This window comes from Polaribacter sp. 20A6 (assembly GCF_011378915.1).
In the GTDB taxonomy this organism is placed as follows: domain Bacteria; phylum Bacteroidota; class Bacteroidia; order Flavobacteriales; family Flavobacteriaceae; genus Polaribacter; species Polaribacter sejongensis.
Genome location: NZ_WTPZ01000001.1, coordinates 692,059 through 807,401, shown reverse-complemented (window position 1 = coordinate 807,401; position 115,343 = coordinate 692,059). Strand labels below are relative to the sequence as shown.

103 protein-coding genes (2 of these 103 only partly in view) are annotated in these 115,343 nt (G+C 29.6%); 72 read left to right on the top strand and 31 right to left on the bottom strand.

The features are described 5' to 3' along the window. Nucleotides 1-489, bottom strand: partial view of an HD domain-containing protein gene (locus tag GQS57_RS03210; protein WP_165731128.1) — the 5' portion only. Its footprint begins 735 nt before the window's first position; 489 of the gene's 1,224 nt are visible here — the first part of the coding sequence; it begins with the start codon at nt 487-489; its stop codon lies beyond the left edge, outside the window. Between the two features lie 269 nt (nt 490-758). Between GQS57_RS03210 and GQS57_RS03205 the strand changes: the two genes are divergently transcribed. From GQS57_RS03205 to GQS57_RS03185, 5 genes are all read left to right on the top strand, one after another. After that, a complete protein-coding gene (locus GQS57_RS03205) occupies nt 759-2,312 on the top strand; it encodes a bifunctional response regulator/alkaline phosphatase family protein (RefSeq protein ID WP_165731127.1) in 1,554 nt (517 codons plus the stop codon). A 305-nt stretch (nt 2,313-2,617) separates the two neighbouring features. Then, on the top strand, nt 2,618-3,025 hold the full coding sequence (gene tsaE, locus GQS57_RS03200) for a tRNA (adenosine(37)-N6)-threonylcarbamoyltransferase complex ATPase subunit type 1 TsaE (protein ID WP_165731126.1): 408 nt from the start codon (nt 2,618-2,620) through the stop codon (nt 3,023-3,025). A gap of 7 nt (nt 3,026-3,032) precedes the next feature. After that, nucleotides 3,033-4,229, top strand: a complete 1,197-nt coding sequence (locus GQS57_RS03195) for an alanine dehydrogenase (protein WP_165731125.1) — start codon at nt 3,033-3,035, stop codon at nt 4,227-4,229. A gap of 65 nt (nt 4,230-4,294) precedes the next feature. Then, a complete protein-coding gene (locus GQS57_RS03190; RefSeq protein ID WP_165731124.1) occupies nt 4,295-8,179 on the top strand; it encodes a choice-of-anchor L domain-containing protein in 3,885 nt (1,294 codons plus the stop codon). A gap of 55 nt (nt 8,180-8,234) precedes the next feature. After that, on the top strand, nt 8,235-8,603 hold the full coding sequence (locus GQS57_RS03185) for a DUF4258 domain-containing protein (protein ID WP_165731123.1): 369 nt from the start codon (nt 8,235-8,237) through the stop codon (nt 8,601-8,603). Nucleotides 8,604-8,689: 86 nt separating this feature from the next. On the opposite strand, the gene GQS57_RS03180 is transcribed toward GQS57_RS03185, so the two are convergent. After that, on the bottom strand, nt 8,690-9,367 hold the full coding sequence (locus GQS57_RS03180) for an RNA methyltransferase (protein WP_165731283.1): 678 nt from the start codon (nt 9,365-9,367) through the stop codon (nt 8,690-8,692). Nucleotides 9,368-9,438: 71 nt separating this feature from the next. Between GQS57_RS03180 and GQS57_RS03175 the strand changes: the two genes are divergently transcribed. Next, nucleotides 9,439-10,122 carry an NAD-dependent deacylase gene (locus GQS57_RS03175; protein WP_165731122.1) on the top strand — a complete coding sequence of 228 codons (684 nt, stop codon included), beginning with the start codon at nt 9,439-9,441 and terminating at the stop codon, nt 10,120-10,122. A gap of 735 nt (nt 10,123-10,857) precedes the next feature. Here the strand turns inward: GQS57_RS03175 and GQS57_RS03170 are convergent. Together GQS57_RS03170 and GQS57_RS03165 are read right to left on the bottom strand one after the other, a co-directional pair. Then, nucleotides 10,858-11,079, bottom strand: a complete 222-nt coding sequence (locus tag GQS57_RS03170) for a VF530 family DNA-binding protein (RefSeq protein ID WP_165731121.1) — start codon at nt 11,077-11,079, stop codon at nt 10,858-10,860. Between the two features lie 5 nt (nt 11,080-11,084). After that, complete coding sequence (locus GQS57_RS03165) at nt 11,085-12,716, bottom strand: aminopeptidase P family protein (protein WP_165731120.1); 1,632 nt, start codon at nt 12,714-12,716, stop codon at nt 11,085-11,087. 131 nt (nt 12,717-12,847) lie between these two features. On the opposite strand from GQS57_RS03165, the gene gcvT reads away from it, so the two are divergent. From gcvT to GQS57_RS03130, 7 genes are all read left to right on the top strand, one after another. After that, nucleotides 12,848-13,933 carry a glycine cleavage system aminomethyltransferase GcvT gene (gcvT, locus tag GQS57_RS03160; RefSeq protein WP_165731119.1) on the top strand — a complete coding sequence of 362 codons (1,086 nt, stop codon included), beginning with the start codon at nt 12,848-12,850 and terminating at the stop codon, nt 13,931-13,933. Nucleotides 13,934-14,084: 151 nt separating this feature from the next. Continuing rightward, nucleotides 14,085-15,200 carry an SDR family oxidoreductase gene (locus GQS57_RS03155; protein WP_165731118.1) on the top strand — a complete coding sequence of 372 codons (1,116 nt, stop codon included), beginning with the start codon at nt 14,085-14,087 and terminating at the stop codon, nt 15,198-15,200. Nucleotides 15,201-15,222: 22 nt separating this feature from the next. Next, on the top strand, nt 15,223-16,221 hold the full coding sequence (locus GQS57_RS03150) for a metal-dependent hydrolase (protein ID WP_165731117.1): 999 nt from the start codon (nt 15,223-15,225) through the stop codon (nt 16,219-16,221). A 131-nt stretch (nt 16,222-16,352) separates the two neighbouring features. Next, nucleotides 16,353-17,546, top strand: a complete 1,194-nt coding sequence (locus GQS57_RS03145) for a hypothetical protein (RefSeq protein WP_165731116.1) — start codon at nt 16,353-16,355, stop codon at nt 17,544-17,546. A 27-nt stretch (nt 17,547-17,573) separates the two neighbouring features. Then, nucleotides 17,574-18,590 (top strand): Gfo/Idh/MocA family oxidoreductase, encoded by a 1,017-nt coding sequence (locus GQS57_RS03140; RefSeq protein ID WP_165731115.1) that lies wholly within the window; start codon nt 17,574-17,576, stop codon nt 18,588-18,590. A 116-nt stretch (nt 18,591-18,706) separates the two neighbouring features. Next, the gene (locus tag GQS57_RS03135; protein ID WP_165731114.1) at nt 18,707-19,573 is read left to right on the top strand and encodes a YkgJ family cysteine cluster protein; all 867 of its coding nucleotides are present in this window, start codon (nt 18,707-18,709) and stop codon (nt 19,571-19,573) included. Nucleotides 19,574-19,700: 127 nt separating this feature from the next. After that, on the top strand, nt 19,701-20,495 hold the full coding sequence (locus GQS57_RS03130; RefSeq protein ID WP_165731113.1) for a hypothetical protein: 795 nt from the start codon (nt 19,701-19,703) through the stop codon (nt 20,493-20,495). An 85-nt stretch (nt 20,496-20,580) separates the two neighbouring features. On the opposite strand, the gene GQS57_RS03125 is transcribed toward GQS57_RS03130, so the two are convergent. Beyond that, nucleotides 20,581-21,768 carry a hypothetical protein gene (locus GQS57_RS03125; RefSeq protein WP_165731112.1) on the bottom strand — a complete coding sequence of 396 codons (1,188 nt, stop codon included), beginning with the start codon at nt 21,766-21,768 and terminating at the stop codon, nt 20,581-20,583. A gap of 216 nt (nt 21,769-21,984) precedes the next feature. Here GQS57_RS03125 and GQS57_RS03120 point away from each other — a divergent pair, with 216 nt between their 5' ends. Genes GQS57_RS03120 through GQS57_RS03105 form a run of 4 tightly spaced genes read left to right on the top strand, consistent with a single transcriptional unit; the run spans nt 21,985 to nt 23,967 of the window. Then, nucleotides 21,985-22,290: a helix-turn-helix transcriptional regulator gene (locus GQS57_RS03120; protein ID WP_165731111.1), complete on the top strand. Its 306-nt coding sequence runs from the start codon at nt 21,985-21,987 to the stop codon at nt 22,288-22,290. 51 nt (nt 22,291-22,341) lie between these two features. After that, nucleotides 22,342-22,575 (top strand): thioredoxin family protein, encoded by a 234-nt coding sequence (locus GQS57_RS03115; protein ID WP_165731110.1) that lies wholly within the window; start codon nt 22,342-22,344, stop codon nt 22,573-22,575. Nucleotides 22,576-22,592: 17 nt separating this feature from the next. Continuing rightward, the gene (locus GQS57_RS03110; protein WP_165731109.1) at nt 22,593-23,000 is read left to right on the top strand and encodes an OsmC family protein; all 408 of its coding nucleotides are present in this window, start codon (nt 22,593-22,595) and stop codon (nt 22,998-23,000) included. After that, nucleotides 22,993-23,967, top strand: a complete 975-nt coding sequence (locus tag GQS57_RS03105) for a permease (RefSeq protein ID WP_165731108.1) — start codon at nt 22,993-22,995, stop codon at nt 23,965-23,967. Before GQS57_RS03110 ends, GQS57_RS03105 begins: the two co-directional genes overlap by 8 nt. 115 nt (nt 23,968-24,082) lie before the next feature. Here GQS57_RS03105 and GQS57_RS03100 read toward each other — a convergent pair whose 3' ends face one another. Further along, nucleotides 24,083-24,871, bottom strand: a complete 789-nt coding sequence (locus GQS57_RS03100) for a transglutaminase family protein (protein WP_165731107.1) — start codon at nt 24,869-24,871, stop codon at nt 24,083-24,085. Nucleotides 24,872-25,265: 394 nt separating this feature from the next. Continuing rightward, the gene (gene ychF, locus GQS57_RS03095) at nt 25,266-26,357 is read right to left on the bottom strand and encodes a redox-regulated ATPase YchF (protein WP_165731106.1); all 1,092 of its coding nucleotides are present in this window, start codon (nt 26,355-26,357) and stop codon (nt 25,266-25,268) included. A 154-nt stretch (nt 26,358-26,511) separates the two neighbouring features. Here ychF and GQS57_RS03090 point away from each other — a divergent pair, with 154 nt between their 5' ends. Next, nucleotides 26,512-28,026: a carboxypeptidase-like regulatory domain-containing protein gene (locus GQS57_RS03090; protein ID WP_165731105.1), complete on the top strand. Its 1,515-nt coding sequence runs from the start codon at nt 26,512-26,514 to the stop codon at nt 28,024-28,026. A gap of 58 nt (nt 28,027-28,084) precedes the next feature. Here the strand turns inward: GQS57_RS03090 and GQS57_RS03085 are convergent, their stop codons facing one another. Beyond that, nucleotides 28,085-28,435, bottom strand: coding sequence for a 4Fe-4S dicluster domain-containing protein (locus GQS57_RS03085; protein WP_068448123.1), 351 nt, complete (start codon nt 28,433-28,435; stop codon nt 28,085-28,087). A gap of 70 nt (nt 28,436-28,505) precedes the next feature. Here GQS57_RS03085 and GQS57_RS03080 point away from each other — a divergent pair, with 70 nt between their 5' ends. From GQS57_RS03080 to GQS57_RS03040, 9 genes are all read left to right on the top strand, one after another. Further along, nucleotides 28,506-29,567, top strand: coding sequence for an acyl-CoA reductase (locus tag GQS57_RS03080; protein ID WP_165731104.1), 1,062 nt, complete (start codon nt 28,506-28,508; stop codon nt 29,565-29,567). An 87-nt stretch (nt 29,568-29,654) separates the two neighbouring features. After that, nucleotides 29,655-30,716: a 3-phosphoserine/phosphohydroxythreonine transaminase gene (gene serC, locus GQS57_RS03075; RefSeq protein WP_165731102.1), complete on the top strand. Its 1,062-nt coding sequence runs from the start codon at nt 29,655-29,657 to the stop codon at nt 30,714-30,716. Nucleotides 30,717-30,795: 79 nt separating this feature from the next. Continuing rightward, a complete protein-coding gene (locus GQS57_RS03070; RefSeq protein WP_165731100.1) occupies nt 30,796-31,749 on the top strand; it encodes a D-2-hydroxyacid dehydrogenase in 954 nt (317 codons plus the stop codon). A 165-nt stretch (nt 31,750-31,914) separates the two neighbouring features. Then, nucleotides 31,915-32,586 (top strand): YggS family pyridoxal phosphate-dependent enzyme, encoded by a 672-nt coding sequence (locus GQS57_RS03065; RefSeq protein ID WP_165731098.1) that lies wholly within the window; start codon nt 31,915-31,917, stop codon nt 32,584-32,586. Between the two features lie 23 nt (nt 32,587-32,609). Beyond that, entirely contained in the window at nt 32,610-33,689 is a 1,080-nt protein-coding gene (locus tag GQS57_RS03060; protein WP_165731095.1) for an exonuclease domain-containing protein, read from the top strand. Then, entirely contained in the window at nt 33,690-35,636 is a 1,947-nt protein-coding gene (locus GQS57_RS03055; RefSeq protein WP_165731094.1) for a DUF3857 domain-containing protein, read from the top strand. A gap of 143 nt (nt 35,637-35,779) precedes the next feature. Further along, nucleotides 35,780-36,310 carry an RNA polymerase sigma factor gene (locus GQS57_RS03050; protein ID WP_165731093.1) on the top strand — a complete coding sequence of 177 codons (531 nt, stop codon included), beginning with the start codon at nt 35,780-35,782 and terminating at the stop codon, nt 36,308-36,310. A 3-nt stretch (nt 36,311-36,313) separates the two neighbouring features. Then, nucleotides 36,314-37,096 (top strand): anti-sigma factor, encoded by a 783-nt coding sequence (locus GQS57_RS03045; RefSeq protein ID WP_165731092.1) that lies wholly within the window; start codon nt 36,314-36,316, stop codon nt 37,094-37,096. A 306-nt stretch (nt 37,097-37,402) separates the two neighbouring features. Next, entirely contained in the window at nt 37,403-38,146 is a 744-nt protein-coding gene (locus GQS57_RS03040; protein ID WP_165731091.1) for a YoaK family protein, read from the top strand. A 123-nt stretch (nt 38,147-38,269) separates the two neighbouring features. Here the strand turns inward: GQS57_RS03040 and GQS57_RS03035 are convergent, their stop codons facing one another. Then, nucleotides 38,270-38,629 carry a dihydroorotase gene (locus GQS57_RS03035; protein ID WP_165731090.1) on the bottom strand — a complete coding sequence of 120 codons (360 nt, stop codon included), beginning with the start codon at nt 38,627-38,629 and terminating at the stop codon, nt 38,270-38,272. 333 nt (nt 38,630-38,962) lie between these two features. Between GQS57_RS03035 and GQS57_RS03030 the strand changes: the two genes are divergently transcribed. Next, nucleotides 38,963-39,769 carry an alpha/beta hydrolase gene (locus tag GQS57_RS03030; RefSeq protein WP_165731089.1) on the top strand — a complete coding sequence of 269 codons (807 nt, stop codon included), beginning with the start codon at nt 38,963-38,965 and terminating at the stop codon, nt 39,767-39,769. Nucleotides 39,770-39,918: 149 nt separating this feature from the next. On the opposite strand, the gene GQS57_RS03025 is transcribed toward GQS57_RS03030, so the two are convergent. After that, on the bottom strand, nt 39,919-42,150 hold the full coding sequence (locus GQS57_RS03025) for a TonB-dependent receptor plug domain-containing protein (RefSeq protein WP_165731088.1): 2,232 nt from the start codon (nt 42,148-42,150) through the stop codon (nt 39,919-39,921). A gap of 420 nt (nt 42,151-42,570) precedes the next feature. Here GQS57_RS03025 and GQS57_RS03020 point away from each other — a divergent pair, with 420 nt between their 5' ends. The 7 genes from GQS57_RS03020 (at nt 42,571) to GQS57_RS02990 (ending at nt 49,872) form a co-directional block, all read left to right on the top strand. Next, nucleotides 42,571-43,398 (top strand): ion transporter, encoded by an 828-nt coding sequence (locus GQS57_RS03020; RefSeq protein WP_165731070.1) that lies wholly within the window; start codon nt 42,571-42,573, stop codon nt 43,396-43,398. After that, on the top strand, nt 43,399-44,322 hold the full coding sequence (miaA, locus tag GQS57_RS03015; RefSeq protein ID WP_165731068.1) for a tRNA (adenosine(37)-N6)-dimethylallyltransferase MiaA: 924 nt from the start codon (nt 43,399-43,401) through the stop codon (nt 44,320-44,322). 56 nt (nt 44,323-44,378) lie between these two features. Continuing rightward, on the top strand, nt 44,379-44,900 hold the full coding sequence (locus GQS57_RS03010; protein ID WP_165731066.1) for an OmpH family outer membrane protein: 522 nt from the start codon (nt 44,379-44,381) through the stop codon (nt 44,898-44,900). A gap of 226 nt (nt 44,901-45,126) precedes the next feature. Beyond that, the gene (locus tag GQS57_RS03005; RefSeq protein ID WP_165731064.1) at nt 45,127-46,506 is read left to right on the top strand and encodes a hypothetical protein; all 1,380 of its coding nucleotides are present in this window, start codon (nt 45,127-45,129) and stop codon (nt 46,504-46,506) included. 129 nt (nt 46,507-46,635) lie between these two features. Next, on the top strand, nt 46,636-47,013 hold the full coding sequence (locus tag GQS57_RS03000) for a PH domain-containing protein (RefSeq protein WP_165731062.1): 378 nt from the start codon (nt 46,636-46,638) through the stop codon (nt 47,011-47,013). Between the two features lie 214 nt (nt 47,014-47,227). Beyond that, entirely contained in the window at nt 47,228-48,187 is a 960-nt protein-coding gene (locus tag GQS57_RS02995; protein ID WP_165731060.1) for an SIR2 family protein, read from the top strand. 2 nt (nt 48,188-48,189) lie between these two features. After that, a complete protein-coding gene (locus GQS57_RS02990; protein ID WP_165731059.1) occupies nt 48,190-49,872 on the top strand; it encodes an ATP-binding protein in 1,683 nt (560 codons plus the stop codon). A 215-nt stretch (nt 49,873-50,087) separates the two neighbouring features. Here the strand turns inward: GQS57_RS02990 and msrA are convergent, their stop codons facing one another. After that, on the bottom strand, nt 50,088-50,747 hold the full coding sequence (gene msrA / locus GQS57_RS02985; protein WP_165731057.1) for a peptide-methionine (S)-S-oxide reductase MsrA: 660 nt from the start codon (nt 50,745-50,747) through the stop codon (nt 50,088-50,090). Nucleotides 50,748-51,159: 412 nt separating this feature from the next. Between msrA and dnaX the strand changes: the two genes are divergently transcribed. Beyond that, on the top strand, nt 51,160-52,854 hold the full coding sequence (gene dnaX / locus GQS57_RS02980) for a DNA polymerase III subunit gamma/tau (RefSeq protein WP_165731055.1): 1,695 nt from the start codon (nt 51,160-51,162) through the stop codon (nt 52,852-52,854). A 1,790-nt stretch (nt 52,855-54,644) separates the two neighbouring features. Here dnaX and GQS57_RS02975 read toward each other — a convergent pair. After that, entirely contained in the window at nt 54,645-56,465 is a 1,821-nt protein-coding gene (locus GQS57_RS02975; protein WP_165731053.1) for a sodium:proton antiporter, read from the bottom strand. Nucleotides 56,466-57,258: 793 nt separating this feature from the next. On the opposite strand from GQS57_RS02975, the gene GQS57_RS02970 reads away from it, so the two are divergent. Genes GQS57_RS02970 through GQS57_RS02960 form a run of 3 tightly spaced genes read left to right on the top strand, consistent with a single transcriptional unit; the run spans nt 57,259 to nt 58,698 of the window. Next, nucleotides 57,259-57,840: a tRNA-(ms[2]io[6]A)-hydroxylase gene (locus tag GQS57_RS02970; protein WP_165731051.1), complete on the top strand. Its 582-nt coding sequence runs from the start codon at nt 57,259-57,261 to the stop codon at nt 57,838-57,840. Nucleotides 57,841-57,849: 9 nt separating this feature from the next. Then, nucleotides 57,850-58,263, top strand: coding sequence for a hypothetical protein (locus GQS57_RS02965; RefSeq protein ID WP_165731049.1), 414 nt, complete (start codon nt 57,850-57,852; stop codon nt 58,261-58,263). Nucleotides 58,264-58,266: 3 nt separating this feature from the next. After that, nucleotides 58,267-58,698 carry a DUF4268 domain-containing protein gene (locus GQS57_RS02960; protein WP_165731047.1) on the top strand — a complete coding sequence of 144 codons (432 nt, stop codon included), beginning with the start codon at nt 58,267-58,269 and terminating at the stop codon, nt 58,696-58,698. 404 nt (nt 58,699-59,102) lie between these two features. On the opposite strand, the gene GQS57_RS02955 is transcribed toward GQS57_RS02960, so the two are convergent. Then, complete coding sequence (locus tag GQS57_RS02955) at nt 59,103-59,441, bottom strand: DUF4870 domain-containing protein (protein ID WP_165731045.1); 339 nt, start codon at nt 59,439-59,441, stop codon at nt 59,103-59,105. A 173-nt stretch (nt 59,442-59,614) separates the two neighbouring features. Here GQS57_RS02955 and GQS57_RS02950 point away from each other — a divergent pair, with 173 nt between their 5' ends. From GQS57_RS02950 to GQS57_RS02885, 14 genes are all read left to right on the top strand, one after another. Continuing rightward, nucleotides 59,615-60,115, top strand: coding sequence for a Dps family protein (locus tag GQS57_RS02950; protein WP_165731043.1), 501 nt, complete (start codon nt 59,615-59,617; stop codon nt 60,113-60,115). Nucleotides 60,116-60,164: 49 nt separating this feature from the next. Further along, a complete protein-coding gene (locus GQS57_RS02945) occupies nt 60,165-61,040 on the top strand; it encodes a mechanosensitive ion channel family protein (protein WP_165731041.1) in 876 nt (291 codons plus the stop codon). A 97-nt stretch (nt 61,041-61,137) separates the two neighbouring features. After that, nucleotides 61,138-62,532: a tRNA uridine-5-carboxymethylaminomethyl(34) synthesis GTPase MnmE gene (gene mnmE, locus GQS57_RS02940; protein WP_165731039.1), complete on the top strand. Its 1,395-nt coding sequence runs from the start codon at nt 61,138-61,140 to the stop codon at nt 62,530-62,532. Between the two features lie 170 nt (nt 62,533-62,702). Continuing rightward, complete coding sequence (locus tag GQS57_RS02935) at nt 62,703-63,851, top strand: site-specific integrase (protein WP_165731037.1); 1,149 nt, start codon at nt 62,703-62,705, stop codon at nt 63,849-63,851. Between the two features lie 2 nt (nt 63,852-63,853). Continuing rightward, the gene (locus GQS57_RS02930; protein ID WP_165731034.1) at nt 63,854-64,573 is read left to right on the top strand and encodes a hypothetical protein; all 720 of its coding nucleotides are present in this window, start codon (nt 63,854-63,856) and stop codon (nt 64,571-64,573) included. A 124-nt stretch (nt 64,574-64,697) separates the two neighbouring features. After that, nucleotides 64,698-64,985, top strand: coding sequence for a helix-turn-helix domain-containing protein (locus GQS57_RS02925; protein WP_165731032.1), 288 nt, complete (start codon nt 64,698-64,700; stop codon nt 64,983-64,985). Nucleotides 64,986-65,111: 126 nt separating this feature from the next. Further along, the gene (locus tag GQS57_RS02920; protein ID WP_165731030.1) at nt 65,112-65,528 is read left to right on the top strand and encodes a helix-turn-helix domain-containing protein; all 417 of its coding nucleotides are present in this window, start codon (nt 65,112-65,114) and stop codon (nt 65,526-65,528) included. Nucleotides 65,529-65,549: 21 nt separating this feature from the next. Further along, the gene (locus GQS57_RS02915; protein WP_165731028.1) at nt 65,550-66,236 is read left to right on the top strand and encodes a hypothetical protein; all 687 of its coding nucleotides are present in this window, start codon (nt 65,550-65,552) and stop codon (nt 66,234-66,236) included. Between the two features lie 241 nt (nt 66,237-66,477). Next, nucleotides 66,478-66,984: a BfmA/BtgA family mobilization protein gene (locus GQS57_RS02910; RefSeq protein ID WP_165731026.1), complete on the top strand. Its 507-nt coding sequence runs from the start codon at nt 66,478-66,480 to the stop codon at nt 66,982-66,984. Nucleotide 66,985: 1 nt separating this feature from the next. Continuing rightward, complete coding sequence (locus GQS57_RS02905) at nt 66,986-67,906, top strand: DUF5712 family protein (RefSeq protein WP_165731024.1); 921 nt, start codon at nt 66,986-66,988, stop codon at nt 67,904-67,906. Next, complete coding sequence (locus GQS57_RS02900) at nt 67,860-68,450, top strand: ParA family protein (RefSeq protein ID WP_165731022.1); 591 nt, start codon at nt 67,860-67,862, stop codon at nt 68,448-68,450. Before GQS57_RS02905 ends, GQS57_RS02900 begins: the two co-directional genes overlap by 47 nt. A 42-nt stretch (nt 68,451-68,492) precedes the next feature. Next, the gene (locus GQS57_RS02895; protein ID WP_165731021.1) at nt 68,493-68,717 is read left to right on the top strand and encodes a hypothetical protein; all 225 of its coding nucleotides are present in this window, start codon (nt 68,493-68,495) and stop codon (nt 68,715-68,717) included. Between the two features lie 324 nt (nt 68,718-69,041). After that, nucleotides 69,042-69,614, top strand: a complete 573-nt coding sequence (locus tag GQS57_RS02890) for a hypothetical protein (protein ID WP_165731019.1) — start codon at nt 69,042-69,044, stop codon at nt 69,612-69,614. A 26-nt stretch (nt 69,615-69,640) separates the two neighbouring features. After that, nucleotides 69,641-69,967 (top strand): hypothetical protein, encoded by a 327-nt coding sequence (locus GQS57_RS02885; RefSeq protein ID WP_165731017.1) that lies wholly within the window; start codon nt 69,641-69,643, stop codon nt 69,965-69,967. 324 nt (nt 69,968-70,291) lie between these two features. On the opposite strand, the gene GQS57_RS02880 is transcribed toward GQS57_RS02885, so the two are convergent. Further along, nucleotides 70,292-71,065, bottom strand: coding sequence for a LexA family transcriptional regulator (locus tag GQS57_RS02880; RefSeq protein ID WP_165731015.1), 774 nt, complete (start codon nt 71,063-71,065; stop codon nt 70,292-70,294). A 52-nt stretch (nt 71,066-71,117) separates the two neighbouring features. Here GQS57_RS02880 and GQS57_RS02875 point away from each other — a divergent pair, with 52 nt between their 5' ends. Further along, on the top strand, nt 71,118-72,332 hold the full coding sequence (locus GQS57_RS02875; protein WP_165731013.1) for a DNA polymerase IV: 1,215 nt from the start codon (nt 71,118-71,120) through the stop codon (nt 72,330-72,332). An 11-nt stretch (nt 72,333-72,343) separates the two neighbouring features. Beyond that, complete coding sequence (locus GQS57_RS02870; protein ID WP_165731011.1) at nt 72,344-75,301, top strand: DNA polymerase III subunit alpha; 2,958 nt, start codon at nt 72,344-72,346, stop codon at nt 75,299-75,301. Between the two features lie 347 nt (nt 75,302-75,648). Here the strand turns inward: GQS57_RS02870 and GQS57_RS02865 are convergent, their stop codons facing one another. Beyond that, on the bottom strand, nt 75,649-75,807 hold the full coding sequence (locus GQS57_RS02865; protein ID WP_165731010.1) for a hypothetical protein: 159 nt from the start codon (nt 75,805-75,807) through the stop codon (nt 75,649-75,651). A 219-nt stretch (nt 75,808-76,026) separates the two neighbouring features. Here GQS57_RS02865 and GQS57_RS02860 point away from each other — a divergent pair, with 219 nt between their 5' ends. The 15 genes from GQS57_RS02860 (at nt 76,027) to GQS57_RS02790 (ending at nt 96,739) form a co-directional block, all read left to right on the top strand. Then, a complete protein-coding gene (locus GQS57_RS02860) occupies nt 76,027-77,052 on the top strand; it encodes a hypothetical protein (RefSeq protein WP_165731008.1) in 1,026 nt (341 codons plus the stop codon). Beyond that, nucleotides 77,052-77,810: a LytTR family DNA-binding domain-containing protein gene (locus GQS57_RS02855; RefSeq protein WP_165731006.1), complete on the top strand. Its 759-nt coding sequence runs from the start codon at nt 77,052-77,054 to the stop codon at nt 77,808-77,810. The genes GQS57_RS02860 and GQS57_RS02855 overlap by 1 nt, the downstream gene beginning before the upstream one ends. Nucleotides 77,811-78,019: 209 nt before the next feature. Further along, entirely contained in the window at nt 78,020-80,389 is a 2,370-nt protein-coding gene (hsdR, locus tag GQS57_RS02850; RefSeq protein WP_165731004.1) for an EcoAI/FtnUII family type I restriction enzme subunit R, read from the top strand. Further along, a complete protein-coding gene (locus GQS57_RS02845) occupies nt 80,389-81,819 on the top strand; it encodes a class I SAM-dependent DNA methyltransferase (protein ID WP_165731002.1) in 1,431 nt (476 codons plus the stop codon). Before hsdR ends, GQS57_RS02845 begins: the two co-directional genes overlap by 1 nt. Before the next feature lies 1 nt (nt 81,820). After that, on the top strand, nt 81,821-83,530 hold the full coding sequence (locus GQS57_RS02840; RefSeq protein WP_165731001.1) for a restriction endonuclease subunit S: 1,710 nt from the start codon (nt 81,821-81,823) through the stop codon (nt 83,528-83,530). A gap of 48 nt (nt 83,531-83,578) precedes the next feature. After that, complete coding sequence (locus tag GQS57_RS02835; protein WP_165730999.1) at nt 83,579-83,974, top strand: hypothetical protein; 396 nt, start codon at nt 83,579-83,581, stop codon at nt 83,972-83,974. Nucleotides 83,975-83,989: 15 nt separating this feature from the next. After that, nucleotides 83,990-84,781: a hypothetical protein gene (locus tag GQS57_RS02830; RefSeq protein WP_165730997.1), complete on the top strand. Its 792-nt coding sequence runs from the start codon at nt 83,990-83,992 to the stop codon at nt 84,779-84,781. A 76-nt stretch (nt 84,782-84,857) separates the two neighbouring features. Next, on the top strand, nt 84,858-86,039 hold the full coding sequence (locus GQS57_RS02825) for a PD-(D/E)XK nuclease family protein (RefSeq protein WP_165730995.1): 1,182 nt from the start codon (nt 84,858-84,860) through the stop codon (nt 86,037-86,039). Nucleotides 86,040-86,245: 206 nt separating this feature from the next. Further along, nucleotides 86,246-88,261, top strand: a complete 2,016-nt coding sequence (locus tag GQS57_RS02820; RefSeq protein WP_165730993.1) for a dynamin family protein — start codon at nt 86,246-86,248, stop codon at nt 88,259-88,261. After that, the gene (locus tag GQS57_RS02815; RefSeq protein WP_165730991.1) at nt 88,245-88,883 is read left to right on the top strand and encodes a hypothetical protein; all 639 of its coding nucleotides are present in this window, start codon (nt 88,245-88,247) and stop codon (nt 88,881-88,883) included. The genes GQS57_RS02820 and GQS57_RS02815 overlap by 17 nt, the downstream gene beginning before the upstream one ends. Before the next feature lie 3 nt (nt 88,884-88,886). Then, nucleotides 88,887-92,003, top strand: a complete 3,117-nt coding sequence (locus tag GQS57_RS02810) for an ATP-binding protein (RefSeq protein ID WP_165730989.1) — start codon at nt 88,887-88,889, stop codon at nt 92,001-92,003. A gap of 3 nt (nt 92,004-92,006) precedes the next feature. Continuing rightward, entirely contained in the window at nt 92,007-92,786 is a 780-nt protein-coding gene (locus tag GQS57_RS02805) for an HNH endonuclease (RefSeq protein ID WP_165730987.1), read from the top strand. Beyond that, entirely contained in the window at nt 92,787-93,212 is a 426-nt protein-coding gene (locus tag GQS57_RS02800) for a hypothetical protein (RefSeq protein WP_165730985.1), read from the top strand. A 118-nt stretch (nt 93,213-93,330) separates the two neighbouring features. Beyond that, complete coding sequence (locus tag GQS57_RS02795) at nt 93,331-95,427, top strand: RecQ family ATP-dependent DNA helicase (protein ID WP_165730983.1); 2,097 nt, start codon at nt 93,331-93,333, stop codon at nt 95,425-95,427. Between the two features lies 1 nt (nt 95,428). Continuing rightward, on the top strand, nt 95,429-96,739 hold the full coding sequence (locus tag GQS57_RS02790; RefSeq protein ID WP_165730982.1) for a DNA-processing protein DprA: 1,311 nt from the start codon (nt 95,429-95,431) through the stop codon (nt 96,737-96,739). A 148-nt stretch (nt 96,740-96,887) separates the two neighbouring features. Here GQS57_RS02790 and GQS57_RS02785 read toward each other — a convergent pair whose 3' ends face one another. From GQS57_RS02785 to GQS57_RS02775, 3 genes are read right to left on the bottom strand one after another with little or no spacing between them, the layout of a single operon-like run. Continuing rightward, nucleotides 96,888-97,265 carry a DUF6527 family protein gene (locus GQS57_RS02785; protein ID WP_205860182.1) on the bottom strand — a complete coding sequence of 126 codons (378 nt, stop codon included), beginning with the start codon at nt 97,263-97,265 and terminating at the stop codon, nt 96,888-96,890. A gap of 4 nt (nt 97,266-97,269) precedes the next feature. Beyond that, nucleotides 97,270-98,454 (bottom strand): ThiF family adenylyltransferase, encoded by a 1,185-nt coding sequence (locus GQS57_RS02780; protein WP_165730980.1) that lies wholly within the window; start codon nt 98,452-98,454, stop codon nt 97,270-97,272. Then, entirely contained in the window at nt 98,429-99,091 is a 663-nt protein-coding gene (locus GQS57_RS02775; protein WP_165730978.1) for a multiubiquitin domain-containing protein, read from the bottom strand. Before GQS57_RS02775 ends, GQS57_RS02780 begins: the two co-directional genes overlap by 26 nt. Before the next feature lie 425 nt (nt 99,092-99,516). Here GQS57_RS02775 and GQS57_RS02770 point away from each other — a divergent pair, with 425 nt between their 5' ends. Together GQS57_RS02770 and GQS57_RS02765 are read left to right on the top strand one after the other, a co-directional pair. Continuing rightward, nucleotides 99,517-100,590 (top strand): ImmA/IrrE family metallo-endopeptidase, encoded by a 1,074-nt coding sequence (locus GQS57_RS02770; RefSeq protein WP_165730976.1) that lies wholly within the window; start codon nt 99,517-99,519, stop codon nt 100,588-100,590. 219 nt (nt 100,591-100,809) lie between these two features. After that, nucleotides 100,810-101,928, top strand: a complete 1,119-nt coding sequence (locus tag GQS57_RS02765; protein WP_165730974.1) for a Fic family protein — start codon at nt 100,810-100,812, stop codon at nt 101,926-101,928. A 293-nt stretch (nt 101,929-102,221) separates the two neighbouring features. Here the strand turns inward: GQS57_RS02765 and GQS57_RS02760 are convergent, their stop codons facing one another. The 13 genes from GQS57_RS02760 to GQS57_RS02700 form a co-directional block, all read right to left on the bottom strand. Beyond that, on the bottom strand, nt 102,222-105,395 hold the full coding sequence (locus GQS57_RS02760; protein WP_165730972.1) for an efflux RND transporter permease subunit: 3,174 nt from the start codon (nt 105,393-105,395) through the stop codon (nt 102,222-102,224). A 29-nt stretch (nt 105,396-105,424) separates the two neighbouring features. Next, nucleotides 105,425-106,492 carry an efflux RND transporter periplasmic adaptor subunit gene (locus GQS57_RS02755; RefSeq protein WP_165730970.1) on the bottom strand — a complete coding sequence of 356 codons (1,068 nt, stop codon included), beginning with the start codon at nt 106,490-106,492 and terminating at the stop codon, nt 105,425-105,427. Nucleotides 106,493-106,496: 4 nt separating this feature from the next. Then, the gene (locus GQS57_RS02750; protein ID WP_165730968.1) at nt 106,497-107,834 is read right to left on the bottom strand and encodes a TolC family protein; all 1,338 of its coding nucleotides are present in this window, start codon (nt 107,832-107,834) and stop codon (nt 106,497-106,499) included. A 38-nt stretch (nt 107,835-107,872) separates the two neighbouring features. Further along, a complete protein-coding gene (locus GQS57_RS02745) occupies nt 107,873-108,400 on the bottom strand; it encodes a TetR/AcrR family transcriptional regulator (protein ID WP_240915414.1) in 528 nt (175 codons plus the stop codon). Between the two features lie 140 nt (nt 108,401-108,540). Continuing rightward, nucleotides 108,541-109,107, bottom strand: a complete 567-nt coding sequence (locus GQS57_RS02740; RefSeq protein WP_165730966.1) for a TetR/AcrR family transcriptional regulator — start codon at nt 109,105-109,107, stop codon at nt 108,541-108,543. Between the two features lie 874 nt (nt 109,108-109,981). Beyond that, on the bottom strand, nt 109,982-110,473 hold the full coding sequence (locus GQS57_RS02735; protein WP_165730964.1) for a CIA30 family protein: 492 nt from the start codon (nt 110,471-110,473) through the stop codon (nt 109,982-109,984). A 137-nt stretch (nt 110,474-110,610) separates the two neighbouring features. Continuing rightward, nucleotides 110,611-112,092, bottom strand: coding sequence for a cryptochrome/photolyase family protein (locus GQS57_RS02730; RefSeq protein ID WP_165730962.1), 1,482 nt, complete (start codon nt 112,090-112,092; stop codon nt 110,611-110,613). Beyond that, a complete protein-coding gene (locus tag GQS57_RS02725; protein WP_165730960.1) occupies nt 112,089-112,217 on the bottom strand; it encodes a DUF2256 domain-containing protein in 129 nt (42 codons plus the stop codon). The genes GQS57_RS02730 and GQS57_RS02725 overlap by 4 nt, the downstream gene beginning before the upstream one ends. Before the next feature lie 103 nt (nt 112,218-112,320). Further along, nucleotides 112,321-112,947 carry a flavin reductase family protein gene (locus tag GQS57_RS02720; RefSeq protein ID WP_165730958.1) on the bottom strand — a complete coding sequence of 209 codons (627 nt, stop codon included), beginning with the start codon at nt 112,945-112,947 and terminating at the stop codon, nt 112,321-112,323. Next, nucleotides 112,934-114,403, bottom strand: a complete 1,470-nt coding sequence (locus tag GQS57_RS02715) for a cryptochrome/deoxyribodipyrimidine photo-lyase family protein (RefSeq protein WP_165730956.1) — start codon at nt 114,401-114,403, stop codon at nt 112,934-112,936. Before GQS57_RS02715 ends, GQS57_RS02720 begins: the two co-directional genes overlap by 14 nt. A gap of 103 nt (nt 114,404-114,506) precedes the next feature. Further along, nucleotides 114,507-114,797 (bottom strand): TIGR03643 family protein, encoded by a 291-nt coding sequence (locus GQS57_RS02710; protein ID WP_165730954.1) that lies wholly within the window; start codon nt 114,795-114,797, stop codon nt 114,507-114,509. 1 nt (nt 114,798) lies between these two features. Then, nucleotides 114,799-115,200, bottom strand: a complete 402-nt coding sequence (locus tag GQS57_RS02705; protein ID WP_165730952.1) for a DUF2452 domain-containing protein — start codon at nt 115,198-115,200, stop codon at nt 114,799-114,801. Nucleotides 115,201-115,212: 12 nt separating this feature from the next. After that, nucleotides 115,213-115,343: the 3' portion of a Lacal_2735 family protein gene (locus tag GQS57_RS02700; protein ID WP_165730950.1), read on the bottom strand. It continues 37 nt past the right edge of the window; the window shows 131 of its 168 coding nt (coding positions 38-168); the start codon falls outside the window, past its right edge; it ends in the stop codon at nt 115,213-115,215.

Sequence of the window (115,343 nt, the reverse complement as noted above, 5' to 3'; positions counted from 1 at the left end):
TAATTGACTCGATATAAGCTTGCACAAAAACTTTCTAGGATATTTTCCTTCAAATATTTCGATGGCTACATCTAACTTTCCGTTAAATTCATCATTTAACTTTTTCATAAATTTTAATGAAATTTCTTCATGAGAAATGCCATTTACAATACTATGCTCTAAAGCATGCGAGAAAGCTCCATGACCAATATCGTGCAATAAAATTGCTATATACAAACCATTTTCTTCTTCTTCAGAAATTTCTACTTGCTTAAAACGTAATACTCTTACCGCTTTTTGCATTAAATGCATACAACCAATTGCATGATGAAAACGGGTATGATTAGCTCCTGGATATACCAAGTTAGAAAACCCCATTTGGGCAATTCTTCTTAAACGCTGAAAATAACGATGTTCTATTAAATCAAAAACTAAAGTATTTGGTATTTGTATAAACCCATATATAGGGTCGTTCAAAATCTTTAATTTGTTATGTTTTTTATTCTTCAAATGAGTTTTTTTATCAATCTATGGCAAATTACAAATTAATGCCGCGAACTAGCAAATTTAAAGTTTTAGTTTTTTCTGAAAGCAATTATATTTAGAAAAAAGAAACTTTGCTAATAAAATAAGATTAATAGTCTTATTTCTATTAATAAATGACGAATTCATTTATTAATAGATATCCCAAAATTGGCAATATTTTATCATTTTTAAAACCTAAAAAGTATAACTTTTAATTACTTTTATACTTAATTGTTAAAATGATAAACAAAAATATGAGCAGTATACAAATTTTATGGGTAGATGATGAAATAGAGTTATTAAAACCGCACATTCTTTTTTTGGAACGTAAAAATTACAAAGTAACTACTTCTACCAATGGTGCAGATGCTATTGATTTAGTAGGTGAACAAAATTTTGATATCGTTTTTTTAGATGAAAATATGCCTGGATTAACAGGACTAGATACACTTGCAGAAATTAAACAAATACACGCAAATTTGCCTGTTGTTATGATTACAAAAAGTGAAGAGGAATATATAATGGAAGAAGCAATTGGTTCTAAAATTGCAGATTATTTAATAAAACCTGTAAACCCTAGTCAGATTTTATTAAGTTTAAAAAAGAATTTAGACCATTCTCGTTTAATATCAGAAAAAACCACTTCTAACTATCAACAAGAATTCAGAAAAATTTCTATGGATTTAGCTATGGTAAATTCTTATGAAGAATGGATAGATCTTTACAAAAAACTAGTGCATTGGGAACTAGAATTAGAGAATATTAGCGACCCTGGAATGTTAGGAATTTTAGAAAGTCAAAAACAAGAAGCCAATAGTCAGTTTTTTAAATTCATCAAAAAAAATTATGAAGATTTTCTAACAGCACACGATAAACCTACTTTTTCTCACACACTTTTTAAAAACTATGTGGTACCAGAATTGAGTAAAGACCAAGGAGTTTTATGGGTAGTAATAGATAATTTACGTTACGATCAATATAGAATTTTAGAACCTTTAATAAACAACCATTACAAAAAGGATCAAGAGCATTCTTATTTTTCTATTCTACCAACAGCAACACAGTACGCTAGAAATGCAATATTTTCTGGGTTAATGCCTTCTGAAATGGAAAAACGTCATCCAAATTTCTGGAAAAATGACACTGATGAAGGCGGAATGAATCTGTTTGAAAACGATTTCCTAACAGCACAAATAAAACGCTTAGGCTTAGATATTACACACGAATATTATAAAATAACCACCTTAAAAAACGGTAAAGAATTAGCAGATAACTATAACGGAACCAAACAAAACGACTTAACAGCTGTGGTGTATAATTTTGTAGACATGTTGTCTCATTCTAAAACTGAAATGGAGGTTATAAAGGAATTGGCTGGAGACGATAAGGCATACAGAAGTCTTACGTTAAGCTGGTTTAAAAACTCACCATTGTTCGAAATTATACAAAAAGCACAACAATTAGGTCAGAAATTAATTATTACCACAGACCACGGAACTATCAATTGTAAAAACCCAACAAAGGTAATTGGTGATAAAAATATTAGTGCTAATTTACGCTATAAAACTGGTAGAAGTCTTTCTTACGAGGATAAAGATGTCTATGCAGTAAGAAACCCAAAAGACATTTTCTTACCAACTGTAGCCATGAATAGTCCGTTTATTTTTGCCAAAGAAGACCTATTTTTTGCGTACCCAAACAACTTTAATCACTTTGTTAAATACTACAAAAACACCTATCAACATGGAGGAATCTCTTTAGAGGAAGTTATTATTCCATGTGCCGTTTATAGCCCGAAGCAAAAGTAGTTTACAACAGCAGTAAAAGTTATATAATTTCAATTATTAGAAGCTATTTCCTGCTTTCACTACTCGCTTTTATTGCCAAAAAAAGCAATAAAGAGCTCAAACAAACCTTTCAATCAGGGCTAAACTTGTTTGCTAACTCTATTAATTATAAAAAAAGTCTGACAAATTTAAACTACTTGTCTGACTTTTTCAATTTACAAATTGAGTAATACAAATATAGTCTCTCCTACTTCATTTATAAAGTTTAAATATTATTGACTGTAAACAATAACTGATTACTGAATACTTTTTATATTTTTGTCTTTATGAAAAAAAATTACTCTTTAGAAGATTTATCTGAAGTTGCAGCAGAGATTATTTTATCCGCAGAAAATAAAACATTATTATTTTACGGACAAATGGGCGTTGGTAAAACAACTCTTATTAAAGAAATCTGCAAACAATTAGGTGTTTTAGACAACATCTCCTCACCTACTTTTTCTTTAGTTAATGAATATCAGACTACAAATAGTGAAAAAGTTTTCCATTTCGATTTTTACAGAATTACAGACGAAGAAGAGGCTTTAGACATGGGAATTGAAGAATATTTAGATAATAATGATTGGTGTTTAATAGAATGGCCAGAAAATATAGAAAATTTACTACCTTTAGAGGCTGTTCAAATTTATTTGACTATTTCAAATGACGAACAACGAAACATTCAACTAAAATAACCTAACTATGAGTTCATTTTCTCCTTTCAGTAAAGAAGAATTGCTTCCGCAAGAAGAAATGTTGGAAATTAAAAGGCAAAAAGGAGAACTATTTATTGGTTTGCCAAAAGAAACCTACTTAGGTGAAAAAAGAGTTTGTTTAACTCCAGATGCCGTTTCTGCCTTATGTGCTCACGGACATAGAGTTGTCATAGAAACAGGTGCCGGAGATAATGCAAATTATGCAGATAGAGAGTATTCTGAAGCAGGCGCAAAAATTTCTTACGATGTAGAAGAAGCTTTTAAATGCAATATTGTTTTAAAGGTTGCTCCACCCACTGAAAGTGAAATCGAATATATGAATCCGCAAACAATTCTAATTTCTTCGCTACAATTAAAAACTCAAAATAAAAAATACTTTGAGTGTTTGTCTAAAAAAAGAATTACTGCCGTTGCCTTCGATTATATAAAAGACGATCACAACACTTATCCTATCGTAAAATCTTTAAGCGAAATTGCTGGTACCGCTTCTGTATTAATTGCAGCCGAATTAATGAGTGGAATTAACAAAGGAAACGGACTTTTATTAGGTAATATTGGTGGTGTTCCGCCTTCTAGCGTGGTTATTTTTGGAGCAGGAACTGTTGGTGAATATGCAGCAAAAACTGCTATTGGCTTAGGTGCAAGAGTAAAAGTTTTTGATAATTCTATTAGTAAATTGCGTAAACTACAAGATTCTTTAAGCTCACCAATTTATACTTCTACACTTCAGCCAAAATCGGTTGCAAAAGCATTAATGCGTGCTGATGTAGCAATTGGAGCTATTAGAGGAAAAAATAGATCGCCAATTTGTGCTACAGAAGAAATGGTAGAAACCATGAAAGAAGGAGCTGTAATTATAGATGTTAGTATAGATAGAGGTGGTTGTTTTGAAACCTCTAATGTTACTACACATAAAACACCTACTTTTATAAAACATGGAGTTGTACATTATTGCGTACCTAATATTCCTGCTCGTTATGCAAGAACAGCCTCATTATCTATTAGTAATATTTTTACCCCCTATTTATTAAATATTGCAGAAGAAGGCGGTTTTGAAAATGCCGCTCGTTTTGATAAAAGTTTACGAAACGGAATGTATTTTTATCACGGAATTCTAACCAATAAAACAGTTGCCGATTGGTTTGATTTACCGTTTAGAGATATTAATTTATTAATTATTTAACCTTCCCCCTCAAATTAACCTTCCCTCATAACATCAATATTTTTCTATTATAAATATTTATTAGTATGAAACATTTAAAACCTAAAACAACTAATCTAAATAGATTTTTTAAATCTATCATTTTTGTTGCTTCTTTACTACTTACATCTTCTATATTTTCTCAAACAGTTACTGTAGATGATACCAAAACAGCAGAACAACTTGCTAATCAACTTATAGATAATTCTTGTATCAATCTCTCTAATGTTGGAATCTCTTCAAGTAAATCTGTTGCCACTTTTAATAATAACGGTGGAGATTTTCCTATTTCAGAAGGAATTATTATAAGAACAGGTAACGCTAAAGACACAGAAGGACCTTTTACCAATACTAAATTAAGTAGTGAAACAACTGTAAAAGGAGATTCCAATTTACAAACAATTAGCAATGCTGAAGGAGGTTTAAAAGACATCTCTGATGTTGGCTTCTTAGAATTTAACTTTACTCCGATTGGCAACAAATTTAGTTTCAATTATATATTTGCTTCAAATGAGTATGGAGAGTTTCAATGTCAAAATTGGGATCAATTTGCTATTATATTAACCAATACAGACACTGGTGAAAAGAATATAGCAACTATTACAGATGCTAAACAAAGTGTCTCTGTAAAAAATATAAGAGACCGTAATAATAACGGTTTTTGCACCTCTGTAAATGCAGAATTATTCAGTACTTATTATGGGAAAAATAGTGATAATTCTACCATAAATATGCTAGGTTTTACTAAAAGATTAACAGCCACTGCAACAGTAATTCCTAATACTAAATACAAAATAAAATTTGTTATAGGAGATTATGATAACTCAGATTTTGATTCAGCAGTATTTATAGAAACGGGTACTTTTGACGATTTAATTGACCTAGGTGAAGACAAAACTCTTTGTGCAAAAGAAAATTATATTATAGATTCTGGTTTTTCTAAAACAGATGGTTTTAAATTTGAATGGAAAAAAAATAATATATCTCTTTTAGGTGAAAATGGAACTAAATTAACAATTAATACTCCTGGTACGTATTCTTTAACAATTACTTCTTTAACAAAAAGTAGCTGCGTGCTAAATGATGAGGTTATAGTTACAGCTATTACAGCAACCAAGCCAAGTGATGTTTCAATTTGTGAAGGTGATATTAGTTTTCTAAAAAGTACAGAAGTTCAAATTTTAAATGGATTAAGCGCCCCTAATTACACAGTTAATTACTTTAAATCTGAAGGAGATGCTAATAATATTAGTATAATTTCGGATAATTACACCTTAACATCAAGTAGTACAAATACTATTTGGGCTAGATTAGCAAACAAAGACAATACCTGTTTTGATGTTGTTAGTTTTAATGTAACCATTAATTCTAAGCCTTTAATAGATGAACGACCTGATATTTACGTTTGTGACGAGTATACATTACCAAGAATAACTAATGGGAAATATTATACTTCAGCTGGTGGCGCTGGAGATGAATTACCTGTTGGTAAAAGAATTACAACAGAAAGTACTATATTTATTTACAATAAAAATGCTACTGGCTGTTCTAATGAAACTAGCTTTACAATATTTTTTGCTAAAACTTATGACATAGAATTAAAACACTGTGAAAAATTTATAATTCCAGCTAGTAAGTTAGGACAATTTTATACAGAAGAAAATGGACCAAAAGGGACTGGAGAATTATTACCAACTGGTAAAATTCTAAAAGAGGATACAACTATTTATTTTTATTCTGAACTTGAAGGAGAAAAATGTGTAGATAAAAAATTCGATTTAACGATCTATCCATTATCTGTGGCGGATAAAATAGATAATATAATCACCTGTGAATCTTATACATTGCCTGCAGGAACAAGATATTCTACAGGGTATATTTCTAATCCTACTGGAACACTATACGAACCTGGCCAAATAATAAATTCTTCAATTACATTATATAATTACAATAAAAATGAAACTACTGGATGTATATCTGGAGGTTTTCTTCCTAATAAATTTACAATTACAATTATAAAGCGTACGGATTTTCCAAATAGAACCGAATGTGGTAGTTATACAATACCAACTACAACAATTGGAAAATATTATAAAGAAAACACTTTTAAAACTGAAGTACCAGCAGGAACAGAAATTACTTCATCTCAAAAAATATATTATTATGCAACAGATGATAAAATAACTACTACTCCAAATTGCACTGGTTATGAGATTTCTGTAACAATTAACCCACTTCCAAAAGTAGATGATAAAGACGATATTATAAGTTGTGAGGATGACTTACCTAAATTACCTACAATAGAAAATGGAAATTATTACACAAAACCTGGAGGGCCTACTGTTTCTGAACAAAAAACATTATCCCCTGGTGACGAAATAAGTAGTACACAAACCATTTATATATATAATACAAACGGTACTTGTCCTGCAGAAACAGCTTTTACCGTAACTATTAATCCTAAACCAATAATACCGGATTTTCCTAATGTTAGTGAGTGTGACCCTTTCGAATTACCTGTATTAAGTTTTGATGGAAGATTCTTCACTGAGTCTGGTGGACCAAGTGGTGGTGGTAAGGAATTATTTCCTGGAGAACTTCTTAAAGAAAAAACACAAACAATTTACATATACAGTGAAGACCCAGACATAGCAACTTGTTCCAATGAAAAGAGTTTTACAGTAACAATACTAAGTAGTGAAGTAGATGAATTTGATAGCGTAATAAAAACTTGTGAAAGCTATCCTTTACCTAGATTAACTAAACCAGGTAATTACTATAAAAGTGCTGATAAAACAGGACCTTTATTTGCAGGTGAATTAATTGAGGAATCACAAACTATTTATATTATAGTAGAAAATACAAGATCTCATCCTTGTCAAAATATAAGTTCTTTTGAAGTTCAAATATTTAAAAAACCTAATTTAGAAGATTTAGGAGTAGTAAACGATTTAGAACAATGTGGTTCTATTATCCTACCTATTTCATCAAACCCAGATATTACAGTAGAATATTACAGAAATATTGAAAGAACAGACCTAATAAATGTATCTGATTATACAATTACAAATTCAGGTACAGAAGATGTTACCAATACTATTTATGTCCGCGCATATCCTACAGAAAACCCTGATTGCTATACAGATGGTCGTTTTAATACTACCATCTATCCTTTATTAACATTAGATATAAAAGAAGGTACAATTTGTGTTAATAATAAAGGTGAAGCCGAAAAGTATTTAATAGAAACAGGTTTAGATGCTAGTGCTTATAATATAAAATGGTATTTAGAAGATAAATTAATCAGTACTGATTCTCAAGCAAATTGGAATGCAACAGAAACAGGTGCAGGAACTTACAAAATAACAGCTACTAGGATAGACCCTATTAATAATAATGATTGCGATTACAAACCAACAGAAGTAGTTATCGAGAAATCTACAACACCTGAGTTTGAGATTAATATCTTATCAAATAATTTTTCTGCTTTATATACTATAGAAGTTAACGTTATTATTGAATATGGTATAGGTAATTATACCTATTCTTTAGATAATGGAGAATATCAAGCAGACAATATATTTAAAGGGATTGGTAGAGGGAATCATACAATTACCGTTAAAAATAATCCTAACTTTTGTAATGATGTAATACTTGAGTTTACCGCCTTAAATAATCCAAATTATTTTGACCCCAATAAAGATGAGTGGAATATTACAGATTTAAAAGATGATCCAACAGCAACCATAGATATTTTTGATAGATTTGGTATATTTATAAAAACTATAAAACCGAGTGGTCCTGGTTGGAAAGGTATAAGTAGCAACGGAAATAGAATGCCAAGTACAGACTATTGGTATGTTTTAAAATATACTGACGAAGATGGAAACCCTGCAATTTTTAGATCTCATTTTTCTTTAATAAGAAAATAAGTAATATTGTTTAAAACTGATTAAAAGACTTAAATTTGCAGTTCAAAATTATACAATGCTCATTAAACGAATAGGTTATTATTTAGTAGGTTTATCATTAGGTTCTATTGCTGTATATTTTTTCTGGCAAAAGAAACAAGCTACTTTCGATTACGGAATGGATGCTAGAACACTAAAGTCTATCAGAATTAAAGAACGCTTATTTTCTGATGATGCTAAAAATGCAATGCATAAATTTGATATTGATTCTTTAAAAATAAATACTATTTTATATACAGGTGATGTTGATTTTGGTAAAAGTAAACCAAGACAAGAACCTTGCCCAGAATATTATATTACAGGGACAAAAGACTTAGAAAAAATTAGTTTATTGGTAAAACGTTGTGGGTCTACCGCTACTATTGAAAAAATAATATTGGAGTAATGATATTTTTTATCTATAAATTGATAAAAACGATATATACTTCTTAATAAAAAAGTCATTTCTATTAAAATAGAAAGGACTTTTTTTTATTCAGTTTTTAAATTTTCTAGATAATGTTTTTCTATTTTATCTACATTTTTAATAGTTTTTCGAACCCAATTAAAATACAAAACGTCTTTTTCTTCTTTAGATAATTGCCAATCAACATCAGAATTTCTCAATTTTGTAGTTACATCTTGTAGAATAATCGCTGCAGCAACAGAAATATTCAAGCTCTCCGTAAAACCAACCATTGGTATTTTTAAAAATCCGTCTGCCTGTTCTTTTACATAATCCGAAACTCCCTCTGCTTCTACTCCAAATACAAAAGCAGATTTTTTTGTAACATCAAAATCTTGCAATAAACAAGAATCGTTGTGTGGTGTGGTTGCAATAATTTGATATCCTTGTTTTCTTAAGTGATCTAAACAAACTTTGGTATTGTCACCGTCTTTTTTATATCGTCTAGAAGTCACCCATTTTTGAGAGCCTTTTGCAACATGCCTAGAAACTTTATTGGTATATTTATTTTCTATTGCATGCACATCTTGTACGCCAAAAATATCTGCAGTTCTTACAACTGCACTTGCATTATGAGGTTGAAAAATATCTTCTAAAACTACCGAAAAATGTCTGGTTCTATCTTCTAAAACCTTCTTAAAAAGATTCTTTCTTTTATCAGTTAAATAGGTTTCAAAATAATTTAATAGTTTTTCATCAATCATAAATACAAACTTAATTTTATTATTTTTATCTTCATCAAAGATATTATAAAAATACAAAAACCAATTTTCTAATGAAAAGATTAGTTGTTTTAACTGGAGCAGGAATTTCCGCAGAAAGCGGGATACAAACATTTAGAGATGCCGATGGTTTGTGGGAAGGACATAATGTTATGGATGTTGCTTCTCCGGAAGGTTATGCTGCAAACCCTGAATTAGTTTTAAACTTTTACAACGAACGTAGAAAACAGTTGTTAGAAGTTACACCTAATAAAGGTCACGAAAATTTAGTAGCTTTAGAAAAGGATTTTAATGTAGAAATTATCACTCAAAATGTAGATGATTTACATGAACGTGCAGGCAGTAAAAAAGTAACGCATTTACATGGAGAACTTTTAAAAGTGAGAAGTTCTGTTGATGAAAATATGGTTATAGGCTGGAAAAAAGATTTAGTTTTAGGAGATTTATGTCCTAACAAAAGTCAATTAAGACCACATATTGTTTGGTTTGGCGAAATGGTGCCGATGTTAGATAAAGCAATAGAAATTACTAAAAAAGCAGATATTCTAGTAATTATTGGTACTTCTATGCAAGTGTATCCTGCAGCTGGTTTGGTAGATTATGTAAAGTCAAACACGCCAATTTATTTTGTAGATCCAAAACCTGCCGTTTCTAAAGGTCGTTTTAATAATTTAACAATTATTGATGAAGTTGCTAGTGTTGGAACAGAAAAACTGATGGAATTATTGAAAGGTTAAATTTTCCTTTATCACTCCATGTCATTTCGAAATGAGCTTTTTCGCCTTTCGACTTCGTTCAAGATAAACTAATGAGAAATCTCATAACGCTTCTAGATTCCTCTTTTTTTAGCTCCGCAAGCTACTTTCAATCAAAATATCTTTTGATTTCAGTAGCATTCGGAATGACATTTTTAAAATATCCAATAACATTTAGAATAAAACTAATTAGTCAAATTTTAGTTTTTATAATTTGTTTATCCTTTATTTTCTAACGATTGTCATTTCGAAATAAACTTTTTCGCCTTTCGACTTTGCTCAAGATAAACTAATGATAAACCTAATAAATATAGACTTACAAAATTGCATAGCCTTATGCGATTTCTCCCAAAAGGACGAAATAACAAAACTGACTGTTTTAACTTCTAACGACTGTCATTTCGAAATGAGTTTTTTTGCGATTGAGAAATCTCATAACAATTAAACCACAAAACTGAGCATTCTTATGCGATTTCTCCTAAAAGGTCAAAATGACAAACTGTGTAAAAATACTTATACTTACTGCTTTATTGAGATTTAAAAGCAACCAATTAAACACTAAAAGTCAGCAAACAAGTCCAGCCCTGATTGAACGGTATGTTTGAGCTCTTTTTTACTGTCAGTTCGAGTGAATTTGTGAAGAATAAGCAAATTTGTATCGAGAACTAGCAGTAAAAAAAGCGAGTAGTGAAAGCAGGAAATAGCTTCTAATAAATATTAATCAATCATGTTTTTTAAGTAAAACTGCTCTACTTTTTCTCTTGCCCAAGGTGTGGTTCTTAAAAATTTTAAAGAAGACTTATAGGTAGGATTGTTTTTAAATGCGTTAATATTTAAACTATCGCCTAATTCTTCCCAACCATATTCTAAGAATAATTCTTCTAACATGGTGGCTAATTTTATACCGTGTAACGGATTGTTTGGTTGTTCTGTGCTCATAATTATTAATCTAAATTTGGCAATACAAAATCATCTAAAACAGATTTTTTTGCCATCATTTTTTCTATTTCTTTTACGGTTCTGGGTGCTTCTTCAGATAAATTTATAGGACCGTTTTTAGTCACTAAAATATCATCTTCTATTCGAATACCAATTCCCCAATATTTTTTATCGCAATTACTACCTTCTGGAATATAAATTCCGGGTTCCATAGTAACAATCATATTTTCTCCAAAGTTATTATAATTTCCTGGATCGTGCACGTCTAAACCAATATGATGCAAAACTCCATGTGGTAAATAGTTGTGTCTTTCGGTGATAGATTTTATAATTCCGAGTTGAAACAAGCCTTCATTAATCACTTTTATCGCTGCCATGTTTGGCGCACTCATTGGTTCACCTATTTTATACAAGGCAATTCCTGCTTCTTGCGCTTTATAGACAATATTATAAATTTCTTCTTGTGCTTTTGTGAATTTTCCGCTAGCAGGAATTGTGCGCGTTACGTCCGCCGTGTATCCTCTATATTCCGCTCCTAAATCCATTAAAACTAAATCGTTGCCAACTTTAGTTTTATTATTTTCGATATAATGCAAAATGCAACCGTTATTTCCGGCACCTACAATAGACGGATATCCTTCGTATTCAGCCCCATATTTTTTGTACACAAATTCATGAATCCCTTGCAATTCCGTTTCCGACATGTGTGGTTTCATTGCCTTCATCACCTCTATTTGTCCAACAGCAGAAATTCGCACTGCTTTGGTTAATAACTTAACTTCTTCAGCAGTTTTAACCTCTCTCATGGTTGCTAAAGTATTGGTTAAAAAGTAAAAGTTGAAGTTATTATTCTTTTTAGCGATTAACCTTATGAAGATTTTTTTCTGATAATCTTTTAATTCATTATCATTTTTTGCTTTTGCAAAATTGGTAATTAATTGGTCGTTTTGTAACTCTGGAAAACGAGTAAGATCTTCATTTATCTTTTTAGAAAGCTCAATCATATTTTTATCAGGAACATTTGCAATCTGATTATATGCCTTCTCTAGGTTTTTAGATGAAAATTGAATATCATTAAAACCTAATTTTTCCTTAAAACTTGTTACTAAATCATAAATCTCTGCATTATTTCTAGATGAATTTCTGTAATCATCCTTAAATTCTGTAATAAAAACCTTATCAAATTTCTTAAAATCAATTTGTGACGCTATAAAATCTTCTGCATTCATTGTGGTATTAAAACCTAATTCTGCTGCTGCTTTTTCTGCCCCCAAACGTTTTCCGTACCACATTTCTGCTCTCGCATCCTTTTTTTGTACATATAAAACCTCGTTATAAGAATTTCCTTTTTCATCTGTTTGAAACTCAGAAAACAATACTAAAACTGCATTTGGTTCTCTATAACCGGTTAAATAATAAAAATTAGGATCTTGATGAAATACATAATCTACATCATTTGCTCTATTTCTTACAGGGTTTGCAAACACAACAGCCAAAGAGTTTTTTGGCATTTTAGAACGCAAAATAGCACGCCTTTCTTTATGAAATTCTTTTGGCAAATAATCTGTAGGAGTTTGAGCAATACTATTTAAGGTAAATAGCAAAAAAGTGACAAATAAAAAGTTAAAAACTTTCATAAGGGTGGTTTTATAATTGAGAATTTCAAAAGTAACATTTATTATTTTCTAGGTAAAAATATTAACAAAGTATTCGTGATAGATAATTCCATTTTTTTCAATAATTTAGCTGAAATTTAAGAAATCTATACATGAAAAATATTGCATTAAATAATATTCACGTTGCTTTAGGTGCTAAAATGGTTCCTTTTGCTGGTTACAACATGCCTGTACAATACGAAGGAGTTACAGCAGAACATTTAACTGTTAGAAATGCCGTTGGTGTTTTTGATGTAAGCCACATGGGAGAGTTTTTAGTGGAAGGTGAAAATGCATTGCCTTTAATACAGAAAGTTACCTCTAACGATGCTTCTAAACTAGAGATTGGAGATGCACAATACAGCTGTTTCCCTAATGAAGATAACGGAATAGTAGATGATTTAATTTGTTATAAAATTAAGAAAAACACGTATTTACTTGTCGTAAATGCTTCTAATATTGAAAAGGATTGGAACTGGATTTCTAAATATAATGAGGAGTTTAATGCAGATTTAAGAGACTTATCTGAGGGGTATTCATTATTAGCTATTCAAGGTCCTAAAGCTATAGAAGCAATGCAATCTTTAACTTCTGTTGATTTAGCAAGCATTCCTTTTTATAAATTTAAAATTAGTGATTTTGCCGGAATTGAGAATGTAATAATTTCTGCAACGGGTTATACTGGTTCTGGCGGATTTGAAATTTACTGTAAAAATGAAGAAGCTGAACAAATATGGAACAAAGTTTTTGAAGCTGGAGCAGATTTTGGAATTAAGCCAATTGGTTTAGCGGCAAGAGATACTTTGCGTTTAGAAATGGGATATTGCTTGTACGGAAATGATATTAACGATACAACATCACCTATTGAAGCAGGATTAGGTTGGATTACAAAATTCACCAAAGAATTTGTAAATGCAGAAGCGCTAGCAAAACAAAAAGAACACAAACCAGAAAGAAAATTGGTTGCTTTTGAACTTGATGAAAGAGGAATACCAAGACATGGTTATGATATTGTAGATGGTAACGGAAACGTTATTGGCGAAGTTACTTCTGGTACTATGAGTCCTTGTTTACAAAAAGGAATTGGAATGGGTTATGTACCAAGAGTTTTATCTAAAGTAGGTACACAAATACATATTCAGGTTCGTAAAAAAGCGATTCCAGCAACAATTGTAAAACTTCCTTTTTACAAAGGATAAAATAATATGTTCGTTCGAGTGCAGTCGAGAACTTTATAATTATATATTATAATTAATAAAATTTAAACTGTACTCAAGCAGAAAAATAGTTGTCTGTAATAAGACAACTATTTTTTTATCAAATCATCTATTGAAATTTCATCAAAAAAATATGAATTGCTTATTAACTGGAGGAACGGGAATTGTTGGAAGTCATATTATTTTTGAATGGCTACACAAAGCCATTGTTGAAAAAACGGTAAATCATCTTTTTGTAGTGATTCGGGCGAATCAAAAAACAGCTGAACAACGCTTATTAGCTGTTTTAGAAGATACTTCTCGTCCTGAATTTTTAAATGATTTTACACTTGAATCTTGTCTAGAAAAAATCACGGTTATCTCTAATGATTTAGCAACAATTAGTAAGGATGTTTTAGAAACTTATATTTTTGATACTGTAATTCATTGTGCTGGTTCTACTAATTTATCTAGTACAAATGATTCTAAAAAGACAGTTCATACTCAAAACTTTTTGGTAACCAAGCAACTTTTAGAGCAGTTACCAGAGTGTGTAACTCGTTTTTTATACATTAGTACGGCGTATTCTTTTGGTATCCAAAATGAAAAAGTATGTGATACTATTGAAAACTATACCGTTACCAATTTTAGAAATCCGTATGAGCAATCTAAATATGAAAGTGAACGTTTTGTAAAAGAAACGTGCAAGCATAAAAATATAGCTTCTCAAATTTTAAGACCTAGTATTATTTGCGGTCGTTTAATTGATAAACCTTTTTACGAAACTCCAAAGTATGATGTTTTCTATTCTTGGGCCATCTTTTTAGCAAAGTATGCTACCAAATCTAAAGAAGCTTTCAGAATTTGGATTGACAAAAAAAGTGGTTTAAATATTGTGCCTGTAGATTTTGTTTCGAAAGCAATTTTATATGCTTTTTTAAATCCAAAAATAAAAGAATTGAATATTGTAAACCCTACACAGATTTTACACAAAGAATATGTTGGTGATGTTTTAGAGTCTTTTCATATAAATTCTTATGAGTATGTTACAGTAAAACCAAACAACTTAAATTCGTTTGAAACGCTGTATTACAAAACCATTGGCGATATTTTTGAAAATTATATTTCTATCCCAGATTTACAGTTTAAAACGGACCAAATTTTAAAACTCATTCAGCAGTTAAACTTAGAAAATACATTAGGAGTTCATGAAAACTTTATGAACTTGATTGATTATTCAGTTGAAAAAAAATTTAGAAAGAGTTATTAATTATTAGTAAAAAAATAATCTAATGGATTCATTAACACAAATAGTTTTAGGTGCAGCAGTTGGAGAAGCTGTTCTTGGTAGAAAAATTGGTAATAAAGCCATGTTGTATGGTGCTATTGCAGGTACAATTCCGGATTTAGATATTTTTGCTAATTTCTTTGCAGATAAAGTCAGTGCCTTAGAAATACATAGAGGTTTTACACATTCTATCTTTTTCTCAGTGCTCTTTGCTCCTATTTTAGCATTTATTGTCACACGATATGAAAAATATAAAAATGTAAAAGATTGGTCTTGGCTTTTCTTTTGGGCTTTTATAACACATCCAATTTTAGATGCCCAAACTACCTGGGGAACACAACTTTTTTGGCCTTTAGACATTCGTTTGGCTTTTAAAAATGTTTTTGTAGTAGACCCTTTATATACAATCCCTTTTTTGGTGCTTTTAATTTTGGCTGCGTTTCAGAAAAAAGAAGCTAAAAAAAGGCGTTTTTATAATAATTTAGGCCTTATTATTAGTAGTTCTTATTTAGCACTTACGCTTGTATTAAAAGGTATTTCTTATCAAACATTTACCAAAGAATTGGCTGTACAAAATATTCAGTATAAAGAAATACAAACAAAACCAACACCTTTAAATACCATTTTATGGACTGCTAATGTAGAAACAGAAAATGCTTTTTTAATTGGTCATTCTTCTTTTTTTGATAAAAACCCGGTTGATTTTTCTAGTTATCCAAAAAATCATGAATTGTTAGGTGATTTAGTTCATCAACCAAAAATGAAACGCATGATTGCGATTACTAATGGTTGGTACACTATCAATAAAAAAGATGATGCTTTGTATTTTAATGATTTACGTTTTGGAGCTTTAAGTATGAAACCAAATGCAGAGAATTTTGTTTTTAAATACAAAATTGAAGTCGATACTAATGGTGTTCCGTCTTTTATTGAAGAAGCTAAAGATAAAAGAGATGCTAAAAAACTATTATCAGAATTGTGGGAAAGGATTAAAGGGAATTAAAAACACTCATTTTCAACTTGATATTTCAATTCAAAAAAGTTAATTTCGTTCGCTTGTGATTAAAGGCATGAATGTTGCTTTGTATCAGAATTAATATTTTAAGAAATTTGAAACCAAGAACAATGTATCTTATGAAAAAATTACTGACAATTATTACCATTATTTCAGCATCAATAGTAAGCGCACAAAATAATAAAGACTCTTTAAATGTAATTTATAAAAATTATTTTGAGCTATTAAAAACAAAAGACAAATTAGATACTGTTGTTCTAAAAGTGAACAATTTTGAAGAGTTAATGAAGTCTAACAACCAAATTATTAAGAAACTTTCGGATGCAGAGCTTTTTGGTTTAAAGAACCAATTAGAACAAAGAAGAAAAAAAATTATTAATACTACAGAATTTGTTTTTGCTTCAAACGCAAGTTTAAATGCCATAAAACAACTAGATGCAACTAGTGATTATCTTACTCAAATCTCTAGCTTAAACAATCCTGAAAATTCAGATTTAGGTTTTTCTTTATCCGAAGAAATTGCAAAAATTTTAGAGAATGAAATCATAAAAGGGAATCGAAAAATTAATGGCGTAAAAAAATCTAAATTTCTACTTTTTATAGATAATATTATAAAATCGCCATTAACAGAAGAATTAACCAGTGCAATACCTGTGGTGAGTTCTATAAAGTCTGTTGTAAATCTGGTGATGGGCAATGCGCTTAAAGGAAACGATGTTTCCATAGATGATGTTATTGATTTAAAAAAATCATTAAATGTGTATTTGGTGCATTATGAAGGATTGGCAAAAGCACAAACCGAATTTGAACAAAATCTTGGTAATTTAGACATTAGAAAAGAAGGATTGGTATTACTTTTAACGCAATACACCACAGAACGTTCTAATACGTTAAACCCAAATGCCATTTCTGAGCAGGACAAAAAACTAACTTTAACAAACGTTATAAATAAGCACTATACCAAAGGCATTGTACAGCAAAGTGTAGATAAAATAATTAGTGCTAAACCCTTAGATTACAACAATCATTTAACAAATAAAAACTTAATGTATCCTACATATGCGTTAAATCAGGCGAAGTTTATAAGAGATGAAGTAGAATCTTTAAGTAAAGAATATATCTCTATTTTTAGCACTTATCAATCTGCCTTAAAACAAGTTTTAGAAAAAAGTAAAGCTATTGGAGACAAAAATAAAATTGATAATAAAATCTCTGAATTAGAAATAAAACTTTTGGCTGTTCAGGTGGCTTTTGATGATAATTTAAATATTTACAACTTAAATAGTAAGTTTAATGCATTAATGGAATATTAAAAATAGCTAAAGTTTTAAAATCAGTTTATGAATAAAAATGTATTAAAAACAGGTGTTTTTTCTTTTGGAATGTCAGGACAAATATTTCATGCTCCATTTATTAATGAACATCCTAATTTTGAATTAAGTGCGGTTGTAGAAAGATCTTTAAAAAAAGCACATCTGACCTATCCTACCATAAAAAGTTATGATAGTATTGATGAACTTTTAGCCGATTCAGAAATAGAATTGGTTATTATCAATACTCCAAATACCACTCATTTTGAATTTACTTTAAAAGCTTTACAAGCAAAAAAACATGTATTACTAGAAAAACCTTTTACAGTAAACTCAACTGAAGCAAAACAACTATTTACTGCATCAAAAAAATACAATCGTGCTGTTTTAGCATATCAAAACAGACGTTATGATAGTGATTTTTTATCCGTAAAAAGTGTGTTAGATTCTGGTAAATTAGGTAATTTGGTAGAGTTTCACCTTCGTTATGATCGTTATAAATATAATATCGGACCAAAAGCAACTAAAGAAACTCCGGTTCCTGGAAGTGGTTTAGCCTATGATTTAGGTCCGCATTTATTAGATGCCGTAATTTCTCTTTTTGGAATTCCATTAGAATGGAAAAAACAATTAGGTAAATTTCGTCCGAATACGCAAGTAGATGATTATGCCCATTTTCAATTATTGTATCCAAACGGGCTCCAAGTTTTTATTACCACAAGTTTGTTGGTAACAACACCACAACCTGCTTTTATTTTACACGGAACAAAAGGTTCTTATATAAAACAACGTGCAGATGTACAAGAACAACAATTGCAAAACGGTATGAAACCTTCCAATCCTTTATTTGGTTTAGAAGACATTAATAATCAAGGTGTTTTAACGTATTTTAATGATGAAGGCATAAAGAAACATGAAAATATAGTTTCTGAAAAATCTTCTTATATGCAAGTATTTGATGATGTTTATAATGAGATTAGAGAAGGAAAACCATATCCAGTAACAGAATCTCAAATTATGCAACAACTAGAGATTTTAGAAAGTTAAATAACAATTTCTTCTAAATTTAAGGTTGAAAAATAATATCTTTACAGCTCAATTCAATTATTCTTTTTAGTTAATTGAATCGATATGAAAACTAATTATTAAAACGACCAAAACGAATGCAAACTACAAAGCTGAGCACTGAAAGTATATTACCACTCACCTGCTCGCGCGCTGGAACCTGCTGTTTCGGAAAAGCGGTTATGCTAAATCCTTGGGAGTTATTTAGTTTTAGTAAAGAGAAAAAAGTAAGTCCAAAAACCTTTCGTGATTTGTACACCGATTTTGGAGGAATCCGATTAACTTTTAATGGAAAACAAGATAAAAAGGGTCAGAATGCTTGCAGTCAGTATGTAGAAAATCATGGTTGTAGCGTGCACCAAGGTCGTCCGTTAGCGTGTCGTTTATATCCGTTAGGTCGTCAAATTCAATTTGAAAAAGCAGATTATATTTTTGAAGGACCAAAATTTCCATGTTTAACAGACTGTGCCGAAGTTTTAAATTTACCAAAATTAAGTGTTGGCGAGTATCTAAAAGGTCAAGGAGCAGCTCCTTTTGAAAAAGCACAAGATGCCTATTTAAACGTAATGCAAAACATTGCAGATATTGCTTTTGAATTGTTATTAGAAAGTGGTTTATCCGCCTCTGGCGATACAAAAACACTGGCTTTGTGGAGAGAAATGGGTAATGAATCACCTGAATTATTGGCAGAAAGAATTGGTAAAGATTGGATAGACGCATTAATGATTCCTGATATAACAGATATTAAAGAAAATTCTATTGAATTTGCTCAGAAACACAACGATTTATTACAATTAAAAGCACAAGAAGAGTTTGGTTGTTTACAAACATTAGATCAGGTTCATGAAGCTTGTATTTTAATTATGGGCGTTGCATTGCAATTATCTAGAGGTTTAGGTGCAGATACAAAAGGAATAGCAGAACTCTGGATAGAAACAGCAAAGAGTAACGGTGCTAAAGAATAATCTTAAACGTAAGTTCTTTGATCAACTTGATAAAAAAAATCAAATTTCTAAATATAAAATGTAAGGTTTCTATTTTTAAACCGATAACTATACATTAAATCAATTAATATCCATTTAAATAAGCCACATGAAAAAACCATTGATTACATTATTTGCTAGTTTACTACTTATTGTAAGTTGTAAAAAAGACCCAGCTAAAACAAAACAAATAGAAGAAAAACCACAACCTGTTGTAGAAAAAACTTTTGCTCAAAAAATAGAAGTAGCACATAAAAAAGATGCTTTTCTAGCAAAAGAAGCAATACAATTTGATGCTTTTATAGAATTTGGAGGAAACGAGGTTTTTAACGCAAACGTAACTGTTTCAACAACTTCTGATATTGCAAAAATCACTTATAAAAATGGTGATGAAATTTATGTAAATAAAGAAAACATTTTTGTTTCTCCTAGTTTAGAAGCAAACCCAGGAGTTCGTTTTCATGCCTATACTTGGAGCTATTTCTTCTTATTTCCTTATAAATTAAGCGATAATGGAACTATCTGGAATGATGCTTTTAAAACTAAAGAAGCTACTCAGAACTATGATACTGCAAAATTAAGTTTCGAAGCAAATACAGGTGATGCACCAGATGATTGGTACGTTGTGTATAAAGACAAAAAAACAGATCTTTTAGAAGATGTTGCTTATATTGTTACCGTTAATAAAAGTACAGAAGCTGCAGAAGCAGATCCACATGCTATTAAATATATCGATTATACAGATGTTGATGGAGTTCCTTTTGCTGCAAATTGGGAATTTTATGGTTGGAGTATTGATAAAGGTCTAACCGATAAAATTGGATTTGCAAAAATTACCAATATTAAATTTGTAGAAGGTTTTAGAAAAGACTTTGCTATTCCTGAAAACTATATCAAGAAATAATTTTTTTAATTTTTAATAAAAAAGCCTCACAATAATTTGTGAGGCTTTTTTAATTTCTAATTTTATCTCAGATTCTTTTGAAAATTTAATTTCTAAATTTATTTTGAGTAATAATATATTTTAGTCTTTCTTTTAAATCCTCTCCGGTCTCATACACCATTTGTTCATTAGTAGGAAAAGGAACGCCTTTTAAAGTCACTAAATCTAAATGAGATTTACTTAAAGCTCTTTTATCTCCTTTATAATTTGCGTAAGTATGCTCAAAAATAAACTCGCTTTCTATAGGATACGTTTCTATTACTTGACGAGAAATTAAATCTACATATTTTACTTGCCCAACAACTTTTGCTGTTTTTAATTGCGTAAATTGATATAAGTAACATCGAACATTTATCATTTTATCAACCTGAACTTTATTGCCTTTATCATCTAAAACATTCTTTCCATTTTCATCTAAAAGATATTTTAATCCATCTTTAACCTGACTTTCTTTAATAACTTCTTTTTCCTTAACCTGTTCCGGAGAAATTGATATGTTTATAAGGTTTAACTCTAAACTAAAATCATACGTTATTTCTCTGTTTTTTCTTCCGTGGTAAATCGTCCAAAAATCATTTAACCCATACGTATCAAAGTTTAATAAATCTTCTTCTAATTTCTTCGGAATTATTTTTTTAGTTTCATTTTTCATAGAAACAATCACAAAATCTAATCCGTTTTGATGTGCAATTTCCATTAAATTACGCACATCTTTATAATTCGGATTTATTTGTTCTAAGTATTCTAATTCAGAATATGCAGTTCTATAATCTAACTTGTTATTGCTATTAAATAGCTCTTTTGCTTTTTCATATAAATGATCTGATAATTGATTTTTTGTAGCTATAATTTCATTATCATAATTAACAAACTTAAAATCAGCATCTCTACCTTCTTCTAAAATAGTTAAAGGCAACAAAGGTTTTATATTTTCTTGCCTATTTTTTAAATTTTCATAAAGTCCGTAAATAGATTCTATACTTTCCGGATTATTGTCTTTCTTTAAGAAATTAATTTGTGCTAAATCTTTAGAATTTGCTTTAACAAAAGCTTGTTCTAACATAATAATATAGGGCTGATTTCCTTTTTTAGTCTTATTTTTCTTTAATTTTTCTAAAGCTATATTAATAGCTCCATCATAATTACCGTTATTAATAGCTTCTTGTGCACTTTTAATACTACTGCAAGAAGTAAAAATTAAAAACGTTAAAATAAATAGTAATTTTTTTTCCATAATAGATAGTTTGTTTCCTATTTTCAATAGTTGTGCCAAAAATATCATTTTTTAAACTTAACGACCTATTTTGATTCATGAACTTTATTGTAAGAGTATATTCAAAAATAAAAACATTAAAAATAATTACAAATCACTTTACAAAATAAAAAATGCTATAAGTGACAAATGTCACATTTCACCTTAAAAACCTATCGTAAATTTACGATAGGAATTATGAAAAAAAATATAGAACACATAGCATACAAAGAAAATACCGAGGACTTAGCAAAGTTTGCAAAAGCATTGGCACATCCTACTCGAATTGCCATATTAAAACATCTAGAAAACCAATCTTGTTGTTTTACAGGAGATTTGGTTGATGTTTTTCCTTTGGCGCAATCCACAATTTCTCAGCATTTAAAAGAATTAAAGAATGCTGGTTTAATTCAAGGAGAATTAAAATCACCCAAAATAAAATATTGTATCAATCAAGAAAACTGGAGTATTGCAAAATCGTTATTTCAACAATTTTTTGAGTAATATTTTTTTAATAATCAAATCGCTTATTGGCGATAAACAAATACAAATATTATGAGTAAAGTAATTAAAGTTTTAGGTACTGGTTGTCCGAAATGTAAATCTATGACAGCTGTTGTTAGCGATGTAATTGCAGAAAACAACATCGATGCTACTATTGAAAAAGTAGAAGATATTATGGAAATTATGAAATATAATGTAATGACAACTCCTGTATTAGTTATTGATGATGCAATTACCGTTAAAGGGAGAATTCCTTCTAAAGTTGAAGTATTGGCATTTTTATAATAAATAAATCTCAAGTTATGAATTATCAAATTAAAGCCTCTTCCCTATCTAATGAAGATGCCGTTATTCATATAAAAGAATCGAATATTGATTTTGGTACAACTCCTAAAACTGCTGAAACTTTGCCGAATCCAGCAGAATTATTTTTAGGTTCGTTTGCTGCATGTATGCTAAAGAATGTAGAACGTTTTTCTACTATGATGAAGTTTAACTATTCTAAAGCTACGCTTGATGTAAATGCTACGCGTTTAGAAAATCCGCCAAGGATGGATAATCTCATCTACAATTTAACCATTTACAGCAACGATAAAAAACTTAATACAGACTTACTTAAAAAGAACATTGAAAAGTATGGTACTATTTACAATACCATAAAATTATCTTGTAACATTTCTGGAACCATTAAAACTTTAGAAAATGTTTGATTGGATACAAAATTTTGCAGATTGGTTAATTTATACCATTTTTAATATTGGTGCAGATACACATTTAGGAACAGCTCTAAATTTCTTTGTGTATGATACTATCAAAATTCTGATTTTATTATTTTTCATCGTTTTTATCATGGGAATTATAAACGCATATTTTCCTATTGAACGTTTAAAAGATTATTTACATAGAAAAAAATTGTATGGTTTAGAATACTTTTTTGCCTCCATATTTGGTGCAATTACTACCTTTTGCTCCTGCTCTTCCGTTCCGTTATTTATAGGTTTTGTACAAGGCGGAATTCCGTTAGGAGTTACTTTTGCTTTTTTAATTACTTCTCCCTTGGTTAATGAAGTTGCAATTGCAATGTTTCTAGGTTTATTCGGAGTAAAAGCGACCTTAATTTATGCTATTTCAGGTATTTTATTAGGGAGTATTGGTGGTTGGTTGTTAGGAAAATTTAATCTAGAACCATTACTTTCTGATTGGGTAAAGAAGATTCTTGACAATAAGATGCATCAAGCAGAATACAAAGAAGAAAAACAAACTTTTTACCAACGATTGCCAGAAATTACACATGGCGCTTGGGATATTGTAAAAGGTGTGTTACTTTATATAATTATAGGGATTGCTATTGGTGCAGCAATACATGGTTTTGTGCCGGAAAACTTTTTTCATACATATTTGGGAGGTGGCCAATGGTGGACAGTTCCGATTGCCGTTTTAGTAGCAGTTCCTATGTATGCAAATGCCGCTGGTATAGTGCCAATAATTCAAGTTTTTGTTGCAAAAGGTGTACCATTAGGTACGGCAATAGCCTTTATGATGGCAACGGTAGGTTTGTCTATTCCGGAAGCTACCATGCTTAAAAAAGTAATGTCCTTAAAACTAATTGCCATCTTTTTTGGAGTGGTTACTGCTGCCATCATTATTTCAGGCTTTTTATTCAATTTAATACTTTAAACCAAAAATCAATAAAAATGAAAGTATTTAAAATTTTATCAGAAATAATATAATTTTTAATTTAGAAAGACAAAAAACAACACCTAGATATTATCAGCACTTAAATAAATATTTCTTAATTTTTAATTTGTACTACATTAATAGATTGTTCTAAAGAATGGGCAACAGGTCCGAATTGATTAAAAATAGCTACATCTACTGCATCGAGACCATAACCAACAGTTACATATCCTCCTTTTTGCCCAGTTTGAGTAGCATCAAAAGTATACCATCGTCCACCAACATAAGCTTCAAACCAAGCGTGCATATCCATAGGTTGTAATTGGTGTAAATAACCAACAACCATACGGGCAGGAATACTTAAACTTCGGCACAATGTTATGCCTAAATGGGCTAAATCTCTACAAACCCCAGAGCGTTTCTGATACACTTCTGTGGCAGAAATAGGGTAATCACTACTTCCAGGAATATAACTTATAGTAGTTCTCAGCCATTCCTCTATTGCAAATACTTGCTTATAACCAGCGGGTTTATCTAAGGTAATCGAATTTGCCAAATCATTAAAACGATCGGACTCGCAATATCTACTTGGTAATAAATAACAAAGCACATCATTGGGGAGCTGCTCTATTTCTACAAAAGCTGCATCAAAATTCACATCCACAAATTCAGACGTTTTTACATCTGAACTCGTATAAATAGATAATTTACCTACCGGAGCCACAAAACGCTGATACAAGTTACCGTAATCATCTGTAAATTCAAGGATTTTTATATTAGGTGTTATTTTAAATTCGTCACGCTCAATCCACTGTTCTGCTCCACTTCGAGGGCGTAATCTTAAAATAAAAGGAGTGGGAATTTCTATATCAAAAGCCAAATTACAACTAACACGTAACCACATAAATACATCTTATTAATAACAGTTGATATTACCAAAATTAGCAACACTTAAATGTAGTGGATTCATTATTAAGAAGTGTTGCTTTATATGTTTTAATTACATCATAATTATATGTAAACAACAATAATTAGTCTTATAATAGTGAATTAAAAACCTTAATTATGTGATAAAAACCTAAAAAGAGAACAACAGCTTCTAATTGTTGGATATAAAAACAGGTGAATTTTACCCACATCCAATAATAAAAAATTTGAAATAGAATAAAGTAATTTTATAAAAGGAAAGGTATTGTAGAGTTTCTATTTAAAAATTATCACAAAAAAAATCCAATGAAATTTCATTGGATTTTCTATATATGTAAAATTCTGAACCAAGTTCAGTATTTGGATTTTGATTATACGTTGAATCTAAAGTGCATGATATCACCGTCTTTAACAACGTATTCTTTACCTTCTACTTTCATTTTACCAGCTTCTTTTACTTTTGCTTCAGAACCATAAGTAGCAAAGTCTTCATAAGCAATTGTTTCTGCTCTAATAAAACCTTTTTCAAAATCTGTATGAATAACTCCTGCAGCTTGTGGCGCAGTAGAACCAATAGGAATTGTCCAAGCTCTAACTTCTTTTACACCTGCAGTAAAATAAGTCTGCAAGTTTAATAATTTATATGCAGAACGAACCAATCTAGAAACACCAGCTTCTTCTAAGCCAATATCTGCTAAAAACATTTGTCTTTCTTCGTAATCGTCTAATTCTGTAATATCTGCTTCTGTACCAACTGCTAATACAATAACTTCTGCATTTTCATCTTTTACAGCCTCTCTAATTTTTTCTACATATGCATTTCCAGAAACGGCAGAACCTTCATCAACATTACAAACATATAGCACTGGTTTTAAAGTGATAAACTGTAATGGTTGTACAAATTCCATTTCTTTTTCTGTAAACTCTAAAGTTCTTACAGAAACACCTTTTAATAAAGTTTCTTCAATTTTAAGTAAAACTACTAATTCTGCTTGCGCTTCTTTATTACCAGTTTTAGCTGTTCTCTTTACACGCTCTAAACGTTTTTCTACAGCTTCTAAATCTTTTAATTGCAGTTCAATATCTATTGTTTCTTTGTCTCTAACAGGATCTATAGAATTATCTACATGTATAATATTATCATTATCAAAACAACGAATTACATGTAAAAGAGCATCTGTTTCACGAATATTTGCTAAAAACTGATTTCCTAAACCTTCTCCTTTACTTGCTCCTTTTACCAAACCAGCAATATCTACAATCTCTACAGTAGCAGGCTGAACTCTTTCTGGAACAACTAATTCTTCTAATTTCTCTAAACGTGTATCTGGCACGTTTACAACTCCTAAATTTGGTTCTATGGTACAAAAAGGAAAGTTTGCACTTTGCGCTTTTGCATTTGATAAACAATTAAATAAAGTTGATTTTCCTACGTTTGGTAATCCTACAATTCCGGCTTTCATGTAAATAAATTTTGCTTCAAAAGAAAGTTTTAACTTAAAATTAATAAACTCTCTTAAAGTTTTAAGAATGCAAATATAATACTTTGTTAAACTTAAAATGATTTTTATTTATAAATAAAGAATAACAATACATTTATAAAAAAATCAACATTTCATGACGAAAAAACTACTCTCTTTTTCAGTACTATTTTTGAATATTATAGTAATGAACTCTCAAACAATTTCAGGTAAAATCATCAGACTAAATTCTTCAAATCCCATTGAGAAAGCGGCTCTTTTAACTGATAAAAAATCTGGTACAACTTCAGATGAATTTGGTAATTATATTTTAAACTTAGATAACGTAAAAACAATTACTATTTCTTGCTTAGGCTACCAACCTAAAACCATTACAAAAGGGCAACTAATAAATAATCATTACGTAGTAAACTTACAAGAAGACGTAAATTTACTCGATGAATTTCAACTAAACTTAACCAAAGTTTCTTTGGATAGTTTATTGATAAAAACAGCTAAAAACATGAAAGAAAATTATCTTTCATCACCTGTAAAACAGGATGTTTATGCTATAGAAAATCAAAATTTAGATTTTAAAAAACTAGAATTCGAATTAAACACAAGCTCACTTTTAAGTAGAAAAAAAAGAAAATTAGCAGAAAAAGAATTAATGCAATTTGCTGATAATCTTCAAGAAAAAAATCCTGCTTTTGGTACAGAATTTAAAGCAACTGTTTTAAATAAAAAATTCTATTCTGAAGAACGGAAAAAAGAAGTAGATTCTTACGAAGTAACCGCTATTCAGGGGTTTAAAAAAATAGACATCGGAAACGGTGTAACCTTAGAAAACATAACAGAAAGGCTTCAAAACGTAGTTTTAAAACATTTAAATTCTAAAAACACATATAAAGTAAAATCTGGACTTTTTAAATTGGAAGACTCTTTGTCTATGTTAGAAACAACGAGGGTTGCAGACTCCATTGCAAAAGACAATACTTTTAGTGACTATGGCCAAAGTTATCCGCTTAGAAATATAAAATATAGAAGTGTGTTTTTTAATACTTCTACCGAAAAGAATTTTCTTGATCAGAAATATTACGAACATCAATTAGAAGAAAATGAAATATTAGGCTCTAAAAAGTATTATGTGGTTTCATTCAATCCTGACAAATCAAAATCTAAATATTCTGGTAAAATGTATATTGATCCTACTGACTTTTTCATCAAAAAAATAAAATATAGTTATGCTGATGGAAAACGTGGACAACATTTGAATTTAAAGTTTTTATTAGGAATTAAATTCTCTGAAAACCAACATCATGTAACCGTTTTTTATGAAAAAAATACAGACGACAAAATCTATACTTCGTACGTAAAAGAATCTAAAACCAATTACGCATACATAGATAGACCTATAAAGTTTATAGAAAATGCAAAAGATAAAAACAAGGTAAAGTTTAATGTAAAAGTAGAAATAAATGTAAGCGAAGACAGAGAAACCTTTGTAAATAATATTACAGATTTTGATGCTGATAGCTTTAAAAAGAAGACCAAAGAAGAAATTAAAGAAGCCTATAAAAAAAGAACTTCTTATATGTCCAAAGAAGATTATGCAGCTTCTAACTGGAAAGATAAAGTTTTAATAAACCAATATTTAGCGCAATATAATTAAACTAAAAAGCCCCAAATCATTAGATTTGGGGCTTTTATAATATTATAAAAATATTTTATTAGTCGTTATGCATAAAGCTTTGCTTAGCTAACAATTCTTCTTCTGTTTCTACAACGTCGTCATCTGGTACACAACAATCTACAGGACATACTGCAGCACATTGTGGCTCATCATGAAAACCTTTACACTCTGTACACTTATCTGGAACGATGTAATAAATTTCATCAGAAACTGGTTCTTGAACATCATCGGCATTAACAGATTTACCATTTGGTAAAACCGCATTTCCTTTCAAATCTGTTCCGTCTGAATATTTCCAATCATCTGCTCCTTCGTAAATTGCAGTGTTAGGACATTCTGGTTCACATGCCCCACAATTTATACATTCATCTGTTATTATAATTGCCATAATTTTCTGTTCTGTTTTTGTACCTTTGCAGTTGCAAAAATAAAGCCAAAATAATAGACAACCAAAATAAATGGATAGTATTCAAAACAGAATTATTGCTTTCGCAAAATTAGGCGCCTTTTTAGGGCAGTTTTCTATCGATAAAATAAAAAAAATCGATAATATTGAACATAATGAAATCTTTTTTGATGGCTTTTTACATCAGATAAAATTAGCACAAGAAAAGAATTCTTGGTTTACAAAAGACAATGTTTTGTTCTCATTAAACAGCTTACATAAATCACTTACAGAAAACAATTTAAACACATTTACCGAAAGCTTAGATTTAACTAAAAAATCATCAAAAAAAGTGGCTATTGTTATGGCTGGAAACATACCATTGGTAGGTTTTCATGATTTTTTATCGGTATTAATCTCTGGTCATTCAGTATTGGTAAAGCAATCTTCTAGTGATAAACACTTATTACCCTTTTTAGCGAAGTATTTAGAGTATGTAGAACCTACTTTTAAGGGTAAAATCACTTTTACTGAAGAAAAACTAACCGATTTTGATGCTGTTATCGCTACCGGAAGCGATAATACAGCGCGTTATTTTGAATATTATTTCAAAAACAAACCAAATATTATCAGAAAAAGTAGAAATTCCGTAGCAGTTATCACCGGAAAAGAAACCGAAGAAGATTTTATTAAATTATCAGATGATGTTTTTCAATATTTTGGTTTAGGTTGCAGATCTGTTTCTAAATTGTATGTGCCTAAAGGTTATAATTTTGATGCTTTTTTTACAGGAATGTATGCTAAAAAGGACATGATTGAAAATGCAAAATATGCTAATAATTATGATTATAACAAAGCGGTCTATTTAATGAGCTTGTTTGATTTGTTAGAAAACGGTTTTCTAATGATTAAAGAAGATGAAAGCTACGCCTCTCCTATTGCCACGATATTCTATGAATACTATGACAATGAAACAGATTTAAAAATAAAATTACATCAAGATAAAGATAAAATTCAGTGTATTGTTGCCAAAGACTTTATAGAAAATGAAATTGCTTTTGGACAAACGCAACATCCTGAGTTAACAGATTACGCAGATGGTGTAAATACCTTAGAATTTTTATCAAAAATATAAGTAACAAAGTGGCAAAGTTGCAGAGTTACAAAGTAAGACTTTGAAACTTTGTTACTCTGAAACTTTGTTACTCAAAAAAACAAAAAAATGAAAAAACATAATTTCAGTGCAGGTCCTTGTATTTTACCACAAGAAGTGTTGCAAAAAGCATCAGAAGCAGTCTTAAATTTTAATGATGATAATTTATCATTGATAGAAATTTCTCACAGAAGTAAACCTTTTGTAGAAGTAATTGAAAAAGCACGTTCTTTAGCTTTAGAATTGTTAGGATTAGAAAATAAAGGCTACCAAGCATTATTTTTACAAGGTGGTGCAAGTTTAGAGTTTTTAATGGTTGCTTACAACTTGTTAGATAAAAAAGCAGCGTATTTAAATACGGGTACTTGGGCAGATAAAGCAATAAAAGAAGCGAAAGCTTTTGGAGAAGTTGTAGAAATTGGTTCTTCTAAAGACAAGGGTTATAACTATATTCCTAAAGGATACACAATTCCAGAAGATGCAGATTATTTTCACTGTACAAGTAACAATACAGTTGCTGGTACGCAGATGAAAGATTTTCCGGAAACGAATATTCCTTTGATTTGTGATATGAGTTCAGATATTTTTTCTCGTCAATTAGACTTTGAAAAATTCGATCTTATTTATGCAGGTGCTCAGAAAAATATGGGTCCAGCGGGTGCTACTTTAGTTATTATTAAAGAAGAAATCTTAGGTAAGGTAGAAAGACACATTCCTTCAATGTTAAACTATCAAATTCATATTGATAAAGATAGTATGTTTAATACACCTTCTGTATTTGCAATCTATGTTTCTATGTTAACCTTACAGTGGTTAAAAGATTTAGGCGGAATTGAATTTATTGAAGAAGTAAACAATAAAAAAGCAGCACTGTTATATGATGAAATTGATAGAAATCCTTTATTTAAAGGAATTGTAGCAAAAGAAGACAGAAGTACCATGAATGCTACTTTTACTTTAACAGATGATTCTTTAAAAGAAAAATTTGATTCTATGTGCAAAGAAGCTGGAATTAGCGGAATAAATGGACACAGAAGTGTTGGTGGTTATAGAGCTAGCATGTACAATGCATTGCCTTTATATAGCGTACAGGCTTTGGTTGATGTGATGAAAAGCCTAAGCCCATCCTAACCTTCCCAAAGGGAAGTAACTCTCACTGTTGAGAAACAATTAAACAGTTAAACAATTACACGATTCAACAAAAGTAAGAATGAAAATATTAGCGAACGATGGAATTTCTAAAAGCGGAATAGATGCTTTAGAAAAAGGAGGATTTGAAGTACTAGATATAAAAGTAGCACAAAATCAGTTAGAAAGTTATATCAACGAAAACAATGTTGATGCAATTTTAGTAAGAAGTGCAACACAGGTAAGACAAGAATTAATGGAAGCTTGCCCAAGTTTAAAATTAATTGGACGTGGTGGTGTTGGCTTAGATAATATAGATGTAGAGTATGCAGAAGACAACGGTCTGCATGTAATCAACACCCCAAAAGCTTCATCTGGCTCTGTGGCAGAATTGGTTTTCGCACACCTTTTTGGGATGGCTCGTTTTTTACATTCTTCTAATAGAGAAATGCCTTTAGAAGGAGATTCTCGTTTTAAAGAATTGAAAAAAGCATATTCTGAAGGAATTGAATTAAGAGGAAAAACTATTGGTATTATTGGTTTTGGACGTATCGGTCAGGAAGTTGCAAAAATTGCAATTGGAGTTGGAATGAATGTTTTAGCTACAGATGATGAGGTAACAAGCGCACCAATTACTTTAGAGTTTTTTAACGGACAAAAAACTACTTTTATTATTGAAACGGTAGATAAAGAAGAACTTTTAAAAGAGTCGGACTTTATTACTTTACACACGCCGGATCAAGAAGATTATATAATTACGGCATCAGAATTTGAAAAAATGAAAGATGGTGTAGGCATTATAAACACTGCAAGAGGTGGAATTTTACATGAAGTAGATTTAGTACAAGCTATAGAAAGTGGTAAGGTACAATTTGCAGGTTTAGATGTTTTTGAAACAGAACCTACTCCGGCAGTGCAATTATTAATGAATCCAGAAATTTCTTTAACTCCGCATATTGGAGCTGCGACCAAAGAAGCACAAGATAGAATTGGTGTTGAATTGGCAAACCAAGTTATTGCTTTGTTAAAGAATTAAAAAAGTTTCTCAAAACAAAATTCTTGAAAAAATAATTTCATTCGAAGTGACAGTTAGTTTATAAAAACAACAACTGTCATTTCGAAATGAACTTTTTTAAGTGATTGAGAAATCTCATCCATACCTAATATTTAGAATCTTCATCTGAATTACAAAAAAGAAAACATGATTAAAGAAAATCTATTAGAAATAAAACAATCACTTCCAGAAAATGTAACCTTAGTTGCTGTTTCTAAAACCAAACCAATAGAAGACTTGCAAGAAGCGTATGCTGCTGGTCAGCGTATTTTTGGTGAGAATAAAATTCAGGAAATGGTGGATAAATATGAGGCTTTACCAAAAGACATTCAATGGCACATGATTGGTCATTTACAAAGTAATAAGGTAAAGTACATGGCACATTTTGTAAATTTGATTCATGGGGTTGATAAATTCTCTACTTTAAAGGAAATCAACAAGCAAGCAAAAAAACATGATAAAGTTATCAACTGTTTATTACAAGTTAAAATAGCCAAAGAAGACACCAAGTTTGGCTTATCTTTTGATGAAATAAATGAAATTTTAGCATCAGAAGCATTCGCTGAATTAAAGAATATAAAAATCACTGGTTTTATGGGAATGGCCACGTTTACAGACAATAAGGAACAGCTACAAGAAGAGTTTTTATCTTTAAAAACATTTTTTGATGCACACAAATTGAAAACTGTAACTGAAAACTGTAACCTAAAAACACTCTCTATGGGAATGAGTGGAGATTATATGCTTGCTATAGAAAATGGCAGTAATATGGTAAGAGTTGGCAGTTCAATATTTGGTCAAAGAAATTATAATGCTTAATTTTATCGTAAAAGAAAACGACTTTGTACGCAATTTTAGATATTGAAACCACAGGAGGAAAATTTAATGAAGAAGGCATCACAGAAATTGCTATCTATAAATTTGACGGCCACACTACAGTAGACCAATTCATTAGCTTAGTAAATCCGGAAAAAGCCATTCAAGAGTTTGTGGTAAAACTTACGGGCATTAATAATAAAATGCTTAAAAATGCACCTAAATTCTATGAAGTTGCTAAACGTATTATAGAAATTACTTCAGATTGTATTTTAGTGGCTCATAATACTACTTTCGATTATAGAATTTTAAGCACAGAATTTGATCGATTAGGCTACGATTTTAATAGAAATACCTTGTGTACGGTAGAATTGAGTCAGAAATTAATTTTAGATCAACCTTCTTACAGCTTAGGAAAACTTACCAAATCTTTAGGAATACCAATTACAGATAGACATAGAGCTTCTGGAGATGCTTTGGCAACTGTACAATTATTTAAATTGTTGTTAGAAAAAGATACGAATAAAAGTATTATACAAAGCTCTATCAAGTATTTTGATAGAAGACATCAAAAGCAAAAATTAAGAAGTTTAATAGAAGAAATTCCAACTGTACAGGGAGTTTTTTACATTCATGATAAAGAAGGTAGAGTTATATTTATTGGAAAAGGAAAGAATATAAAATCGGAAGTAAACAACCTCTTTTTAAAAGTAACCAAAAGAGCCGTTAAAATTCAGGAAAGAGCACAATCTATTTCTTTTGACAAAACAGGAAATGAACTTTTTACCCGTTTAAAATATGCTATCGAATTAGACGCTTTAACTCCTAAATTTAATTTTAAAAAGAATCCGAAATTTATTACTCAAGATTTTAATAATGAAGATTTTATTATCATTGAAAAAGGAAGAGAAGTAGAAGAAAATGCGGTAATCTTAATAGAAAACAACGAGGTTTTTGGTTGTGGTTACACAAACTTAAGTAATCAGGAAAGTAGGATAGATATTTTAAAAAAGATCTTAACACCTATTGAAAACAAGATTCAAGCAAAAAATATTATCAAAAATTACATCAATAAAAACAAAGTACAGAAAATTATTAGATTGTAAATGAAATTTTTTACCCTACTACTCCTACTCTCATCAACTTTAATTATTGCACAGAAAAGTAAAACTACTACAATGGGTAAAACCACTTTAGCAGAATTACAAATGACAATTTACGATAAAGACTCTACGGCAACCGCTGTTGTTTTGTACGAACACGCAAACAGGTATCCAGATAGAGATAATGACGAAATTCCTAGAACAGATTACTACTATCGAATTAAAATTTTAGATAAAGCATCTTTTGATTTAGCCGATATTACTATTAACTTATACGAAAAACAGAAAGTTAAAGATATTAGTGCAGTTACCTATAATATTACCGATAATGGTACTATGAACAGTACATATCTTAACGGTAAAGATATTTTTACAACTAAAGAACGAGATACATGGACGGTTAAAAATTTTACGTTACCTAATATAAAAGAAGGGTCTGTTATAGAATATACCTACAGTGTTTTATCTCCGTATTTAAGCATTAACGATTGGGAGTTTCAATCTGACATACCAAAAATTAAAAGTGAGTTTGATGCATCTATCTTAGGAAATTATCAATACAATATAAAAAAAACAGGCTATTTACAATTAGACAAAGACGAACCTTCCGTAGATAAAAAATGTGTTTATATTGATGGTATAGGTGAAGGAGGATGTGCAACCTATTCTTATGGAATGAATGATATTCCTGCTTTTAAGGAAGAAGATTATATGTTGAGTAAGAAAAATTACATCTCTAAAATTTCTTTTGATATAAAATCGATTACGAGTTACAGAGGTGTTATAGACAACTTAACGACTACTTGGAAACAAGCAGATAAAAGCTTAAAAGATCGTTTTTTTAATAATCAAACCTCAAAAAAAACTTTTTTTAGAAAAAATATTTCTGAAGCTATTTTAGAAACTGAAAATAGTTTAGAAAGAGCACAAAAAATTTACACTTTTATTCAGAATCATTACACTTGGAATGATAAATATTGGACCAATGAAGATGCAAAAGTAAAAGAAGCATTTCAGCAAAAATCTGGTGATGTTGGTGAAATAAATATTTCGTTATACAACAGCTTAAAAGCTGCGGACATAGATGCCAATTTAGTCGTTTTATCTACAAGAGAAAACGGAATTCCTACAAAAATATTCCCAGTTATTTATGACTATAATTATGTGATTGTACAAGCAGTTATAGATGGTAAACCTTATTTCTTAGACGCAACAGACAAATTTATTCCTTTTGGAGAAGTTCCATATAGAGTCTTAAATGGAGAAGCTAGAATAATCAACTTTAAAGAAGAAAGCTCTTGGGTAACTTTAAAGCCAAAATACAGATCATCTTTAAACATAAACTCTAGCCTTACGTTAGATGAAGAAGGCGTATTTATAGGATCTGTAATGATGATAAGAGATGGTCTTTTAGCAACGGAGCAAAGAAAAAAGATGTCGTTAACCAATGAAGATGGTTATTTAGAAAATTTTGAAGCTAAATATCCAAATCTAGAAGTTGATGAATATGAAAGACACAACTTAGAAAACCTAGATAAAAAATTAGAAGAAAAATTTAAGATCCGATTAGAAATGGATGAAGTCCTAGGTAACAAAATAAGAATAAACCCTTTTCTTTTTAATAGAACAAAACAAAATCCTTTTAAATTAAAAGAAAGAAATTACCCTGTAGATTTTGGGTATGCTAGACTGAATAATTTTTACTTAAGCTTAACAATTCCAGAAAATTACACGATTATAAATTTACCTAAAGACAAAGCAATATCCTTACCTAATAAAGGTGGTAGATTTATACTTAAAACAGTAAAAAAAGGAAATACGATTACTGTTTTAACAAGAATGCAAATCTCAAAAAAAATATTTTCTGTAGCAGAATATTATGCTTTAAAAGAGTTTTACAAACAAATTATTATTTCTGAGAGTGGTTATATAATTTTAGAAAAGAAATAAATACATTTTTCTAGCTATCATTAACATTCAAAATACCTATAATCTAAAACCAGTAATCGAGACAATCATATTATTATTATGATTGCGAATATAAAATGACTGCATATCAATTTTATTTAATAGATTAGCGGCAGATACATTTTATGGATTTAGAGCAATTAATTTTACAATTTCAAAAAAAGGACGTTAAAGCCTATGAAAAACTATACAATATGTATTGTGATAGTATTTCTGGTGTTGTAAATAACATTGTTAAGAATGATGATGTTGCACAAGAAATTACGCAAGATGTCTTTATAAAAGCCTGGAATAAAGCAGATTCTTATTCTGCAAAAAAAGGACGTTTTTTTACGTGGATACTAAACATAGCAAGAAATGCAGCTATCGATTATACACGTTCTAAGAAATTTAAACAGTCTAAACAAAACCATAACTCAGATTTTTTCGTAGATATATTAGAAACCAGTGATAGTTTAGATACTGCTACTGATACAATTGGCTTAAAAGAGTTTGTTACCAAATTAGGAGACAAATGTAAAGCAGTAATTGAATTATTATATTTTAAAGGGTTTACACAAAAAGAAGCCTCTGAAGAATTAGAAATGCCAATTGGCACCATAAAAACAAGAAATAGAAATTGCATAGGCGAATTACGCACCATGCTTGGAGTTTAAATAATGAATATAAAAGAATACATAACATCTGGGATTTTAGAACTGTATGTTGCAGGCTCGCTTTCTGAAAAGGAAAATGAGGAAGTGCATGCTAAAATTAAAGAATACCCAGAAGTATTGGCCGAAGTTGTATCCATAGAAAAAGCAATTGCAAAACTAACTGCTGCTGCTAAAAAAGATGCTCCATATTCATTTTCAGACATAAAAAATCAATTAATAATTGAAGAAACAAAAGTAATCTCTATTACTAAACCGAAAACAAATTGGTTACAATATAGTGGTTGGGCAGCTTCTTTATTAATAGGAAGTGTACTTATCTGGACACTTACACAAAACAAGCAACTTAAAGATCAGGTTGCTACAGAAAAACAACAATTAGAAGAACAAATAGACAAAGCTTCTAACAGCTTAGCAGAAGCAGAAAAATTAATTGATATCTTTAGAGATAAAGACATTGTTTCTGTGCCTCTAGCGGGTCAAAAAGTATCTCCAACATCTTACGCAAAGGTATATTGGGATAAAAAAACAAAAAGTATTTATTTAGATGCTAAAGGATTACCAGCACCTCCAAAAGGAAAGGTATACCAAGTTTGGTCTTTAAAACTAAGTCCTTTAACTCCAACAAGTTTAGGTACAATAGACACTTTTATGGCAGATACAAACAAAATATTTACCATAGAAAATGCCAACGAATCTGAAGCATTTGGAATTACTTTAGAGCCTGCAGGTGGTAGTGAATCTCCTAATCTAGAGCAATTGTATACTTTAGGTGCCGTAGCGTCTTAGACTTATTATAATTGTCATTTTTCTATAGTTTTCTTGATTAAAAAATAATATTGTCATACTGAATTTTATTTAGCATCTCACCTATTGAAAGTCAACAACTTTATCAATCTGAATGAAATACGGCTTGATAAAGTTTATTACTTTTAAAGATTCTTATCCGATAAATTAAAGGACATTAAAAGTATAATCATCTAAAAAAGACATCTTTACAAACTACTTTATAATTCATACTTTATTCACTTTTAATACACTCGAAAATAGGTTAATTTTACGCGTCTTAAAAAAGTTAAGAATAAACGAAAACAAATGTTTAGACATCAAGGTAAAAGCAGAACTTTAAAACATAATTTAAGAATTGCAACCATACTTTCTTTTGTAGCTGGAATTGTAAATGTTAGCGGTTTTTTGGCATTTAAACAATTAACTACAAATGTTACAGGGCATTTTGCCTTGTTTATTTATGACGTTGCTAATTTTGATTTTTGGAAAGGAACAATTTATTTCCTTTATATTTTCTCATTTCTTTTAGGTTCTTTTTTATCTAGCTTTCTGATAGAAAAATATAGTGAAAACAAAAAACTGAATGTCTTTGTATTGCCAACAGTTATTGAGTGCCTTGTTTTAATTTCTATAGGGCTTATTAGTAATTTTATGGAATTAGAATACGCAAACCTTATTATCTGTTTATTACTTTTTGCTATGGGATTACAAAACTCCTTTGTAACAAAAATTTCTAATGCAGTAGTAAGAACGACACACTTAACGGGTTTATTTACAGACTTAGGAATTGATCTTTCTTTATTATGTTTTCCTAAATTGGCACCACAGAAAGAATTACTGAAATCTAATATCAAACTCCGAGTTTATATTATTCTATTCTTTTTTGCAGGAGGATTAATAGGTGGTTTTTTCTATTCTAAATTAGATTTAAAGTTAAATACTTTAATTTTAGCTGCATTGTTTTTATTAGCAAGCTTATTCTTTGATGATTTTAGATATAAAGTTATAAAAACGAGGCGAAAATACTATCAAAAAAAGAAAGTCCAATAACACTTAAAACTATAGCGTCCCTCCTATTAAATGAATTCTTTAGAAGATACTTCTTTTATAAAATATTAAACAAAAAAAGGCTTCCTAAAATAGAAAGCCCAAACTAAAGAAAAAAAAATACTATTAATTTCTTAATAGCTCTTTTTGTAAAATTGCTTCATTAATATTTACTTTAACGTATTTATGGCTATTAAAAAATTTCTTTTTAGAAGCTAACTCAATAGTTGCTACCACATCTCCGTTATTTTTCTCTTTGATTGATTTAATTTGAACTTTTTCTCCTTTTACATTTTTGTAATTCGCAAGTCCACCTTTTTTTATAATAAAGTTCGCTCTAGGAAAATCTATATGTTCATAATTATTATTACTCACCTCTCCAACGACAAAAACACCGCCTACTTTGATGTCTGAATTAGAGTTTTGAGAATACATAATACTTGATAAAAAAACGAATAAAAAACTGAATAATAGGTTATACTTCATAAGAAAAAAAATTAATATTAGTAATAACTCAAAAATAATGAAAATCTATAAAATTACAATATCTATAAAATAAGAAATCTTTATTATTGAATAATTAAAAATTACCCTATAAAATAAACGAGTTTAGCAATATTTAAGTTTTTTTCTCTAACCGATAATATATTTTAATTCTCCATTTAATTTGAGAAGTAATTTTTAATTAAAAGATGATATTTTTTTAAAACATAACCCTCTGATAAATAGGTGATATCGTTTTTGTTTTAAAAAAAAGTTATATTAGCAATAGTATAATCTTGTATCTAAAATACTTTCAACCTAAAAAAAATCATATAAATGAGAAATATAATCTTTTGCTTATTGCTTGTAATGATTACTATTGGATGTAAAAAAAGTGTCGTTTACAATGATCCAATTCCTAAACATGATAGTTTAACGATTGCTTCTAAATTTGTGAATGAAGACCGAATCATTAATATTTGGACGCCACCAAATTACAACGAAACTTTAGATAGCTTACCTGTTTTGTATATGCCAGATGGCGGAATTAAAGAAGATTTTCCGCATGTAGCCAATACTTTATCGAGCTTAATTACAGCAAATAAAATACCTCCTCACATTTTAGTGGGAATAGAAAACACCAAACGTGGAAGAGATTTATGTGGACCTTCAAATATTGAATACGATTTAGGTTATATACCAAATGCTGGAGGCGCAAATAACTTTAGAGATTTTATTAAAAATGAATTATTTGTAACAATTGATAAAAACTATAGAACACTTCCTAAGAAGGCAATTATAGGTGAATCTTTAGCAGGATTATTTGTGGTAGAAACCTTTCTTTTAGACAACAACATGTTTGATGCTTATATAGCAATAGATCCTTCTTTATGGTTTAATGAAAACTACTTGGTGAACAATTTTGAGAACTTATCTGAGGACAATTATAACAATAAAAAGAAGCTTTGGTTTGCTAGTTCTGATGCTGTTGATATTTCTAAACATACTAAAACGTTAAATAACAAATTAGAGCAATCTGATAAGAACTTAATTTGGAAATATACTGACGAACCAAACGAACAACACAATACCATTTTTAGAGCCACCAAAGAAAAAGCATTAATCTGGGCGTTAAATAACTAATTTAAACAACGTAATTACTATTTATTGCTACAAAAAAAATGTCTATCACATTGTTGTAATAGACATTTCATCAAACTAAAAATTAACTTATTTATTTAGATTTCTGCTTTCGCGTAAATACAAGATAAATCTTTATAAATTCCTTTCAATTAAAACGTGTACGTTATGGTGGCTTTGGCAAAAAACGGTGTTCCTGGTGTAAAATGAATTTCTTCTACAGAATCTGTTTCATTTTGTAACCTGCTTTCTGTTGCAAACTGAGTTTCATTCCACTCAACATCAAAAATATTTTCTAAAGCAACACCAAAAGTAACGTCATTAGTAACTTTATAATTGATATTAAAATCACTTACTACATACCCTTCTGCAGTTATAGAATTATCTTCATTCGCTGCTCTATCCGCTAAATAACGATAACGCAATCCACCAGAAAACTTCCCTAAATCACTAAAATAAATCCCACCTGCCATTGTAAAACTAGGCGCTAACGGAATGTAATCTTCTCCGTCTTCTGCTTCTAAACTTCTTGCGTGTGTAACTGTTGCATCTGTATCAAAATAAATATGACCTGTTAACTGATAACGGATTCCTAAATCCAATCCAAAACGCTCAGACTCTCCAGATGGCTCTACAATACCAGCGTCACCAACGTACACAAACTCTTCTTCAGAGAACAAGTACCAAGCTGCCGTGTTTACCACTAAGTTCTTCGTAGGTTTCCAAATATTTCCTAAGTCTGCTCCGTAGGCTCTTGGTAGAACTTTGTCTGCATTTTCTTGTAAAACAACTCTTGCATCATTAGAATGAAAACCAATTCCTGATTTTAAAAACCATTGTAAATTATCGTTTTGCGTATATAAAAAGTTCAATTTAGGATTTACAATTGCCTTTGTTTTACTCAATGTTTCATACGTTGTACTTAAAGCATCATTGTATAAAAACTTAAAATAATCTAAACGAACAGATGGCGCTATTTTAAATTTTCCAATCTCGAATTCTGAGTTAAAAAATGCATATAAATTGCTTTGTTTTACATCACCTAATTGAATGTTATTTAACAATTCACTTCTATTTTTTGTGTGCGATAATTCGTTATCAGAAATTAAATCGTAACGTAAACCAATCCCTTTTGTAAACTTCGCTTCTACGTTTCCATACTCTTTTGTGCTGATGATTTTCGCATTCATTCCGTAAATACTTCTATCCTCAAATTGTTTAATTTGATCTCCGTTTATAGCATCCTCTAAAAAGAACGTAAAGTTAGAATACAATTCAAAATCGTATTTAGAATAAAATGTATTTGCTTCTAAAATTGAACCATTCTCTAAAGTTTTTTGCAATTGCGCATTTAAGTTAGATCTAGAAGTAGAACCACCTTCTGTATCATCAATAGAACCAAAACGATTAATCAATCCACTTTCTACAGCTCTAACGGGTACTTGACCAGAAGCATCCCAAGAACTTGTAAAGTGAGAAGCTGTTAGTGTTAACTTATCTCTTCCGTTTAAAAACGTATTGTATTTTGCAAAAAGATTCAATCTATTAAAGTTTTGTGGAGATTCGTAAGCACCATCAAACTCTATATATTCTACAGCAACATAGGCATCGTTGTTTTTAGAATTTTCTAATAAATTAAACATCCCAACGGTTCTTAAAGAGTTAAAATCTCCATAACCAACAGATATCATACTTTTATCAATGGCTGTTTTTGTATCAAAATTTACATAACCAGCAGTATTAAAATCACCTTGATTTGCGTAATAAGGTCCTTTTCCAAAATCTATTTTTTGTATGGTTTCTGGTATTACAAAATGTAAATCAGAATATCCTTGTCCGTGTGCATGAGAAACCATGTTTATTGGCATTCCATCTACAGAAAGTGCAATATCTGTTCCGTGATCAATATCAAAACCTCTTAAAAAAATTTGTTCTGCTTTTCCTCCTCCAGCATGCTGACCGATAAACAAACCAGGAACTTTTCTTAAAATTTCTTGAGAATTATTTACAGGATTTACCTGTACATCTATATTTGTTAAGGTTTGTAACGCATTTATTTCTTTACGCAATACCAATTCTTCTAATTGAAAAATTTTCGTTTCTAGGTGTATGGTAATTCCGTTTTTTAAATCTTGTTCAGTTACTTTTAACGTCTTTGTACCAAAACCTAAAATACTTATCTGTAATGTATTATTTACAGCTGTTTTTTCTAGAATAAAACTTCCAGCTTCATTTGTATGTGTATGTAAATTAGAGTTTTGATTGATAATATAAACGTTTTCTAAAGGTTCATTTAGCGGATTTAAAACAATCCCTTTTAACTGCTGACCATAAGAATGCAAACAGAGTGTTATCGCAAAAAATAGTAGTAATTTGTTCCTCATATTTTAAAATTTTCGCGAATTTATATATTTTTTATGTTAATTTCTGTTAAAGAACCTAACTGATATATAACACTTAGTAATTGCGTTTTTAAAACTTTAGTTTCTTCAATTTCCTCATTCACTTTTATCAAAACAAGTGATATTAAATACGTATTTTAAGAATCTCTAATACGACGTACCTTCATATCCATAATAATCTAAATTGGTGTAATTCCGTTGCATTAAATAGAGGTTGTTTGTAAATTTTGAAATATCGAAAGAAGTTTCTAAATATATAGGACGAAAAGATTGTCACGCTTTTAACAAAAGATGTTTTATTTTAATTATTTTTGAAATCCTTTGTAAACAAAGAGAAAACAGTTTAAAAAATACTATATCATTAAAATGAGTATAGTATTGTAAAAGAAATTTATATAAAATTTGAAGAATAACGATAAAAACACTTCTTGGAAATACCGTATTCATGAAATTATTTATGAAGCGGACACTAAAGCTGGTAAATTATTTGATGTTATCTTATTAATAGCTATTCTTGCTAGTATTTTATTAGTGATGCTAGAAAGTATTGAAAGCTTTGACACAAGGTATCACACTTTTTTAAACATAGCTGAGTGGGTTATTACCATCCTTTTTTCCATTGAATATATATTAAGAATTATTTCCATAAAAAAACCTTTTAAGTATATCTTTAGTTTCTATGGAATTATAGACCTACTTTCTACAATTCCAAAATACCTTTCATTATTTTTAGTGGGCTCTCATCATTTAGCAGCTTTAAGAGCTTTACGACTGTTAAGGGTTTTTAGAATATTAAAACTAGCTAGATATGTTGGTGCTTCTAATAGATTGTTGGTCGCTTTAAAAATGAGTAGAACCAAAATTTCGGTCTTCTTATATTTTGTAGTGATACTATGTGTTATTTTAGGTACCATTATGTACATGATAGAAGGTCCAGAAAACGGATTTACAAGCATACCCACAAGTGTTTATTGGGCAATTGTTACTTTAACAACTGTAGGTTATGGAGATATTGCTCCACACACGCCTTTTGGTCAGTTTCTTGCAAGTATTATCATGATTTTAGGATACGGAATTATAGCGATTCCTACAGGAATTGTTACAGCAGAAATGACAAAAAGTGCAAATAATAGCGTAGATACAAATACACAAGCTTGCCCAAGTTGCTCAAAAGAAAACCATAAAGATGGCGCTCAATTTTGTTATAACTGTGGTAGTAAATTAAACTAAATGACTTCTAATAATTATTTAATTACCATTGTTGGTCCTACTGCAATTGGTAAAACAGCCTTAAGCATTCAATTAGCAAATCATTTTAAAAGTGCTATAATTTCTTGCGATTCTAGACAGTTTTATAAAGAAATGACTATTGGTACCGCCGTACCAGACAAAGAGGAATTAGCGGCAGCAGCACATCATTTTATTCAGAACAGAAGTATTTTTGAAGATTATAATGTAGGTTCTTTTGAACGAGATGCCCTTGCAAAATTAAACGATCTTTTTAAAGAAAACCCAATTCAGATAATGGTTGGTGGATCTGGTTTGTATGTAGACGCCGTTTTAAAAGGATTGGATTATTTTCCAGAAGTAGATCCTAAAATAAGAGAAGCCTTAACGCTTAAATTAGAAAAAGAAGGTGTAGCAGTTTTGCAGGAACAATTAAAAGAACTAGATCCAGAAACTTACAATGTAATTGAATTACAAAACCCTAAACGGGTGATGAGAGCCTTAGAGGTTTGTATTGGTTCAGGAATTCCCTACTCCACTTTTAAAAACAAGCCAAAAGCACCTAGAAATTTTACTTCTATTAAAATAGGTTTAGATGCAGACCGCACAATTATTTATAATAGGATAAATATGCGAGTAGATATTATGATGGAAAATGGCTTGCTAGAAGAAGCTAAAAACTTATATCCTCATAAAAGTTTAAACGCCTTGCAAACGGTTGGTTATAGAGAATTGTTCTCTTATTTTGATGGTGATTTCACCAAAGAATTTGCCATTTCAGAAATTAAGAAAAATACCCGAAGGTTTGCAAAACGCCAAGGTACTTGGTTTAAAAGAGATGAAACAACCTTATGGTTTGATTATCAAACGGACATAAACACCATTATTACTGAAATTTCTGATAAAATTAACATATCAAAACCGTAAAAACTTTTGTAATTCATTCGCTTTTATATCTTTGTTGCACAAAAAATCAAAATAACATGAAATCAAAAATTATATGTATTGCCTTTGCTTTAATTAGTTCTATTTCTATTGCACAATCTAAAGTTGGTACAGTAGATAGTGAATATATTATCACTCTAATGCCTGAAACAAAAGTGGTATCAGAAAGATCTCAAAATTACGGAGCAAAATTAGATTCTTCTTTTACCATAAAAGTAGAAACTTATAAAGCCAAAATAAAAGCTTTTAAAAAGAATGAAAAAACGCTTGGGGAATTAGCAAAGCAAGCTGAATACAAAGAATTGGCAGAAATGGAAGCTGATATTAAAAAATACCAGCAAAACGGAAACCAACTAATGCAATTAAAGCAAGACGAATTAATGCGTCCTTTATATTCTAAATTAAGCAACGCCATTGCTACAGTTGCCAAAGCAGAAAAATACACACAGATTTTAACCATAACTGGTAACGAATTTGCATACATAGACAACAAATTTGATATTACAGAATTAGTCTTAAAAAACTTAGGAATTGCAATTCCTGTTGCAGAAGGAAAATAAATTTTTCTCTCAAAATATTTACTATAAAGCCTCTCAGAAATGTGAGGCTTTTTTTTTGTTTTAAGAACACAGGTTAACCTTATATACATGTAACCATGACAACTATCATTTTTAGTAATCGTACAATTTTTTACTTTTAAATTTTTGCTAAAATCACTATCTTAGCTAACCTGCTTTTATTAAAAATAATTCAACTTAATCTTTTAACTTATTACCAACAACACCAATGAGAAAACTTATTATAACTGCTTTATGTTATTTCCTATTTATAATTTCTATAAACGCCCAATCAAAAGTATTTTATGTTGATTTAAAAGAAGGAAAAGAAATACCTGCACAACCAATTTTAGAATACACACAAAATAGCAACAATGAAAAAGCTCAAAAAATAGTTGTGTATCCATCTATAGAATTTCAAGAAATTGAAGGCGTTGGAGGTGCTTTTAATGAAATAGGCGGACTTGCTTTAATGTCTTTACCCCAAGAAAGCAGAGAAAACGTAATGCGTAATTTATTTAGTGAAGATGGCGCTCAATTTTCATTTTCTAGAACTGCCATTGGCGCTAGTGATTTTGGTGCAGATGCATATAGCTACTCCGAAGTTGCCGAAGATTATACTATGGAGCACTTTTCTATCGAAAGAGAAAAAAAGAGTGTATTGCCTTATATCAAAATGGCTTTCAAATACAATCCTAAAATGAAATTATTTGCCTCTCCTTGGAGTCCACCAGGTTGGATGAAGTCTTCTGGAATTATGGATCAAGGTAAAAATAATCGAGATCAAAATAAATTAAAAGACGATCCAAAAATTTACAAGGCTTACGCACTTTATTTTTCTAAATATGTAAATTCTTATGCAAACGAAGGTATTAAAATAGACAGAATACTTGTTCAAAACGAAACTGATGCTAACACAAATTATCCTTCTAATGTTATGCAACCAGCGCAGATGTATCATTTTATACAGCAGTATTTAAGACCTAATTTTAATAAAAACAATATGAACACAGAAATTTGGGCTGGTACATTTAGAACTCACGGTGCTTTAGATGCTTTAGAGTTTGCAAATACAGAAGGCTACCTAAACGCTGTTGACGGAATTGGATTACAATATACCAATACAAACTATTTAAAGGATCTGTCTTTTTTAGCTAAAGGTACTCCAACCATGCATACAGAAGGTGTTTGCTATAATGGTAAAAACAATATGGAACAAGCTTATAATAGACTTGGTGAAATAGCATCTTATATCAATTTTGGCGTTCCTAATTATTGTTATTGGAACATGATTTTAGACGAAACAGGAAAAAGTGGTTGGAACTGGAAACAAAATAGTTTAATTAATATTGATAGAAAAAACCAAACCGTTACTTACAACCCAGATTATGCCGTAATTGCCTTATTAAGTAAATACATGCAACCTGGTAGTAAAAGAATTGCTTCCTTTTCTAAAGAAACATTAATTTCTATTAAAAAAGAGGGTAAAGTATATTTATTCGTTCAAAACAATTCTGATACCGAAAAAAGTTATGAATGTATCGAAGCAGGAAAAACGGTTGCTACTGCTACTATTCCAAGTAAATCTGTTGCTGTTATTGTCTATTAAAGTGATAATGTAAAATAATTAACAAACAACTCATTAATAAGATTATGGGAAACCGTAAACTTTATTAAATATTTTTGCCGAAATTTATGGGGTTGAAAAAGAAATAATAAATATAATTTAAAAATTACTATGGGATTATTTAATAAATTGTTAGGGAATGCAAGTGAAGTTTCATCTGAAAAATTGAATCAAAAATATGGCAGATTACTTACTGAAAATGAAGAAATTGAATTAGGTTTTAAGCTTTTCCGTGATACATTTATGTTTACAAACAGGCGTTTAATCTTAATTGATGTTCAAGGAATAACAGGAAGTAAAGTTGAGTACAAATCTATGCCATATAAAAGTATCTCTAGATTTTCTCTAGAAACCTCAGGAACTTTTGATTTAGACGCTGAACTAAAAATTTGGATATCTAGTGAAAACATTCCTTCTGTGAGTAAAAAATTTAATAAAAGTATTGATGTTTATGAAGTTCAAAAATATTTAGCCAATAAAGTGATGTGATAAAGTGGTGATTTTTTCACTAACTTTTATTGTTAGTAATTAAAACATACTTTTTTAGACAACTTTTTTTTGTTTAAAAAATAGCATTACCTGCATCAGCACAAAACTTAGTTGATAACATTATGGGAAACCGTAAACCTTATTGAAACTTTTTGCGGAGATTTAGAGGATTGTTTTAATATAAATAATTCAGTAACAAAAAGATATTATAAAATTGAAAAAAGATATAAAAGAAGAAATTTTTAATTTAACCCAAAAATTTTTAAAAAACCCTCCACTGGTTGTTTGGGGATCAGGTGCAACAATCTCTTTTGGCCTTCCTAGTATGTGGGATTTAAATGAAGATTTAAAAAAAAATGTTCCTGGTTTCGATAATGAAAGTGATAATTTAGAAGATGAACTTGGTAAAGAAAAATATCAAGAGAAGATGCCAACTATTAGAAAAATAATTTGGAATAAAATAAACGAATCAGACATTTCTGTTTTAGATAAAATCTCTAATAACGATTTGGTAGAATTTCAAGGAATTAAAAATCTTATTTATAAATTCTCAGAAGCTCATCCTCAAGTATTAAATATCGTAACAACTAATTATGACCGTGTACTTGAATATATTATGGCTTATGAAAATATTTTATTTACAGATGGTTATAACGGTAGAGCTTTATCACTTTTTAATGAAAATTTATTTAAAAACAAGAATATTGTAAACCTTATTAAAGTCCATGGTTCATTAAATTGGTTTGAAATTAATGGAGAATTTAGATATTCACAACAAAACTTAAAAAGAAATAAGCCTCTTATAATTGCACCTGGTAAAACTAAATTCCAAGAAGCTTTTGATAGTCCATATAGAGAATTAATTCAAAAAGCCGATAATTGTATTAAAGATGCTGCAAGTTTTTTAGTTATTGGATTTGGTTTTAATGATAAACACTTAACACCAAGAGTAAAAACCCAAATAAAAAAAGGAGTCCCTATTGTACTTATAACAAAAAAAATCTCACCAAATACCTTTAAAGAAATTAAATATGCTCAGAAATATATATTATTTGAAGAGCTAACAGAAGAAAAAACGAAGGTAATATACAAATCTAGCAAAGAGAGTGAGGTAAAAGAAGTTATAATAAATGGAAATTATTGGCAATTAAATAAATTTATGGAAATTTTATAATTATGAAAGCAGAATCTTTAATAGGAAAAGTACAAAGTGTTGATACTGGTAACGTATCAATAAAAGTTGAACAAGAAGAACTACTCAATAATGTTCAAATAAATCAAATTGTTCAAATTCGATCAACAAAAACTGGTGAAAGAATTATTGGCCTTATTTCTAAAATAATGCGTAAAGCTGTTGCTGATAAAATTGATGAGGATTCCGACCCTGATTTTACAATAGAAAATGTTGTTAAAATTAATTTGGTAGGTACATTAATTCAAAAAATAGGTACAGAAAAAAATATTTTTAAAAGAACATTAAATACTGTGCCTAGTATAAATGCAGATTGTTTTTTACTACAAGGAAATGAACTATCAAATTTCATGAATATCATTTCTTCTAACAGTGAAAATCCACTTAAAATAGGGAAATATACTATTGCTGAGGAATCTGATGCAAACCTCGATGGTAATAAATTCTTTCAAAGACATGCTGTAATTGTTGGAGGTACTGGTTCTGGTAAATCTTGGACAGTTGCAAATATTTTAGAAAAGGCAACTAAATTGAAATCTATAAATAGTGTTGTATTCGATTTGCATGGAGAATACAAACCGTTAGCCAAATTAGAAAACACAACATTATTAAAAATTGCTGGACCATCTGACTCTCCAAAGGATGAAAATGTTATGTTTTTACCATATTGGTTATTATCCTATGAAGAGATTGAATCTATGCTTTTGGATAGAAGTGATAGTAACGCTCCAAATCAGTCAAGAGCTTTATTTGATCTAATTATAAAATATAAAAAAGAAAAACTCGTAAAAGAAAATCAACAAGAAATATTAAACAATTTTACCGTTGAAAGCCCAATACCATATAAAATTAGTGACGTATTAACTGAACTTGAAGAATTAGATTCTGCAAGGGATTTTTCTGCAAGTAAAACAGGAAGAGATGGACCTTTAGCAAAAAAGCTTACTAGGTTTATTCAACGACTACAAAGTAAACAGTCCGATAAAAGGTTAAATTTTATTTTTAATTCTGAAGAAGAGTTATTACAATACGATTGGTTTATTTCACTAGTTAAGAGTCTACTTGATTTTGGAAATGATAAAGGATTAAAAATTATAGATTTCTCAGAAGTTCCTTCAGATATTTTACCCCTAATTACAGGATTAATAAGTCGATTAATATTTTCAATTCAACAATGGATGGAGGAAGACAAAAGGCATCCAGTTGCATTATTCTGCGATGAAGCTCACCTCTATATACCTGCCAATACTAAAGGATCTATTGAAGAAAAAGGATTACAAAGTTTTGAGCGAATTGCCAAAGAAGGCAGAAAATATGGGATTTCATTAGTTGTTATAAGTCAAAGACCATCTGACGTTAATAAAACAATTTTAAGTCAATGTGGAAATTTTGTTGCAATGAGATTAACAAATCCTGATGACCAAAATGTAATTAAAAGGTTATTCCCTGACAATTTAGGTGGATTTTCCGATATGTTACCTATTTTAGATATTGGTGAAGCACTCATTGTTGGAGATGCTTCATTACTTCCAAGTAGAGTAATCATTGATAAACCAACAATACAACCCGATAGCGCTACCGTTAATTTTTGGGATGAATGGAATAAGAAAAAAATAGGTTCTGGAATTGAACAAGCAGTTAAGTCTTTGAGAAAACAACAAAAATAACATAGTATACTTTAATAAAAACAAAAGCATACACAAGCTTAAAAATTATTAATCCAATTATTTTCAATCATTTATAAAACTTAATTTTACTCATATATACGTAAACAAATTGTACAATGTGTATAATCAAAAAAATCTCCGAGATCGATTCTCTGAGATTTTTTGTCAATCTGAATTTATTTCAGATACTTATATCAATTTATAAAAAATTTTATTTAATGTTTTCCATTTTTCAACAACTCCGGAAACCTCTTTTTAAATTTGTTTAATCTTGGCACAGAAACCGACTTAATATATCCTTGGTTTGGGTTTCTACGTTCAAAATCTTGGTGATACTCTTCTGCTTTATAAAACTTTTTAAGTTTGGTAACTTCGGTTGCTATTTTACCATTGTACACTTCTGCATTTAATTTTGCAATCATTTTTTCTATAATTGCCTTTTCAGCATCCGTTTCATAAAAAGCAATAGATCTGTATTGTGTTCCGTAATCTGGATGTTGTCCATTTTTGGTTGTTGGATCTTGAGAACCAAAAAACACAGTTACTAAGGTTTCAAAAGATACTTTTTCTGGGTTATAATACACCGCTACAGTTTCAGAATGTCCTGTTTTTCCGGTTCCAATACTTTTATACGTTGGGTTTAACGTATGTCCGCCAGCATAACCAGAAACAGCTTCTTCTACTCCACTTACACTTTCAAAAATAGCTTCTACACACCAAAAACATCCACTTGCAAAATACGCTACTTTGGTATTTTCTTTGGCAATATAAGTAGCTTTGGTTTCAGTTTGAGTTTCTTTTTTATCAGTAAAACCGAAACAAGAAATTAATAATATTGATAAACTTAAAAAGGTAACAGACTTTAAAATATTCATTTTACTTACGGATTAGGGTTAAAAAGAAAATTGCACAAAAAACAGTTGGTCTATTTTTAGTACAATTTTCCGAACTTTTAATTTAAAAGAATCCAAGGAGTTATATTCTTGGAAACATTCAATTCCTTTTTAAGGGAATCAAAAATAATTTTAAATTACTTATATAGTCGTTACAAATAGAAACAATTTACACGTTGTTTACAACTTTAGGATTTTATTAAGAAAATGTCTTGTAAAAAATACCTGATACCCCTATTTTTGTTCAATATTAAATCAAAATAAACCAGTCTCTTTTAAGGTTTAAAGCAGGTTTAAGGTTTTTACCTTAAATTTCAATAGCTACTTTTAATCAAAATCTATTTTGATTTTAGTACTCTTTAAAAAGACGTTAACCATATACAATCTATTATACATGGAGCATTTTATAGTTTCTGCGCGTAAATATCGTCCACAAGTTTTTGCGGATGTTGTTGGGCAACAAGCCATTACAAACACGTTAGAAAAGGCTATAAAAAACAATCATTTGGCGCAAGCCTTGTTGTTTACAGGTCCACGTGGAGTTGGTAAAACTTCTTGTGCTAGAATATTGGCTAAAAACATTAATCAACAAGATGCGGAAGTTTCTGCGGATGAAGATTTTGCTTTTAATATTTTTGAACTGGATGCTGCTTCTAACAATTCTGTTGATGATATTAGAAGTTTAACAGATCAAGTTCGTATTCCGCCACAAACCGGTAAGTATAAAGTATATATTATAGATGAGGTACACATGTTATCTCAGGCAGCTTTTAATGCTTTTTTAAAGACCTTAGAAGAACCACCTGCACATGCTATTTTTATTTTAGCAACTACAGAAAAACATAAAATTATTCCGACGATTTTATCTCGTTGTCAGATTTTCGATTTTAAAAGAATTGGTGTTTTAGACGCTAAAAATTACCTGAAAGTAATTTGTGAAAAAGAAAATATTACGGCAGAAGATGATGCTTTGCATATTATCGCTCAAAAAGCGGATGGAGCAATGCGAGATGCTTTGTCTATTTTTGATAGAGTTGTTAGTTTTTCTGGAAATAATTTAACCCGTGAAGCGGTTACCGAAAACCTGAATGTATTAGACTACGAAACGTATTTTAATATGACAGATTTAATGTTGACCAACAAAATACCACAAGTATTAAATGCTTTTAATACTATTTTAGCAAAGGGTTTTGAGGGACATCATTTTATAAACGGATTGGCAAGTCATTTTAGAGATTTACTCGTTGCCAAAGACAAAGCTACTTTAGAGTTGTTAGAAGTTGGTGATGCTGCTAAAAAGAAATATTTAGAACAAGCCACCAAGGCAAGCATTCCGTTTTTAATGCAATCTATAGAAAAAGCAAATCAGTGCGATTTGAATTATAGAGCAAGTAAAAATCAGCGACTGCTGGTAGAATTAACCATTATGCAAATTGCCTCTATCACTTTTGATGGAGAAAAAAAAAAACCAGCTAACTACATAATTCCTGCTACATTTTTTCAGGCACTTTCTCCTGCTGTAAAAGAGGCTGCAAAACTGGTTGAGAAAAAAATTGAAAAACCTGTAATTGCGCAAGCTCCAAAAGTAGAACCGCCTAAACCTAGAATAAAACCGATATTAAAATCTGTTGGTAGGCGTGCATCTTCGTTATCTTTAAAAAGTATTCACGAAAAAAAGGTAGAAAAGAAAGCGGTTGTAGAAGAAAATTTTGACAACCATCCGAAAGACTTTTTTACTGAAGAAGCTTTACAGATCCTATGGAAAGAATATGTTGCGCTGTTAATTCAAAAAGGAGAGCGTAGTATGGCTTCTATTGTAGGAACAGACGTACCACAATTAGGGAAAAACTATAAAATAACTTTTTCGGTACCTAATAAGTTAATGGAAGAGCAATTTAGAAAAGGAAGATCTGAATTGATCAACTTTTTAAGAAAACGACTTAATAATTATGGTATCAGTCTTGAAGTTAATTTAAACGAAACCATAGAAAAAAAGTTTGCCTACACTCCACAAGAGAAATATAATAAGATGAAAGAAATAAACCCTCTTATAGATAAACTACGTCAGACTTTTGAGTTAGATATGTAACAACAGTTTTATTATTGCTGATTGTAAGAGCAGTCTAATAAGGGAAAGTTGAGCGATTTTAAGTGTCTTAAACTATATCCTTCGACAAGCTCAGGAAGACATTATGAGTATTCATTGGATTAGCGTTTTTAGTTAAGTAAATTGTTTTATTAAATTTAAAAACATCTCTCTAAAATACTATTATTGTAATATTTAAATACACTTATCTCAACAACAACTTTAACACTTTTAAGACAAAGAATTAAAACAATATCCTTCGATAAGCTCAGGAAGACATTGTGAGTTTTCATTGTTTTAGCGTTTTAGTTAATTAAATTGCTTTCGTTAAATTCATCCGAATTACAATTACACCAACGATTTGTCTGGCTGAGCTTGTCCAAGACTTTTTGAACCAATTACTTTGATGTACATAGGATTGGAAACTCTAATATTATCCTTCGACAGGCTCAGGATGACATTGTGAGTATTCATTGAGCAGCATCTTTAGTTAAGTAAATTACTGTCGTTAAAATATTTCCGAAGCACAATTACACTAACGTCTGTCTGGCTGAGCTTGTCGAAGTCTTTTTTAACCAATTACTTTGATATACATAGGTCTGAAAACTCAAACATGATCCTTCGACAGGCTCAGGAGGACATTTTGAGTTTTTATTGGTTTAGCGTTTTTACTTAAGTAAATTGATTTCATTAAATTATAACCAGAACACAATTACAACAACAATCTGTCTGGCTGAGCTTGTCGAAGACTTTTTTAACTAATTACTCTGATATAAATAGAACTGAAAACTCAACTGTGATCCTTCGACAGGCTCAGGAGGACATGGTGAGTATTCATTGGGTTAGCATTTTTAGTTAAATAAATTGCTTTTGTTAAATTATAACCAGAACACAATTACACTAACGTCTGTCTGGCTGAGCTTGTCGAAGACTTTTTAAATCAATTGCTTTGATGTACATAGGATTGAAAACTCAAGCGTAATCCTTCGACAGGCTCAGGAGGACATTGTGAGTATTCATTGGTTTAGCGTTTTTAGTTAAGTAAATTGGTTTTGTTAAATTATAACCAGAACACAATTACAATAACGTCTGTCTGACTGAGCTTGTCGAAGACTTTTTGAGTCAATTACTTTGATGTACATAGGACCGAAAACTCAAACGTGATCCTTCGACAGGCTCAGGAGGACATTGTGAGTATTCATTGGTTTAGCGTATTTAAGTAAATAAATTGGCTTCATTAAATTATAACCAGGACACAATTACACCAACGATTTGTCTGTCTGGCTGAGCTTGTCGAAGTCTTTTTTTTACCAATTACTTTGATATACATAGAATTGAGAACTCAAGCGCAATCCTTCGACAGGCTCAGGAGGACATGGTGAGTTTTTATTGGTTTAGCCTTTTTAGTTAAGTAAATTGGTTTCATTAAGTTAAAACACAATTATAATAACGATTTGTCAGGCTGAGCTTGTCGAAGACTTTTTTTAACCAATTACTTTGATATAAATAAGATTGAAAACTAAACTGTGATCCTTCGACAAGCTCAGGATAACATTGTGAGTATTCATTGGTTTAGCGTTTTTAAGTAAATTGCTTTCGTTAAATTATAACCAGAACACAACTACACAAACGATTTGTCTGGCTAAGCTTGTCGAAGACTTTTTCACCAATTACTTTGATATAAATAGGAATGAAAAATCAAACGCAATCCTTCGACAAGCTCAGGAGGACATTGTGAATATTCATTGGGTTAGCGTCTTCCCTTAGTTAAGCAAATTACTTTCACTAAAATATTACACATTTTTACCTAAGTAAATTAAAGTACAATCCTCTTTGGTTAATTCTGTTTTTTCAAATTCAGGAATTAGGTATAATTTATCATCTTTTCTGATAAATAAAAGCACCGATTTAAATTCATTAAACAACCTAGAAACCATTGTCTTGTATTCATCTTCTGTATTAATTTCTACTTCATAAATTTTAGGATTCTCTCTAAAAGCTTCACTTAAATTAATATAATCACCTTTTGGGTTGAATAATATTTGTTGTTGCTCTATACTTAAGTTTGGGTTTTTTATTTCTTCGGAAGTTGCCAATCGATATGAACCTTGTTCTCCAAAATTATTAGAAAAACTTTCTATAGCATATTTATTTACCGCTTCACTACCCGTCATTGCAATTAAATAACCTACATCATTTAACTCGATATTATCCGTTAAGTCTTGGTTATAAATATCTATTTCAATGGCTTCTAAACCTGCTTTTAATGATTTTTGAATAAAGTTTTTATTAGAGTCTATCAAAATAACCCTTTTGTCGTTATCTTTTAAATATTTTGCAATTAACCTCGCCGGACTAGAGGCTCCAATAATTAAAATAGCATCGGATCTTTTTAGAAAAACACCCACCATTTTTGCAAACAACCTTGCTGTAGTGGCATTAAATAAAACGGTACCTAGAACAATCATAAAAACCAGAGGTGTAATATACTCTGCTCCTTCTACACCTTGTTTTAATAGCTTACTCCCAAATAAAGACGCAATACCTGCGGCTACAATTCCACGAGGTCCTACCCAACTGATAAATAGTTTTTCATTGAATTTTAATTTAGAATTTCTGGTACTTACAAAAACCGCTAAAGGTCTTATCACAAAGACAACAGCAGCAAAAAGTGTTACTGTTTTCCAGGTATATAACAAGAGTAAATCTTCCATGTTAATGTTTGCAGCCAATAAAATAAATAGGATGGAAATTAACAGAACACTTAAAGATTCTTTAAAATAAAGCAATTCTTTTAAGTTGCTTAATTTTCCGTTTCCTAAAACCATTCCCATTACCACAACTGCCAATAAACCAGATTCATGTGCAAAAACTTCCGACTCTACAAACACCAATAAAACGGTAGATAAAGAAACTACATTTAATAAGTAATGTGGAATCATTTTTTTATTGATGGCATACGCTAAAGCATGTGCAAACGTAAACCCAAATGTAGTTCCGAAAAGTAATATTTTACCAAATTCCAATAAGGCTGTTTTAGTAAAACCACTTCCACCACCTACACTAATAAACTCAAAAACCAATACTGCCACTAAAGCACCTATTGGATCTATTAAAATTCCCTCCCACTTTAAAACTGTAGAAATATCTTTTTTTAGAGGAATGTTTCTTAAAATTGGCGTGATTACAGTAGGTCCTGTAACAATAATTAAACCCGAAAATAGAAAAGAAAGTTCCCAGCTTAAATCAAAAACATAATGTGCTACCATTCCTGCTCCAAAAAAAGTAATGGTAGAACCTATTGTTATTAGTTTTGTAATTACGGGTCCTACATTTTTAATCTCACTTCTTTTTAAGGTTAAGCCACCTTCAAAAAGGATAATACTAATGGCTAAAGACACAAAGTAGTACAAACTATCTCCAGGAAAAAGACCTTTTTTTCCATTCCAGACTGGCTCTATCCATTTTGTTCCGTCTTCACTTAAAAACTCTGCAGCAATTGGTCCTACTAGTAAACCAATTAAAATTAAAGGTAATATTGCTGGGATTTTAAATTTCCATGCTACCCATTGTGCTAATATTCCTAAAATAATTATACCTGCTAATTCTATCATATATCAATCGTTCTATTAAATGTAAAAATAAGAATGTTTGCCTATCATAAAAATAAAAAAGCAGTTTTTTATTTTTTCTAAAATTTACATTATTCTACAGATAAATGAAACTATATATCTCTTTTTTACATAAAGTTTATAAAATTACAAATAACACTACGTTTTCTTAAAAATTAAAATTTATTTTTCAGTATAGAACTCTAAGAACTGATGGTTTTAAAAACGAATGTATAGAATCAAAAAACTTAAAAAATAGGTGTGATAATTAATTTTGAAGTTAAAACTTTAAAGCTAAGTAGTTAATTGAATAGTATTTAGTTTAAAAACAAGTAAATGTCTGGTTGAGTGCAGTCGAAACCTATTTAATAGTCTAATACTTCTCGACTGTGTTAGACCTGACAATAGTAAGTTTAATAACCAAAAAGAAATAGAACAATTTAAGTTGAACAAAAAGCAAGTATTTATCTACTACCCCCTATAATTCTTTTGTTTTAGCCGCAACTTTTATTGATTTCTAACGAAATACACTTACAAAACGATTGCTTTTAAACATAGCACACCACAAGTAAATAAAAAATGTAAGGTACTTTTTAATGAAAATTGCACTATTTTTGACGTTCAATTTTTTTTGAAGGTACACTATTTTGTAAAACAGGTTATTATAGCTGTCGTATTACCTAATTGTAATACGAATGCTTCCCCTATTTTTAAAGTAGATAGAAAACCTTTGTAAATGCTAAAGAATTAAATCTATAGCTTATTTGAGCTTTAGATTACAAAAAAATATAAAAGTATGTTAGGACTACAATTTGAAACCGAAACTTCTTGGGCAGAAATAGCCAAAGATAATTTACAGCAAATACTTACAGACCATGCATTTTTAGAGCAAAAAGCAGCTTCTAATGCAGTTTCTATTATTATTAATTATTCTGAAGAGACAGAATTGGTAAAGGAAATGAGCAATATTGCTATTGAGGAAATGCAACACTTTAAAATGGTGCATTTGTTAATGGTAAAACGCGGAATGGTTTTAGGACGTGAGCAAAAGAATGATTATGCTATCCGATTGCAAAAATTCTTTAAAAAGACTGGAGACAGAACCGATGCTTTAATTCAGCGTTTGTTAGTTGCTGCCTTAATTGAAGCAAGAAGTTGCGAGCGTTTTAAAGTGTTTTCTGAAAACATGGAAGATGAGGAATTGTCTAAATTCTACAATAACTTAATGATTTCTGAAGCAGGACATTATACTACTTTTTTACAATTTGCACGCCAATATCAAGACAAAGAGATTGTTAACGAAAAATGGAATGCTTTACTAGCTTTTGAAGCAGAGTTGATGAAAGAACGTGGTAATACGGCTAAAATACACGGATAAACACTAGATATGGATATAGATAATATTTCTAAAATTGAACATTTTTCTGCTTTTGTAGATTTGAGTTTAAAAGAGTTTTGTGATCAGTTTAGTTTGGTTTTATCATTACCTGAAATGACTTTTATAACTGAAGGTGAAACAGAAAGTGCAGAAGTTAACTTTAACGGAATCGATTATAACATAAGCAAACCTTATAAAATTGGAACCTTAAATGAATGGGATGATAATGTACCAAAAGAGCATAATTTTGGTATTGTATTAAATATTGATAAAGCAAATACCGATTTTAACAACACCAAATTAGAAGCAATAGCCAACGTTATTGCTACCAATTTTAATACAGATCTTTTATATTATAGAACCTGGTTTTCTAATGGTTTTAGCACAGAAAAGGTTCACATATTTACACCGAATAAAAAATAACAAATGTTCTCTAAAGAAGAATCAGCACTTTTACGAAAAGATTTTTGGACTAGTTTTGGGAAATCTTTCCCTAGAAAATGGTTATTATACAACACTAAAATTAAAGGTTTCTCTTTTAAATTTGTTGCAGAAAGAAAACAAGCCATGGTTTGTTTAGATATTGAGAACCCAGATGAATTGGTGAATTTGCTTTATTACGACCAAATGTTATCTTTAAAAACATTGCTAGAAACAGAGTTACCAGAGGTGATTTTTAACGATGAATTTGAGCTAGAAAGCGGTAAAATAATTCATAGAATTTATGTTCCTTTCGAAGGAAAATTTAGTGTATATAATAAAAATTCTTGGAGAGATTGTTTTGAATTTTACATGGAAACCATGCCTAAATTCGAGCTCTTTTTTTACGAATATGAAGATATTATAAAGAACATTTAGTCTTCATTTTTTGTGATTTTAAATCAACTATTTACTTCTTTTTTTATATGATTTAGAGCTTTTTTTTATTAATTTTATTATCTCTAAAGATGAAACCACGTCATTTAACACCTCTATAAATTCAAAAAAACACCTAAACCAAAGATTCAACAACAAGTACCTAATGTTTTGATTTTAAATCTTTTAAAACAAAATAACACCACTAAAAACAAAGCTATCAATTTTTCTTATAGTCTATATTTTGTTTGCGTTAAGGATTGGAACGGCATCCTTTTTGTTTTTACAAAAAGATATAGTGTAAAGCCTGACCTTTTTAGGGAACGCCCAACTTACGAAGCGTAATTATAGCAAAAAAAAAATCGCCCTAAAAATGGACGATTCTAATAAGCTACTTTCTTCTTTTTCTATTTTATAAATGCAATGCTAAAAGGATAATTTGGTGCTTCATTATTACTAACTTTTATGGCGTTTATAATTGGGAAAATTAAATAGAAAATTCCGATTACAATGAACCCTAAAATTCCTAATCCGAAAAGAAAAATTAACGGGATACAAATTAAGATATAGATAAACATAGAGATTCTAAAATTAAGAATTGCTTTTCCGTGTGCATCCATTCCAAAGATTTCATCCTTTTTTGTGATCCATAAAATTAAGGGAACTATAAAGCCACCAATGCCGGTTACAAAATCTAATAATTGACTTAAATGAGTAAGTACTAATAGCTGTTTATCTTCTTTCATTTTTATATATAAAGTTTTAGTTGTGTACTTATTAGACTTAAAAAAGTTTGTTTTGTTACATATTTTGAGTTGTTATTTTTATAAAAAAGTATTTGAGTTAATATGTATTCTATTTGAGCAAAGACAAACTATGCATTGATTGTAATTTTGTATGGAACTTAAAAACATATATTATGAATTACTTAAATATTGACAAAGACAAAGCATTACCAGTGGTATCAGAATTAAATGTACTGTTGGCAGATTACCAAGTGTATTATCAGAAATTAAGAAATTTTCATTGGAATGTTTTAGGTAAAAACTTTTTTGAATTACACAATCAATTTGAGGACATGTATAATGATACAAAACTTAAAATTGATGATATTGCAGAAAGAATTGTCACCTTAAAATACCACCCAATTAGTAAATTATCTGATTATATAGAAGTTTCTAACGTTAAAGAATCTAGTCCATTATTAACCGATGTTGAAATGGTAGACATTCTAAAAAACGATCAGAATATAATTTTAACACAACTTTCTAAAGTAATAAAGAAAGCCAATGAAGTCGAAGATGAAGGTACGGCAGATTTAATTGGAGCATACATTAGAGAGCTAGAAAAATCTTCTTGGATGTTGAATGCATGGTCTAAAAACACGAGTGACGTATTGGACAGTAGTTTTGTAGAATAATAAAATTAGCTTACATTACTTCAAAATAATTTCATCACTTAATTAAAAAATGGATAAAATAACTGAAAAACTAGAGATCTGGAAAGATGTCTTTATCAAAAACATTCCCAACATTGCTATTGCAATAGTAGTACTATTTATAGCCTATTTTGCTTCAAGAGGAATGAACTCTATTGTAAACAAAACGATAGGAAAAAAAATAAGACAAAAATCTGTTAGAGATTTAGTTTCTAGATTTGCCTCTGCCCTAACTATATTACTTGGCTTGTATTTAGCCATGACTGTATTAAAGTTTGATGATACCCTAAAAGCCATTATTTCTGCTGCTGGCGTGTCTGGTATTGTGATTGGTTTGGCGCTACAAGGTACACTTTCTAACACTATTTCTGGTGTTGTTTTATCCTTTAGACAAAATTTAAACATTGGTAATTGGGTAGAAACCAATGGTTATTCTGGTGAAGTAATAGATATTAATTTAAATTACTTTGTTATAAAAGAGGCAGATAATAATATGGTAGTTATACCCAATAAAACCATTTTAGAAAGTCCTTTTAAAAATTATTCTCTCACCAAGAAAATGAGAATTTCTATAGAATGTGGTGTAGAATATGGTGCAGATCTAGATAAGGTAGAAGCGCTAACTAGAGAAGTAATTTCTAACAATTTTACACAAAATGAAGCTAATAAGGAAGTAGAATTCTTTTACACCGAGTTTGGTGATAGCTCTATTAATTTTTTATGCAGATTTTGGGTAGATTCTACCAATGCAATGGGAAAATTAAAGGCTAAAAGTCTCGCGATAATAAAAATTAAACAAGCGTTTGACAAAGAAAACATCAGTATCCCGTTCCCAATGAGAACATTAGAGATATTACCCAACCAACAGTTAGACATCAAGAATATTGTTGATAAAGAGCAATCTTAAACTTATAAACTTTATTCCCCCAATTACCTAAAAAGCTGAACACATTTTGTGTTCAGCTTTTTTCTTTTCTGATAAAATCTTTATGTATTTTTGCAACATGATTAAAAACGATACTATTATTGCTTTGGCAACTCCTGCTGGTGTTGGCGCTATTTCTGTAATTAGACTTTCTGGAGAAAATGCTATCACTATTGTTGATGCTTTTTTTAAATCGATAAAAAAAGGAAAGACTTTAAAGAATCAGAAAACGCACACCATTCATTTAGGACATATTATACAAAATAATATTCTTGTTGATGAAGTTTTAGTTTCTGTTTTTAAAAACCCTAATTCTTATACAGGAGAAAATGTAGTTGAAATCTCTTGTCATGGTTCTAGTTTTATTCAGCAAGAAATTATTCAATTATTCTTACAAAATGGTTGTAGAATGGCTGATAATGGTGAGTTTACCATGCGTGCTTTTTTAAACGGTAAGATGGATTTAAGTCAAGCAGAAGCGGTTGCCGATGTAATTGCTTCTAATTCTGCGGCAAGTCATCAAATGGCAATACAGCAAATGCGTGGCGGAATTACCAATGAGTTGAAAGATTTACGTGTTCAGTTGTTAGATTTTGCTGCTTTAATTGAGTTAGAACTCGATTTTTCTGGTGAAGATGTGGAGTTTGCAGATAGAACGAAGTTTAAAGAATTGGTGGCAAAAATCACTTTTGTTTTAAAGCGTTTAATTGATAGTTTTTCTTTTGGAAATGCAATGAAAAACGGAATTCCGGTTGCTATTATCGGAGAACCAAATGTTGGGAAATCGACTTTATTAAACACCCTTTTAAACGAAGAAAAAGCCATTGTCTCTGATATTGCTGGTACAACCAGAGATGCTATTGAAGATGAAATGATTATTGATGGTGTTGCTTTCCGATTTATTGATACTGCCGGAATTAGAGAAACGGAAGATGTTGTAGAGAGTATCGGGATTAAAAAAGCGTACGAAAAAGCAGAAAATGCGCAGTTGATTATTTTCTTAATCGATTCTAATAAGTACTCCTACTCTAGTGAGGAATTTTTAGAAGAAATAGAAACCATAAAAACACGTTTCCCAAACAAACGCTTGTTAGTAATTGCCAACAAAGTTGATACTTTGTCTTGTTCTGATTCTTCTATTTTGCAATCTGATATTGAGAATTTAATTCTGCTTTCTGCTAAAAACAAAACAGGAATTGAAGAACTTAAAAACGAATTGACTTCTTTGGTTAATATTGGTGCTTTAAGTAACAATGAAACTATTGTGACCAATTCGCGTCATTTTGAGGCTTTAAACAATGCTTTAATCGCTATTTCTTCTGTACAGGAAGGTATTGATCTAGAAATCTCTACAGACTTATTTTCTATTGATATTAGAGAGTGTTTACGTCATTTAGGGAATATAACTGGGGAGTATGATGTTGATAAAGATATTTTAGGACATATATTTGGGAACTTTTGTATTGGGAAGTAAGCAAGTCAAACAAAGGAAGCTAAACGAAAACAAAGTTCTTAAAATCAGTATTTTATAAAAATTATCTTTGTTTTTATTTTCTTTTAATTTACTTTTACAGGAGATTAATGGACTCATTAATCCACCTCAAAATATAATTTTCAATAGAGGTGTAATTAAATCCACCTTCTATGAAAATTACTTTAAAAAAGAAAAAACTAAACACAGGTAAACATAGTCTTTTTATAGAATACTATAAAGGTACAATTATAGATAAAAACGGAAAGTCTAAACACAACCGAGAGTTTGAGTATTTAAAAAAATATTTATTCATTGATCCTAAATCAAAAAAGGAAAAAGAGAGCAACAAAGAAACTCTTGAACTTGCAGAAAAAATACTTTCAATAAGGCAAGCAGATTATTATCAAGGAAAGTTTAAAATTCAAAACGGAAATAAGAGTAAACATAGTTTTCTTCAATTTTATGATTTAAAGAAAGAAGAACGTTATCAATCTGAAAAAAACTATGATAATTGGACAGCTGCACAAAAACATATTGAAAGATTTTGTTCCCCAACAACTACCTTTAATGATATAAATATTGATTTTGTAAAAGACTTTCAAAAATATCTACACACAGAAGCAAAAGCGAAATCGGGCGCTCTACTTGCTCAAAATACCAAGCATACTTATTACAATAAATTTAAAGCCTGTTTAAACGCAGCCTTTGAAGAAGGTTATATTAATGAAAATATTGTAAGTAAGGTAAAAAGTATTCCTATGGGAGAAACTCATAGAGAATATCTTTCTATTGATGAACTTCAAGCACTATCAAAAACTGAATGTAAAATTCCTGTACTAAAAACTGCCTTTATTTTCAGCTGCCTATCAGGAATTCGGTGGTCAGATATTAATAAAATGAAATGGAGCGAAATACGAGATGAAGGAAAAGATGAACATGGAAATGACATTCATAAATTAATTTTTTCTCAAAAGAAAACTAATGGGGTTGAGTATTTATATCTATCCAAACAAGCTAGAGAATTATTAGGGGAAAGAAAGGATGAAAACGACAGAGTTTTTGTCAATTTACATTACAGCGCACAGATGAATTTGATTCTTTTACGTTGGTGCATGTTTGCAGGAATTACGAAGCACATAACTTTTCACAGCGCCAGACATACGAATGCTGTACTTTTACTTGAAAACGGCGCGGACATTTATACCGTATCTAAAAGACTGGGACACAAAGAGATAAGAACCACGGAAATTTACGCAAAGATCATTGACAAAAAAATGAAAGAAGCAGCAACATTAATACCTGAATTAAATATTTTATAGTTATGAGTATATTAACAGCCATTTATATAATAGTTTATAGTGCAACAATTATTATATTTTGTATCGGGGTTACAAAATTCTTCACACCTATTTTAATTACTATTGGTAAAAAAATATTTAATCTAAACCCAGAATATTTTATAAAAACGTTTTTTCTTTTAGCTATGATTTTGGCATTAAATGGAGTTTTCTTTAGAACACCATGGATTGCCATAACATATTTACTTAATCTATTTTCTTTTATTATGTTAATTATGTATGTATACAAATTTTCTTCAATAAAGCATACGGTTGAAAAATTTAAGAAGTCAAAAGAAAAGAAAACTATAACAAAAAATAAGGTTAATTCAAATAATGAAGAATTAATCAAATACTTAAAAGGATTATTTTCAAGAGGGAAAAAAGAAGATAATATAAACATCCTACTATCTAACTTAATTAATGGTAATTTTGAAAACTACCAAAAAGGAACTCTAATATTTGATTCAACAATAAAAATTAATGCTAGTAGAGTTCTATTTCAACTTAAAGAAAACGGTAATTTCGATGATAATATGTTACAAGGAATATATCTAAACAAATACATTAAAATGTTTGATGGAGAATCAGACATTTATTTAAATTCTGAAGATTTCACGAAACATACGAGTAAATTTTCAACAACTGGAAAAACTGCAACAGCTTTAAAAACAGATAAAATCACACTCCCTTTTCTCAAATAATCTCATTAAGTCTTATTCCATCTCAAATCAAAATACACTTTTCCTTTAGATATATCTTTGTTTCGAATTCATAGTAAAAGAAAACAAAGGACTTTGTTCATTATTAATTTTTAAAAGAATAAAAATGAACATTATTGAACTAAATCAACGATTTGATAGATTAGAAAGACTTCTATTATCAAATAAAACAGTACTTACATTTGAAGAAGGTTGTGAATACACTTCCATAAAACCTAGTTACATGTATAAGTTAACTAGCTCTAAATCTATACCACATAGTAAACCTAATGGTAAAGTAATTTTCTTCAACAAAGAAAAACTAGAATCTTGGATGCTTCAAAACGAAGTAAAATCTAAACAAGATATAGAATCTGAGGCACTCTCCTATACTCTTAAAAATAAAAAAGCATAGTAGCTCCAACTACTATGCAATCAATTTTTTTCAAAAGAAACAACATTTACCAATAATACCGTATTTCCGAAACAAATATACGGTTTAAAACTCCATTTAAAAAATAGAGTTCCAAAAACCAAGAAAATGAATAATGTTAAGAATAATATAAGTAAGAATTTCACTATAGCTCCAAATGAACTAATAAACGATAATCAAATAACTGATAGAGCACGATTTTTATTCATTTACATGTGTTCTAAACCAAACGATTGGGAATTTAAGAATTATTACCTCTCGCTTGCTTTAAACTACTCCAAAGACACTTTAAGAAAATATTTAAAAGAACTAGTAAATTCTGGTTGGATAATTAAAGAAAAACAGAAAAGAACATCTGGAAAATTTAGCCCAAACACATATGTATTAAATTCTGAACCAGTAATGATTTTACCGTGTCGGAAAAATACCGACACGATAAAAAACCGTCACAGAGAAATCCCTACACATAGTAATAAAGAGTATACAAATAAAGAAAATATAAAAAGAAATAATTTAATTAAATGAATTTAAAAATTTATAAAAGTTATGAGTTTAAAATCAGTGCAAAAAATCATTCAAAACATAGTTTTTGAAAAAAGAAAAAAAGTTGCGCAAAAAAAAGAAAAAATTATGACCACAAATCAATTAAAAGAACTTTTCAATAATGAAGCAAAAAAATACTACGCTTTAGAAAGAAGATCTTTTGAAGTAGATGATAATAATAAACAATTTTTAAATGCTTTTTGTAAATACTTTGTTCAAGATCCTACTTTTGAAACAGAACATAATGGTAATCTAAATAAAGGCTTATTTGTTTTTGGAAATAATGGTACAGGCAAAACTTCTAGCTTTCAAATTATTCAAAACATATCCAAATTATACTCAATTAAACAATTATGGGTACCAATTATTTCTACTCAAAATGTAATCCAACAGTTCAATCTTTCAGAGAGCAATAAAAAGGATTATATCATAAAATATTACGCCCGAGGTACATACCTATTTGATGACTTAGGAGCTGAAAAAGAAGCATCAAATTACGGGAAGGAAGATATTTTTATAAGGATTTTAGAGTATCGATATAATGAATTTATAACCAAAGGCACAAAGACTTTTATAACTTCAAACCTAAGCTTTGAAGAAATAAAGAAAAGATATGGTGAAAGAGTTTATGATCGCTTTTATCAAATGTTTAATCAAATTAAACTAGATGGAAAAAGTAGAAGGTTTTAAAATATTCAATATAAAATTCATTCTTAGTAATCAGTTTTGTTTACGTGCTAACATGTGTTCTTATAAAGAAGCAAGTTGAACAGGGGCTTTGTTGCACTTCTCCCCTATTTTCAACTTGCCCTACGGGGTTCAAAGCACTGATTTTATTGACTTTAGGTCAATAATTAAGAATATAATATTTTATAACAAGATTATAAACAAACAACCAACTCGTTGATTATCAACAACAAAAACTATAAACATGGCAAAAAAAAGCATTTTAATTAAAGAATTCCATCATAAAGAATTAGTTAAAATATCTAAAACTTTTGGTTCTCAATATGGAGATTTAATAGAATCTATGATTATCTATTTTAAGAAAACAGGCATCAATCCAGTAGAAGCTATAAATGAAAATCCTGCTGCTATGGTTAAGGTTTTAGATAAGCGAATTGTATCTTTTTTAAAAGTACAAGAACGAGATATTTTAAAGCCTTTAAGAAGCGAAGTATTTCAACATGCTAAAGAACAAAAAGAACAATTTTCAACCTTATTAAAATGGGTACAAGATTCCATAATAAAGATAAATAATTTTGACAGAGATAGAACAATAACCTTAACGGAAGAGCTAGATAAACTTAAAGGAGAGTTGAATAAAGTGAATAGAAAAATCCACAAACAACAAGAAGCTTTTATGGAAATCGCCGATTTAATAGATACCAAAAATAAATCTGGTATTAAGGGAACTCTTAAATCTATTTTTGAATAATATGCCAATAAGTAAACCTCATAGCACACTAGGTGCTACAAATACTTCTAGCTGTATTGACTTGGCAATGTATCTAGAAAAAGAAAATAATGAACTAGATAAACTTTTAAAAAAAACAAAATCTATTGATGAAGCTAGACAAATTGAAAATAGGAAACAATTCTTTTTCTCCCATTCTAAAAACAACATTAGCACCAATGAAGTAATCTCTAGTATTGATAAGAATATTAAGAAATTAGGAAAAAAAGATGCTAAATATTTTGCTCCAACAATCAATTTTAGTCAACAAGAATTAAAGCATATTATACAATCGGTTACAGATAAAAAAGAAGTTGAAAATGTCTGGGAGCTTAATGCTAGAGAATATGAATTATTCAATGATAAAATTAAAGAATACACAAAATTAATAATGAACAATTATGCAAAGAATTTTAATAGAGAAGACAAAGGATTAAAATCAGGTAACGACTTAGTTTATTTTGCAAAAATTGAACATTTTAGAAAATTTAAAGGTACTGATGATGAAGTTAAAAATGGGATCTATAAAGCAGGAGAATTGAAGCCAGGAGTCAATAGTCACGTCCACTTAATAGTCAGCAGGAAAGACAAAACCCAAAGGTTAAAATTAACACCAACAACCAAAGAACGCTCTACAACTAGAACCATTGGAGGAAATACCTATCATGTTGGTTTTGATAGAATGAAATGGATTAATATGAATGAAAAAAGTTTTGATGATTTTTTCCAGTATAAACGAAGACAACGAGAAATGTTTATCAATCAATATATACTTAAAAATGGTTCTCCCAAAGAAAAAGAAACATTACTAAAAAGGATAGAAACTAAAGAACAAACAATTGAAAACACTATAAATCATGCCAAAAATCGTACTCGTAACACATCAAAAGGGAGGAGTTGGTAAGTCAACCCTAACTTTTAATCTTGCTCAAAATATTTCTAAAAATGCCAAAGTTGCTGTTTTAGATTTTGATTTACAAGGAAGTTTATCACAGTTAAAAGAATTGGTAACAGATTTTGAGATTATTCCTTTTAAGAAGAAAATAGATGATATTCTAAAACTAGATTATGATTTTATCTTTATCGACACACCTCCTTACCTATCCAATCACTTACCTAAATTGATTGCAATAGCGGGTTTAGTGATTGTCCCCACCAAAGCAGGAATCTTAGATCTATTAGCTATCAAAGGCACTTTAGAACTGATAGAAGATGCAAATAAAACAGCAGAGACATTGGTTGTGTTTAATATGATAAAAGCCAATACTACATTAACTATAGATATACTTATTGGTTTAGAAGAATACAATGTAAAAATAGCCAACACCCACATTAGTGACTTGGTTGCTTTTACAAGGTCTGTTTTAGTTAAAGGAGTAAGAAATGATAAAAATGCTCAAAAACAATTAGATAATTTAACTAAAGAAATATTAACAAAATTGATATAAATATAGATCTCTATAAATCTATAAAAATACAAATCTATCATTATGGAAAAACAAAACATAAACGAGCTTATTAATAAAGCTAAATCTAGCAATCAAAATAAAACAATTCAAAAGATTGTTCCGATAGCAACAAAAGAAATAGAAGAAATTCAGTTTTCATTTTACATGGAAAAAGAACTGCTTAAAAAATTAAAACTAAAAGCTGTACAAGAAGACACTAGTATGAAACATTTAGTAAATAATGCTATTAAAAACGCTCTAAAATAAATTTAAATAAGCTTTTTTGAATCATTTTAAACATAAGTAATCTGCTTTTTAAAAAGTTTGCTTAAATTTGAAATAAATACAATTATATAAGAAAAAATACAATTATAAAATATACATATAAAGCGTTTAGCTTTTGATTTGGTTTTAGAAACTCGCCAGTTAATAATCCACCACTTTCAAAAGATAAGACGCCCAACGTTTTGCGTTGGGCTGTTCTTATTATGGTGGATTGGGTTTCTGGCGAGACCTCTAAAACTAATAAGATTCAGTCCCAACGTTTTTTTTGTGCCTAAAAAACACCTAATATTAATTAACAATAAGCTTATGAAAATCAAAACATCAACCCTAATAATCATATTTTTAATACTACTAACATCTTGTAGTTCAGACAAACTAACTACCAGCAAAGCTGAATCGTTATTTATTGCTTGTCAAGCAGGAGAAAACCTTATAAAGACTAATACATCTTCTTTTGGTATTTTAGAAAGGTCTGATAGTTCTAAAAAAAAGAATGGAAACTTTATAGCATCATATAAAAAGTTAGAAAAAGAAGGACTTTACACCGTAGGAGAATTACAACGTATAAAAAGAAATTATACAATGAGGGATAGGTATAAAGTAGACTTAACCCCAAAAGCTAAAGAATTCTTAATTAGTGCTAGAGAAAAATATAATGGCGAGATTTCAGGAAAGTTTAGAATCTGTGAATACACTTTTGGCAGTATAGAAGAAATCCATGAAATACCAGAAAAAAATATTGCAGATGTAAGAGTAAAATTAATCCGCATTAAAGAAACTCCTTTTTTTAGAGAAGCACATGAGAAGTTAAATCCTAAAGAAATATTCAAACAAGTTAAATATAAAAAAACTAATAATGGATGGAAACTATGTAATTAATAATCAATCAAAAAAAAGCGTAAAATATGTATTTAAAAGATAGTAATATTATTGTTGACCTACTAAAAAAAATGATTAGAAAAAACACTCCTTATCCTTCAGAGGGACTTAAGGAATTTGATAATTTTTTCTTTGAAGTGGAATTAGATGTTTCAGGGTTTAAAGAAGATTTAATTGAAAAAGGAATTGAAGATTTATGCTCTAATTCTAAATGGCATACAATTAATGAAGCAGTTGTTTACTCCGCAGATATTACAGCCGTAAGCCTTAATTGTACAGATGAAAAATTAAAATTTCATATACTAAAGCAAAAGTTAATAGAATTTAGAGATTTAGTTTTGGATGAAAAATAATTTTATCGTTTTATATTTTTACACACTTATACCTTTATATAAAAAGATAAACTGTACGTGAGCCTGCCGCTCGGGCTCATTTTAAAAATCAGTTAATAATTTCTAGTTAAATGATAAAAAATAATCAACTGATTTTGAAAACGGAAAAACTACATGGGTATATTTTACCCTTAAAACACAAACGAAGGTAAATTTTACAATAATTTACCTTCGTTTTTTAAATAAATATAAATGTACACTTATATAAAAATACTTTTATACAAATGTGCTTTTATACAATTGTACTTTTGTAAAAAAGTATATTTAGACTTTTGTATAATTATATCAAATTAAAGACTTCTTCAAAGCCTCTAACTCTACTCCTAACCCATTAAACATTTGAATAATACTGCTTAATTTTAATTCGTGTTCCTCATATTCTTGTGTATTAATACTACAGGTGAATTTCCATAATTCTAAAATTTCAGAAACAGGCACCTCATAAGGCTGATAAGAAGGATTGTCTGGTTTTAGTAAAAAAGATTGCTTTTCCTCTACTTGATTGTACAACCTTTTATACGTCATACCATCATCTTTTGTAACTACAATATACGAAACACCGCTTTTAGCATTTTTAATATCTTCTACAAATTCTGCTACAACATAAGAACCATCTTTCATGGGCAACATAGAATCTCCTTTTATCGGAAAAGCTCTGTGTTTTCCCGTTGGTAAAAACGGCAATTTTATTTTTTGTAATTGCTCAATATATTCAGGATCATCATATCCTAACAAATAACCAGCAGATGCTTTTGCTGAAATTACCTCAATCAAATTTTCATTATCACTATCCACCGTTATCGGAAACAATACCCTTTTATTTCCCACTTCAATAAAAGAAACATCTTTTGCTTTTGTCAAATCATTTTTAATAATGATGTCAATTGGTATTTTAAAATAAGCTGAAAAATCGATCAAAAAATCGATAGTTGGCGAAGATCTATTTTCCTCATAAGAACTTATTCTTGATCTTGTTACCAATAATTCTTCCGCCAAAGACTCTTGTGTTAGTCCTTTTAAACCTCTTAAATGTTTGATGTTTTTAGATAAATTATTCATAATGCTACAATATTGAGCAAAAAATGTATGAATTTGTAGCTAATTTTACACCGTGAAAAAAAATATTTTACATCTCGATTTAGACACTTTTTTTGTCTCTTGCGAACGATTGATTGACAGTCGATTGCAAAAGAAACCGTTGTTGGTTGGCGGAACTGGAGACAGAGGTGTTGAAGCCGCTTGTAGTTATGAAACCAGAAGATTTGGAGTGCATTCGGGTATGTCTATGAAAATTGCAAGAAAGTTATGTCCTGAAGCAACCGTGATTAGAGGAGACACAAGTATCTATTCTAAATACTCTAATATTGTTACAGAAATCATCAAAGAAAAAGTACCGATTTTTGAAAAAGCGAGTATTGATGAATTCTATGCTGATCTTTCTGGAATGGATGCTTTTTTTGGGAGTTATAAATATGCTTCTGAATTACGTCAACGAATTATTAAAGAAAGTGGTTTACCTATTTCTTTCGGAATGTCGCAAAACAAAATTGTTTCTAAAGTTGCCACTGGAGAAGCAAAACCAAATAATCAATTATTAATTGATGCAGGTTTTGAAAAAGATTTTTTAGCTCCTTTATCTATTAAAAAGATTCCATCCGTAGGAAATAAAACCTATCAAATTCTTAGAAACCTTGGCGTTGATAAAATAAAGGTAATTCAAGAAATGCCTTTAGAAATGATGATTAGTGTTTTAGGTAAAAATGGAAAAACCATTTGGAAACGTGCCAATGGAATTGACAATCCACCAATTATTGCTTTTCACGAACGTAAATCTTTATCCACAGAAAGAACCTATACAAAAGATACGATTGATATGATAAAGTTAAAAGAAACCATTTTTGCAATGGCAGAAAACTTAGCCTATCAATTGAGAAAAGGAGATAAATTAGCAGGTGTAATTAGTGTAAAAATTAGATATTCTGATTTTAACACCTATAACAAACAAATAAAAATCCCTTATACGAGTGCAGATCATATTATCATTCCTGCAGTTTTAGATTTGTTTAAAAAACTGTATCAACGAAGATTATTAATTCGACTGGTAGGTGTAAAAGTATCTGATATTGTCAGTGGTAATTATCAGATTAATCTTTTTGATGATACGGAACAAATGCTAGATCTATACAATGCAATGGATACGGTTCGTAACAAATACGGAGAGAAAAGTATTATGAGAGCAGCTTCTATGGGCGCAAAATCTATTGGTCGTTTTAACAATCCTTTTAACGGAGAACCACCGTTGGTCTTGGCACATAGAAAACAATAATTCATCCTTTTATGTATCTAAATTGTCATACTTATTATTCTTTGCGCTACGGAACATTTTCCGAAGTAGAACTATTGCTGCTTGCTAAAGAAAATAATATTGACACGCTTGCTTTAACGGACATCAACAATACTTCTGCTTGTATGAATTTTGTACAACAAGCTAAAAAAGAGAACATAAAACCTGTGATTGGTGTTGATTTTAGAAATGGCAATCAACAACAATTTGTAGCACTTGCAAAAAGCAATGTTGGGTTTCAAAATATCAATCAATATTTATCTACTTTTTTAGAATCTAAAACTTCCATTCCTGATAAAGCAGATTCATTAGAAGATGTGTTTATCATATATCCTTTTGAAAAAGTGCTGGAATTAAATATCATAGATTTTAAAGATCATGAATTTATTGGAATTTCTATTGCTGAGATTAATAAACTTCGATTTTCTCATTTAAAAAAGTATGAAGATAAATTAGTCATTCAACAACAAGTAACCATCAGAAATAAGAAGGATTTTAACGCACACAGATTATTACGTGCCATTGATAACAATACACTTTTAAGTAAATTACCCACAACAGAAGAATGTTTAACATCCGATGTAATGCACTCGAAAGTAGCGTTACAAAACCACTTTAACGAGTTTCTGTTTATCCTTAAAAATACAGAATCTCTTTTACAACAATGTACTATTAACTTCGGATTTAATGACGCTCGTGAAAACCAGAATCTAAATATATACTATAATAGTTTTGAGCAAGACTGTAAAGCATTATTGAGATTATGTAATGAGAATATTCATAAGCGTTATTCCAATCCAACTAAAAAAGTACACGATCGACTTCAAAAAGAATTGAAAGTAATTATTGATTTAAAATTTGTTTCCTTTTTTTTAATCAATTATGATATTATCAAATATGCTAAAAGCAATAACTTTTTTCATGTTGGTAGAGGAAGCGGTGCCAATAGTATTGTTGCTTATATTTTAGGAATTACAGATGTAGATCCTATTGAATTGGATTTATATTTTGAACGTTTTATCAATCCGTTTAGAGCTTCTCCTCCCGATTTTGATATTGATTTTTCTTGGAAAGACAGAAACACGGTAACGCAATATATTTTTGATCGTTTTGACAATGTGGCTTTGCTTGCAACCTATGTTACTTTTAAATACAGAGCAGTAGTTAGAGAATTGGGTAAAGTCTTTGGTTTACCTAAAGAAGAGATTGATAAATTAAGTAAAGGAAAAACCAATACTGATATCGATGATATTGCCAAACTAGTTTTAAAATACGGAAAACTCATTGAAGGGTTTCCTAATTATGTGAGTGTACATTCTGCAGGGATTTTAATTTTAGACAAACCGATTCATTATTATTCAGCAACTAGTATGCCGCCAAAAGGATTTACTACCGTTCAGTTTGATATGAATATTGCAGATGATGTTGGTATTTTTAAGTTTGATATTTTAGGACAACGTGGATTGGCAAAAATTAAAGATGCCTTAGAAATTATCAAAGAAAATAATCCTGATGATCCGCCGATAGACATTACAGATGTGGAAACTTTTAAGAAGGATAAAAACATCAACAATCTTTTAAAAACTGGTGGTGCTATTGGCGCGTATTATGTAGAATCTCCTGCAATGCGTGGCTTGATGCAAAAATTACAAACGGAAAATTATATTGGTTTGGTGGCTGCAAGTTCTATTATTAGACCAGGCGTTTCTGGTTCTGGAATGAAAGATGAATTTATAAAAAGACATCGTTTTCCTGAAAAAAGAAAAGAAGCAAATCCTATTTTATTAAAAATTATGCCAGAGACTTATGGTGTAATGGTGTATCAAGAAGATGTCATGAAAGTCGCCAATCAGTTTGCCGATTTAACATTAGGTGAAGCCGATGTTTTACGAAGAGGAATGAGCGGAAAATATCGTTCTGTAGCAGAATTTAAAGCAGTAGAAGATAAATTTATTGACAATTGCAGAAAAAAAGGACACAAAGACGAGTTAATTTTTGAAGTATGGAATCAAATAAAAAGTTTTGCAGGCTATGCTTTTGCAAAAGGCCATTCGGCTTCTTATGCGGTAGAAAGTTATCAAAGTTTATTTTTAAAATGCTACTACCCTATTGAATTTATGGTGGCGGTTTTAAATAATGGCGGCGGATTTTATTCACAAGAGCATTATATCCACGAAGCAAAAATGTGTGGAGCCATTGTAGAGTTGCCTTGTATCAATAAAAGTGATCACGCAAATACGGTAAAAGGAAAAACCATTTACTTGGGTTTTGGATACCTTAAAAACTTAGAACATTTATTAATCCAACGGATTTTAACAGAGCGTCAATTGTATGGTTTTTTTCTTTCTTTGGATGATTTTATAGATCGTGTTACCATCTCTATAGAACAACTAACGATTTTAATCCGAATTGACGCATTTCGATTTACAAACAAACCAAAAACAGCTTTATTATGGCAAGCTACTTTTAAATTAAGCGGTACAAAAAAGCCTATAGAACAGCAACAAGGAAAATTATTTCGAGTACAAAATCAGCATTTTGAAATTCCGAAATTAAATACGCATTGGTTAGAAAATGTCTATGATGAAATGGAATTATTAGGTTTTACAATTCATGATTATTTTTCATTGCTTGCCGACAAATTATGTCCGCATACAAAAGCAAAAAACATGCCTGAGTTTTCAAATAAAAACGTATTGCTTTATGGTTTATTAGTGACTACCCGTTACAACAAAACATCACAAGGTAAGCTCATGCGTTTAAGTACCTTTATAGATGCTGATGGTATTTATTTTGATGCAGTACATTTTACAAATGTGGTACATCAATTTCCAATAAACGGAATGGGAATTTATGCGTGTTATGGCAAGATTACCAATCGTTTTGGTTTTTGTAGTATGAATGTCATTCAGTCTAAAAAAATGAGTATTTATGGTGATCCAAGGTTGTAAGTAGCTTTATATAAAAATAGATTTCATAACCTTAAAAAACATCTTTAAAAGAACTCATATTAAGTCTTAGGTTTAATTATTAAATTTGATCTCTTTAAATAATTTTGATCTCTTTTTTTGAAATAAAATATTCTTGAAGCTTACCATAAAAACAAGTGACTAAAATTTTTTATCAACCTTTATAAATTATTTTTCTTCCGATTTTTTATTACTTTTTTAATACTTGTGGACCTACAATAATAAGTCTATTCTCATTATTAGTTTTTACATTCTTCTACATTTTATAATACTTGCCTATGTTAAAAATTGTAATATTTCATTTTAACATAGACAACTACTACAATAAATTACTTCCCTTTAGATCCTCCACCTTTAGAACCTGAAGAAGAAGAATTCCCGCTACTAGAACTTCCACCAGATGTTCTTGGAGCATTGTTTCCTCTTCCTCCTCCTGAAGGTCTTCCTGTTGTACTAGGTGCATTTCTTAATCCGCTTGACTTGGCCATAATTATTTATTTTTTAAATTTACTTACTCCTGTTTAAAGTCTTTTTTCAGCTTATTTCGACCTAATTAACCAGAAGTATTTCTTTTATAAAACTTCGATTACACCTGCAATTTGCGGAAGATTTAAATTTAATTTCTTTATTTATGACAGAGAGCCTATATTTGGGATGTATCCCTACTTTTTTGGGATATTTAAAAAATAGACAGATAGACTATTGCTATGAATAGGTACTCAGATTTAAATGAACAGTTAGAAATATTAGAATTAATAGCTAATATTTTACTTATTTTATTACTATTAATGGTTATCAGAAATTGGTATAACCTTTACAAAAAGCGTTCCTTCAGAATAAAGAATGAAAAATTAATAATCAAACTAGAAAACAGGGAAATAGCATTCAATAACTATAACGACAAATTAAAAATCATTAATAACCTTAAACAAAAGGAAGTAAAAAGTCAGTCTGAAATTTTAAATTTAAAAAACGAATTAAAAAAACACAAACAAGAACATTATGCTACCCTTGATAATAAAGAAAAAGAAATATCTGATCAAAAAAGATTAATAGATCTGCAACAAAAAGCATACGAACGTTATGCTGACTATAAAAATGTAGAAGCAAATAATACTAGACTAGGATCACATTTTATGAAAAATGTGATCACCCAAATTTATGAAGATCTAGAAAATGCAGAAAATTCATACAAAACATTTTTAGGCTATCAGTATAAAAAAGAAAAAGACACTAATAAGATTCCTTCAATAAAAGCATTAAAAAATATTTTCAAACTTTTAGACTATAATGTTGCGGCTTTAAATAATGAAGGCATAACCTTAGAAAATGAGGTAAAACATATTAATATGTTTTTAGAACTTATAAACTACTTAAAACCTAATGCTAAAATAGAACTGAACAATACCTTGAATAAAGAACAGTTAAACAGTATAAAAATTAAACCTACCTTATTTTTTCCTTTTGTAGAAAATGCATTAAAACATGGTAGTTTAAATGAAAATAATTCTTTTATAAATATCTCTTTAAAAGAAAACGATCAAAATCTATTAAGCTATTGCTTAGTTAACAGTACAGAACAAACTTTAGACGATAACAATGTTATAACAACTCAATTCGGCTTAAATGCATTAAAACAATTGATAAATGTTTATTACCCTGGTAGCAAACTAAAATGTACCGCTTTACCAAATAAACAATACATGTCCGAATTAACTTTAAAACTAAAATAATGGTACGTTATATCTTAGTAGATGATTCACCTAGTACTTTAAAAAATGTTAAAGCTAAAATTGATAAAATTAGTAAAGACTATAACTTACAACATATAAAAAGTTATAGTAGTTCTTTAAAAGCTGCCGAACAGATAAAGCAAGAAGATTTTGATGTACTTATTGTAGATTTTGAAATGCCAGTTTACAATGGTATAGAGTTAGCAAAAAAAATAGCGACCAATAAAAAAATAATCTTTTTAACTTCAACTACTAACAACGAAAAATTAGTAATTAACAGTCTTGATATTTCTGGATTTTTAAGTAAACCTTTTGATATTGATGATTTTCAAATTATTCTAAAAAATAAAATTATTGGTCAATCAAACAACTCCTCAATCATCAAAAACCCAGAATATATTACCTTACATATTGGTAAAAATAAAGACTTACGCTTTAAGGCCAAAGAGCTGTACTATATAAGTACTGCTTCTTTTAATCTTGACATTGCAAAGCCAAAAAAAAATTGCGTACATATTTATGGTAAAAACGACGAGTTATTAAAAAAAGACGTTTGTAAAAGTATAATTGAATTAGATGAACAATTAGATATCTATAATTTTAAAAAAATAAGTCAAAGTACCATTATAAATATGGAACATATTAAAGAAAGAGACAATACAAATATTAGCTTATTTGACACTAAAGAATCATTTATAATTACCGATAAAGAAAAAAGAGGATTTGTAGCAAAATTAAGAAATAAATTAGGTTTTTAAAATACATTAGCACATAATAAAAAAATTGCTTAAAACTATTCTTAACAGAATCATCAAATATAAAAAATAGGTATTGAAGGTGGTTCTAAATTGTAGTTCTGATCCTTTATACATTTCTATAAATCTAGTTTTATAGTTTTACGGAAATCCATAATTCTATATCGGTTCGTTTGCTTACTTTAGGGCTTGAAAAGAAATTGTTACCAAGCATGAATAAAAAAGATTTAAGCGAAAGAGATATTTGTACTAAATTTATTAATCCAGCCATTCAAAAAGCAGGTTGGAATATGAGAACTCAAGTGCGTGAAGAAGTCTCTTTTACGGATGGTAGAATTATTGTTCAAGGTAAACTATATACAAGAGGAAAAAACAAGCGAGCAGATTATATCCTATATTATAAATCAAACATTCCAATTGCAATTATTGAAGCAAAAGACAATAAAAAAGCAGTCGGACATGGAATGCAACAAGCATTAGAATACTCAGAAATTTTACAAATCCCATTTATATTTACTTCCAATGGAGATTCTTTTGTTTTTCATGATAAAACAAATACATCAGGTGAATTAGAAAAGGAATTAACTTTAGACAACTTTCCTTCGCCTGAAACATTATGGCAGAAATACTTAAAGCATACTGAAATTGAAACTCCAGAAGCTAAAGCCATTGTAGAAAAAGACTATTATGCTGATGATAGCGGAATGACGCCAAGGTATTACCAACAAAACGCTGTGAATAGAACGTTAGAAGCGGTTGCTAAAGGTCAAAACAAGATTATCTTGGTCATGGCAACAGGTACAGGTAAAACCTATACTGCATTTAATATTATTTGGCGTTTATGGAAAACAGGCGTTAAAAAACGAATCTTATTTCTAGCTGATAGAAACGCTCTACTAACACAAACAAAAAACGGAGATTTCTCCCCTTTCGGAAATGATATCATGCATATTATTAAAAACAGAAAGATTGATAAATCTTACCAAATATACTTTGCCCTTTATCAAGGTCTAACAAGTACAGACGAAGATAAAAACGCTTACAAAGAATTTAGTCCAGACTTTTTCGATTTAATAGTAATTGATGAGTGCCATCGAGGAAGTGCAGCAGAAGCTTCAGCATGGAGAGATGTATTAACCTATTTTGATTCTGCAACACAAATTGGTTTAACAGCAACTCCAAAAGAAACTAAAGATGTTTCTAATATGGATTATTTTGGTGAACCTGTTTATAATTACTCTTTAAAACAAGGTATTGAAGATGGCTTTTTAGCACCTTATAAAGTAGTAAGAATTACAACTAGTGTAGATGAAGGTTGGAGACCTACTGCAGGTTTAATTGATAAATATGGAAATGAAGTAGAAGACCGTATTTACAATTTAAAAGATTACGATAGAAAATTAGCGATTGATGAACGTACAGAAATTGTAGCAAAAAAGATTACAGAATATCTTAAAGCTACAGACCGTTATGCAAAAACCATTGTGTTTTGTGTAGATATAGATCATGCTAATAGAATGCGACAAGCATTGATAAATGAAAATGCAGATTTAGTTGCTAAAAATTGGAACTACTGTGTAAAAATTACGGGTGATGATGAAGTTGGAAAGCAAGAACTCGATAATTTTACCGATGTTGAAGAACGTTTTCCTGTAATAGCAACAACCTCTAAAATGTTGACTACAGGTATCGATACTAAAATGGTTAAGTTTATTGTTTTAGAATCCAATATTCAATCGGTTACAGAGTTTAAGCAAATTATTGGTCGTGGTACTCGAATTAGAGAAGCGGAAGGCAAAGTGTTTTTCACGATTATGGATTTTAGAAAAGCCACTAACATTTTTGCAAGACCTGATTTTGATGGTGATCCTGTTCAAATTTACGAACCACTGCCTGACGAACCTGTAATACCACCAGAAGGGGAAGATACAACACAACCAGATAATGGAGAATCAATAGATCCTGAAGATTTTAGACCTACAACACCAGACATTGATATTGATGACACCACAGATGGTGTAGCAAAATATTACGTCAATCAAATACCTGTAACTATAGTGCATGAGCGTGTACAGTATTACGGAAAAGATGGAAAACTAATTACAGAGTCATTAAAAGATTACTCTAAAAAAAATATTGAAAAAGAGTTTTCATCATTGGATGATTTTATTCAAAAATGGAATGATTCCGAAAAGAAAGAAGAACTCATAAAAGAGTTGGCAGAACATGGTGTCTTATTAGAAGCATTGCGTGAAGATGTTGGTTTAGATCTAGATGATTTCGATTTAATATGTCACATAGCTTATGATCAACCACCATTAACAAGAAAAGAACGCGCTAACAATGTGCGCAAACGAAACTATTTTGCAAAATACAGTGCAACTGCTCAAAGAGTATTGTACAGTTTATTAGATAAATACGAAAAAGAAGGCATTACATCCATAGAACAAGGATCTGTATTAAAAGTGCAACCTTTAAGCCAAATGGGTTCTCCTGTAGAATTAGTGAGAGCTTTTGGGAAAAAGAAAGATTTTGACCAAGCAGTAAAAGAATTAGAAAACGAAATATACAATATAGCTTAATGAGTAACATAACAACAAACATAAAAGGAATACGCGATATCATGCGTAAAGACACAGGAGTAGATGGAGATGCACAACGTATCTCGCAAATGGTGTGGATGCTTTTTATGAAAATATTTGCCGATAAAGAAGAAGAATGGGAAATTACTATTGACGGTTATCAATCTCCAATTCCTGAGCACTTAAAATGGCAAAATTGGGCAGCAGATGATGAAGGCTTAACTGGTGATGCTTTAATGGAGTTTATAGAAAACGAACTCTTTCCTGCATTAAAAGAATTAGATATTACGTTAAGCCCACAAGCTAAAATTATACGTTCGGTTTTTGATGATACATATAACTTTATGAAAAACGGAACACTATTCCGTCAAGTAATAAACGTGATTAACCAGATAGATTTTAACGACTCTAAAGAAAGCCACGTATTTAACGATTTGTACGAAACCATATTAAAAGACCTACAATCTGCAGGTTCTTCTGGTGAGTATTACACACCAAGAGCCGTAACGCAGTTTATGGTAGATATTATTAATCCGCAATTGGGCGAAAGCGTATTAGATCCTGCTTGTGGTACAGGTGGTTTTTTAACATGTACGATTGACCATGTTAGAAACCAAGTAAAAGATTATACAGAAAGAGACGTATTACAAAAATCGATACGTGGTATTGAGAAAAAACCATTACCGCATTTACTATGTACTACCAATTTAATGTTACACGGTTTCGATTTACCAGTAGTGCGTAGAGATAATTTACTAAGCAAACCCTATGCAGATTGGGGAACCAAAGACAAGCTAGATATTATATTGTCTAATCCTCCTTTTGGAGGTGTAGAAGAAGATGGTACCGAAACCAACTTCCCTAAAAAGTTTAGAACCAAAGAAACAGCCGATTTATTTTTAGCCTTAATTATTAAGCTCTTAAAAGATAAAGGACGTTGTGCTATTGTATTACCAGATGGTACGTTGTTTGGCGAAGGGATGAAAACTCGCCTTAAAGAAGAGTTGTTAGATAAATGTAACCTACATACCATTGTACGTTTACCAAATGGTGTATTTAACCCATACACCAGTATTAAAACCAACTTGTTGTTTTTTGAAAAAGGCACACCAACCAAAGAGGTTTGGTATTACGAACACCAATACCCAAAAGGAGCAAAAAGCTACAATAAAGGAACGCCAATTAACATTAAAGAGTTTGATGTAGAAAAAAAGTGGTGGAATAAACGTGTAGAAAATGAATACGCTTGGAAAGTTTCTATTGAAGATATTAAAAAGCGTAACTACAATCTAGATATTAAAAACCCACACCAAGAAGTCGATACTTTAGAAAGTCCTGAAGTTATTTTAGAAAAATTTAGAACTACAGAGCAAAAAATTTCTAGCATACAAGACGAAATTATAAACGTTTTAAATGAAGCTTTAAAGTAATATGCAACTACTCCAACACTTTAAAGAATTAACCATTCGTCCTAAAAATGCGAAAGAATTAAAAGGATTGATTTTACAATTGGCAATACAAGGGAAATTGACTGCGAATTGGAGAGAACAAAATAAAGATATTGAACCTGCTTCGGCATTATTAAAAAGAATACAAAAAGAAAAGGAACTTCTTGTTAAGGAGAAGAAAATAAAAAAAGAAAAAGCACTAACTAAAGTAACTGAGGGAGAACTTCCATATGAAGTACCTAAAAGTTGGACGTTCACAAGACTTGGAATTTATACACACAATTTTGGACAAAAAACACCAGATAGAAATTTTGAATACATTGATGTTGCTTCAATAGATAATCAACTGGGAATTATTAAGAGTGATTTAAATATTTTAAATCCTGCGGAAGCTCCTTCACGAGCTAGGAAAATTGTACAAAAAGGATGTGTAATCTATTCAACTGTTAGACCATATCTTTTAAATATAGCTTGTGTGGATAGGGATTTTGAGAATGAAGCTATTGCAAGTACAGCCTTTTCAATATTAAATCCAATTTTAGGTTGCTCACCATTTTATTTATACCATTTATTAAGGTCTTTTTATTTTATAGAATACGTTAATACTTTTAGTAAAGGAGTTGCTTATCCTGCAATAAATGATAAAAATTTATTAAATGCACCAATTCCAGTTCCACCACTAGAAGAACAAAAGGAAATCGTAAAAGTAGTAGAAACCCTTTTTAAAGAAGTAGAACAATTAGAGCAATTAACGGCAGCACGTATTGGTTTAAAAGAAGATTTTGTAACGTCTGCATTAAATCAACTTACCACCTATAATGCTAAACAAAAATGGACTTTTTTACAAGACCATTTTAAAAGTTTCTTTAATGAAACCACCAATATTAAAAAGTTACGAGAAACGGTTTTACAATTAGCAGTACAAGGAAAACTCACAGCAGATTGGCGAGCTAATAATCTAGATACTGAAGATGCAAGTGTTTTATTAAGACGTATTCAAGAGGAGAAAGTAAAACTGATCACAGAGAAAAAAATAAAGAAGGAAAAAGTTTTACCTAAAATAACCAAAGAGGATATTCCTTATGAATTACCTGAAGGTTGGGTTTGGTGTAGATTAAATGAACTTACAGAATTAATAACGAAAGGTTCATCTCCCAAATGGCAAGGTGTTCAATATGTTGACGAAGGAGAAGGAATTCTTTTTGTTACCAGTGAAAATGTTGGAAACTATAAATTACTTTGGAAAAAGAAGAAGTTCGTTGAATCAAAGTTTAATGAAATTGAACCAAGGTCGATATTAAAACGAAATGATTTGTTAATGAATATTGTTGGTGGTTCAATTGGTCGTACTGCTATTTATAACATTGACGAATTAGCAAATATTAATCAAGCAGTAACTATTATTAGATTATTTCCAAAAGTATCATATGATTACTTTTTACATTTTTTTAATAGCCCAACATGTATTTCATATATGTATGATAAACAAGTTGATAACGCTAGACCAAATTTAAGTATGGGTAATATCTCAAAATTCATGATTCCATTTCCACCATTAGAAGAACAAAAAGCCATTGTAGAAAAAGTAAATGCTTTAATGGGTTTATGTGATGCTTTAGAGCAAGAGGTACAACAAAGCCAAGAACATAGTGAGATGTTAATGCAGAGTGTGCTAAGGGAGGTTTTTGAGTAACCTTAATTTATTATAGAATATGAATAGTAATTATAAAAACTTAAAATTATGAATAGAAGTCAATGGGCACTAGCTCTTACTTTATTATCAGCAATTATTGCACATATAAGTGTTTATGTTTCCAATTTAAATTATAAATACATAATCTCTGCATTTGGAGTTTTATTTGCTCTACGTGGCGCTTATTTACTCTTTTTAATGAGAAAAACATTTTCTAAAATTTATGAGTCAACTGATTGGGCTATTAAAGACAAAGATGCGATAATTACAATTCCTTTTAAATCACACAAAAAAGATAACCCATCTATTTTATTTGAATTATTTGAAAATGATAATTGGATTGAAGCAGTAGCATCTTACCAAACAGATAGTATTAATAAAGCTGTAACAATTTCAATTAATAATAGAGAGGACTTGCCTAGAGTAAGAATTACTATTAAATAGTTTTAAAATAAACCAATGGATGATAAAAGCTACGACTTAAATAAATTATTTGATTTTTTTGAGTACTGGGAAGAATACACACACACAACAGAATTTTATAATGAAGGATGGTTGCTAAAAGTATTAGTTTATGCCATTACAGATTTTGGTGTAAAAAATCATGTGCTTTATGTAAATGAAAAAGAACAGTTTTTTAGTGAGGGATTACTACGTAGTCCATTTTTAACAAACGGTAAAAAAAAGCGTTTGGCTGAGAGTCACACGCATGCAGACGGAGCAATAGGAAATTTTACTATTGGAAACGCTAAACATAAAGGTCTTTTAGAATTAACTGGAAACAAATTATATATTTTTGAGGCAAAAATTAATTCTGGATTCTCTACAGGAGTTACTAATGCTTCATTTTATAATCAAGCAGCGAGGTATATTGCTTGTATAACAGAAACTATTGATAAAGCGGGTGAAATAGAAGAGTTAAAGGATTTATCAATTGGCTTTTATTTAGTTGTTCCCGAAGATCAATATAAAAAGAAAAAGAGTTTTGCAAAGTTCTTAAATAAGGAACACATTGTAGATATAGTTGATAGAAGGGTTAAAGAATATAAAGACGAAGCTGATTATGAAGTAAGAGAAGAATGGCTGGAAACAAAATTTAAACCAGTTCATAAAAAGATAGTAATAGAGCCTCTTTTTTATGAAGATATAATTAAAGAATTAGAGGGGTATACATATATAGATGAAATTAAAGGCTTTTATGATTTATGTCTTGTGTGTAATGGTTTAGAACGAAAGTATAATAAAGCCTGAATTCAAAACGATCAATTAAAGCAAAGTGTTTTGATGGAGGTTTTTGATGGGAAGAAAACAGTTAAAGATTAATTTTATGGAGATAGAAAAACTAAATACGTTACTTAAAGAATCTGGAGATATTGTAGAGAAGCATTATATATCTGTAAGAGAAAAAGGAGAAGATTTTAACGTATTTTCCATATTAGGTATGGAAACTAATGAAACCAAAACCCATTCTGCAATGTTGGTTTCGTTATTAGATCCTAAAGGAAATCATTATTATGATGAAAAATTTTTAAGACTTTTTCTTCAAGAAATTGGTTACACTTCTTTTATTGATAGTGATTTAAAAAACGTTAAAGTAAAAGTAGAACATCATTTAGGAAAAATATTAGACGATTTTACCAGTGGAGGTTTTATAGATATATTAATTACTTTTCCTTCTGGCAAAGCCATTGCAATTGAAAATAAAATACATGCAGAAGATCAACCAAAACAAATGTATAGATATAGTTTGTTTAAAGGCAATGATTGTACTTTGTTTTACCTAAATCTTTTTGGAGAAAAAGGTAAACCAACTAAAAAAAGTCTACATACTTTAACCGATAAAGATTTTGAAGTAATAACCTATAAAAATCATATTTTAAATTGGTTAGAAGCATGTTTATCAGTTGTAAAACCAGATTCTATTGTAAAAAATGCCGTTAAACAATATCAAATTTTAATAAGAGACCTTACAAATTCTATGGAAAAAGATTTAGAAAATAACTTTATAACACTTATTCAAAATAATTTAGAAGAGGCAAAATATATTCATTCTCATTATCAAAAAACAGTAGATAGTATAAGAGAAAAATTAAGAAAGGCTGTTTGCGAAGAAATAAATAACTTACAATTAAATGTAAAAGCACGTCTTGGTAATGATATAAACCATAATTATTCTAAAATATGGATTAGCTCTGAAATACTTCATAAAAAGGGAATACAAATTGGTATAGAGTCATTTTCTGGTAAAGGGAATAATAAAGGACGACTTTTTATTGGCATATTTGATAGACAAAAAGCATATGAATCAATAAGAGATGGTGATTTTAGGTTAAGCAATTTTTGGCCTATTGTAAGTGATATTAAAACACCAGAAAAAAATGCCTTAAATTTAAGTAGTACATCTATTTTAGAAAAATTAAATAATAATGATGAGTACTATTTTGAAAACATGGTAGCTACTATAGTTCATCAAACAAAGTCTTTTATCGAAACATACGGCAATATATAAATAGAGATTAAAGGTGATTATTTGAAAAGAAGGCTGTCATGGAAAAAGTAAATGCTTTAATGTGATGTTTTAGTACAAGAAGTATAACAAGGCCAAGAACATAGTGAGATGTTAATGCAGAGTGTTTTAAGGGAGGTTTTTGAAAATTAATGTTTGATTTTCAATCGAAAAAATAAAATAAAAAAATTGATTATAAAGGAAAATAAATGATGATTAAAACAACAACAAATGAATTTGAAAAAAGCTGTACGCTTGTAAATTCTATTATTTCAGAATATAGAAATATTCGAAAAGAATATAATATTCCTGATGATGGTTTTAATAGTAGAACTATTGAAGATATAGCTAAACCTTTTATTAAGGGGTATTTTACATTAGCTATAGTTGGTAAAGTTAGTTCAGGTAAATCTACATTTATAAATGCTTTATTAGGTTGCAAAGATTTACTAGCTGTAGGGCATGATCAGACAACTTGTGGAATTACTACTATTGAATACGGAGAAAAACCAGAAGCCCAAATAAGTTTTGGAGATAATAGTAAAAAAGAAATAAAAGGAAGTGATTTTAATCAAGAACTAAAAAAATACGTAGCAATTCCAGAAAAATTTCATGATTTGCCAGTGAACGCTATTGATGAAATGATTCTTGCAGGTTTTACCTTTGACAAAATATGGGAATCTAGAAAAGAAATAGAAGAAAAAACATTGTGTTCAAAAATTGATAAAATTTTATTAAAGGAACTGGTGGACTCTAAACCCAAAAAAAATGTAGTAGTTAGTATTGAAATAAAATTCCCTTTTAATGAAGAGTTAAAAGGTTGGCGTATTATCGATACACCAGGAGTAGGTGCTATTGGAGGAATAGAAGATACTACTAGACAACTTTTAGAAAAGAAAAAAGAAAATGGCTCTAGAGCAGTTGACTCTATTATTTTCCTGCAAAAAGGTAATGAGACATTAGATCAAACGGACACTAAGAAATTTGTTCAAGACCAACTTGATAACTTTACAGATGAGGACAAAAAACGTTTATTCTTTGTTTTAACACATGCAAGTGATCAAAATTTCTTAGTTAATAAAGAAAATAAATTGAATAGCCTTAAAAAGAATTATAACAATCAAATAAGCCGCCTTTCTTATGTGGATAGCTTTCTGTTTTCATTTATAAATGAGCTTCAAAATATCGATATTGATTTGAAGAGTTTAATGGAAGATGATTTTGTTCTTAAAAATTGGGATGAGAATGAATTAGAAGAAATTGGAACCATATTATATAGAGCAAAAAGGGAGTTGAAGAAAGATAAGGATACCGTAAATAATGAAACCTTACATCGTAAAATAACCGAATGGGCTAATTTTGACGTATTCAAATCAGAAATCAATCAATTTGCTGAAAAAGAAATTACTCAAGAGCTTGCTAAACTTTTCTTTCTAATTAATAGCGATTATTCTAGTTTCGTTGAGAGATTAGAAAAAGATAACACGCTTCTAAAAGAAGGAACTAAGGCTCTTGATAAAGCTATAGAAGAAATTTTAAAAAAAAAAAATGAATATAGCAACTCTATGAGAGCAGCTAGCCAGGAAACATCAAGAGATCAAATCGTTAAAAACTTCTTATTTATAGATAATGAATTAGATAAGGTTAAAAACCAAAATAGTATTGCTAGTATAAGAACCATAATCACAAATATTTATGACAATGTTTATTCTAAGGAAAAAGAAGTTTTTTCGAATATTATAAATAGATACAGGTCTTTTTTAGGAAATATAGAATTTAATGATACCATCATACAATCTATTGATTTCGGGCAAATAGAAAAGAATGCTTCAGCTGGTAGCAGAGAAAGATATGAAGTTACACCTGAGCAGACAATAGAAGGAGGATGGTGTGAAGAAGATAAAAAAGTAGCAGCAAAATACGATACTAGAATAAATGAAACTAAAAAGCTCCAAGCATTTAAAACAGTAGCCTTAAAAGAAGCTAAAAATAATAGAAGAATTTTTGAAAAGCAAATTAAAACAAAAGCTGACAATATTGAAAAGGCTATAACTGAAGAATTAAGTAAGAAAATCAATAGCGAAGAAAAGAGATTAAACGAATTAAAAGGGAAGATGAATAATTCCCAAACAGAAATAAAAAATAACTCAGAATTAATCTTAAAAATAAAAACTACGTTAGAAAATTCACCATTAAAAAAAGACAGCTATGGAAGATCAAATTAATAGTTTTGATTTTGATTATGTGCGACTTGAAGATGATGTTAGAAAGTTAGCAAATGATTATTTATCAGAAATAACAGCAGAAAATATAAAAATGTTCTCAGAAGGTATTAAAATAGTTGGCGAAACAACTCTAGAGAATTATTACTTATCAATAGACAAACATTATTCAGAAGGCATATTTAAAATTAGGGATGAAAAAGTATTGTCAGAATTTATTGATTTTGCAACAGGTTACCGTTTTTCAATGAAATCATGGGCTAGAGAAAATGAAATAAAACTTAAAAAAATAGAAGTACCAAATACTGAAAGACCTAAAAACCTTACTTATAACAAACAGCGCCCAGCAATCATTTTGGGGGTTGGTACACTTGCTGCGGTGGGTGTTTATATATTTAGTAATATTTGGATTGCTTTATTGACTGAATTATTAGTTTTAGGCACTACATCTAAAATAATTAAAAAAGAAAAGAAGCTTAACTATGAATTTGAATTAAAAAAATATGAAATTCAGATTGAGACAGAAAAAGAAGAACTAATTAATGGATTGATTGAAGATATAAAAGAATGGCTTAGAAAAGCTGAGACTAACTCTAATGAATTATTAAAAAAATTTAAGGTATAACTTATGAAGGACCATAGTTTAAAAAGCATCTCTGAAGAGCCAAACCAAACAGAGATCGTTGAGCAAAGTCGTACTATGTTTGATGCTCTTGTTACTCGTGATTATCTTCAAGAACTTAATAATTGTGAGGTGCTACCATTAAATGAAGAAGTGTCAATTTCTCCTATAAGATGGTATAAAATAGATAAAATTGTAGTTGAATCAGATGTGTTTTTCTCTGATAAATTATCAATGTTGTACATGTCTTTACACAAAAATGCTAAAAGTGTAATATTGGTATTAGATAAACAGAACAATGGTAATATTGAACTTTTTATTGGTGCAAGAGATATAGAAGGCTCCAAAAATGTTTCTGGAGAAATACTTAAGGCTGGAATGGAAGGTTACTTTCCAGGTATAGGTTTAAAGAATACAAAACCTAGTGATGTTAATTACACTCATCCAAATATTACTTCGGTGTCAGCCATCGCATCGTTTAGAGATGATAAGAAGGAAAATTTTGTTCAAGGTCTTGAACGCTTGATTAATGCAACCTCTTCAATTTCTAAATTTCGTTCTTATTTTATTGCAGATAGCGTTAATCATGAAGATTCAAAATCTATGATTGATGCATTCAATAATCTTTATACTAGTCTATCCCCTGCTTTATCTTTACAAAACAGCTATCAAGAAAGTGAAAGTAATGGTATTTCAGAATCTTTTACAGAAAACTTCTCAAAATCTATAGGAGATTCATTGTCAAAAACAGTAACTCATACAAAAGGTTTTTCAGAAACAGTAACCGAAGGTACAAATGAAAGTAAAGGTACAAATAGTGGTAACAGTGTTGGAGGATTTGTTGGAGGCGGGATTCCAGGCTTAATGGGAGGGGCTTCCTATAATAGAAATTGGGGTAAGTCTTCTACCTCTGGCACGAGTAGTTCTGAAGCAATTGGTAAAAACTTTTCAGATTCAACAGGGCATCAATCAGGTAAAACCAGATCAGAGCAAAGAGGTGAATCTGAACAAAAGGGAACCAATAAACAGATTACTTCAGGTACAACAAAACAGATTACATATAAAAATAGGTATGTTCAATTTTATCTAGATATTTTAGATAAACAATTAAACCGTTTACAAAATGGTTCTCCGTTTGGTTTATGGTCAACATCTGTTTATTTTATGGCGAATGATTCTACTACAGCGCAACAATTAGCTAATATATATAGAGGAGCTATAATTGGGGAGGAAAGTAGCCTAGAAACATGCGCTATCAATTTATGGCAAAAAGAAGCAGCAGCAAATCAGATAGTAAAATATTTAAGTAAAAGTATTCATCCTGTTTTTAATTATAACAATCAACTTGTAACTGCCGGATCTGTTGTTACAAGTAAAGAACTTGCCATTCATTTATCTTTCCCTCAGTCAAGTGTACCAGGAATTATTGTTTCGGAACAAGCTTCTTTTGCAAGGAATGTTTTTACTAAAACAAAACAAGAAGATGAATCTCATCAAATTTGTCTAGGAAATATTTTACATATAGGTAAACAAAGTGAGCAATCGGTAACACTTAATTTAGACGAATTAAAGAAACACGTTTTCGTTACAGGAACAACAGGTAGTGGTAAATCTAACACCATGTATCATCTCTTGAATCAGCTTGATCTGAAAGGAAAGAAATTTATGGTAATTGAACCTGCAAAAGGAGAATATAAGCATGTTTTTGGGCATAGAGATGATGTAACTGTATATAGTGCTTCTCCTAAATTTGGTAAATTATTACAAATTAATCCTTTTGAATTTCCGTTGGATTCAATTGATGTGTTAGCACATATTGATCAGTTAGTAGAAATTTTTAATGCATGTTGGCCTATGTATTCAGCAATGCCAGCTGTTTTAAAAAATTCTATTATTTCTGCATATGAAAAGTGTGGTTGGGATTTATTAAAGACTAAAAACAAATACAGAACGAATGACCAACCAATATTCCCAACGTTTGAAGATATAATTGTTTGTCTGAAAGAATATATAAATGAATCGGAATATTCTGCAGAAATCAAAGGAAATTACAAAGGAGCTCTTGAAGTTAGATTAAATGATCTAAACAGTGGTTTAATGCAATATATTTTGTCAGGAAGATCTATTTCTGATGAAGATTTATTTAATAAAAACACCATAATAGATTTAAGTACTATTCGTTCTACCGAAACTAAATCTTTAATAATGGGGTTTCTAGTAATGAAACTAAATCAATTTAGAATTGATGAAGGAGGAATGAATAAAGACTTACAGCATATTACCATAATTGAAGAGGCTCATAATTTACTAAAAAGAACATCAAGTTCTCAAAGCATGGAGTCTGATAATTTAGCAGGAAAATCTGTAGAGATGATTTCTAATAGTATTGCCGAAATGCGTACCTATGGAGAATGTTTTATTATTGTTGATCAATCCCCATTACTATTAGACCCTTCTGTTATAAGAAATACTAACACCAAAATTGTAATGTCATTGCCAGAAGCTGATGATCGTAATGTAGTTGGTAGATCTATGGCTTTGAATGATAAACAAATTGAACAAATAGCAAAACAAAGTGTTGGTGAAGCTATAATTTACCAAAATAGTTGGGAAGAAGCTGTTCAATGTATCGTATCAAAAAGTGATTATGATGATAATTTAATTTACAATGAAAAGTTTGATATACCAGATTATCCAGAACGAAAAATAAGAAATTGTATTGTAGATTTTTTACTATACCCATACACTAAAAATACTTTAGACTTAAAAGAAATTTCAAATTGTATTGCTCAGGATAATATACCATCCTCTATTCGTGTTCAATTATTAAAGTATCTAGAAGAATTCAATCAAAATGAAAATCTAAAAATTTGGGAAAAGAGTAAATTTCATAACCTGTCATCAGTAATTTCTCAATATTTAAATATTGATAAAGAACTAGAAAAAATTAAAAATCAAATAACCGACCTTAATCAAGTAAAAAAATTAAAATTATTATTTGATAACCTTCTAAGTGAAAAATTTGAAAGCGATATTGATGAAAAGACTATATTCTTTGTCCAACAAGGCTATTTTAAGAGGCTTAACAATGAATACTATAATGAATGGAAAAAAATATTTTAAATTATGGAAGAAGCTTTAAATAAAAGTGCCGTATCCGTAGAAAAAACTGAGACAAAATCTAATATTGAGAACACAAATACTATCAATGATAAATCATCAATTGATAATTTAGAAAATAATGTAGATGAAAATTTAAAACCTACAAAAGTTCCGGAAAATGATAGTGTTTTTGTTGATGAGTTCCCTGATAAAAAAAATACTGTAGCAGATAAAGTAGAAAACAATGATACTATTTTTGTTGATGAGTATCCTGGAAATAAAAAAACTAATTTAGATTCACCTTTAATTCCTGCTGAAACTTTAGATAGATCAAATCATATAGAACAAAAACAAGATGGTTCCTCAAGAATACCTATTAGTAAAGGAACTTGGAGCGGAGAACCAGGTAATTCTGATTGGAAACCAGATAATACCTATATCCCCCTAAAAAATAATCCTGATGGTGCAAACTGGAAAGAACTAAAACAGCCTCATAACATTGATTCAATTACATTTAAAGAAGGGTACCCCGACTTTACTCCAATTGCGAAAGCTGAAGTTGAAATTGATAATTTCACCTCTAAAAGGTATGGTAAAGGAGCTAATTTTGATCAAGCAGATACAAAACTAGCAGAACAAAAAGGATTGACTAAAGAACAAATAGTTCAAGATCGAATGGAAAATGATTTTACTTGGCACGAACATGAGAATTGTAAAACAATGCAATTAGTTCCTTGCGAAATACATAATAATATTTCTCATAGTGGTGGTATATCAGTTATTAAACAAAAAAATAAAATATAGATGGAAGATAAAGTAATTGGTAAATTAGAATTTAACACAGGTTGGTCTAAATTTGAAAATATAAAGTTATGGGACAAAGATTATAAATTAGAACTCAGGTTTTCTTCGAATATTGAAGAACAACCAAACAAATTACAACAATCGGAATATATAAAATTTAAAGAAAATATAAGTGAAATTAGCACAAAATCTAAATTTGCTTTTGATAAATTTATAGAGCAAGAAAAAGAATACATTAAACAACAGTTAGGAGAGAGTGTATCATTAAGATTTATAGATTTGGTAATACTAAATGAAGTTTTATTTTTTCAAAGTGGTAAAACGGCTTTGTTATTCGATGTGGAATGGACTGATGAAGAGGTTGTTTTACTTTTAGGAAATGAAATTTCAATTGATTATGGAGAACAAATTGACGGGGAGGTTTAATATTATATTTAGATTTTAAGTTATTGGAACATGTGTTTTCAGTAGGATTTGAGAGAGAAATAAACTAAAAAAGAAAAATGAATTAAGAGAAACAATTGCTAAAAAAAAAGAAAAAACTATGAGTAAAGAAAGAGCATTAATGATGTTGCGTAGGTCAATAAATATACCAACAGCAACATTTAGAGAAGGTCAATGGGAAGCCATTGAAAAACTTACTATAAATAAAGAAAAATTGTTAGTTATTCAACGAACAGGCTGGGGTAAAAGTTTAGTTTATTTTATAAGTAGCAAAATATTAAGAGAACAAGGTAGAGGTCCAACTATTATTATTTCACCATTATTAGCCTTAATGCGTAACCAAATTGAAGCAGCAGAACGTTTAGGTCTTAAAGCCGTTTCTATAAATTCAACAAATTTTGATGATTGGAAAGCTATTCAAAATGAAGTTTTAAAAAATAATATAGATACTTTATTAATTTCACCAGAACGTTTAGCTAATGATCTATTTATGGATGAAATTCTGTTTCCAATTGCAGATAAAATAGGTTTGTTTGTAGTAGATGAAGCACATTGTATTTCAGATTGGGGTCATGATTTTAGACCAGACTATAGACGTATTGTAGGTATTTTAAAAGCGATGCCAAGTGGTATGCCTATTTTAGCTACAACAGCAACTGCGAATGATAGAGTAGTAAATGATATTGAAGAACAGTTAGGAGGAATTAAGACTATTAGAGGCGGATTAACAAGAGCAAGTTTAAAACTACAGAATATTAAGTTGCAAGACCAAGCATCACGTTTAGCTTGGTTAAAAGAGAATATTCCTAATATGGATGGTAATGGTATTGTATATGTTTTAACAAAACGTGATGCTAGAACTGTTACACAATGGCTAAATGATTGCAACATTGATGCAGCGGCTTATTATTCGGATGTTAAACATGATAATTTTGATGACTCTACTGCATATAGAGAATTTTTAGAAGATTCATTATATAATAATGAGATAAAAGTTTTAGTAGCTTCTACTGCTTTAGGAATGGGGTATGATAAACCAGATTTAAATTTTGTTATTCACTTTCAGGCTCCAGGATCTATAATTGGTTATTACCAACAAGTTGGTCGTGCAGGTCGTGCAATAAAAAGTGCTTACGGTATTTTATTATCAGGAGAAGAAGATGCAGATGTTCATCGCTATTTTAGAGAAGGTGCATTTCCTCCAGAAGAAACAGTAGAAAAAATTTTAGAAGTTATTGAGGATCATGAAGGTTTATCTGTGCCTAAATTACAAGAATTTTTAAATGTAAAATCTAGTCAAATAACAAAAACAATAAAATATTTGAGTGTTGAGCAACCTTCTCCAATAGTTAAAATTGGTAGTAAATGGCAAAGAACAGCCATTAATTATTCAATGGATACTGATAAAGTTGCAAGATTAACAAATCAACGATTATTAGAGTGGCAAATTGTTCAGGACTACATTCAAACAAAAGAGTGTTTAATGCTATTTTTGCAAAATGAATTAGATGATGTAAATTTAAAACAATGTGGACAGTGTGCAAATTGCTTAAATGAAAATATTTTACCAAATATAGCATCTCTTGGAAATGTAATGGAAGCTTCTATATATTTAAAACATTCAGAATTTGATATAAGACCAAGAAAACAAACAGTTAGTAATGCTTTACCAGAATATAATTGGTCATATAGAATACCACAAAACCAACAAGCGGCTATTGGTAAAGTCTTATCTAGATGGGGTGATGCTGGTTGGGGGAAAATGGTTGCAGATGATAAGCATCAAGGTCATTTTAGAGATGAATTGGTAGATGCAATGTATGATATGATTACAAAAAGATGGCAACCAAATCCTTTGCCAGAATGGTTAACATGTATACCATCTTTAAGGAACCCAAAATTAGTACCAAATTTTGCGGAAAGGTTGGCGGCAAAATTAGGAATCCCTTTTAGGCCGATTATTATAAAAGTGAAAGATACTGATCCACAAAAAGAACAAGAAAACAGTTATCATCAATGTAAAAATTTAGATGGAGTTTTTCAAATAGAAGGTGATGTTCCAAATAAACCTGTATTTTTGTTTGATGATGCTGTAGATTCTAGATGGACTTTTACCATAGCAGCAACATTATTAAGAAAAGCGGGTTCAGGAATTGTAATTCCTATTGCCTTAACATCAACATCAGTAAGCGAATAGAATGATTTCAGAAAGAACAAAAGCCATATTACTACTTACATCTTATTTTTCAAAAGATTTAGATAAAAAGAATAAGCCATTAGCTTTATTGGAATGGAATAGGTTTGTGCGTTGGTTGCAAGAAATTAAATTAAAACCAGAAAACCTATTGACAGTTGATTTAAACAATCTTTTGAAGAACTGGGAAGATAAATCTATTGACAAAAATAGGATTATAGCATTGCTAGATCGTAAAATGGCATTAGCTATTAAATTAGAAAAATGGTCTAAGGCAGGTATTTGGGTAATTAATAGGGGGGATAAAGAATATCCTGCAAGTTTAAAGAATAATTTAAAAGATCGTGTTCCTCCAATACTTTTTGGGGTTGGTAATAAGGAGCTTTTAAATAAAAATTATATAGGAATTGTTGGTTCTAGAAATTTATCAATTCAAGATATAGATAATACTAAATATGTTGTTAAGCAAATTGTAAATCAAAATTGTGGTGTGATTTCTGGAGGTGCAAGAGGTGTAGATGAACACTCTATGGTTGGTGCCTTGTCTTTAAAAGGTTATGCTTTAGGAATACTTGCAGATAGTCTTTTAAAAAAATCTTCCTCCAAAATATATAGAGAAAGTATTGTTGATAATAGATTGGTTTTAATTTCTCCCTATAATCCAGAGGCTGGTTTCAATGTTGGTAATGCAATGGGTAGAAACAAATTAATTTACTGTACCTCTAATGCAACAATAGTTATTAAGGCTGAAACAAAAGGAGGAACTTGGGAAGGAGCAAAAGAAAACATTAAAAATAAATGGGTACAATTGTGGGTTGTTAATTCTCAAGATAAAAAACAGAATAAAGGGAATGAGGCTGTTGTCAAGTTAGGTTCTAAATGGCTTCCTGATGATTTAAAGATAAACATAGAATCCTTAGCTATAAAATCATTTAACACCCAAATTGAAGTTAAACAGGGTAATTTATTCAATGAAATAAAAGAGAATAAAGGTGAACTTGATAAGAGAAATGATCAAAAAAATAACTTAGATAATAAACATCTACCAAAAACAGACTCTAAATTAGAATTAAAGCAAGTTGGTATAAATTTTAATGAAGCATCTCTTTTTGAAATATTTATTCATAAACTATATACTACTTTTACAGAAAACGAAATAAATAAAGAGAAAATAGCAACTCATTTCGAGCTAACCTCAAAGCAAACGGATGAATGGTTGAAATTGGGAGTTGAAAAAGAATTGTTGAATAAAAAAACAAGACCTGTCAGATACTTCATAAATAAAGATAGATTTAAATTTATTTTTAAAAGTTAATTCACTGAAATAAAAACGGGTTATATTGCAGCTTGTTTTTCGACTTCTAAGAAAAAAATGTATTGATTTATAGTTGAGGATCTCTTTAACATTATACTAAAAATAAAAAAAGGAATAACTATTTTAGTTATTCCTTTTTCTTTCAACATTAATTAATCATTTTTAAATACTTAAAGATTTTAGTAATAAAACCATCTTCTTTCCTTTCACTTTTTTCTTCAAAGAAATCAATAATTTCTTTTTGCTCATTTTGTTGAACTTTAGAAATTTTATCTTCGCTCCAATTTTCAGCCCATACAAATTGACTATCTCTCACCCAATAATGAGATTTACAATCAAAATTCCAATTACCAATAGATGGAGAGAGACTAATACTCTCTCCATTATAGCTATATGACCACTGAATAGGCGTTATAGGTGTCACAACTTTATTTCCACAACCACAAGCACATAAATGAATTACAGTATTATATTCATACGACACATATATAACTCCTTTTTTCAATCGATCAGGAATGAATTTCACAAATCTAGCCTCTAACATCATCATTAATTATTTCATTAACGCTAGAATTATAAATACTACTATATCCATTTCCAATATCATGATAAACCCCATAATGTTGTTTCCATTTTATAACTGCAAAACAAGCATTTAAAGAATTCAATTCACATAGTTGAATATTTGATGAATAAAGGTTTTTATCATCACCCTCATCTTCAAAAGATATTCGATCATTCCATATATGATCTCTAACTCCATCTATACTAAAGTTAACTCTAATAGAACTAAGTAAAGAATTATCTTTATTTATAACCCCTATTCCACAGTCAATAAAACTTATTTTCCGTTCTTCTAAATAGTTAAATATTAGCTTTTTTATATGTCCTTTATCAATAGAGATAAAGATAAAGTCTAAATCTTTTAATAAAATCAAGTTTGATTCTTCTATATACAGACTATGACTAATTATTCCTTGATGTATATTAGAATAATTTCCTTTTTGATAATCAACCTTTTTTAAATTCTGATCTAACACATTTATTGATGTAGCTCCAGGGCTCCTAAAAGCATTATGTTGACAAAATTCATCACCATCAAAAAGATGTATTTCTGAAACACTAGTTTTAGCTATCAAATCCAAAATATAGGAACCTGTTCCTCCTAATCCTATAATACCAATCTTTAAATTAGAAAGCTTATCATTAATAAATTGAATTTCACTTCTTGTCGAATTGGTATCAACATAAGTAAAAGGAGTATTAGACTCAACATCTTTCAAAACACGAAATGTCTTAGCTGTTTCTTTAGGATAAATACTTTGAACATGTGATGTTAACATATTTATATAAGACTCCATTTTATGATAATAGTCCTTATATCCATCTTTAGGTTTGCTAGAAAACATATGATTTATTGCAATAGTTTGCCCAAGACGAGCCGAGTTACTATTGTTTATAATTGAGTTTAAATCAGCACCATTTGCATCACATGGTTTATCTCCAATAAAGAAAACTCTATGATCACGAATTTGAATTATTTGATTATTTAAAAACCCTATTTTTGAAACTAAAATACCCTTACATACAATTTTAGCAGTATTAAAATAAGGAATATTATGAATTAAAAGGTGATTTTCCTTAATTTCAACCTCGTAACCATTGTTACGAAGTTGAATAATATCTAAACTAGGATTTATTAGTTTGCTGTGCATCGAAGACCATTTTAGATTTAACAATTACGTCATTACCTTTAACCAACGTTCCTGATGGTTTTTGACTAACGCCTCTAGTATATGTAACTGTATAAGTAAAACTAGGATTACATCCATCACCGAAAGCTAGTTTTACTATTTCTTCAAAAGAAATAGTCTTTTTATTCCAAGCATGACTCTCTGCATTAACAATTACGCATTGTTGTTCTCTCTCATACAAACAAAACCTAGATTCATTCTGCAACGAAATTTTATGATTTGCATCATTCTTTTCTTTGTACCCAATTTCAGTATTCCCTTTTTTGATTTGAGTTAAATAATAACTATCGTTATTATATCCTGCAAGTTCTAACAACTTTTGAGGAGTTGAAGAACATTCTTCTACTAAATACTCTTTATCATCAATAAAAATTTTTATTGATTTATAAAGTTTAGCAGTTAAATATTCAATTCCTGGATCTGAAAGATCTACCGTTTCCGTTAATTGAATTGGCTCGTATCCTTTATGGTTTGTTTTTAGAAGTAACTCATAGTCTTCTATTGGTGTTAAACAGGCAAGGTCTAAAATATCTTTACCTGTTATTTTTTGCTTAAGAGATGTAAATTTTTCTCCATTAATTTTATATGAATAATTCATATTCTTTTTGTTTTAAATTTAATAATGTCTGTGTATCCTTCCCTAAAGGTTCCTAAGAGTTTAAAAGCTTTTTGACATTGAGACTACACAATAAGTCCTTGCCATTCTAACATTACTAAATATTTGCAATAAAATTTAAAAAGAAATTTGTATGTTTGGAGTGCGAATACAAACTACAGGATTCTGTAGAAATTTTAAAGCTTGGTATATTTTATACTGAGCTTTTTTTATTTATTTTTATTTCATTTTGTGTGGTTTTTATTTTTGTTCTGAAAAACAGAATTTATTTAACAAACTAACTTATGCAAATGTAAATACTTTTTTGATATTTTTTAACTAATTTAAATTAAAAGTTATTAACTTATTTTGTTGAATAGTTTTTTTTTATTAAATTGTAATAATAATTTTTTTTATACATTTGCACCATGAAAGAAATACAGCACCCGAGTGTCTCTTTAACTGAATTAATGAAAGATAAAAACATGTCTCAAAGAGACTTATCTTCTATAATTCAACTCACCCCATCCGTACTAAATAATATATTAGTCAATAAAAAACCGTTTACAGCTGAATTATCTGTTAAACTTGAAGCTGTTGGATTAGGTAGAGCAAAAGATTGGATGGTTAAACAAGCTATGTATGATGTTAACAAAACTGAAATATCTCTTTCAGAAGAAGCAACACTTATTAGAATTTGGAATAATATCCAGAAAATAATTCCTAATAGTTATTTTAGAAAGAAAAATATAATAGACTCAGATATTAAATCAAATATCAAATCAATATTCAAAATATACAATGTTAAAAATTTTGAAGAGTTTTATCAGTACCACGAGGATTATGTTTTTTCTCATTACCGTAAATCTAACGCCTTTAGCGAACAAAAAAATAACGTTATAGCATGGTCTACCTATGCAGAATACGTTGTAAAAGATATTAAAGTTAAAAAATTCAACCTTAATAATCAAACTAACTTAATTAATGAATTAAATATTTTATTTAATAAGAACACCGAAAATTTAATAAAAGACACTAAAAAAACATTAAACAGTTATGGTATTAAATTTGACACACTAGACAGACCCTCCAAAACACCTGTAGACGGTAAATCTTTTATGTCTAATGGCATTCCATCAATTGTTTTATCTCTAAAATATAAACGTTTAGATAATTTTGCATTCACAATAATGCATGAATTAGGTCATGTTTTTCTACACCTTACGGGAAATTATAAAAATCATTCCTTTTTTATTAATAGTTCCAAAAACGACATATTAGAATTTGAAGCGAATCAATTCGCCAGAAATATGTTAATACCTGAATCAGAATGGGAATATTTTGAAATAGCTAATAATGTATTTACCGATGATGTTATTTTAAATTTTGCTAAAAAAATCAAAGTTCACCCAGCTATTGTAAGAGGAAGAGTTTGCTTCGAACATAATAAGTATTATAGAAGAAAATCAGCCATTACAGCAACGAATATAATATCGTATTAATATTAATAAAGATTTCTCTTTTCAATCTTACCTCACTCAACTGCATAAAATTATCATTAAGTCATTACATTTCCTTATCTCAAATCTTTACTTGTTTCGCTTCGTTAAGTTGATTAAAAAAAACATCCAATAATTCAAAATAAAATTTGGGCTATAAAAATAAAAAATATAGCTCAAATTATCATTATATTTGAGCTATAAAAATCATATTTATAGCTCATGGCATATAAAAATTGGAATTGGCTACACAAAGAATGGCCAAATTTTACTTATAGAAAAGAGACTCTTGAACAATTAGAAATGCAATTTTCTAAAAACTCAGGACTCGTATTAGGTGCCATAAGACATATAGAAGGAGTCTCTAAAGATGATTTATTAGTAGAAATACTTAGTGAAGAAGCTATAAAAACTTCAGAAATTGAAGGAGAAATTTTGAATAGAGAAAGTGTACAATCTTCCATTAAAAAAAATCTTGGTTTTACTACGGACAAAAGAAAAATAGCACCTGCAGAACTTGGCATTTCTGAAATGATGGTGGATTTGTATCATAACTTCAATCAACCATTAAGTCATAATCTACTGTTTGATTGGCATAAAATGTTAACCAATGGAAGAAGAGATTTAACAAATATTGGAAGCTATAGAACACATACAGATCCAATGCAAGTTGTTTCCGGAAGGCTTGATAGACCCACTGTTCATTTTGAAGCTCCTCCATCGGACAAAGTGCCTATTGAAATGGAACAATTTATTTTATGGTTCAATCAAGTTCATAATCCTAATAACACAAGTTTATTACCACTTGCAAAAGCTAGCATTACGCATTTATATTTTGTTTGTATTCATCCTTTTGAAGATGGAAATGGAAGAATTGCTAGAGCATTAGCTGAGAAATCTATTGCCATCAGTTCTAAACAGCCTACATTAAGTTCATTATCACACACCATAGAAGGTAATAGAAAAATGTATTACACATCGCTTGAAACAAACAATACAACTTTAGAAATTACCAACTGGTTACAATACTTTAGCGAAACTATTTTAAATGCTCAAGAAAATACTTTAAAACGTGTAGATTTTATTGTAGAAAAAGCAAAGTTTTTTGAACGATATAAAAATCAATTAAACGAACGACAATATAAAGTATCGTTAAGAATCTTTGAAGCTGGACATACTGGTTTTATAGGTGGATTAAGTGCCGAAAAATATACTAAAATTGCTAAAACATCTGCTTCCACCGCTACGAGAGATTTAAAAGATATGGTAGATAAAGGTGTTTTAACAAAAACAGGAACTTTAAAAAGCAGTCGTTATGAATTGAATATAAAAACCATTTAATTTTATATTTATCTTCTTTTACTTGACTAAATCAAACAAAAGAAGACAAAACACTACACCACTACTCCACCCCAACACTCTTAAAGCCTCTTAAACAAATGGAATATTACATATTGTATTGGAAAGTAGATTTGTTTGACTTCACTTAGCCAATATCAATTGTAAAAAACTTAATGTTTAATTTATATTAAAAGATTTTTTAAGTAAAAAATAAAACATACAGTTTCTTAAAAAGACAAAAGCTCCTTAAAATGGAGCTTTTGAATTATCTTTATATAAATATTTTGAATTAACTACATTTCGTGCTTAGGAGTATATCCATCTTCACTCAAATCATGATGTTCGTAAACTTCATGCATTGCTGCTTCATAATCTACAGATTCACCCTTAGTTAATTTATCAACTATTTTTTCCATTATTTCATAAATTACAGGAACAACCACCAGCGTAAGAAAAAGAGAACTAATTAATCCTCCAATAATTACCCAAGCCAAACCGTTTTTCCATTCTGCACCTGCTCCTGAAGCAATCGCAATCGGTATCATACCAAACACCATAGCAATAGTTGTCATTAAAATTGGACGTAACCTAGCGTGATTAGCCTGAATTAAAGCTGTTCTAATAGATTCTCCTGCAGCTCTTCGCTGGTTGGTGAAATCTACCAACATAATGGCATTTTTACTAACTAGACCAATTAGCATAATAATACCAAGAATAGTAAATATATTTAATGAATTATTAGTTAAGGCCAATGCTAACAACGCTCCAATAAATGATAATGGAACAGCAAACAAAACTACAAATGGATGAATAAAACTATCATAAAGCCCCACCATTACTAAATAAACTAATATAATAGCAGCTAATAGTGCAATTCCTAAAGTACCAAAACCTTCACTTTGGTTTTCTTGATCTCCACTCCAAATATAATTAACTCCAATTGGTTTTTCTAATTTATCAAGCTTTTCTTGCCATTGTGTTACAATTGTTCCTGATGAAACTCCAACGTTTTGTCCTTGAACAGTTACCGAAGGAGATTTATCTCTTCGTTCTAATTGACTTGGACCAGAACCTTCTGTGATTGCTGCAAATTGTGATAACTTAATTTGTTGTCCAATGTTATTCACAAAAATAAGATTACTAACATCATTAATATTTTTTCTATCAAATGCATTGTATTTAATATTAATGTCATATTCGTATTCACCGGCTCTAAATTTTCCATCTGTATTACCACTATAAGCTGTTTGCATAGTTGCACCTACTGTTTGAAGCGTTAAACCTAAAGCAGACATTTTATCTCGATCTACTTGAACATTAACTTCCGGACTTCCCTCTTCAACAGTTAGTTTAATTTCAGTAGTACCTGCAATTTTACGTAATTCTAACTCTGCTAATTTGGCAAATTTCATGGCACTTTCTACATTTGGCCCTGTAACAACCAATGCTAATGTTGCATTTTCGGCTGATCCTAAAAGACCTACAGGAACCGTTTTAACTTTAGCACCAACTAAAACCTTTTCTAATTCTCGCTTTATTTTTGCAGCATAAACAGTAGCACCATCCGTACGTTCGTTTTGGTCAATCATTTTAACATTAATTTCAGCTTTGTATGCCGTAGCTTGAGCAGCACCCATTCCTTCACTGGTTTGACCAACCGTTGAATACTGACTGTAAACATATTTTTTTGAATTTAAAAAAGCTTCTGCTTTTTGAGTCATAAAGTTGGTTTGCTCTAATGAAGCATTTTTAGGCATTTCAATTTGAACTAAAAACTCACCACTATCAGATGCCGCAAAAAATTCACTACCAATAAATCCAGCAGGAAGAAGTGCGACAGAACTAAAAAACAACACTAAAACAACAATTAAAGTAGTTTTATAATAATCTAAACACCAAGTTAGTATTCTAGAAATCCAGTTTGTAAAATTCGTTAGAAAGCTTTCAAAACGTAAAATAATTCTTCCAAAGAAATTTTTACCTTCTATATGCTCTAGTTTTCCGAAACGAGAGGATAACCAAGGAATAAGAGTGAAAGACGCTAATAAAGAAAATAATGTAGAAATAATTACGGTAACACAAAATTGAGTGATAATATCGGAAACTAAACCAGAACTTAAAGCTATTGGTAAAAAAACTACAACAATTACTAAGGTAATTGAAGTTACTGTTCCTGCTATTTCAGAAGTGCCGTCATAAGCTGCTCTAACTCTATTTTTACCCATTTCCATATGTCTATAGATGTTTTCTAAAACAACAATTGCATCATCAACCAAAATACCTACAACTAGTGATAATGCTAATAAACTCATTAAGTTTAATGTATATCCAAATAAGTAAATACCAATAAATGTCGCAATTAAAGATGAAGGTATAGAAACCATTACAATTAAAGAATTTCTAATACTATGTAAGAAAAACAACATTACAAAAGCAACTAAAAATACAGCAATCATTAAATCATGTATAACAGAATCAGATGCTTCTAATGTAAAACGACTACTATCTTTAGCAATGTTAAATTTTAATTGGTTTGTTTTATAATCATTTTCAAGTAATTTTATTGTACTTACAACCTTATCACTAACAGCAACTGCATTGGCATCTGATTGTTTTATAATTTGTAAAATAATTGCGCTTTTTTGATTTACACGTGCTATTTTTTCAGCATTTTTTTGAGTGTCTTGAACATCTGCAATATCTTTTAAACGAATTTGAATATTGTTTTGAGAGGATACTACCAAATTTCTTAATTCATCAACATTTTTATATTTACCTGCTAATCGAATTAATATTTTTTGTTCTCTAGTTTGAATACTTCCTGTTGGAAAATCTAAGTTAGATGCTAAAATAATTTGTTGCACTTGTGGTACTGATAAACCGTACCCTTGAAGTTTTGTTGCATTTAAATTTACTTGAATTTCACGCTCTTGACCACCAATAATATTTACTTGCGCCACACCATCAATACGGGATAACACCGGCGATATTTTTTTATCAATTAAATCATAGAATTCAGCTTCATCCATTTTTCCATTGGTTCCAATAGTCATGATTGGAAGATCACTTAAAGAAAATTTTATTAATGAAGGTGGATCTGCATCTTTAGGTAAATCTGCTAGAATTGAATTAATTTTACGTTGTGCTTCGTTTATAGAATAATCTGCATTGGCATTTGAAGTCAATGTAATCATTACTGTTGAAAGACTTTCATATGATTTAGAATCAATTTTTTTGATATTTTCTAACGAGGAAACTGCATCTTCAATTTTCTTAGTAACGGTATTTTCAATCTCATTTGGAGACGCTCCGGGATATACGGTTGAAACGGTGATTACATTTGTTTCAAATTTTGGGACTAATTCGTAACTTAATTGACTATAACTGAAAAGCCCACCAATAATTAGAATTGTAAAAAGCACAATAATTAGTGAAGGTCTTTTTATGGATATTTCTGCTAATTTCATATATTTTGTCTAATAATTATTTTAATCAATTATTTAATAATTTCAACAGTATTACCGTCTTCTAGGTTAATTTGCCCTGTTGTAACAATAATTTGTCCAACTGATAAACCTTTTAAAATTTCAACTTGATTACCTATAATTCTTCCTGAAGTAACATTTACTAACTTGGCTATATCATTTTCTATTATAAAAATTTGATTGCTATTTACACTACCTACAAATGCATTTCTTGGTACAACAATCATATCTTGTTTTTGTTGTTTTGAACTAAAATTAGCAGTTCCATACATTCCGGCTTTTAACTGACTTTGAATATTATTTTCAATTTGAATCTCTACTGGAAAGTTTAAACTTCCATCTGATTTTGGAGCAATAAAAGTGATTTTACCTTCATAAACTTTATCAGGAAAAACAGATGTAGTTACGTTAATAATATCATCAACTTTTAAATTCGCTACCTGAGATTCGTTCACTGTAACTTTTAATTTAAGTTTAGAAACATTCACAATTTCAAAAAGTGATGTCGATGGCACTGCAGTTAGTATAGAACCAATTTCAATCATTTTTTTATTTATAATTCCATTTATAGGTGATTTAATCTTAGTATCTCCTAAATTTATTTTTGCATGCGTATAGTTAGCTTTTGTATTTACCATATTTAATTTGGCCTGGTCTAGCTGTTGTTGAGTTACACCTCCAGTTTTAAATGCACTTTGAAATCTAGCATAATCATTTAATGCATTTTGATAAGTTGCTTCTGTAGCTTGAGCATTTAAATCTATAATATCGCTTCTTACAATTGCCAATGTTTGGCCTTTTTTAACTTTATCTCCTTCTTTCACCAAAATACGAATAACTTTTCCAGAATTTTCAGCACTAAAAGTAAGTTGCTGAATTGGTTCAAAATTACCGTTGGTACTAAAGTTTAATAGAACATTATCAGTTTTAACTGTATCAACTTTAACTGATACAGCTGCATTTTGTTCTGAAACCAGAGCTATTTTGACTTCATTTTCTTTTTTATTTTTTGTTAGTACTAAAGCAATTAAAATTAAAGCTCCAATGACTATTATTCCTGTTATTATTGTTTTTTTCATCTGTTTAATTAATTAATGTATTTAATTCTCCTTTTGATTTTATTAATTGAATTTCTGCTAATTTGTAGTCTAAAATTGCAGCAGTATAATTATTTTGTGCAGTTGTATAAGCATTTTCAGCATCTAATAAATCTGTTAACGATGCTAAGCCTAATACATAGTTATTATTAATATTTTTCAAAATTTCATCAGCTAAGGCCATGTTTTCTTTCTGATTTTGAAGCGTTATAACACTATTTTCAATTTGAGTAGTAGCATTCTTATATTCTAAATCAAGTAATAATTGAGTGTTTTTAACATCTTCTTTAATGGATCTTAATTGAACATCTGCTTGCTTCACTTTAGCTCTTGTTCTAAATCCAGAAAAAATAGGGATTTTTAAATTTAATCCAATTGAAGAAAAATCTGACCAATAAACATCGTCATCAGAATTTGCTCCCCATGGTAATTCTGAGCCTTGCCCAATATAATTGTAGTTAGCAGAAAGGGAAAGTGTTGGGTAAAATTCAGAAATTATTGATTTTTTTTGTAACCCTAATAATTCTTCCTGTTTTTTAAGTAATAAATATTCACTTCTATTAGTTTTATTTAGGTCGTTTGTTAATACAGTTGGCTTAATTTCAAACTCAAATTCTGGAATATTTATTTGAGTATCAATTTGCATCCCCATATAAAACTTAAGGGTATTTTCTTGCAATTGAACTGCGTTAATAACTTGTTGTTTCTGTGTACTAATATTAGATATGTTAACATTCATTCTATCCAAATCTATTTTTTTAGCCAAACCATTTTCAAATTGACCTTTTACTATATCACGTACTTTAGTCGTGGTTTTTAAATTATTTTCAACTAAAATTAATCTTTGTCGTAATACATATACTTGATAATAATTATTAGCTACTCTTTCAATAACCTGTTCTTTAGTTAATTGGTCATTTATTTGATAAAATTCTCGTGTAGTTTTGGCAGCTTTTAAACCTATGAATATAGATTGATCAAATAAGTTTTGAGTTAAAATAATACCAGCACCTGTAGACCATTTTTGTCCAAAACTTGCTTCAATCATTGTTCCTGGTTGTCCAAAATAATCACCGTCAATAACTGTTGTTTGTAATACAGGATTGTATGTTAATGAACCATTAGCAAAAATTTGTGGTAAAGCTCTTGAACGTGCTTCCTGAATTTGGTATGTGCTATTTTCTACTTTTAATTTTGATTTTTTTGCTTCAGACTTGTTGTCTAAAGCGTAGATAATTGCATCTTTTAGAGTGAGCAACTTTATTTCTTGTGCCTCTATTTTTATTGCAAAAAGCAGAAAAAATATAATTATAATTTTATTCATTGTTGTTTACTTTGATTTTAATATTTGTTTCTATGTAATTAATTCCTTGTTGAGTACAAATACCTCTTAAATGGTATTCTAAAAAGTTTTTTTGAACCTCTAAATTGTATTGGATTAAAAAGTTCTGCATTTCTAATTCCGTTAATTCCTGTAGCGTAAAACCTACTAATAAGCTTTAAATTAATGTCATTTCTAAAAAGACCTTGTTCTATTCCATTTTTCAAATTTTTTATTACATATTCATCTACTTTATTAAATTGATTAGATATTAATGAATTAAAAATTACAGGGTAGTATTTTTGCAACTGATAAAAAGGTGAAGAACTTTCGCTTTTTAAATAATACGTCACAAAATCTTTAATTGTAAAAAGTTTATCAATAGGATTTAAATTCATTTCAAAAATAAAATCTATACCGTATGAAATTTTTTCAATTAATTGTGTGATAACTATTTTTATTAATTCTTTTTTATTTTTAAAATATTTATAAATAGTTTTTTTAGAAATTCCCATTTCTAAAGCTATATCATCCATTGTAACACTTTTAAAACCATGTTTTAAAAACATTTCAGCCGATTTATTTATAATTCTATTTTCCACTTAAAATTTAATTGACTTTTCATTTTTAATTCGTTTATTGTTTTAGTCAACACAACAAACCCAGTAAACCGATTTAGTTTTTTTAGTTTACCTTTAAGCAAAAAAAATTATCTTAATATCCCATTAAAATATGCATTTAACACTTCTTTCATTTCATTTTTAAATTCAGTTTTATTATCACAGTTGTAAATATGATATTCTATTAATGCATGTACAATTTTATGAATGGTTGATGCTTCAACATTATCTGATATACAATTTTCATTTTTTCCTTTTTGGAAAAAGTCAATAAAAAAATCTTTTTCGCTATTTTCTTTGCTTTTTCCCATTTCTTTTATTCTTGGATACTCAATTCTAAGGGCTATTATATTAGATAAAGTAATTTTATCAAAGCTGTTTATTATTTGATCACTTAAATTTTGTAACAACAAAGGAAAGGGACTATTACTTTCTAAGTATTTTTTTAAATTATTGATATTTTTACTAATTGAATTTAAACTTATCTCATATAAAAGATCTTCCTTATTTCCAATTATTTTATATAAAGTTCTTTTAGACATATTACATTCTTTTGCCAAATCGTTCATGTTCCAACCCTTAACACCGTAACTCAACAATAATTTTTCTGTTTTCTCAAAAACTAATTCTTTAGAATGACTATTTCCAGATTTCATACATATAATTTAAGTAAACCAAATAAACCACTATGGTTTACTTAGCAAAGTTACAAACTTTTTTTGATTCTAAATAAAATACAAAAAAAAAATTATACTATTCTAAAAGTATTGTAATAAACTTTAATTAATATAATAAAGTTGTTTGTATTCATTTTAAATTGTGTTGGTATAATTACTGTTAATTTGTAAATCTAAAATTCAATAAAATAATTCAAATTTTTAGTTACTACAAAAGGAGTTAAAATAAGTAAAAAGGAAAACCTACAAAAATAAATATTCTAAGTTTGTTAATAATATGAATCCACTTAAATAAGACACAATTAAAAAATACAATTAAATAGAAATAATAACAAAAAGAACAACAGATCTTACTTTAACCATATAAGAATATTCTTCTATTATTGTTACTTTTCTAACAGTACAATACCTTTTAGTGATGGTGAAAAAGTATCAATAATACAAAACCAATTTTTATTATTAAAATCATGTGAACCTGGAATTTTAAAACCAAATCCTAATTAATAGCAGTGTATAATCTGTAATACTTAAATTTAGATATAATCTATAACCATTCACAATCAAGACTATAGATTAAATAGTTGATTTCTCCTTCTGGAGTATCTTGTTTATGAAATTAGAATACGTGCGGTTAATGGTCTTTATAAAAGAATGACGAAGACAACAATCTTCTTCCCAATCATATATACTAGTGTTATTGTATTGCAAAGTAAACAAGCGTTAACAAAGGAAAGAAAAAGACTATAAAGAGCAAAAAAACAGCTTTTTCATAAAAATCAATTTAGTTTTATTTCTCTTCAAAACACCTTGTTGGTCGTTTTGGTACTCCAAAAGTATTCAGCTTTAAATTTATTTAAGTTAGAATAATACTGTCTATCTCAACTTTAAAACCTTCCGCCTTTTTATTTCCAATTAAAAAAGCTATTTCTTCAAGACTTTCTTTGCTATAATTTGGTTTTTCTAATCTCTTACCTCTATAGGTAGGGTACATATCTGATAATAATATTTCAATATCTTCCCATTCATTAGACGTTTCAAAAAAAGCAATATAAACGTGATCATCTGCTATCTTACTTCTTATTCTAAATTGATATCGTTTTCCGTCTCCTTTAACTCTAATAATAATTTTAGAATATTTGTTCGGTACTATTTTAGCGAAACGATTCCTCAATAAAGAAAATCCGCCATTATTTTCTAAAGACACAGTGCCACTAAAAACACAATTACCATTTTCTTTTAAAGAAAATGCTCCTGACGACTTCCCTCCCATTACAGCATCATTAATAATTTTCCAATTATCACCATTACGATTCGTATTACTATCAAAAATGACTAACTGTTTCATATTTTTTTAAAATTAAATTATTAAGTGTATTTATTTCGTATTCGTATAAAGATAAAACTACAAAAAGGTAATAAACCCATATCAATATAACTATTACTCTTATAAGTAATATTTTTTCTTTTCTCTATATGACTTTTTTAAAGTTTTAAAAGATACCTCTCAGCATTTTTAATATGTAATTCTTGTTTTTCATCAGGCATTTTATCAAACATTCTAACCAACATTCCTAATCTAGGGTTCGACAAAAAGAAGTCACGATGTGAATTCATAAATCTCCAAAAAAGACCATCCCACGTAGCTTGCCAATCTCCTTTTTTATAATTGCTCATTTTCATTATATAATTACTACCACTTATATAAGGCTTCGTAGCCATTAAACCTCCATCTGCAAACTGACTCATTCCGTAAATATTAGTTACCATTACCCAATCGTAAGCATCAATAAAGAGTTCCATAAACCATTTGTAAACCTCATCAGGTTCAAATTCACATAACATCATAAAATTACCCAACACCATTAAGCGTTCTATATGATTGCAATACCCTGTTTTTAATACTTTTTTAATCGTTTGATCAATGGGTATTATACCTGTAGTTCCGTCATAAAAAGATTTTGGAATCTTTTTTGTAAACTTCCAAAAATTTGTAGTTCGTTCTTCACTTCCTCTAGATTCATAAATACCTCTTATAAATTCTCGCCAACCGATTATTTGTCTTACAAATCCTTCTGTAGAATTAATAGGAACATCATTTGCTTCAGCATAAACCAAACAAGCGTCAACCACATATTTAGGCGTTATTAAACCTACATTAAGCATTGGTGTTAACACGCTATGATTTAATATTGAATTTTCAGCAACAATAGCGTCTTCATACACTCCGAACTCGATAAAGCGTTTCTCAAAAAACTGTTGTAACCAATCTTTGCTTGTTTTAAAATCAATTGGATATAAAGCATATTCAGTTAAACTTCCTAAGTTATTAGCGAAATGACTATTCACATACGCTTTTGCTTCTTTAAAATACCCATCAACATCAGGAAACTGAATTGACGGAGGTGTTTTTTTAGCTGGATATTTCTTTCGGTTTTCGATATCAAAAGTCCATTTTCCGCCTGTTGGTTTTCCGTCAGCTTCTAAAAGAATATTACGTTTTTTACGTTGTTCCGTATAAAAAGTTGTTTGATGGTATTTCTTTTTATCCTTTCTAAAGAAAACTTCTAATTCTTCTTTTGAATTTAAAAATAAAGGTGAGTCATAAATTGTTGTGCTAATATTATGTTCTAAACAGCCTTTTAGCAACCTTTTCTGAAGCCAATTATCCGTCGGATCTATATAATTAATATGTTCAATTCCTTTTTGCTTTAAAGCGGGAATCAATTCTCTAATATCTGAAACACTTTCTACAGCTTCAATATAATGAACGGCAACATTTTTTTCTTTCTGAAGAAAATCAGCATACCGTTTCATAGTAGCTCTATGAAAAACTATTTTTTGTTTATGAAATGAATATTGATTAAAAAACAAATACTCTTCTACCAAATAAACAGGCGCATTTACTTGAAAAACTAGAGATTCTTCAAATAATTGATGTGGAAATATTAAGTTGATTGTTTTCATTTATTTCTTCTACAACGTTGACTACAATATTTTACAGCTTCCCAGTTCTTTTCCCATTTTTTACGCCACGTAAACGGTCGGTCGCAAACGATACATATTTTTTCTGGTAGATGCTCTTTTTTCATTGATAAATAATCTTATAATAAGTTATTAAATAACTACGGAAACACAATAAATTTCCTTGATGCAAAGCATCGGATAATTAAATTATTGATTATCATCCTACAACTAAAAATCAGGAACTTCATCTATTCTTACATAAGGATGCTTCGCTACTTTTTTTAGGGAATAATAACTATTTAAACCAGAAATACCGATGCTTTCCGTAGCTTCTAAATCAATATCACCATCTACCATAGCATCATCCGGAAAAATTAGTTTTTCTATTTCTCCTATAATTAATTTGGTCCCGTTATGTTTTATATCAATAGCTTCTACAAAGCGCATTCCTATTTTAAAATTACTTTCCTTTACAAAAGGCGCCTTAAAATCTTCTATATATTCTTCAGTAAGATTACATCGTTTAAACTCCGACGTATCTACATCGAACTTTCCAGAGGTATAATGCGCATTCTTTATAAAATCTTGGTGGATATGATTGATTGTATACACTTCATTTTCTTGAATATTAGCTATCGTATGCCCAACTTCTGCTGTTTGTGGTCTTGTAATAAAACCTAACAACGCAGGGCTACTACCTAAATGAACTATAGAACTAAAAATAGCTAAATTGCTTTGTCCTTTATTATTTATAGTCCCTATAAGGTTTGCTGGCTTTATACCTGTAACCGAATTCATAATTTTTAATTTAGTAACACGGTCAAATCCTTCTATATCTTGTTTATTGTAAATCATTTTTTCTATTTACGTGCATATTTAAAATGCGATTCTTTTCTTTTTCAACTGCGGAATGCTTTTTATGTCCCCATATTTTATCTCGAGCCAATCGCGCACTTTCTTGCAAATTAACAATGGGTAACGGATAATTTTCACCAATAACAACTTCGCAAAACGCTTGCTCCATTGTAGACATTCTCCAAGGTTCATGAATGTATGCCATTGGAACATTTCCTAATTCTGGAATCCATCTTTTTATAAAAACACCTTCTGGATCATGTTCTTGTGAATTTTTTACAGGATTATATAAACGTACGGTATTAATTCCTGTGGTGCCAGCTTGCATTTGAAATTGTGGATAATGAATACCCGGATCATAATCTAAAAACTGTCGTGCTAAGTGATAGGCTCCGTCTCGCCAATCTTGATCTAAATTCAATGTTAAAAACGAAACAACCATCGCTCGCATTCTAAAATTAATCCAACCTGTTTGTGCTACTGCACGCATACAAGCATCCACTAAAGGTACACCCGTCATTCCTGTTTTCCAAGCTTTTATAAATTTTTCATTTTTTTGATGTGCTAATAATTCATAACCCTGATTAATACACAACGTTTCATATCTACATTCTACCTCAAACTTCTGAATAAAGTGGCAATGCCAATGTAAACGTGTTAACATTGCCGAAAATGCTTTGTCGTTTTTTGTTCCGTTAGGATGTGTACCTACAAATTGAAAAACTTGTTTTATACTGATATTTCCCCAAGCCAAATACGGTGATAATCTACTGCATGACATTCTACTTTCCGTTGGTTTTGAAATATGCCTTTGGTAATTGCTTCCTCTTTTAGCTACAAATGATTTTAAATAACGCCAAGCATTTTGTTCTCCTGCGGGTTGAAATTGTTTCGGATATTCTTTCCATGCTGTTTCTAATACAACAGGAATTAAAAAAGGATGTTTTATCTCTTCTTCCTTAGAAATTGAATATCTATTTTGAATTATAGGAGCGTGCATTGTAATATGCCAATTCTTATTCCAATTCTCTCTATTTTTAATACCTCTTAAAATGCCATCTCGTTGAAATTCTTGCCAAGTAATTTTATGTTTTTTTAAAAATGAGCTAATAGTTTTATCACGGTTCCAAGTTATTTGAATACCACTTTCTTGATAACTAAAAACATTTTTTACATCAAACTCTTCAATTAAGTAATTAAATACGTCTATAGCGTCTGCATAAAAAACACTTACATTTCGATTAAAAGGTTTTAGAATAGTATTTAAAACCTGAATAGAATTGTAGATAAACTTTAAATGTCTTGGACTCGTGTCTGGATATTCTATAATTGAAGGTTCAAAAAGATAAATTATTTTATACGGAATACCTGCTTGCTCTGCTTTATGCAAAGGTTCGTGATCTTGTGAACGAATATCTCGTTTTAACCAAACAATATTTATAGGTTGATTTTTCAATAGGTATTTTAATCAATTACCTCCGTGTTAAACACATTTTTTTAGATATTCTTATTTATTTTTACAAAATCTAGAAATTAAAGACCTGCCTATGACTCTGCGATTAACGTTTACTTATTCTATTTCCCGAAATTGCTTTTTGACGAGAACATTTAAAACGTGTAATATTTGGGTTGCGTTTTTTTAAGTGTTTTTGACTTACACCACTATGCACTCGTTTACGCCAACGTTTAAAACTCGATTCTTTTAAATTGCCTCGCATTACCAATATTACTTGCTTTTCTGCTAATCCGAATTGAAATTCAATAGCTTCAAAAGGAGTTCTATCTTCCCAAGCCATCTCTATAATACGATCTAATTCTATTTCTGTAAATTCTTTTGTTTCTAATTTCATATTATATCTTTTGCCAAATTTGTTCTGCACTTAAATAAAAACTACCTAAAGAATTAAAACGACATTCATTTGGAGCTATAATTGACAAAAAAGTTTCTTCGTTATCTCTTTTGTACAAATGATATATTTCTCCAAGAATAGGTTCAAAAGTAAATTCCGCATCAAAAATCATTTTATTATACTCATACTCCTTCATCATATTTTCATATTCAGCTTTTAACTCTAAATATTTCGACTTCATTTTATGATTTACCTTATTAATGCTTCTGTTTTTCCAAGCAATACTATCAGAAGTTGTTATCACCGGAGCACCAACAGAAGTTGCATATGGTTTTAACGATGCATCATACTTTTGCGTTTCTGTATTAAAAACTACATTGTCTGGTTTTTTATCTTCTTTCATACCTTTTAAAATCTATGCTTTCAGTGCTAACATTTGTTTCATCACTTCTTCTGCCTCACATGTCTTTTCATCACTCTTTTTTCTATCCGAAGTAGACAAAGAATAAGCTTCTTTCATAAGATTTTCATATTTACTTTGTAATT

What these genes read in the sequence shown, in the direction of transcription:
- GQS57_RS03205 (WP_165731127.1), top strand. Translation starts at nt 759, where the DNA reads ATGAGCAGTATACAAATTTTATGGGTAGATGATGAAATAGAGTTATTA.
- tsaE (WP_165731126.1), top strand. Translation starts at nt 2,618, where the DNA reads ATGAAAAAAAATTACTCTTTAGAAGATTTATCTGAAGTTGCAGCAGAG.
- GQS57_RS03195 (WP_165731125.1), top strand. Translation starts at nt 3,033, where the DNA reads ATGAGTTCATTTTCTCCTTTCAGTAAAGAAGAATTGCTTCCGCAAGAA.
- GQS57_RS03190 (WP_165731124.1), top strand. Translation starts at nt 4,295, where the DNA reads ATGAAACATTTAAAACCTAAAACAACTAATCTAAATAGATTTTTTAAA.
- GQS57_RS03185 (WP_165731123.1), top strand. Translation starts at nt 8,235, where the DNA reads ATGCTCATTAAACGAATAGGTTATTATTTAGTAGGTTTATCATTAGGT.
- GQS57_RS03180 (WP_165731283.1), bottom strand. Translation starts at nt 9,367, where the DNA reads ATGATTGATGAAAAACTATTAAATTATTTTGAAACCTATTTAACTGAT.
- GQS57_RS03175 (WP_165731122.1), top strand. Translation starts at nt 9,439, where the DNA reads ATGAAAAGATTAGTTGTTTTAACTGGAGCAGGAATTTCCGCAGAAAGC.
- GQS57_RS03170 (WP_165731121.1), bottom strand. Translation starts at nt 11,079, where the DNA reads ATGAGCACAGAACAACCAAACAATCCGTTACACGGTATAAAATTAGCC.
- GQS57_RS03165 (WP_165731120.1), bottom strand. Translation starts at nt 12,716, where the DNA reads ATGAAAGTTTTTAACTTTTTATTTGTCACTTTTTTGCTATTTACCTTA.
- gcvT (WP_165731119.1), top strand. Translation starts at nt 12,848, where the DNA reads ATGAAAAATATTGCATTAAATAATATTCACGTTGCTTTAGGTGCTAAA.
- GQS57_RS03155 (WP_165731118.1), top strand. Translation starts at nt 14,085, where the DNA reads ATGAATTGCTTATTAACTGGAGGAACGGGAATTGTTGGAAGTCATATT.
- GQS57_RS03150 (WP_165731117.1), top strand. Translation starts at nt 15,223, where the DNA reads ATGGATTCATTAACACAAATAGTTTTAGGTGCAGCAGTTGGAGAAGCT.
- GQS57_RS03145 (WP_165731116.1), top strand. Translation starts at nt 16,353, where the DNA reads ATGAAAAAATTACTGACAATTATTACCATTATTTCAGCATCAATAGTA.
- GQS57_RS03140 (WP_165731115.1), top strand. Translation starts at nt 17,574, where the DNA reads ATGAATAAAAATGTATTAAAAACAGGTGTTTTTTCTTTTGGAATGTCA.
- GQS57_RS03135 (WP_165731114.1), top strand. Translation starts at nt 18,707, where the DNA reads ATGCAAACTACAAAGCTGAGCACTGAAAGTATATTACCACTCACCTGC.
- GQS57_RS03130 (WP_165731113.1), top strand. Translation starts at nt 19,701, where the DNA reads ATGAAAAAACCATTGATTACATTATTTGCTAGTTTACTACTTATTGTA.
- GQS57_RS03125 (WP_165731112.1), bottom strand. Translation starts at nt 21,768, where the DNA reads ATGGAAAAAAAATTACTATTTATTTTAACGTTTTTAATTTTTACTTCT.
- GQS57_RS03120 (WP_165731111.1), top strand. Translation starts at nt 21,985, where the DNA reads ATGAAAAAAAATATAGAACACATAGCATACAAAGAAAATACCGAGGAC.
- GQS57_RS03115 (WP_165731110.1), top strand. Translation starts at nt 22,342, where the DNA reads ATGAGTAAAGTAATTAAAGTTTTAGGTACTGGTTGTCCGAAATGTAAA.
- GQS57_RS03110 (WP_165731109.1), top strand. Translation starts at nt 22,593, where the DNA reads ATGAATTATCAAATTAAAGCCTCTTCCCTATCTAATGAAGATGCCGTT.
- GQS57_RS03105 (WP_165731108.1), top strand. Translation starts at nt 22,993, where the DNA reads ATGTTTGATTGGATACAAAATTTTGCAGATTGGTTAATTTATACCATT.
- GQS57_RS03100 (WP_165731107.1), bottom strand. Translation starts at nt 24,871, where the DNA reads ATGTGGTTACGTGTTAGTTGTAATTTGGCTTTTGATATAGAAATTCCC.
- ychF (WP_165731106.1), bottom strand. Translation starts at nt 26,357, where the DNA reads ATGAAAGCCGGAATTGTAGGATTACCAAACGTAGGAAAATCAACTTTA.
- GQS57_RS03090 (WP_165731105.1), top strand. Translation starts at nt 26,512, where the DNA reads ATGACGAAAAAACTACTCTCTTTTTCAGTACTATTTTTGAATATTATA.
- GQS57_RS03085 (WP_068448123.1), bottom strand. Translation starts at nt 28,435, where the DNA reads ATGGCAATTATAATAACAGATGAATGTATAAATTGTGGGGCATGTGAA.
- GQS57_RS03080 (WP_165731104.1), top strand. Translation starts at nt 28,506, where the DNA reads ATGGATAGTATTCAAAACAGAATTATTGCTTTCGCAAAATTAGGCGCC.
- serC (WP_165731102.1), top strand. Translation starts at nt 29,655, where the DNA reads ATGAAAAAACATAATTTCAGTGCAGGTCCTTGTATTTTACCACAAGAA.
- GQS57_RS03070 (WP_165731100.1), top strand. Translation starts at nt 30,796, where the DNA reads ATGAAAATATTAGCGAACGATGGAATTTCTAAAAGCGGAATAGATGCT.
- GQS57_RS03065 (WP_165731098.1), top strand. Translation starts at nt 31,915, where the DNA reads ATGATTAAAGAAAATCTATTAGAAATAAAACAATCACTTCCAGAAAAT.
- GQS57_RS03055 (WP_165731094.1), top strand. Translation starts at nt 33,690, where the DNA reads ATGAAATTTTTTACCCTACTACTCCTACTCTCATCAACTTTAATTATT.
- GQS57_RS03050 (WP_165731093.1), top strand. Translation starts at nt 35,780, where the DNA reads ATGGATTTAGAGCAATTAATTTTACAATTTCAAAAAAAGGACGTTAAA.
- GQS57_RS03045 (WP_165731092.1), top strand. Translation starts at nt 36,314, where the DNA reads ATGAATATAAAAGAATACATAACATCTGGGATTTTAGAACTGTATGTT.
- GQS57_RS03040 (WP_165731091.1), top strand. Translation starts at nt 37,403, where the DNA reads ATGTTTAGACATCAAGGTAAAAGCAGAACTTTAAAACATAATTTAAGA.
- GQS57_RS03035 (WP_165731090.1), bottom strand. Translation starts at nt 38,629, where the DNA reads ATGAAGTATAACCTATTATTCAGTTTTTTATTCGTTTTTTTATCAAGT.
- GQS57_RS03030 (WP_165731089.1), top strand. Translation starts at nt 38,963, where the DNA reads ATGAGAAATATAATCTTTTGCTTATTGCTTGTAATGATTACTATTGGA.
- GQS57_RS03025 (WP_165731088.1), bottom strand. Translation starts at nt 42,150, where the DNA reads ATGAGGAACAAATTACTACTATTTTTTGCGATAACACTCTGTTTGCAT.
- miaA (WP_165731068.1), top strand. Translation starts at nt 43,399, where the DNA reads ATGACTTCTAATAATTATTTAATTACCATTGTTGGTCCTACTGCAATT.
- GQS57_RS03010 (WP_165731066.1), top strand. Translation starts at nt 44,379, where the DNA reads ATGAAATCAAAAATTATATGTATTGCCTTTGCTTTAATTAGTTCTATT.
- GQS57_RS03005 (WP_165731064.1), top strand. Translation starts at nt 45,127, where the DNA reads ATGAGAAAACTTATTATAACTGCTTTATGTTATTTCCTATTTATAATT.
- GQS57_RS03000 (WP_165731062.1), top strand. Translation starts at nt 46,636, where the DNA reads ATGGGATTATTTAATAAATTGTTAGGGAATGCAAGTGAAGTTTCATCT.
- GQS57_RS02990 (WP_165731059.1), top strand. Translation starts at nt 48,190, where the DNA reads ATGAAAGCAGAATCTTTAATAGGAAAAGTACAAAGTGTTGATACTGGT.
- msrA (WP_165731057.1), bottom strand. Translation starts at nt 50,747, where the DNA reads ATGAATATTTTAAAGTCTGTTACCTTTTTAAGTTTATCAATATTATTA.
- dnaX (WP_165731055.1), top strand. Translation starts at nt 51,160, where the DNA reads ATGGAGCATTTTATAGTTTCTGCGCGTAAATATCGTCCACAAGTTTTT.
- GQS57_RS02975 (WP_165731053.1), bottom strand. Translation starts at nt 56,465, where the DNA reads ATGATAGAATTAGCAGGTATAATTATTTTAGGAATATTAGCACAATGG.
- GQS57_RS02970 (WP_165731051.1), top strand. Translation starts at nt 57,259, where the DNA reads ATGTTAGGACTACAATTTGAAACCGAAACTTCTTGGGCAGAAATAGCC.
- GQS57_RS02965 (WP_165731049.1), top strand. Translation starts at nt 57,850, where the DNA reads ATGGATATAGATAATATTTCTAAAATTGAACATTTTTCTGCTTTTGTA.
- GQS57_RS02960 (WP_165731047.1), top strand. Translation starts at nt 58,267, where the DNA reads ATGTTCTCTAAAGAAGAATCAGCACTTTTACGAAAAGATTTTTGGACT.
- GQS57_RS02955 (WP_165731045.1), bottom strand. Translation starts at nt 59,441, where the DNA reads ATGAAAGAAGATAAACAGCTATTAGTACTTACTCATTTAAGTCAATTA.
- GQS57_RS02950 (WP_165731043.1), top strand. Translation starts at nt 59,615, where the DNA reads ATGAATTACTTAAATATTGACAAAGACAAAGCATTACCAGTGGTATCA.
- GQS57_RS02945 (WP_165731041.1), top strand. Translation starts at nt 60,165, where the DNA reads ATGGATAAAATAACTGAAAAACTAGAGATCTGGAAAGATGTCTTTATC.
- mnmE (WP_165731039.1), top strand. Translation starts at nt 61,138, where the DNA reads ATGATTAAAAACGATACTATTATTGCTTTGGCAACTCCTGCTGGTGTT.
- GQS57_RS02935 (WP_165731037.1), top strand. Translation starts at nt 62,703, where the DNA reads ATGAAAATTACTTTAAAAAAGAAAAAACTAAACACAGGTAAACATAGT.
- GQS57_RS02930 (WP_165731034.1), top strand. Translation starts at nt 63,854, where the DNA reads ATGAGTATATTAACAGCCATTTATATAATAGTTTATAGTGCAACAATT.
- GQS57_RS02925 (WP_165731032.1), top strand. Translation starts at nt 64,698, where the DNA reads ATGAACATTATTGAACTAAATCAACGATTTGATAGATTAGAAAGACTT.
- GQS57_RS02920 (WP_165731030.1), top strand. Translation starts at nt 65,112, where the DNA reads ATGAATAATGTTAAGAATAATATAAGTAAGAATTTCACTATAGCTCCA.
- GQS57_RS02915 (WP_165731028.1), top strand. Translation starts at nt 65,550, where the DNA reads ATGAGTTTAAAATCAGTGCAAAAAATCATTCAAAACATAGTTTTTGAA.
- GQS57_RS02910 (WP_165731026.1), top strand. Translation starts at nt 66,478, where the DNA reads ATGGCAAAAAAAAGCATTTTAATTAAAGAATTCCATCATAAAGAATTA.
- GQS57_RS02905 (WP_165731024.1), top strand. Translation starts at nt 66,986, where the DNA reads ATGCCAATAAGTAAACCTCATAGCACACTAGGTGCTACAAATACTTCT.
- GQS57_RS02900 (WP_165731022.1), top strand. Translation starts at nt 67,860, where the DNA reads ATGCCAAAAATCGTACTCGTAACACATCAAAAGGGAGGAGTTGGTAAG.
- GQS57_RS02895 (WP_165731021.1), top strand. Translation starts at nt 68,493, where the DNA reads ATGGAAAAACAAAACATAAACGAGCTTATTAATAAAGCTAAATCTAGC.
- GQS57_RS02890 (WP_165731019.1), top strand. Translation starts at nt 69,042, where the DNA reads ATGAAAATCAAAACATCAACCCTAATAATCATATTTTTAATACTACTA.
- GQS57_RS02885 (WP_165731017.1), top strand. Translation starts at nt 69,641, where the DNA reads ATGTATTTAAAAGATAGTAATATTATTGTTGACCTACTAAAAAAAATG.
- GQS57_RS02880 (WP_165731015.1), bottom strand. Translation starts at nt 71,065, where the DNA reads ATGAATAATTTATCTAAAAACATCAAACATTTAAGAGGTTTAAAAGGA.
- GQS57_RS02870 (WP_165731011.1), top strand. Translation starts at nt 72,344, where the DNA reads ATGTATCTAAATTGTCATACTTATTATTCTTTGCGCTACGGAACATTT.
- GQS57_RS02865 (WP_165731010.1), bottom strand. Translation starts at nt 75,807, where the DNA reads ATGGCCAAGTCAAGCGGATTAAGAAATGCACCTAGTACAACAGGAAGA.
- GQS57_RS02860 (WP_165731008.1), top strand. Translation starts at nt 76,027, where the DNA reads ATGAATAGGTACTCAGATTTAAATGAACAGTTAGAAATATTAGAATTA.
- GQS57_RS02855 (WP_165731006.1), top strand. Translation starts at nt 77,052, where the DNA reads ATGGTACGTTATATCTTAGTAGATGATTCACCTAGTACTTTAAAAAAT.
- hsdR (WP_165731004.1), top strand. Translation starts at nt 78,020, where the DNA reads ATGAATAAAAAAGATTTAAGCGAAAGAGATATTTGTACTAAATTTATT.
- GQS57_RS02845 (WP_165731002.1), top strand. Translation starts at nt 80,389, where the DNA reads ATGAGTAACATAACAACAAACATAAAAGGAATACGCGATATCATGCGT.
- GQS57_RS02840 (WP_165731001.1), top strand. Translation starts at nt 81,821, where the DNA reads ATGCAACTACTCCAACACTTTAAAGAATTAACCATTCGTCCTAAAAAT.
- GQS57_RS02835 (WP_165730999.1), top strand. Translation starts at nt 83,579, where the DNA reads ATGAATAGAAGTCAATGGGCACTAGCTCTTACTTTATTATCAGCAATT.
- GQS57_RS02830 (WP_165730997.1), top strand. Translation starts at nt 83,990, where the DNA reads ATGGATGATAAAAGCTACGACTTAAATAAATTATTTGATTTTTTTGAG.
- GQS57_RS02825 (WP_165730995.1), top strand. Translation starts at nt 84,858, where the DNA reads ATGGAGATAGAAAAACTAAATACGTTACTTAAAGAATCTGGAGATATT.
- GQS57_RS02820 (WP_165730993.1), top strand. Translation starts at nt 86,246, where the DNA reads ATGATGATTAAAACAACAACAAATGAATTTGAAAAAAGCTGTACGCTT.
- GQS57_RS02815 (WP_165730991.1), top strand. Translation starts at nt 88,245, where the DNA reads ATGGAAGATCAAATTAATAGTTTTGATTTTGATTATGTGCGACTTGAA.
- GQS57_RS02810 (WP_165730989.1), top strand. Translation starts at nt 88,887, where the DNA reads ATGAAGGACCATAGTTTAAAAAGCATCTCTGAAGAGCCAAACCAAACA.
- GQS57_RS02805 (WP_165730987.1), top strand. Translation starts at nt 92,007, where the DNA reads ATGGAAGAAGCTTTAAATAAAAGTGCCGTATCCGTAGAAAAAACTGAG.
- GQS57_RS02800 (WP_165730985.1), top strand. Translation starts at nt 92,787, where the DNA reads ATGGAAGATAAAGTAATTGGTAAATTAGAATTTAACACAGGTTGGTCT.
- GQS57_RS02795 (WP_165730983.1), top strand. Translation starts at nt 93,331, where the DNA reads ATGAGTAAAGAAAGAGCATTAATGATGTTGCGTAGGTCAATAAATATA.
- GQS57_RS02790 (WP_165730982.1), top strand. Translation starts at nt 95,429, where the DNA reads ATGATTTCAGAAAGAACAAAAGCCATATTACTACTTACATCTTATTTT.
- GQS57_RS02780 (WP_165730980.1), bottom strand. Translation starts at nt 98,454, where the DNA reads ATGCACAGCAAACTAATAAATCCTAGTTTAGATATTATTCAACTTCGT.
- GQS57_RS02775 (WP_165730978.1), bottom strand. Translation starts at nt 99,091, where the DNA reads ATGAATTATTCATATAAAATTAATGGAGAAAAATTTACATCTCTTAAG.
- GQS57_RS02770 (WP_165730976.1), top strand. Translation starts at nt 99,517, where the DNA reads ATGAAAGAAATACAGCACCCGAGTGTCTCTTTAACTGAATTAATGAAA.
- GQS57_RS02765 (WP_165730974.1), top strand. Translation starts at nt 100,810, where the DNA reads ATGGCATATAAAAATTGGAATTGGCTACACAAAGAATGGCCAAATTTT.
- GQS57_RS02760 (WP_165730972.1), bottom strand. Translation starts at nt 105,395, where the DNA reads ATGAAATTAGCAGAAATATCCATAAAAAGACCTTCACTAATTATTGTG.
- GQS57_RS02755 (WP_165730970.1), bottom strand. Translation starts at nt 106,492, where the DNA reads ATGAAAAAAACAATAATAACAGGAATAATAGTCATTGGAGCTTTAATT.
- GQS57_RS02750 (WP_165730968.1), bottom strand. Translation starts at nt 107,834, where the DNA reads ATGAATAAAATTATAATTATATTTTTTCTGCTTTTTGCAATAAAAATA.
- GQS57_RS02745 (WP_240915414.1), bottom strand. Translation starts at nt 108,400, where the DNA reads ATGTTTTTAAAACATGGTTTTAAAAGTGTTACAATGGATGATATAGCT.
- GQS57_RS02740 (WP_165730966.1), bottom strand. Translation starts at nt 109,107, where the DNA reads ATGAAATCTGGAAATAGTCATTCTAAAGAATTAGTTTTTGAGAAAACA.
- GQS57_RS02735 (WP_165730964.1), bottom strand. Translation starts at nt 110,473, where the DNA reads ATGAAACAGTTAGTCATTTTTGATAGTAATACGAATCGTAATGGTGAT.
- GQS57_RS02730 (WP_165730962.1), bottom strand. Translation starts at nt 112,092, where the DNA reads ATGAAAACAATCAACTTAATATTTCCACATCAATTATTTGAAGAATCT.
- GQS57_RS02725 (WP_165730960.1), bottom strand. Translation starts at nt 112,217, where the DNA reads ATGAAAAAAGAGCATCTACCAGAAAAAATATGTATCGTTTGCGACCGA.
- GQS57_RS02720 (WP_165730958.1), bottom strand. Translation starts at nt 112,947, where the DNA reads ATGATTTACAATAAACAAGATATAGAAGGATTTGACCGTGTTACTAAA.
- GQS57_RS02710 (WP_165730954.1), bottom strand. Translation starts at nt 114,797, where the DNA reads ATGAAATTAGAAACAAAAGAATTTACAGAAATAGAATTAGATCGTATT.
- GQS57_RS02705 (WP_165730952.1), bottom strand. Translation starts at nt 115,200, where the DNA reads ATGAAAGAAGATAAAAAACCAGACAATGTAGTTTTTAATACAGAAACG.